Consider the following 109,475-nt stretch of genomic DNA (forward strand, 5'->3'; position numbering starts at 1 on the left):
ATCGAAGCCGTGTGCCGAGATCAGCTCACGCGCCGCGGCCACGATCTCGTCATCGGCAAACACCACGCGTCCAACCGCCTCGCCAAGTTCCTTGCGATTGGGCGTGATCGCCGTCGCCCCGGCATAGCAAGCATAGTCGCGGCCCTTGGGATCGACCAGCACCGGCTTTCCCGCCTCGCGGCAGATCGAGATCAGCTCGCCGGCGACGCCGTCGAGCAATATGCCCTTGCCGTAGTCGGACAGGATAACGATGTCGGCTTGCGCGAGCGCGGCGCGGAAATGCCGGACCAGCGTTGCCCGCTCAGCGTCGCCCAGCGGCTTGATTTCCTCTTCGTCGAAGCGCAGCACCTGCTGGTTGAGCGCACTGAACCGGCTTTTCGACGAGGTCATCCGGTTCGCGTCCTGCGCGAGGCCGCCAGTCTCGACACCAAATTCGGCGAGCATGCGCAGGAGATTGTCGCCGGCCTGATCGGCGCCGATCACCGAGACCGGTATCGCGGCAGCGCCGAGCGAGACGATATTGGCGACGACATTGCCGGCGCCGCCCATCGCCGACGTTTCGCCACGCCCGCGCAGCACCGGAATGGGCGCTTCCGGCGAAATCCGCTCGATGACGCCGTTGACGAAACGGTCGCGGATGAAGTCGCCGACCACCAGCACCGTGACGTTGCCGAACCGCGAGATGGCGCGGTGAAGGGGTTCGGGAGAAGGCAGGTATTGCTCGCTCATGTCATCCGCGACGTGCAATGAGAGCCGGTCCCGATGCTGTGAAAACGCTGGACTGGCAGGGCTGATCGTTCATGGCGAAGCCGATATACCGCAATTCGGCTCAGCGCAACGGCAGCCACCGAACGGCCCACAGCCATCGCCGGTTGGCGGATCAGCTTTTCTGCAAAGCCACATGGACGCCCAATCCGACGAGCACCGCACCGCCCGCACGCCGCATGAGGCGCTGTGCGTGGCTCGAACGCCGTAGCCTGGTGATCAGCGCACCCGCCAGCACCACGCACATGACATCCGCCGAGGAGAACATCAGATTGACGATCGTCCCGAGGACGAGGAATTGGAGCCAGACGGGAAACGTCGCCGACGCGTCGATGAATTGCGGCAGGAACGCCATGAAGAAGATTGCAGTCTTGGGATTGAGCACCTCGACGGTGATACTCTCGAAAAAGGCGCGGCTGGCGGATTTCGGCTCAATGCCTGAGATAACAGTATCGTCTTGCGCCCTGGCGCGGAACAGCGACACACCCAGCCAGATCAGATAGAGCGCGCCAGCCAGCTTGACTGCGATGTAGAGCGTCGGTACGGCGTGGAAAAGCACGGACAACCCGGCAGCGGCGGCGACGACGTGCACATAGCCGCCAAGATGGATCCCCAACGCCGCCGTCAGGCCGGACCAGCGGCCGCGCGCCATGGTTTGCGCGGCAGCGTAAAGCATCGCCGGACCGGGAATGTAGGCAAAGATTGCCGTGGTGGCGAAGAAGGCGATAAGCAGTTCGGTCGACGGCATTGCCTTGCTCCTGTCGCGCTTCGCCGGTGATCGCCGACTGAAGCGAAAGCTTTGCGGCGGCACTGTGGCGCTCACCCAACCGCCGGATTGCGACCTGCTTTATCGACAGCCCCGCCAGCCTCCCCTATAAGGGCCGGAATCGGCACAAGATACCAGAGGCTTTCATGATCATCGTCACGGGCGGCGCCGGCATGATCGGCTCCAACATCGTCGCCGCCCTTAACGCCGAAGGGATCAGCGACATCCTCGTCGTCGACGACCTGACCGACGGCCACAAGATCGCCAATCTCGCCGACCTGCAGATCGCCGATTATCTCGACAAGGACGATTTCCTGCCGCGGATGGAGGCCGGAGACCTCGGCCGCATCGAGGCCGTCTTCCACCAGGGCGCCTGCTCGACCACCACCGAATGGAACGGCAAGTTCATGATGGAGGTGAACTACGCTTATTCGAAGCGGCTGCTGCATGCCTGCCTGGCGCTGCGGGTGCCTTTCCTCTATGCCTCCTCAGCCTCGGTCTATGGCGGCGGAGCCGAGTTTCGCGAGGAGCCGGAATGCGAACGCCCGCTCAATGTCTATGCCTATTCAAAGAAGCTGTTCGACGACTACGTCCGCCGCACCGTCTTCGATACCGATCATTCGCCGGTGGCGGGCCTGCGCTATTTCAACGTCTATGGGCCACGCGAGGCGCACAAGGGCACCATGGCCTCGGTCGCCTTCCACCTGTTCAATCAGGTCGAGCAAGGCCAGAACCCGAAACTGTTCGGCGCCTATGACGGTTTTGGACCTGGCGAGCAGAGCCGCGATTTCATCCATGTCGGCGACGTTGCCGACGTCAACCTGTGGTTGTGGAAACGGGGCTCAAGCGGCATCTTCAACTGCGGCACCGGCCGTGCCCAGCCGTTCCGCGCCATTGCCGAAACGGTGATCGGCACGCTCGGCAAAGGCGAGATCGAGTTCATCGACTTCCCTGACCACCTCAAGGGCAGCTACCAGAGTTTTACGCAAGCTGATATGTCCCGGTTGCGCGCTGCCGGTTACAATGGTCAGTTTCGCACAGTGGAAACCGGCGTCAGAGACTATGTCGAATGGCTGAAAGCCCAACGATCCTCGTGATCGGCCCACGCTGGGTGGGCGACATGGTGATGGCGCAGTGCCTGTTCTCGGCACTGAGAGAGCTTCACCCGAACGCCGCGATCGACGTGCTGGCCCCGGCATGGGCGGCGCCACTGGTCAAGCGCATGCCCGAAATACGCCAGCAGATCGATCTGCCGCTGAAATCCGGCGCGCTGGAATTCCGCATGCGAAGGCGCTTCGGCCGCCTGCTGCGCGGCCACTACGACATCGCCTATGTCATGCCTGGAAGCTGGAAATCGGCGCTTGTCCCGTTCTTTGCCCGCATTCCGCGCCGCGTCGGCCATCTCAAGGAAATGCGCTACGGGCTGCTGACCGATATCGTCCCCTTGCCCGACAATGTGAAACGGCGCACGGCGCAGGCCTATTTCGGCCTCGCGCAAGGCGGCACGTTCCGTGCTCCCAAGCTCGCTGTCGACACGAAAAACCAGGCGGCATTGCTGGGTCGCTTCGGGCTGGAGGCGGAAAAATTCGTCGCGCTGATGCCCGGCGCCGAATTCGGCCCGGCCAAACGCTGGCCGAGCGAACGCTATGCCGGCCTTGCCCTCGACATGATGGCGAAAGGTTTTGAGGTCGCGCTGTTCGGATCGAAGAACGACGCCGACGTGACGGCGGAAATCGCCACGCTTGCCCCAGGCGTTGTCGACCTCGCCGGCCAGACGCGGCTGGAGGACGCCATCGACCTGATCGCCGCGGCCAGGCTTGCGGTGTCGAACGACAGTGGGCTGATGCATGTTGCCGCCGCGGTCGGCACGCCGATCGTAACCGTCTACGGCTCGACCTCGCCGCAGAATACGCCGCCGCTCGCCGAGCAGCGCGAACTGGTCTGGCTCGGCCTGTCCTGTTCGCCCTGCCACCGGAAAATCTGTCCGCTCGGCCATCTCAACTGCCTAAACACGCTTGAGGTGGCACAGGTCGCGGCAGCAGCGGAACGGCTGCTGGAAATGCCGGCCGCCGCATGAAGGTGCTCATCGTCAAGACATCCTCGATGGGTGACGTCATCCACACCTTTCCGGCCGTCGAGGATGCGCGCCGCAACCAGCCGGATGTGTCGTTCGACTGGTGTGTGGAAGAGGTTTTTGCCGGCATCGTGGCGCTGCATCCGGCGATCGCAACCATTCACACCGTGGCGATCCGGCGCTGGCGCACAAGCCCGCTCGGCCGCAGCACATGGCGCGAGGCGGCGCCACTGCGCCGCGCCTTGCGGGATTGCCGCTACGATCTCGTCATCGACGCGCAAGGATTGCTGAAGTCGGCCCTGGTGGCAAAACTGGCTGCGGCGCCGATCGCCGGCTTCGACCGGTCGAGCGCCCGCGAGCCTTCGGCGACTTTGTTCTACGACCGCCGCTATGCCGTATCGGGCGATCTGCACGCCATCGAACGCACCAGGCGGCTGTTCGGGCTGGCGCTCGGCTATGAACCGGATTTTTCCGGGCTCGAATCCGGCATCGTGCCGCCGGCCGGCGGTTCGACCTTTGTCGACGAAAAAACCGCTTTCCTGCTGCACGGCACCAGCCGCGAGGACAAGAAATGGCCGGTCGGCGACTGGATCGAGACTACCCGGCTTCTCGTGGAAAGAGGAATGACGCCGGTCACCACCTGGTCTAACGACAGTGAAAAGGCGGTTGCCGAGGCGATCGCCGAGGCCGTCCCGCAAACCGTGCTGGTGCCGAAATCACTGCTTTCTGAGATCGCCGCGATCATCGGCCGGTCGGCGCTGGTCATCGGCGCCGACACCGGCCTCACCCACCTCGCCAGCGCCTTCGGCCTGCCGACGGTCGCCGTGTTTCTGGCGACAGAACCCGGCCTGACCGGCCCGCGCGGACCGTTCTCGTCAACGCTGCTGGCCGCGCCCGGCAGCCGTATCGCGCCGGTGGAGGTGGTGGCGGAAGCTGAGAAGTTGCTGGCGCTCAAATGGCGGGCCGCGACATAGACCTTTTCAGAATTCGCTCTGGCGAGTCGAATAGCGTGGTTTTCGAGAACCGGAGCGGAGCGTACTTAAAGTACGTGAGCTTCGCGCATGACCCCGAAAATCGGAATAGATTTTCGGAAAGGATCATGCGCAAATCAAAAGTCCTACAGCGTCCTTTGCGCGTCCAAAAGACGCACGGCGCTGTAGGAAGCGCAGAAAACCGCGCTAGTCGGCCGCCAGACTAGAATTATCAAAGGTCCTAAATGAACTGCACCTGGACGATCTCATAGCCCCGTGCACCGCCTGGCGCGTTGACCTCGATCGCATCGCCGACTTCCTTGCCGATCAGCGCCCGCGCGATCGGCGAGGAGATCGAGATGCGGCCGGACTTCACGTCCGCTTCCTGGTCGCCGACGATCTGGTAGGTCTTCTTCTCTTCCGTGTCCTCGTCGACCAGCACCACGGTCGCGCCGAACTTGACCTTTTCGCCGCTGAGCTTGGTGATGTCGATCACTTCGGCGCGGGCGATGAAGTCCTCGAGCTCGTTGACGCGGCCCTCATTGAGGCTCTGCGCCTCTTTCGCCGAGTGGTACTCGGCATTTTCGGAAAGATCGCCATGCGAGCGCGCTTCGGAGATCGCTTCGATGATGCGCGGCCGCTCTACCTGCTGGCGCCAGCGCAGTTCTTCCTTCAATGACGCGAACCCCTCGCCTGTCATCGGGACCTTGTTCATGATGCCTGACCTTTCCTGCCGCCGCCCCCGCATTCCGGGAGCGACCTTGTCGATGGGTACAAAAAGAAAACGGTCCGGCAGCCTCGGGCTAACGGAACCGTGTCACCGCTATTTCCCCCAATATAGCAATCTTCGCGGGTTTTTCACGCCAAAAAATCGGTTTTGAAAAATTCGCCCGCCATTTGTGGAAATGCCGTCACGGCAGCGCGGCAGGCAGGGCGAGCGGCAACAAAAAACCGGCTGCGATTGCTCACAGCCGGTTTCAGGAGCGTTTGGGCTTCGAATCAGCTCTTCATGAAACGGTCTATCTGCTCAGACAGCATGCCATATTCACGAGATCCCTTGCCGGTGCGCTTCTCGATCTCGCGGAGCTGCTCCTGGGCACCGGCGATATCGCCGATCTGCAGATGCGCCTCGCCGAGATATTCACGTACCAGCGTGTAATCAGGATCGATGCGCAGCGCTTCCTCGTAATAGCCGAGGCCGACGGTGACACGTCCGGAATGGCGATGCGAGTAGCCGAGATAGTTGAGGATGCGAGGGTCTTTCTTGTCCGCAGCCAGGCTGAGTACGGCGATCGCCTCGTCATAACGTCCGGCCATCGCCAGCGCGCGGCCAGCTTCATAGATGTTGTCGTCGTCCAGCATGCCTTGCTTGGGTGCCACGCATTTCTTCAGCTTCTTGTCCCAGACCATGCCTTTCTTGCACTGTGTCGTCTGGCTGCCATCGCCACCGCCTCCACCTTCACCGGCCGAAAACACCGGAACAGCAAACAGCGGCAGGGCGGCAACCGCCAGAACCTGGATCAGCAATCGTCTGCGCATCGAACCCTCCTTGAAGCATGACAATGCAAGATAAACGCCGGGCAAAAGCCGTTTCATCCCGGAAAAAAGTCATGGCCACTGAAAGCTTTTTTAACGATCCGCGCCAGCGGAAAATAGAAGCGCCGAACATGACGTGACGAGCGCTGCAAATTCGCTATCATCCAGCAAACGGCAACGGAGTATGCGGAGACGGCCAGTGCAGCGGCGCCTTGAAAAGGAATGGGAGCTTTCGATCGGTCCCGACACGGTGCGCCTATTCATCCTCAAGGCGAAGGCGTTGAGCGCTGCCGTCAACGAAGACTATGCCGATGGCGCCGAGCACGAGGTAGAACTCGATGGCGAGGCGCATGACAACCATCATCATGACGGTCTCGTCGAGGAAAGTTCCGAAGACCTCACCGAAGAAGAATTGCGCGAACTGATCAACGACCTCAATGTCGACGAGGCGGCCGAACTCGTCGCCCTCGCCTGGGTTGGACGCGGCGACTATGACGCCTCGGAATGGGCGGACGCGCTGACGGCCGCGCGCGAGCGCGCCAACAAGCGCACGGCGAAATATCTGCTCGGCATGCCGCTCTTGGCCGACTGGCTGGAGGAAGGGCTGGAAGCGATCGGTGCGTAACGCCGCGGTTACCGTTCGTGAACGGCCAAAACCCTCGTTCAGGCAACTTCCGCATTCGCCCGCCGTTTACGACAAATGGCGGCGCTAATCCCTCCCGGATTTATCAGATTGACCAGATTGGCCGGATTCAGCAGATTGGCGCTGCCTTTGGCCGCGGCGATGCTGTCCGCAGGAGCGGCCCTGGCCCAAGCTCCGGAATTGCCTGATACCGTGCCCGTCCCGGAGCTCAATCGCTCGCAATCAGCGCAAGAAGCCGCACCTGCCGACGTGCCGATCCCCGAGCCGCGCCCTGCGGATGCGCCAGAGCCTGATCAACCCGCCACCGACAAACTGAGCCAGCAGAAGTCGGACCAGCATCAGGAAGCCCGGCCGGAGCCGCCGGCAATCGCTCCAACGCCGTCCGAAAAGCCCGCCGAGGCGCAACCGCCGGCCGCCGGCCCGAAACCACCGGAGAAGCCGGCGCAAGCGCAGCAGAAAGAAATCCCTCCCGACCCGCGCTCGGCCTTTGTGCCGCAGGAAAAAATGCCGGACGAGGAACTTGCCTGCCGCAGGCGGCTGAAGTCGATGGGCGTCGACTTCGAGGAACGCAAAGCCGAGCACGATGCGGCGGTCGGCTGCTCTATCCCCTACCCGATCGCGCTGAAGACGCTGGGCAAGTCATTGGATATCAACCCCGAAGCCGAGCTGAACTGCCAGATGGCCGAGGCCGCCGCGCGCTTCGCTGCGAATATCATCCAGCCGGCGGCCAAGGCCGAGCTCGGCGCCAATCTCAAGTCGGTCGGCCAGGCATCCGCCTTCGTCTGCCGACGACGCAATGGCGGAGGGAAATTGTCGGAACATGCCTTCGGCAACGCGCTCGACATCGCCAGCTTCACGCTTTCGGACGGCAGGAGGATCGACATCGGCCCGGCGCCGCCGGAAAAGGATGCAAAATTCCTGAACGCAATACGCAAGGCGGCCTGCGGACCGTTCAAGACCGTGCTCGGCCCCGGCAGCGATGCCGATCATTCGCTACATCTCCATCTCGATCTCGCACCGCGCCGCAACGGCGGCACCTTCTGCCAGTGATATGGTCCCAGACCGCCGCGCGCCGCAATTTGGCCGCAGCCGTAAACGCGGCCGCTGATTTTTCCTTTACTCTTGGCGGTTAATCTCCGTCTCGTCTGATCATGATCCCGAAAAGCGGGATCCGGTTTTCGGAGAAAGATCATGATCAAACGATGAGACAGAGCCTGATCGGGATCAGGCTTGGGGACAGGGATCTTGTCGATGGCCGGGATAATTCGCGCCGCGTTCGTCGCCGTGCGGCAAAACAGACGCGCGCGCATGATTGCCGGCGGCCTTGCCATCGCAGCGATCTCGGCCTGCACCACCGGCAGCGTGCTTTCGCTTGAACCGGCCGTCGATGTCGGCAGCCAGACATCGGCCGTTCCGAACTACGCGGGGATGCAGCGCCTCGTCCCGTCCAACCCATACATGACCGCCGCCTATCCGCGCATGGACGAGCCGATGGCGCCGACCGAACAGATGCCGGCCAGCGAGGTCGACTGCCGCAACGAACTGAAACGCCTGGGCGTCGTCTACACCGATCTTGCGCCGATCCGCGAAGGCCAGTGCGGCATCGACTATCCGGTCAAGATCTCGGCCATCGGCAGCGTCGGAATGAAGCCTGCCGCGACGCTGACCTGCGACATGGCCGCCACCTTCGCCGGCTGGACCAGGAATGAACTGGTCCCCTCCGCCCGCTGGCGTTATTTCTCCGGCGTCAAGACCATTCGCCAGGGATCGAGCTATTCCTGCCGCAGGATCGCCGGCGAAGGCGTGCTGTCGGAGCACGGCAAGGGCAACGCGCTGGACGTCATGAGCATCGAGCTCGGCAATGGCAAGGAAATCGACGTGCGCAAGCCCGGCCTGTTCGCCTTCCGCACGCGCGGCTTCCTCAACACTGTGCGTGCTGACGGCTGCCAGTATTTCACCACTGTGCTCGGCCCCGGCTACAATTACGACCACCGCAACCACTTCCATTTCGACATCAAGAACCGCAGGAACGGCTACCGCGCCTGCCGCTGAACCCGAGCGCATGCCCACTGCCCAAGGTCTGCGCCGCCGCGTAGAATGACGCCATATAAGGTGATGCCGTATCGCCTGGGTGGTGTCTCGTGAGCCGACGAAGCCTTCGACGACGCGCAACGATCTGGCTGGTGGCGTTCTGTGCCGGCTATCTCGTGCTCGCCTATTTCGCCGCGCCGGAATTCTGGACCCTGAGGGACCGCAATTTCCGTACGCAGCGCTTCGCGATGCTGACGCACACGCCGCAGGGTATTGCGGGCGACCCGATCAATGTCGGCCTCGTCGGCACCAAAAAAGAGCTGGTCCACGCCTTCGCCGTCGCCGGGTGGGACACGGCCGACGCCCTCACGCTGAAGACCGCCATCGAGATCGGCGAAAGCGTGCTGTTCGATCGGCCCTATCCCGACGCGCCGGTCAGCCGGTTGTTATTCGAAGGCCGTGCACAGGATCTGGCCTTCGAGAAGCCGGTCGGCGACAGTGCCGACCGGCGTCATCACGTCCGCTTTTGGCAGACCGAGGCGACCGGAGACGATGGCCGGCCGCTCTGGCTGGGGTCGGCAAGCTTCGATCGCGGCGTTGGCCTCAGCCACGACACCGGCGCGATCACTCACCATATCGCTCCCGACATCGACGCCGAGCGCGATTTCCTGATCCGCGACCTGTCTGCCGCAGGCATGCTGATCTCGACCGACGAAATCGCAGGCATCGGCGCGACAAAGACCGGGCGCAATGGCGGTGGCGACCCCTATTTCACCGACGGCAAGGCGGTGGTGGGCGTGCTGCTGCAGTTGCCGTAGGCGCAAGACGAAACGGTTCTATCTCCAGATGCTTGAACGTCTGCGACACCTGGTCGAAACAGAGCAGCGAACTCGAGACGGTCCTGTCGGAGTGTCTCGTCGAAGACATCGTCGTGCACGCCATCTGGCCGGTGACGCGCAGCCTGACGCCAAAGGTCGGTGCCGCGTCGACGCCTTGATCATCATTTTTCGTCGCCGCCATGGGATGCTGCATGAAACCGGCATGAAAAATGATGGCGATCTATTTTCGAAGACCGCGCCGCAATGCTATTGACCCCGCATGCTCTATGCTGAAATCGCCATCGTGGCCGCCCTCATCTGCGTGAACGGCCTTCTGGCAATGTCCGAACTTGCCATCGTCTCGTCACGGCCGGCCCGCCTCAGGGCGATGATCGACCGCGATGTCAAGGGCGCCGGCCGCGCCTTGGCGCTCGGCTCCAATCCCGGCAAATTCCTGTCGTCGGTGCAGATCGGCATCACCCTGGTCGGTGTTTTATCCGGCGCCTTTTCCGGCGCCACGCTCGGCGAGCGGCTGTCCGTGTTCCTGGCATCGGCCGGCGTCCGCGAAAGCCTTGCCGACCCGATCGGCGTCGGCATCGTCGTCGCCCTCATCACCTACTTCTCGCTCGTCATCGGCGAACTGGTGCCCAAGCAGATCGCGCTGCGCGATCCCGAACGCGTCGCCGCCAAGGTTGCTCCGGCGATGATCATCCTCGCCACCGTCTCGGCGCCGCTGGTGTTCCTGCTCGACATTTCCGGCCGCGCTATGCTGTGGCTGCTCGGCCAACGCGGTGAAAGCGAGGAGAAGGTCACGGACGAGGAGATCAAGATGCTGGTCGCCGAGGCCGAGCATCACGGCACCATCGAATCCGACGAGAGGCGCATGATCGCCGGCGTCATGCGCCTCGGCGACCGCGCCGTCCGCGCGGTGATGACGCCGCGCACCGAGGTCGACTGGATCAACCTGCAGTCCGACGACACGGCGATCCGCAAACTCTTGATGGAGACCCAGCATTCGCGCCTGCCAGCCGGCGATGGCAGCGTCGACGCCATGATCGGCGTCGTCCAGACCCGCGACGTGCTGGCCGCCATGCTTGGCGGTCGCGCGCTCGACCCGCGCCGGCACGTCCGCTCCGCTCCCATTGTCCATGACCAGGCCGACGCGCTGGATGTCCTTTCGACGCTCAGGGAATCCAATGTGCCGATGGCGCTGGTCCATGACGAATATGGCCATTTCGAAGGCATCGTCACCCCGGCGGACATACTGGAAGCCATCACCGGCGTCTTCCGGGCGGACCTCGACGCCGGCGATGAGGAAAACGCTGTCAAGCGCGAGGACGGCTCATGGCTGCTCGCCGGCTACATGCAGGCCGACGAAATGGCGGACGTTCTCGGCATCGACCTGCCCGAGAATCGCGATTACGAGACCGTCGCCGGCTACGTGCTGTCGCACATGCACCATCTGCCGGCGACCGGCGAAAGCGTGGATGCGCAGGGCTGGCGCTTCGAGGTCGTCGACCTCGACGGCCGCCGCATCGACAAGCTCATCGCCACCCGCCTGCCCGGCGGTCACCGCGAAATCGTGCGGTAACAAGCGTGTCGAGGTGAAGAGGCACCACGGAACGGTCCGTTTGCCTCGATCGAGTCGCTGATCTCAACTGAAAGAGCCTGCATCTGGACGTTGCGCGGGCTCTTGGACAACGAGCAGTTCAAAGCGGCTTCTGGAGGAGCCGAGAGGGCACTTATGCCCTTCGTGACGGCGGTCGGCGCCATCGTTGGCAACGCGTCACCCCAACGGGAATACCACCTCGACCTCGTAGAAAACGATGAGCCCGGCCAACGCCAATAGGAGAGCAAGCAAGCCTGCGCCGAGTAATGACTCGAACTTGTTTCCGTCGCTGCGCATTGGAACGCCAATGGTTGACAAGTTGCTAATCTTTATGTGACACTTTTGTGACAATTGCAAGGGTGGGATATGACAATAGCAAGGGTGGGAAAGGAAGCCCCGCTTCTGTTCAGCGAATGGAGACCGATACTCGCCCTAGTTACAGTATTATCTCTACTGATTCTTTGTGCAAGTTTCGCACAAGATTTAAGCTTGTACGCTGGACAGGAGCCGGACCTTTCGAGAAAAATATGGCTCCTTGATGTCGATGTGGAACGGAGCGCGTTCACTTGGGTCTCCGTGCTGGTGCTTTTTTTCTGTAGCCGTCTTCTATTTCAGTGCGGAGACGATGCGGCCGGCCGTAGCAGTCGGTTCACTTGGCATTGGTACTTCTTAGGCTTCCTGTTCCTGCTTCTTTCTTTCGATGAATTCACGGGCCTTCATGAGAAGCTATCCGCTGCGTTGGCTGCGAGGTCAACCAATACGGGCCTGCTGTATTTTGCATGGGCAGCGCCGGCAGGCATCCTTAGCTTGGTGGGCCTAGCTGCCTTTGTTCCATTCATCCGCTCTTTCCCGACATCGCTCGCCGTGCTGTTGGCGGTTTCGGCGGCGCTGTTTCTTGGCGGAGCGGTCGGGTTTGAAATGGTCGGCGGCAGCGTTGCAGAGGCGGAAGGTATGGAATCCTTGCGCTATCGCATTCTGGCCAACATCGAAGAAGGTCTCGAACTTGCCGGGACATTGACCTTTGTCTACGCACTACTCTCATACCGTGAGATAACATCACGCACGCGCTGAGGGTATGCTAATGGTGGTGCTCGTCTTGCTCCGGCAAGGATATCCCGAAAACCCGCACCAAATCGGCGACCTGTTCCGGCGACAGGTAGCGGGGGTTGAGGCCGCGTAACAGCAGATAGAGCCTTGCGGTTTCTTCCAGCTCCTCGGTAGCGAATACTGCGGCCTCGAGCGTTTCGCCCGCGACCACGGGACCGTGATTTGCCAGCAGCACTGAGGAGTAGCGTCCGGCAAGGCCCTTGATCGCAGCGACAACCGCCGGGTCGCCTGGCCGATGGTAGGACACCAGCGCGGTTTGTCCGGCGCGCATCAGATAGTAGGGCGTCATCGGCGGCAGCACCGCCTTAGGATCGATTTCCGGCAGCATGGAAAGGGCAACTGCGTGGGTTGAGTGCAGATGCACGATGGCGCGCGCCTCTGCCCTCGTCTGATAGAGCGCAGTATGCAACGGAATTTCCTTGGTCGGCGCATCGCCAGAGGTCAGCCGGCCTTGCGCATCAAGGCGTGAAATTCGGCCAGGATCCAGGAATCCCAGCGAGGCATTGGTGGGTGTGACCAGCCAGCCGCCATCATCGAGCCGCAGGCTGATATTGCCTGATGATCCCGGCGTCAGCCCGCGCTCGAACAACGAACGTCCGAAGCGGCAGATATCGTCCCTCAGCTTGGTTTCAGTCACGTCGTCGCTCCTTCAATCAGCTCGAACCCGATATCGACCACTGCGGATGGTCCGTCGGAGCAGACGAGCCGTGCTCCGATCTCACCGACGGTCACGCGCGGCGTCAGGATGGTCGAAAGTGGCTGCGGCGCACTCCTGGCTACATCGAGACCGTTGTAGCCGAAGATCGCCAGCCGGTCCGGTATGGTGATGCCGTGGGCGAGACAGTGGAAATAGCCGCCGATCGCCATGTCGTCGTTGGAGAAATAAACCGCATCCAGATCGGGACAACGCTCCAGCAATCGAGCCAGCCCGTCGCGCCCGGCTTCGATCGAGGATGCGGCAGGAATGATTTCTTCTCCGATGACGCTGAGCCCGGCTTCGCCCAGGGCCGCGCGAAATGCTGCGAAGCGCTTGGCCGCGCGAAGGTCCAGGCTGAGGTCGTGGCCAACGTAACCGATGCAGCGATAGCCACGCGATATCAAATGCCGAGCGCTCACCCGGCCCGCCTTGCGGTTGGAAAAGCCCACGACGATGTCGATGCCCTCGCCATCGGTATCGAGCAATTCGGCCACTCTGATGCGGGCGTTCCGCAGCATGGCGCCGGTGCGCTCGGTATGCTCGAGCCCCGCTACCATCATCCCGGCTGGACGCCAGCTGAGGAGTGACTCGATGACGCTCTCCTCTCGCTCCGGATCGTAGTCTGTCACTGCGACGACAGGTTGGAAGCCGGCTCCGACCAGTACTGTATTGGCGCCGCGCAGCACATCCGGAAAGACGATATTGCTTAGCGAAGGAATGACAACACCGACGAGCTTGGACCCCATGGAGGCCAAGGTTCCCGCGATCCGGTTTGGCACATAGCCGAGGCTCCGCGCGGCAGTGAGTACACTCTCGCGTGTCTTGGTTGAGAAGGAACCATGCCCACGCAACACGCGCGAAGCAGTGCTTTCGCCGACGCCAGCCGCGCGCGCAACGTCGGTGAGGGTTATCATCGCGCCGGTTTGCGGACCTTCTTCTGCTTCGCTCTGCATTCCAGTTTCTCGGCTCGATGCGTCGGTACGACTCCAGTTCCTGACGCTTCTTTTGTCACATTCAGGCACCGCACTCAACAAAATTTGGCAGCGCTGCCACTTTTCGTTTGGCAGCGCTGCCATTCTCGTGTATCGGGCTATGCAAGCGCTGCCAAAATCCAGCCAGGGGGCGTGAGACCTGAGGGACCACCCCTTACACTTGGGAGGAAACAGATGACGATACTCACCCCGACGCTTCCGGCGGAGGCCGGAGCAGAAGACGACATCAAAAGGAAGGCCTACGGCAAGGTCTTCTGGCGCATCGTGCCGTTTCTGATGTTGTGCTATGTCGTTGCCTACCTCGATCGGGTCAATGTCGGCTTTGCCAAGCTGCAAATGTCGACCGACCTTGCCTTCAGTGAAACCGTCTACGGCCTTGGCGCCGGCATCTTCTTCATCGGCTATTTCCTGTTCGAGATCCCGAGCAACATCATCCTCCACAAAGTAGGGGCACGCGTCTGGATCGCCCGCATAATGATCACCTGGGGCCTGATCTCGGCCGGTTTCATGTTCACTGCATCTGCCCCGATGTTCTATCTGCTGCGCTTCCTGCTCGGTGTCGCCGAGGCTGGTTTTTACCCCGGCATCATCCTCTTTCTCACCTATTGGTATCCCTCGCACCGCCGCGCCAAGATCATCGCGATATTCATGTCCGCGATCCCTATCTCCGGGATTTTCGGCAATCCGCTTTCCGGCTGGATCATGGATTCGTTCCATGGCAGCAACGGCCTTGCCGGCTGGCAGTGGATGTTCCTGATCGAAGCGGTTCCCGCAATCCTGCTTGGCATCGCAGTCTTTTTCTTCCTTGACAACGGCATCCGTCACGCCAAGTGGCTGGGTGAAGCGGAGAAGCAGGCAATCGAGCGAGAGATCGCCCAAGAAGAGCGCGGCAAGGAACGCTCACACTCCGTCGCCGGCATTTTCCGCGATCCCCGGATCTGGCTGATGTGTCTGATCTATTTCTGCTTCGTGATGGGTCAATACGGATTGACGTTCTGGATGCCCACGCTGGTCAAGGCGACGGGCGTCGCCGGCAACCTCAACATCGGACTGATCAGCGCGATCCCGTTTATCTGCGCTGTGATCGCCATGAACTTTTTTGGCCGCAGCGCCGACAGATATCGCGAGCGCCGCTGGCACCTGGTGGTTCCCGCTCTCTTTGGAGCAGTCGGCTTTGTGGTCGCAGCCACCTCGCCCGATCCCACCATCGCAATTGCCTTTCTGTCGCTGGCCGCAGCAGGTGCGATCACTTGTGCGCCGCTGTTCTGGTCACTGCCCACAGCGTTCCTCGGCGGAACTGGTGCTGCGGCCGGTATTGCGCTCATCAATTCGGTCGGAAATCTTGCCGGCTTCGTCAGCCCCTATCTCGTTGGCTATCTCAAGGATCTGACCGGAACGACCCAGGTCGGCATGTACGCCCTGGCCGCAATCCTGGTGGTCGGCGCGATCCTGGTACTGACGGTCCCGCCCAAACTGGTCAACCGCTAGGCGAACCGCCTCATGCAGGGAGTTTCCATTATGACCATGAACGACGGGCAGAAGGATATCCCAGCTGCAGCCACACTGCGGGTCGCGGTTATCGGCCTCGGTTCGATGGGGTTCGGGATGGCGACGTCGCTTCGCCGCGCCGGGTTCGAGGTGACGGGCTTCGACGTCAACGACCAGATGGTGGCGCGTTTTGTCGCCAACGGCGGGCGGGGGGCACAAAACCCCGCCGAAGCCGCCCAAGCTGCGGACGTCGTGATCTCAGTGGTCGTCAATGCGGCGCAGACCGAAGCCATCCTCTTTGGCGCCGGTGGGGTGGCCGAAACCCTGCCAGAGGGCGCGGTGTTCGTCTCCTCAGCCACCATGGATCCTGACGTTGCACGCAATCTGGCCGCCCGGCTGGAAACCACCGGACGGCTCTATCTCGACGCGCCAATCAGTGGCGGGTCGGTCCGCGCGGCGGAAGGTGCCCTCACCGTGCTGGCCTCCGGCAGCGCTGCCGCCTTTGCCAAGGCACGGCCCGCTCTCGACGCGATGGCAGCCAAGCTTTATGAGCTTGGAGATGAACCGGGCGTCGGCGCGGCATTCAAGATGATAAACCAGTTGCTCGCCGGTGTGCATATCGCGGCAGCGAGTGAAGCCGTCGCCTTTGCCGCTCGGCAAGGGCTCGATATTCGCAAGGTCTATGAGGTCATCACCGCCTCGGCCGGCAATTCATGGATGTTCGAGAACCGCGTTCCGCACGTGCTCGACGGCGACTATGCCCCTCGCAGCGCCGTCGACATTTTCGTCAAGGATCTCGGTATCGTCCAGGACATGGCGCGCAGCGCCAAGTTCCCCGTGCCGGTGGCGGCCGCAGCGCTGCAGATGTTCCTGATGACCTCGGCGGCCGGTATGGGGCGCGATGACGATGCCTCGGTCGCCCGCCTCTACGCAAAGATCACGGGCACCGACTTGCCCGGCGAACCGCAAACCTGACCAGGACCGGACCCAGCCAATGCCCCGCTTCGCCGCCAATCTCACCATGATGTTCAACGAATGGCCGTTCCTCGACCGGTTCGCTGCCGCCGCCGATGCCGGCTTCGAAGCGGTCGAGTTCCTTTTTCCTTACGAGCATAGACCCGATGCAATCGCCGAACGCCTCGCAAAGAACGGTCTATGCCAGGTCCTGTTCAACCTGCCGCCCGGTAACTGGGCTGGCGGCGAGCGTGGACTGGCCTCCCTGCCGGGACGGTTCGACGAGCTCCGGGTCGGCGTTGAAACAGCGCTCTCCTACGCAGAGGCGACCGGCGTCAAGCGCCTTCATCTCATGTCGGGGATTGCCTCTCGCGACGACAAGGAAGCTGTCGATGCCTACCGGAAGGCGATCGTCTGGACGGCCGGAAAACTCGCCGATCGAGGCATCGATCTCCTGATCGAGCCGATCAACGGCCGTGACATGCCGGGTTACTTCCTCAACGACTTCGGCTTCGCAGAAGCTCTTGTCGGCGATCTGGCGCTACCCAATCTCAAGTTGCAATTCGACGTCTACCATCGCCAGATCATGCATGGTGACGTCACCATGGCGCTTCGCCGGCTGATGCCGCTCATCGGTCACATCCAGATCGCCAGCGTGCCTTCGCGGCATGAACCGGCGACCGGGGAACTCGATGATCACTTCATTTTCGACGAGCTGGACCGGCTAGGATATGCCGGCTTTGTCGGCTGCGAATACCGGCCGAGCAGCAAAACGCTCGACGGGCTCAGCTGGCTCGCTCCCTATTGCGGCGAGCGCCAGCGCCCAATTTCAGGTGCCAAGCGTGGAGCTCTAACATGACGCTCTCGCTCGGCTGCATCGCGGACGATTACACCGGTGCCTCGGACCTGGCGAACACGCTGGCCAAAGAGGGTCTGCGCACGATCCAGACCATCGGAATTCCCACGGACGACCTGGCTTTGCCCGAAGTCGATGCGATCGTCGTTTCGCTGAAGATCCGGTCGATCGCCGCCCCTGAGGCGGTCGAACGTGCCCGTGCCTCTGATCGTTGGCTGCGCGAGCGCGGCGCCGATCATGTCATGTACAAGATCTGTTCCACCTTCGATTCGACCGACAAGGGCAATATCGGCCCGGTGCTCGACTCCTTGCGCGCCGATGCCGGTGAAACAACGGTGCTGGTGACGCCGGCCTTTCCGCAGACCGGTCGCACCGTCTATCAGGGCAATCTCTTCGTCGGTGCGGCGCCGCTCAACGAAAGCCCGCTGAAGGATCATCCGCTCAACCCCATGCACGATGCCAACCTGGTCCGCGTTCTGGCTCGGCAGAGTGCTGCGGCGGTTGGACTCGTCAATCTCGCAATTGTTGCGCGCGGCGCGGAGGCGATCGTCGAGCGGCTGGCACAGCTGGCCTCCGATGGGAACGGAGCGGCCATCACCGATGCCGTGTTCGAGAGCGACCTCGAAGCAATTGGCGCAGCGGCGCTTCGTCAGCGATTGTCGATCGGAGCCTCCGGTTTGGGATTAGGTCTTGCCCGCGGCCTGATCGCGGCGGGCACGGTACGTTGCCACGAGAGGACTGCTGTTTACGGCAAGCCGTTCGCAGGACCAGCAGCTATTCTTGCCGGAAGCTGTTCACAGGCGACTTTGGAACAGATCGCCAAAGCCGAGCAGACGATGCCCGTCCTGCGGCTCGATCCGGAAAAGCTTTTGAACGGGCGGGAAGAGGCACAGCTTGCCCTCGATTGGGCGGCCGAGCGGATGGCCCGAACTCCCGTCATCATCGCCAGCAGCTCGAATCCGGATGATGTATCAAGGCTGCAAACCCGCTACGGACGCGACGCGGTCGGCCAGGTCATTGAACGATCCCTCGCGGCGATTGCCGAAGGTCTGGTGGGACGGGGTGTGCGCCGGCTGATCGTCGCGGGAGGAGAAACATCCGGCGCGGTGGTCGACCGGCTTGCCATTCCCGCATTTAGCCTCGGGCAGGAGATCGTTGCAGGCGTGCCCGTCTTGCACAGTATCGGAGGTCGCCACGGCGACATGGTGTTGGCTCTTAAATCCGGAAATTTCGGCGGCGAAAGCTTCTTCGCGGACGCTTTGGCCATTATGGCGTAAGCCGTGGCGGCTCTGGGGCCGCAATCATGCCGGTCCGCTTTCGAAACACAGATGGCCGAACCGGACATTCGGCAAACGACCAATATTGTTGATTTAGCCGTTGCCGGGACGGCAGCATGACTTTTGGTCGGAATTAATCCGGCCAGATTTGTCGCAGTTTTTGGATCTCACTACCCGCAGTGGGGTTTCGGCGCTGCCTGAACCATTCATTTAGAAGCCCCGCGTTGCACTCAGGTCAGAGCCGCCGTGACGATCTGCGTTGTCGTCCACATATGCGATGCGATCGCCGCGCAGGCGCGTGCAACGTCGCGGGCAATCACGGCATCTGCAATATCCCTATGCTCGCGCGCCACATCGCGTTCCGTTCGTGCCAGCGGCACCGACAGTTGCCGGTAGCGCTCGCTTTGGTCGTACAGTTGCGAGCGGATCCTAAGCAGCCAGCGATTGCCGCAGCCCGAGACCAGCGCTCGGTGAAATTCGCGATGCGCCTTAACCCAGCGCTGATCCAGGACAGCGGCGTCACCGGGAATCGTATACGGCGTGTGGCTGAGACGATGGAGCGCGGCCACGATTTCGGTCTCCCATTCAAGTCCGCCTTTCTCAATTGCGAGCTTTAGACACTCTTGCTCGACGCGGACGCGGGCATCAGTCAATTCAGCGAGATCTTCCGGGGACACGTCCGAGACCGTGTATCCTCGCTGCGCCCTTGCGTCGACAAGGCCTTCAGCCGAAAGTTTCGACAGCGCTTCGCGGACGGCGCCCAAACTTACGTCGTACTTCTGAACGAGAGCCTGGATATTGATCTTTGAGCCCGGAAGCATCCGGCACGAAATGATATCGTGTCGAAGCTGCTCGTAGACGTCGTTGGCAATGGTGCGCGCTGCGGGATCCATTTTAATGTCGCTTGTTTAGCGGCTGAAGTAATTCAGATGCATAAAGCATGGCGCTGCTTTCTGGCTGACTTGAGGCATATGTCAAAGCTGCAGGAGTCATTCCGCCGTCCAGCCGCCATCGACTTTTATGGAGGTGCCCGTCACCAATGCCGCGGCGTCCGAACTCAGAAAGACAACGGCACCCATGAGATCCTCGACTCGCCCGAGACGGCCAAGCTTGATTTTGGACAATACCTCATCTCGAAAAACTTTGCTTTCGAAGTAAGGAGCGGTCATCGGGGTCTCGATGAAGGTGGGTGCAATGCTATTGACCCGGATACCTCGCGGCGCGAGTTCGACAGCCATAGCCTTCACCAGACCCTCCACCGCATGCTTGGACGCGCAATAGAGCGTTCGGGCTGCCATTGCCACGTGACCCATCTGCGAAGTCGTGAAGATAATCGAGCCCCGGATCTGCTCCGCCAGCATTCTACGCACAACCGCCTGCGCGGAGAAATAGGCAGCCTTAACATTGAGGTCGAGGACGATGTCATAGTCCTCCTCGGTTACCTCGGCCATCAGCTTAGGCCGATTGGTTCCCGCATTGATCACCGCGATGTCGAAAGCCGGCTGTTTCGCGATCAAATCGCCGGCTCCGGAAATGTCGGTAACGTCCAGAACGAACGCTTCTGCTTTGCCGCCACGATCCCTTAGCGCCATCGCGGCGCCTTCTACCTCACTTCTGGTCCGCGCGGCCAGAACTGTTTCGGCTCCCGCCTCTGAGAGCGCCGTGGCCAAGGCCAGTCCGATCCCTCGACCTGCGCCTGTCACCAGCGCGCGACGCCCATCCAGCCGGAACGATGGCGCCTTCGGCAGCGTAAGGGGCGACGCGTTCATTCCGCCGCCTCGGCATAGGGAATGTTGCGCGCACCGTAGCGCCGCAATCTTACGTTGGCCTGCTCGGCATGGCCGAGGAATCCCTCGAGGACACAAAGGCGGGAGCAGTATTCCCCGATCATCACCGAAGCTTCGTCGGTGAGAACCTTTTGGTAGGTGCAGGTTTTCAGGAATTTACCGACCCAAAGCCCGCCTGTGAAACGCGCCGTTCCCAGAGTCGGAAGCGTATGGTTCGTGCCGATCACCTTGTCGCCATAGGCGACGTTCGTCCTTGGCCCGAGAAAAAGCGCCCCGTAGTTGGTCATCCGATGGAGAAAGTAATCGGGATCGCGCGTCATGACCTGCACGTGCTCGGAGGCGATGCGGTCCGCCTCGCTCACCATTTCCTCATCGGTATCGCAAACGATCACCTGGCCGAAATCGGCCCAGGCCTGCTTTGCTATGGATGCGGTTGGAAGAATGCCGAGAAGCCGCTCGACCTCGTCCATCGTCTGGGTCGCGAGTTGCTCCGATGTCGTCAGGAGGATGGCCGGCGAGTTCGGACCGTGCTCAGCCTGTCCGAGCAAGTCCGTGGCGCAGAGCTCGGCATCGGCCGTGCCGTCCGCTATCACCAGCGTTTCGGTCGGTCCGGCGAGCAGGTCGATGCCGACGCGGCCGAAGAGCTGCCGCTTGGCTTCGGCGACGTAGGCATTTCCTGGGCCGACCAGAAAGTCGACCGGTGCTATCGTCTCGGTGCCGATCGCCATTGCGGCCACCGCCTGAATGCCGCCCAGGACATAAATCTCGTCGGCGCCCGCCAGCGCCATGGCCGCGATCACGGCCGGAGCCGGTTTTCCCTGGAAGGGAGGCGTCATGGCTATCACCCGCTTCACGCCGGCCACTTTGGCGGTGACAATTCCCATATGGGCGGATGCCACAAGCGGATATTTGCCGCCCGGCACGTAGCAGCCGACCGAATTCATGGGAATGTTGCGGTGGCCGAGCACCACGCCAGGCAGCGTCTCGACCTCGACATCCTTGAGCGCGGCCTTTTGGATTTCTGCGAAGCGCCGGATCTGTGCCTGCGCGAATTTGATGTCGTCCAGCTGCCGGCACGACAGCGCGCCGATGCACACATCGATCTCATCCTGCGAAAGACGAAAGGACGGTGGCGACCACCGATCAAACTTCTCGGACAGTTCCCGCAACGCCACGTCGCCACGGGCTTCAACGTCGATGAGAACACTTTCGACCGTGCCGCGGACAGCACTGGCATCGGTTGCCTTGGCTTCCGCGGATCGACCCGACTTCAGTATCCTGATCATGCAATTCCCTTCACTCTGCGTTGTTTCCGCCGGAGGCCTTATCTATTCCGGCAGGCTGCAATGATGTCGAAAAGCGCGTTCTGCCCTACTCAGCCTCATAGTTGCGAGCGAAGTCGTCAGGCGGAGTCGGCCCCCAGATGTAAAATGAGTCTTCCGCATCGTGGTCCTTGGATTCCCAATCCATCTCGGCCGGGATGTAGTCTATGTCGCACGAGTATTCCGCGTAGCTGCCCCAGGGATCGCGTATGTAGTGGAAGAAGTTCGAGCCCAGCACGTGCCGCCCCAGCCCCCAGCCCCGTGAAAAACCCTTGTCGGCCATCTGCGTTGCGCCCTGCCCAACATGGTCGATCAGCGGCACGTCCCAGCTCGTGTGATGCAGGCCGGGAGCAGACGATTTGACTAGGGCAAGCATGTGGTGGTCGCTGCCATGGCGGCCGTGCAGGAATGCGATGTTGTCTCCCGAGCGGTCGGACAACCCCATGCCAAGGACGCCGGTGTAGAAGTCGATCGCCTTCTGGACATCGCGGGTGAAGATCAAGATGTGCGCGAGCCGGGTCGGGCGAACCTTCACCGCCTTGCTGCGCGGTGGCGCGCCGACGATGCCCGCAGGAGTGGATACATGCCCTCCCTGCACCTTGAAATCCGGCGACGTCTTGGTGGTCACGACCAACTCGATAAGATTGCCGTCGTGGTCGCGGAACCACAGTCCGTTTGATTCGAAGCCCTTGGGCGGAGACAGCAACTCCATGCCCTTGGACTCCAGATGCAATTTGAAACGCTGGAAATCAGCGTCGAAGACGCCGAAGGACAGATGCTGCAGCTGCTTGCGGGGACCCTCGACAAAGAAGCCCCAATCGTGGTCAACCCCTTCGGTGCGCACGGCATAGCCGGCGCGGTGATTGACCACGTCGAGTCCGAAAGCCTGGTGGAAGCGCTCGGCCTCCTTAAGATCGGGGACGGCCAGAACGAAATGGTTGACGGAATGAATGCCGAGGATGCCCTCGCGTTCTGCTCCAGGCTGCCGCTTGCGAATTGCCGTCATGCTTCGTCCTCCGCCTATCGTGCCAACGCCCTCACACCCCGTTGAACACTAGATACCGATACAAAAAATATATTTTTAAGTCAATGATGCGATCTAACCTGCCAACGGCGTCGGCTGATATGCGAGCAGACGCCATTGGTTCCCGCTCTTTCCCCAAACCGCCATGCAAGAGTTGTTGATCTCCCGGATCGCGGTCCCAACGGTAGCCTTCGCGCGCATGGTTCCGGCAACGATGGCGCACCTTTCGCGGACGATGATACGTTCGCTGCTGTGATGGATTTCGTGGTAGACGAAGAACCGGTTCGCAACCTTCTCCAGATAACCCGCCTTGTCGTCACGTTCTCCAAACGAGTGCGTGTAGACTAGGTTGTCGTCGAGGAGATCTTCAAGCGCCGCGACATCGGACGCCAGCATCGCCGAATAGCGTTTCTGCTCGACGACCTCGATGAGGCGGCGAACCTCGTCGGCCAGGACTGCTTCTGGGGAATCCATGGTTTTCCTCGCAATTTCAGGCAGTGATTGGCGGCGCGAACGGCACGAAATGCTGCGTCCAGAGGCGGGGCGGCAGCGCACCCCAGCGGTTCACGACCTTGGGATTTGATAGGTTTTCGCCCGGATCGGCAATCCTTGCCTGATGATCCTCGTCTTCGATGACCTCCATTTCGGCGATACATTCCACCATGAACCCGGACCGGTCGATGTAATAGGCGAACAGATTGTCGCCGGCACCGTGGCGCCCCGGCCCCCAGACGAGAAAGCGCCCCTGTGCATCAAGCGTATCTCCCAGCCGCTTGAAATCGTCGAAAGTGGAGAACTCCCACCTGAAGTGATGCAATCCGCTTGGTCCTTTTACGGTCGCGACCGTGTGGTGGCGGTTGTCGGCCGCGCGCATCCAAACGATTTCATGGCCAGTGGTCCTCTCGGACTGTCGAAGCCCCAGCACGGTCTCCAGCTCGCGGCTGATCGCTTCCGAATTTCTACTCGACAGGTTTACGTGGTCGAGGCAGCGTGGACGGATGCCCGGGCCTGTATGACGGACCGGCTGCGTGAGCGGCATCGGTGTATGGACCTCAAAGACATGGCCTTCGCTCGTCGCGAAAGTCACAGAGCGGTCGATGCACGGCAGGGAAGGACGCTCGGAGAGAACCTTGAGGCCAGCCTGTTCGGCGCGACGGCGCACCGTGGCAACAGAGTCGGCATTGTGCGCCTGCAGCCCGATGGAGCGGACGCTGTCGCCATCAGTGGCGTACAGGATCAGTTCGGCGTGACGCCGGTTCGAGGTCAGCAATGCGCGACCTCCCTTCCGTTCGACCACGCGGACGCCAGCGACCGTGCACGCGTCTTCTATCGCGATGTCGATATTGGCCACGTTGAGGGCGACATACCCCAGCCGCTGAACCATCGGTCTCATCGAATCCTCCCGAGATGCGATTTTTCGGCCGCCGCCTGGATCACTTGACGATGCCGATCTTGGTCCTGTCGGTCGTCACGGCGACCGCCACCAGGATGATGATGCCGAAGGCAACGTCCTGCGCAGCGCCCGGCAGGCCCGCGATCGTAGCGCCGACGCGGACCATCACTGCCGTGAGCCCACCTATCAGGCTTGAGGAAAGGCCACCGACTCCGCCCGAGATCGCGGTGCCGCCCGCCACCACGCCGACCAGTGCCGGGAGCAGCAGATTGCTTGCCATCGTCGGAGCGCTGTAGAGGGTCTGCGACAGAAGCATCATCCCTCCAAGGGCGGCGCAGATTGACGAGATCGCGAAAGCGCAGGCTCGGATCAGATTGCGCCGGACGCCCGACATATAGGCAGCCAGTTCGCTCGCGCCGAAGGCATAAATATCCCGGCCGACACGGGTGGAACGCAGCAAAATTGCCAGGAGGATCCAGACCGCGACCACCGTGAGGAACGCATTGGGCACGCCATGCGTCCTGCCGCCGAGAAAGTCGAGCGGCGCTACTCCGGGACCCAAGCCGACGGTCGAGGCATTGCTGACATAGAGGGCTAGGCCGCTGAACAGGCCAAGCGTTCCAAGGGTCATCACGAACGAAGGAATCTGAAGCCGTCCGATCAGCCATCCCTGGGCAGCCCCGATCACTCCTGCTCCGAGAAGCACTATCGGCACGGCGGCCGAGCCGAATTCAGGGACAAGCAGCGCCACGACCACCGCTGAAAATGACGCCATGGCCGCGGCAGACAGATCGATGCAGCCGAGCAGCACCGGAAGCGTGCAGCCGATAACCAGGATCAGCAGCGGAGCCGCGTCGAAGAGCAGCGCATTGACCGCGCGCCACTTGAGAATGCCTGGCGCAATCCAGATCACGGTCGCAAATACCAGAACAAGGACGATGGCCGGCCCGCAGGCTCGCAGCAGATCACCCGCGGATCGGATTGATGGAAACATTCGGGCAGGTGCGCGTGTCATGACAGGCTCCGACGGGTCCGCGAGATGAAGTCTCGACAGCGATGCTCGCGGCGCGTGCTCATACCATCGCCCTCACGATGTCTTCCTCTGACGGCCGTCTGACCTGGACGTCTTCGAAACGCTGGCTCACTTTGCCGTCTCGCAGCACCAGGATCGTGTCGGAGAGCGTCACCATCTCATCCAGCGTATCGCCCACGAAGACGATCGACAGGCCGTCCTCGGCCAGCTGACGGATGGCGTTAAAAAGATCGGCGCGCGCGCCGGGGTCGAGACCGCGTGTTGGATGATCGAGCACCAGCAGCCGCAGCGAGCGACCGAGAAGCCATTTGCTGAGCACCGCCTTTTGCTGATTTCCCCCTGAGAGCTGGTCGATGCGGTGGTCAAGCGACGGCGTTTTGATCTTGAGCCGCTCGACCCAATTCGCCACCTCCTGCCGCTCGCGCCGCTTTGACAGCAAGAGCCCGCCGTAGCCGTAGTCGGACCCGAAGGTTACGGCCATGTTCTCGCAAACACTCATTCCCTTCATCATCGCTTCCATCTTCCGCTCGGCGGGGACGTAGCCTATGCCGAGGCCGACGGCGCCGCTTGGGCAACTCATGCGCACCGGCCGGCCCTCATAGTCGATCTCGCCGCCATAGCTCTCCTCCACGCCGAAAATCGCCCGGCAGACCGCTTCCGCCCCGGACCCCTGGACCCCGATCAACCCGACGATCTCTCCGGACGCGACATCGAAGGTCACGTCCGCAACCTTGCCCGGCACCGTCAGGTCGCGGACTTCCAGTCGCTTCGGCGCGCTCTTGTCGGGGGGATTGTTCCGCGGCAGGACCGAACCCGCGCGCTGGCGTCCGACCATCAGCTCGTACAACTCGTCAGGGTCAGTCTCGCCTTTCGCCCTTTCGGCGACATTGCGTCCGTCGGAAAGCACATAGACCCGGTCGGAGATTGCGAGCACTTCGTCCATGCGATGCGAGATGAACACAACCGACGAGCGGGTCTTCAGTCGCCGCACCTGCCAGAACAGCGCCTGGATCTCGGTCGGCGTCAGCACCGATGTCGGTTCATCGAACAGGACGACGAGGTGGCTCTCCACCAATTCCTCAAGCGACAGCACTTTGGCCAGTTCGACCATCTGGCGCTGCGCAAAGGTCAGCTGATCGACGGGCGTGTCCGGCGCGACATCCAGTTCGACCTTGTCCAGCTGGATACGGGCCGCATCATTCATCCGGCTGCGCCGATAGAATCCGAAGCGGCTGAAGTCGGTCGGCTTGTCGATGAAAAGGTTCTCGGCCACGGTGAGATTGCCGATCAGCGACTGCTCCTGATGGACCAGGCCTATGCCTGCTCGCGCGGCCTCAAGGGGAGAGCCGAAGCGCACGAGTGAACCCCGCAGACGCATCTCCCCGGCGCTTGGTTGATGGAGGCCGCCGATAATCTTCATCAATGTCGACTTGCCCGATCCGTTCTGGCCGATCAGACCGAGGACCTCGTGCTCGCGCAGTTTCAGATCGATCTCTGCGAGGGCAACCACGCCGGGAAAGCGCTTGGAGACATTTTGCAGTGAAAGGAGCGTGGTCATTTTACCACTCTAGTCTTGCGCCGCAGGTGCCAGGTGGACGCGGCGACCGCGACGACGATCACCACGCCCTCGATGGCTTTCTGCAGCAGGGGATTCGTTCCCGTCTGCACAAGGCCGTTGCGCAAAGTGACGAGAACCAGAACGCCAACGAGCGAGTGCAAGACGCCGCCGCGGCCGCCGGACAGCAGCGTGCCACCGATCACACAAGCGGCGATTCCGGGAAAAAGCAGCCCCTCTCCCGCGAGGGGATTGCCGACGCCGATTTGCGCCGCGGTCAAGATGCCGGCCAGGCCTGTCAGGCTTCCGCAGATGGCGAAGGCGCTGACCTTGTAGAGATTCACATTCACGCCCGCCAAACGGACGAGCGCCTCATCGGCGCCGATGGCAAAGCCGATACGGCCAAGCTTTGTGCGCCGCTCGACAATGAAGGCGAAGAGCGCGAACGCCACGGCCAGATACACGAGCGCGCTGAGGCCGAAGTGTTTGTGCAGAGCCAGTCCGACAAAGCCGCCGTCGAGGAGTTGCGGCTGCCTCGAGGGAAAGAGCAACGCAGCCAGGCCGAGCGTGATCAGCCACATGGCGAGCGTGACGATGAGCGACGGCATCCGCAGATAGGCATACAAAGTTCCGTTGAGGACGCCGACGGCCAGCCCCGCGGCGAGCGCAACCAGGATCGCACCCGCACCAAGATCATGGGCTGTGACGCTGTTCGCGATGAGGATCGAAAGCAGGATGTTGGCAAGCGAGGCCACGCCCTCGCTCGACAAATCAATCGAGCCCTGCACCAGCACAAAAGTCATCCCGATCGCAACGACGGCAGGGACCGCCGCCGACTCCAGGATCGCCTGCAGATTGCCTCCCGAAAGGAAATTCGGGGTCAGACTGGTGAATACCGCCACCATGGCCAGGAGCGACAACATGGGGCCGGCGGATTTCAAGAGACCGATTCCGGCGTGGCCAGATCGCTGCCGCGCTCCAGCTACCCCGCGGCGCGGGGAAGCCATTGCGCCGGTGTCTTGGGCGTGTAATTGCGCCTGAGTCATGTCGCGGCTCAGTTCACACCGACCGGGATCTGACCCTTTGACCGAGCCCAGAAATTCTTCTTTAGCGCGTCGTAGGAGAAGTCGGCTGGATTCGGCTGGGCCGAGAGCATCGCATCGACATTGTCCTTGCTCGCAAGCGTTTGCTCCAGGTAGAAATCGCGCTGCACCTGCTCCAGGTCACCGATCCTGAGTTCCCCCGAGGCGACGGCATATGCAAGTGCTGCCGCGACCGCCCCGTGCAGCTGCGAGCTGATCCGCATGCTGGACAACATCTCGCCGGACTTGATCAGTTTCAGCACGTCGCTCGACCCGTCCGAGCCGGTGACGGGAACCTTGCCTGCCAGGCCCTTCTCGCGTAACGCCGCGACCGCGCCGAGCGCCATGCCGTCATTTTGCGCGAAGATTCCCTTCAGCTGCTCCCCGTAACGCGCAATCCACGTGCGGGTGATGTTTTGACCTTCGGTCTGTCCCCAATTGCCGATCTGGGTGTCGAGGATCGTCATGCCCGGACATTCAGAGACAGCCTTCATGAGCCCGATCTCTCGCTGCTTCGACGGCGGATTGTCCGGCGTTCCCTTGAGAACCGCGATGCCGCCCTTGCCGCCAATCGCCTTGCAGAGCGCCATGCCGTTCTGGTAGCCGGAATCGACACCGTCGAACGAGATGTTGGCGATCCAGGCATCGGGCGCGGTGTCCCACGGATGGATCTCCTCAGGACGATTCCACATCGTCGTCATGAAGGCGCCACCGGCTTCCGCCCGCTCGACGAAGGCCTTGGTGAAGGCCGTGGAGTCCGGAAACCAAGCGAAGGCGCAGCCTTCGCAGCCGGCGGCGAGTATTGCCCCCAGTTGTTGCATATGCTTCTGGCCGTCGAACCCACTCTCGTAGACCTCCAGCTTGGCGCCGACCGAGCTCGCCACCTCCTGGGCGCCCCAGATAACTTCCTGCCAATACTCGCTGCTGGTCGTTCCAACTGCCAGATAGATGGTTTTTGGCTTCTCTTGGGCGACCGCACTGTCGCCGGCCAAGGGACCAATCGCGATTGCCACAGCAGCCGCTACCGCGGCTGAAATCCTTTTCAGCAGTGTCACTTCATCCTCCCGATGATCGTATTCCGTCCGACGGCCCGTGCTCCACGGTCCATGCAGCAGCGACATTCCACCAAAAAATCTATTTTGTAAAGACTAATAAATTATTTCATGATAAAAGTGACGACTTTCTCGCTGGTAGCTAACGTGGAGGATCGGTATGGGAACGGGAGAAACCGTGCTTGTCACGGGCGCGACAGGGCGGACAGGCAAAGCCGTTATAGCGGCCCTCGCCGAACGCGGAGCGTGCGTTCGCGCGATGACTCGCTCGCGAGCGAGCGAGGACGGGCTTTACGCAGTAGGCGCACACGAGGTCGCGCTAGCCGATCTCGGGGACCGATCCTCGCTCGAGGACGCGGTCTCGGGGGTTGCGCGGCTCTATCATATCGGACCGCGTTTCAACGACTGCGAGGTGGCGTTCGGAACCAACATCATCGCAGCCGCCCGCAACGCTGGTCTGAGGCATTTCGTCCTGCACTCGGTCTTTCACGCGCAATGCCGGACATGATCCATCATCGTCAGAAGCTTAAACTGGGAGGAAATTGTGATCGAATCCGGCCTGCCCTACACCATTCTCCAGCCTGCGATGTACATGCAGAACATCGCCCTCGAATGGGCAAGGATTGAAGCCGAGGGCGTTTATGAACGCCCCTATCGGACGGATCTTTCGATGGCGATGATAGACCTCGCCGATCTGGCTGACGCGGCGGCCACGGTCCTTACCAGCACGCGCTACGTCGGAGGTGCGTACGAGTTGGTCGGCCGCGAGCCGCTATCCCACGCCGGCATGGCGAAGATATTGAGTGGTCTCATGGGCAAGCCGGTACGGGCCGCGCGCTGCGCGCCGGCGGAATGGCGCCGTCAAAATGCTGGCCGGGTTCCCGACGACTATCTTCTGATCTATGGGGCGATGTGCCGGCACTATGACCGCTTCGGTCTGCCGGGCGGCAATCCGGCGGTAGCATCGATGATCCTCGGCCGGGAGCCTGCCAGCTTCGAGGACTTTGCCCGGCGTTTTGTCGCCGAACGGAAGGCAAGTTAGCTAGGGGCGAGGATGCCGCGGCGTTGCCACCGAGCGTCAGTGTCAGGCTGTCGCCAGCTTGACACCCGCCTCCACCAGCATCTTGCGGGATGTATCCCCCGAACGTATTCCGGCATCTCTTGCTGACAGCGCGTCGGCCTCAAGCGAGAAGACCTCCGGCCCAACGTGGTGAAGGTTTCCTTTGCCGGCAACGATCTTGATGATCTCCACGACGTCGAATTCACCTTCCCCCGGGAAATTCCGGTAGTTGATTGTATCGTCGAAGAGCGACTTCCCCACTTGCCGCCGCACGCCATCATCGATCTGCATGCCGGCCAGATGCTTGCCAGGCAGGCTCTTGAGCAGATCGAGCTCGTAGGCCCCCTTGGAGAAATGCCAAACATCGACAAGGATGCCCGCATTGGGCGGATTTACGCCGCCGACGATCGCCCAGGCATCGGAGAGGTTAGGCATTCCCCAGAACGGCATGAATTCAAGATCAATCCGATATCCCTGCGCATGGGCACGCTCACAGAGGCGCCCGAATCCATCAATCAGCCGGGAAAGCTCGACCGTTCCTTTGTCATAACCCGCAACTGCAAGGATCGACGTCAAACCGAGCTTCTCGCACATCCGAAACGAGTGATCGGTGCTGACGTCGAAGCGCGCACGCAGCTCCGGCGAACATTCCGCCGGGACACGGATGGGCGCCCAGTCAGTAAGCGAATCCAGATAGCGCAACGGAGCTCCGGCATCGGCCGCCATTGCCTTCATGTCCGATGGAGTGAGCCCCGACTCCAGCGCGTCGAGGTAGGTTTCGGGCGCAATGGCAAGAGCCGTAAAGCCGCCGGCCCTCGCGGCCTCCACATGCCCCCGAAACCCGTGAATGCGCGCCGACGCAGGCCAAAAGACGAAATCGACAGATGGAAACATCAGGAATCCCTCGCTTGTCTTGTCGCAGCACCGCGCCCGCACCGACCGGCAAAGGCGGCACGCCGCGTCGATCGATGCGGTGATGAAACAACCCGGCTACCGCTCTCGATGATCGGGCTCAACGCCGGTGTTTCAATTCTGCAACCGACGTCAGGCGGCTGCCGCCGCGCCGAAACGATGTAGAATACCCGCCTTGTCGAAGACATTAGCGAGTGCAACCCGGCTCCGGTTGCCGATCTCTTCGGCGGACAGCGTGTCGTAGAGCCCGGAGAAGGTCTCGGGCCCGTAACGGTTGAGGCCACCGATGCGGCGGAGCTGCTGGAGCAGTTCGACGACCGGGAATCCGCCCGTGCCGGCATCCACCCGGTGGAAAATACAATCGTCCAGCAGCGATAGGCCGGGCTTCAGCTTGGCGGAGGCATCGGCGATCTGCACGGTGGAGATCTTGTCACCAGGGATCGTGTCAAGCAGCGCCGGATCCGGCTTTCCGCGCAGATAGTGCCAGAAGTCGAAGACCAGGCCGCTGTTGTCGCGATCTGCGGTCTTGATGATCTTCCAAGCGGTCTCAAGATCAGGAAGGCCCCAGAATGGAATGAATTCGAGGTCGCAGCGCCAACCCAGGCCGGCAGCCCTGTCGCAGGTGCTGGCAAAGCCGTCGACCAGTTGATCGATCGACACCTGGCTCTTTGGACAGGTGATGATGCAGCTCATGGAATCGACTTTAAGTGCCTCGCCGATGCGGAAGAAGTCGTCTTCGTCGAAACCGAAGAAGCCGAGCGAAAACGCGGCTGGATCGAGATTGTCGGGCAGCCAGTGCGTCGCCCAGCGCGCATAGGGGTCGAGCTGGGTCAGCTTCACCCCTTCGTCATCCGCCATAAGCAGCATGTCCTTCGTGGTAATACCGTCGGCAAGCCAGCGGCAATAGTGCCATGGCGTGATGGAAATGGCATCGCACCCTGCCAGCCGCGAGGCGCGCAGTTGCTCCCTCAGCGGCAGCGACCGCACCGTTCCCACCCACATGATCGTTGACGACTTGTCCATACTTCTCCTCCTTGTCGCAGCCAGGCGCGAAGCCGGTGGCGCCTCAAAAACCTTCAAATACAATCTTGCCGTTCACGGAACCGGCCTCGATATCCCGATGAGCCTGGATCAGCGCGTTCGCCGAGGCCGGCCCCATGCGCTTGGCCAGCGTGGTTCGCACGTGCCCCGCATCGACCAACTGCGCCAGCTTGCGCAGAATCCCGCCCTGCTCAGCCATGTCCTGACGCTGAAAAACCGACCGCGCCATCATTGAATGCATATGCACGGTGATGCACTTGGTTTTCAACGTTGTGAGCGGAAATGGATCGGGATCATCGAGCACTCCGATCGATCCGAACGGCTGAACGAGATCCACGAACTGGCCCTGATGCCGAGGCGTCTGGGCTAGCGCCATCAGGAGATCCACACCCTTGAAGCCCAGGGCCTCCACCTGCGGCTTCAACGGCTGGTGGTGGTCGATGACATGCGAGGCGCCAAGCTCCCGACACCAGTCTGCTGTTTCCGGCCGGGACGCTGTCGCAATGATTGTCACATCAGTCAGAGCGCGCGCGAGCTGGATCGCCATGGAGCCGGTTCCGCCGGCACCGCCGATAATCAGCAAGACGCGACCGTCAGAGGCGGGCCTTGGACGAGCGCCGAGCCTGTCGAACAGAAGTTCCCAGCTTGCCAGCGTTGTCAACGGCAAGGCCGCTGCTTGCGCGAAGTCGAGGCTTTTCGGCATCCCCGCGACGATCCGCTCATCCACCAACTGGTATTCGGCGTAGCTGCCCTGGCGAACGACCGAGCCGGCGTAGAACACGGCATCCCCGGTCTTGAAGTTCGTCACCTTCGGGCCCGCCGCCACAACCACACCGGCGCCGTCATAGCCAGGTACTTTCAGCGCTCCTCCTGGGTCGACCGTGCGCCTCAGCTTCGCGTCGAGCGGATTGACCGAAATGGCCCTTATTTCGACCAGCAGGTCGCGATCCTGCAGTTCACCCGGCCGGGAAAGTTCTACATCGACAAGCGCGTCCGGGACATCAACGGGCCCGGCCTTTGTAAATCCGACTGCCTTCATCCGACTGCTCCTAGAACAGATTGCGGATCGAGCCGCCATCCACGCCCCAAACCGATGATGTGACGAAGGATGCCCGCTCCGAGGCGAGGAAGACTATGATGTCCGCAACCTCCTCCGGTTCGCCCATGCGTTCAAGCGGCAGCTGCCGCAGCTTCATTTCGTGGTCGACCGCCTGACGCGGCGGCATGCCGTGAACTTCCGATAGCGTATCCGCAAAGCCGCCCGGTCTGGACCAGAGTGGGCTCCAGACGGGCCCTGGCGCGACGGCATTCACCCGGACGTGCGGAGCCTCGGCGCGCGCCAGACTCTTGGTGACACTCACCAGCGCGGTCTTCAGGGCAGCATAGTCGGCAGGGATGGTCTCCGGTTGGCGCGCGAGATCGGATGTATTGTTGACGATCGAGCCGCGGCTGTCGCGCAAGCGCGGTAGCAGCGCCCGGGTCATGCGGATATTGCTGAGAAAGTTGACATCGAATGTGCGCTGCCAGTGAGCGTCCGTCAGGCCGTCGAACGGCTGTGCATCGACGACACCGACGTTGTTCACCAGAACATCCAGTTTACCATTTCCGCCCGAGAATACGTCGGCGATACCCTTTTCGACACCTTGCGCTGTGGATAGATCGGCGACTGCGATGGTGACGCTCACACCTGCCGCCGAGGCTGATGCCGCGGTCTCCCGCAGGCTCGCTGCATTTATGTCGATGAGCCGCAGGTGCGCCCCTTCCCGCGCAAACGCGAGCGCCGTTGCCCGGCCTATGCCGCTTGCCGCACCCGTCACGAGCACGGTCTTTCCCTTCAATCCAGTATCCATATGTCCCTCAAGCAATCGTTGGTTCGCGCTCCGGCCCCTGTGTCAACGCAGCGGAACGCTGGCTATGCTGCTGTTGTCGAGCGCTTTTCCGAATCTCTCGTCAGGCGGCCTTGCCCGCTATGTCTTCAGTGCGAACTTCGTCGCGAACCGGATTGACCAGTTTTCCAAGGCCCTCGATTGAGACCTCGCACCTGTCGCCGTCCTTCATCAGCAAACGCGGGTTGCGAGCCCATCCGATGCCGGCAGGGGTGCCGCTGACGATCAGGTCGCCGGGTTCGAGAGTGATCGCCTCGCTAATCGTCTCGATGAGCGTCGCGACGTCGAAGAGCATGTCGTCCGTGCTCGCCGATTGGACGGTCGCCCCGTTAAGGCGCGTCTCTAGCCTTAGTCCCTTGCCGCCGGCCGGCACTTCGTCGGCCGTCACGAGTGCGGGTCCGAAACCGCCCGTGGAATCAAAGTTCTTGCCGACCGTCCATTGCGGCGACTTGAACTGATACTCACGGACCGACCCTTCGTTGAAGATTGAATAGCCGACCACATGGTCATGGGCGCGCGACTTCGGGATGTGCCGGCCGCCCCGCCCTATCACAACCACCATCTCGCCTTCGAAATCGAGGCTCGTCGAGGCAAGCGGCCGCATGATCGGCTGATTGTGGCCCACCAGCGTCGTGGTGAAGCGCGCAAACAGTGTTGGGTAGTCCGGCTGCTCGTATGGCGACTCCTTGGTATGATCGGCATAGTTCAGCCCAACGCAGATGATCTTCGGCGGCCGCACCAGCGGCGGGAGAAAGATGACGGCATCGGGGTCGAATTCAGGGCCGTCGCCGAGTTGACGGCCCACACGAAGCAATTCCTCCGGGCCGGCAGCTATCAGCTGTCCAAGATCAACTGTATGGTCGCAGTTGCCGGCGGTTAAGCCGCGCAGTTGACCCGCCCGTTCCACGGCCAACCCGCGTTGACCGCTAAATTCGAAACTCACGAAGCGCATTCTTCCTCACTCACAATGTGTCGCTAGGGTGGGCGAGGATTTTCCAAAAAATAAGATATGTCAACAAAAAATCTATTTTTCTGTTGACCATCTGATCAACCCAAGGATAGTAGTCATATTGCAGGCTGGCTGAGGAGGAGCCAGCTCCTGCGTCATGACTAGTGCCAGCTGCATGAGGGCAAGTGAGATAGTTTGGGAGGATTGACGATGAAGGCCCTTCGTTTTCATGCCGCGCGCGACCTGCGCCTGGAAGATATAGCTCCGCCTGCCGACCCACGGCCGAACGAGGTGATCGTTCAAGTCAGTCATTGCGGGATCTGTGGGACCGACATCCACGAATACCTGGATGGACCGATCTTCGTATCGATGGCGCCGCATCCGCTCACCGGCGCGTCGGCGCCCCTCGTGCTTGGTCACGAGTTCTCGGGCAGGATCGCCTCGGTCGGGCAATGCGTCAGCCGCTTCGCCAGGGGCGACAGGGTTGCGGTCCTTCCGCATCTCAACAAGCCGGGAGACTATTTCGTGCGCCGCGGAATGGGCCACATCAGTGATACGACGGCCTTGGTCGGCCTTTCCTCGGCCTATGGCGGCATGGGGGAATATGCGGTCCTCCCGCAGGACAATGTTGTGAAGTTGCCAGACGATGTGAGCGATGAGCAGGGAGCGCGTTTCGAGCCGATGGCTGTCGCTCTCAATGCGACCGATCGGGGCGGCGTCCGTGCCGGCAACAGCGTGCTGATCGCCGGCGCCGGCCCGATCGGCGTCCTTGCGGCGATGGCCGCGAGAGCGGCCGGAGCGTCGAGGGTGTTGGTATCCGAAGCCAATCCCGCACGACGGCGCAGGTTGGAATCTCTCGAACTCGGCCACGAGGTAGTTGATCCCACTTCAGCGGACTTTGGCGATGCCGTGCTGGGGTCGACTGAAGAAGGCCTCGGCGTCGACGTGGCGGTCGAATGCGCCGGCAACGAACGCGCCCTGGCTGACTGTATCCGGCTTGTGCGACGCGGCGGAACCGTTGTGCAGGTGGGCATCTTCGTTGATCCACCCCGCGTGGACATGCGACTGCTGGTTTCCAAGGCCGTGACGCTGACAACGAGTTGGGGCTTTCCGATCACCATCGGCCCCCGCGTCGTTCAAATGATTGCTACCGGACAGGTCCAGCCCGAAAAGATCATCACCGGCCGGGTGACGATGGCTGACGCCATTGCCGGAGGCTTCGATGCGCTTGCCAGACCGGACCAGGACCATCTGAAGGTGCTGATCGCAGTCGCGGCCTAGAGCCGGCAAGCACCACGACTTTCCATTCGACAAAAGGAGGAAGAACGATGGGTCGTCTCAAGGGCAAGGTTGTGCTTGTGACTGGCGCAGCACAGGGGATTGGTGCGGCGATCGGAAGGCTCTTCGCCGCGGAAGGGGCGGTGCTTTATCTGACCGACATACAGCCGTCACCGAAAGGAGAGCTGCCAACTGGCGCGGAGCATCGGCGGCTGGACGTCTCGAAGGAAGATGATTGGCGCTCCGTCGTCTCGGAGATTGTCGATCGTCATGGTCGTCTGGACGTCTTGGTGAACAATGCCGGTATCGTCGAGCACTATGGCCAGATAGATGCCACCAGCACCGAATCTTGGCACCGCGTCATCTCAGTCAACCAAACCGGAACCTTCTTCGGCATGCGCGAGGCCATTCCCGTCATGAAGCGAAACGGCGGGGGTGCTATCGTGAATTTCTCGTCGATCTGGGGCACGGCCGGCGCCGCAGGAGCAGCGCCCTATCAGGCTGCGAAAGGCGCGGTGCGCACGATGACCAAAAACGCAGCCATCAGCTATGCCAAGGACAATATTCGTGTGAACTCGGTCCATCCGGGCATCATCTGGACACCGCTCATCGAAGGCCAGAGCAAAGAGATGAACGACAGCATCATTGCCGTAACTCCGATGGGGCGAGCAGGCAGGCCCGAAGAGATCGCTTTTGGCGTGCTCTATCTTGCGAGCGACGAGGCATCATTCGTTACAGGCCTGGTACTAAACATAGACGGTGGTTATCTGGCGCAGTGATAAATAGTTGTTTAGAATTGCTTCGTAGCAATCTCCCTTCGAGCGGTGAGGGTCAATGGCATTTGAGGAGGCAGGCGTCTTCAACGAATGCTCGCTGATGAATGGCGAATGGCTTGAGTGGGTCGGGGAGCGGAATGGCCGCTTCCGGGACGAAGTTACCGACAAGCGGCCATTCAGCTGACGACCCCTTTGCGGAACTCGCTCGCCCTCGGTCGAACTCACGCCCATGACCCGAAGCCGTTATCCGCCACACACGTGTCCGTCCTAAGATTGGTGCAGGTCTGCCGGCACCGTTCGGGGCAAGATACGAATGGCGCAACCACATCATCACTGATGATTAGCGGGATTGGCGTGAAATCTCAGCAAAACGCTGCAAGCGATTCCTTTATTGTCGCCGACTCCAGTGTCAAAGTGCGAGCGGCGTGGCTTGCGGGAGGTCCTCATGAGTCTTCAATCGACGTTGAGACGGATTCAAATCGCGGCCCTTAATCGGACACATGCTGCGACGCTGAGAGGATTGAGCAAGGTTCGTGAACACAGGCATTGCCCCTTGTGTGGGTGGACGGGATTCCAATTTTCTGCCGGTAAACCTGGCCCGTTCTTCCGGTTTGACGCTCGATGCCCATCATGCTGGTCCGCGGAGCGTCACAGGCTAGCTTACATCCTTCTGAAGGATTCCCTCCCGGCCAAGATAGATAAAATCCTGCACTTCGCTCCCGAACCAGAGATCCAGAAATGGCTCCAGCGAAGTTGCACTGAGTACCACACTGCCGATCTTATGGATCCGCAAGTTATGCATAAGGTTGACATTCAGGACATGCCGTTTGAGGACAACACCTACGATCTCATCTGGTGCTCGCACGTTCTTGAACACGTCTCTGATGACCGAAGGGCTCTGAGCGAAATCCGCCGTATCCTCGCCCCAAACGGCATCGCCGTGATTCAGGTACCTCTTTGGGGATCTAAAACCATCGAAGGCGATCTCCCAACTTCCGAACGTGTGCGGGTCTACTATCAGGAAGACCACCTTCGCCGTTACGGAATGGATATTCTGGAGCGGCTGTCGATGGATGGACTTTCTGTCAGCGTCCGCAATGTTCAAGAGCTGGAACTTCAGTTAGTGTTGAGGTGCTCACTGAACGACATGGCGAGCAACGATGTTTTCCTTCTCAGGAAGCTCGCCTGACATCGCTCGGCTCTTCCAGCCCGCGGTCATACTCGGCGGCGGAGAATCTCATCTTGGTCCAGTCCCAACGGCAAGCTCCATCAAGGAGTTAAGCTGCTGCCGCTGGTGAGGTCTCGAACTGGCTCAGACAAGAGATTTTGCCGTTTTTCCATGAGCAATGCGCGATATCAACCCATCGTACAATGTTAAGCACCTGGGTGAAGCTGTCCTAGTCGACCCACCGTCCCTGCGGGCAAACCGTCAGCCGAATACAAGCTCCGGCAGAACCGCTTCCCAGACATCTCGGTGAAGGTGCACCCGGAACTCTTCCAGATTATCGGACTTGCGCCAGCGCACGAAGGCGCCGGCCTCGCCGCGCAGGAAGCTGAGGCCTTCGGGAGGCGACCAGCTTCTGGCCATGCGTCCGAGGGCCTGCCCTTGTTTGTCCTGTATCATCCAGAGCGGGCCATCGCGCACGATCTGAATCGGATCTCCTGCTTTCGCCGCCGAGATGGCGGCGAGCGAGGGATCGCCCGGCCTGAGACGCCCTGCCCATGACAGGTCCACGGACTTAAGGTTCGGCACTTGGTACAGCGCGGTCGGAAGAGCGACGCCGTCGGCGACAGCCGGCGCGGCTCGGCGCAGCACATGCTCTTTGTCCTGCTGGACGAACGGATGCTGACCTTGAGCAATGATCGCGAGGCTGCGTCGCGCCCGGGTCATGGCGACATAAAACAGGCGGCGCGGCGCATCAGGGTCCTCGCCTTGGGAAGGCTTGTCCCAACCGCCATTCAGGATGACGACATCCTCGAATTCCAGGCCTTTCGATCGATGCGCCGTCAGCAGCAGCAGCGCGCGCTGATCGCTGCGGGCATCATTGGCCCACTCAGCGAACCACTCGACAAGGTCCGGCACGGGCATGGTCTTGTTCGCAAGCTCCTTTGCAAGCGCGGCGATGCCTTCGGCGATCAGATCCGTCCAGCGGTTGGACGGTATCGCGTTCAGCATATCCACCAGATCACGGACGGCCACCAGACGGGTATTATCGCGGCGCAGTGTGTCGATGAACTGCTGCATCTCGCGCAGGCGCCAGATGCTGGGCAGGCTCTCGTTTGCCATTTCCACTGGGATGCCAAGCGTTTCGGCATAGGCCCGCACCGAAGCCAGCCGCCGCCAGTCGCGCGCGATGATCGCGGCGCGCGACCAGCTCCACTCCGGATCAAGGCGCGAAAGCCGGACGAGTTCATCCATCGCGGCCATGGCCTGCGCCACGTCACCGGCCCGGCAGTCCAGCACATGCACTCGCCCTTGCGCAACCGGATCGAGCGCCGCCATGTCTCCGCCGGGCGGCGCTACGCTGCGCTTGCGATCTATGGCAATGTCGTGTCCCGCTTTCATGCGGTCAGCGGCGGGCGCAATGACTGCGTTGGCCGCCGCAATGATATGTCCGGTCGAACGGTAATTCTCGACCAGGAATTGCGGTCGTGCACGATAGTCGGCCTCGAACTGCCGGATGAAGCGGATGGACGCACCGGCGAAGGCGTAGATGTTCTGATCGTCATCGCCCACAGCAAAAAGGCTGAGCCGAAGGTCCGGATCGTCCAGGGAGCGGCCCGCAACGGCGGAGATCAGCGCGTATTCCTCAGGGCCGATGTCCTGATACTCGTCCACCAGAATCCAGCGATAACCCTGGATCAGGGTGTCGCGTTGTGCCTCCGCCTCGGGCTTGCTGAGCCCTTCGCCGTTCAACTGGCGCACGGCCTCCATGACGATCCCGTCGAAGTCGTGCGTCGTCTCGTTCGCACTTCCGGCAAAGCTCGCCCCCACAAGCCGCATGGCGAGGGCGTGGCATGTGGATATGGTCACCGCATTCGCGTCATCGCCGATCAGGTGGCGGAGCCGGATGCGTATCTCGGCGGCGGCATGACGGTTGTAAGTCAGCACGAGGATGCCGCGCGAATCCTCGCGACGGACCCGGATGAGATAGGCGATGCGGTGCACCAGAACGCGCGTCTTACCCGAACCCGGTCCTGCCAGGACCAGGACGCTGGTCTGTTCGCGGTCGTCGGCGACGATCTCTTGCTGAACTGGGTTCTTCAGTGCCTCAACGATCGCTTTCCAGGAGGTGCCGGTGGTTTGACGCCGGATCTCGCCGCCCTTGCCGGGCATCCAGCGGCGCAGGAAGGCGTCGCGATCGAGCACGAAGTAGTCCTCGGACAGCCGCAGCGCCTGATCCATCGCGGCAAGGCCCTTTTCGGCATAGGCCGCCATCACATGGGTCTGGATCGTCTGCTCGGCGTAGTGTTCCTCGAGGGGTACAAAATCCTTCGCTGTGAACTGGCCGCCCGAAGGGTTCAGATGGACCGTCATCGCCGGCCGAAAGATCGTCAGCCCCTTGCCTAGCGTCACCACCTCCTGCTCGTGCAGCCACAGAAGTGCGCGGTCCATCAGCTTGGTCATGTCCTGAATGCCGCTGCCGCGCAGCAGGGCATCTCCGGTCAGGGTGGCGAGCAGATCGCCCATCGTAGTTTCGACCTGGATGTCCTTGCCGCGGCTGCCGTTCGGCAGCTTGCCCAGAAGATGCCCCAGCAACAGTTCGGCGCCCTGCTGCCGCAGGCTTGCCGTCTGTTCCAGTGCCTGCCAGGTCCGTTGCAGTGTCACCATCAATGTGTTGCGCGAAGCCTTGCGCAGTCGCAGATTGCCCTTGCCACCATCCTGATCGCGCCCGTCACGGCCCATGCTGCGCAGCAGCTTTTCCACGATGTCTGGTCGCACTGCGCTGTGCCCCTGATTGCGGAGCGCCTGAGAGGTTTCGGCCAGATGCAGGGGAGTGCCTCCGGCACCTTCGGCATCGGGGGCGGCCTCGCGCATCAGGGTGATCAGCGCGGTTTCAAGCCGTGCGGCCTGCGCCAGCCGCTGCTGCGAATGCCCCTCGACGGCGACATGGACAAAGACTGTGACCGTCACGTCATTGCGGGCGACCCCGACCGCCTCGAGATCGGCCATTGCCTTGATCAGCATGCCGCCTGTCAATCCGCTGACCCCGGCCAGCTCATCGGTGGAAATGCCATGATCGGGAGGCGCGTTCATCACGTGGCGGGTGATATCCAGAAGCTGCTTGCGACGGGTGCCGGTGATCATGGCCTTGGCCAGGATCGCCTCGACTTCTTCCAGGTTGCGGATTCTAAGGGATGAGGGCAAGACCTGAACTCGGTTTTCGTCGCGGCTCAGGAGCGTGGCCTCTTCCAGCCAGGACACAGCGGTTTTCACTCTCGTGTCGTCGGTGGCGCTGTCGCGCTCGAACTCCTGATCGCGTTCGGCTCGCACGACTTCGCCTGAGGTGGCGACCACGGTGCCGGTCTTCTTCGTCCGCTCGTCCAGCCGCCGCAGGGCCTTGAGGATGGCACCGATTTCGTGCCGGGCCAGGCGCGAGCGCGCCGAAAGCGAGAACTGCCGCTCGACATCCTCGACGGCGAACAGCAGGACGCAATTGGCATGCGCGCGATCGCGGCCCGCTCGGCCGGCTTCCTGCAGGTAATTCTCCAATGACCCGGGAATATCGCCATGCACCACCAGCCGGATATCGGGCTTGTCGATCCCCATGCCGAAAGCGTTGGTCGCGGCGATAATGCGCAGTTCGCCGATGCGGAAGCGTTCCTGAATGTCGCGCTTTTCCTCGGGCATCAGACCGGCGTGGAACCGTTCCGCCGACAGACCCTGCTGTTTGAGGAAATCGGCGACGCGTTGCGTCTCGCTGCGGGTAGCACAGTAGACCACCGCGCCCGAGGCGCCGTCCTGTGGCAGCTTGGCCTCGATCACGTCGAGGATATCGGCCAGCTTGGTGCCGGGCTGCGTCGGCCGGACCTCGAAGCTGAGATTGGTGCGCACCGCGCCGCCGTCCAGCAGCATCAGTTCGCGCTCTAGACGTGATCGGAAATGGTCGCGGATGTCGCGCACCACTTCGGGCTTGGCGGTGGCAGTCAGACAAAGCACCGGGGCAGCAGCTTCATCCCCTACGGATTCCTTGATGAAGCGGCTGATATAACGGTAGTCGGGCCGAAAATCGTGGCCCCATTTCGACACGCAATGCGCCTCGTCCAGCACCCAGAGTCCGATTTCACGCTGGGCCATAACCGAGCGGACCGAGTTGCTGCGCAATTGCTCGGGCGAGATCAGCAGCATTGCCGCCTCGCCCATACGCACACGGTCCAGCGCATCCTGCCGCTCGGGCATCGACAGCATTCCGTTGACGGTTACGGCCGAGGAAATGCCCGCCCGCGCCATGCCCTGCACCTGATCGGCCATCAGCGCGACCAGCGGCGAGATCACCACTGTCAGCGCCCCAGTCTTGTCGAATTTCGACAGGGCGGGGATCTGGTAGCAGACCGATTTGCCGGTGCCGGTCGGCAGAATCCCGAGGACGCTCGCCCCGCGCATCGCCTCATCGACGATTCGCTCCTGCAGCGGGCGGCCCATATCGTCCACCGGCTCCGCGCGGAAGGCATTGAACCCGAACCAGCGCGACAGCGCGCGGACCGGGTCGTTTTTGTCGCTGCACCAGGCGCAATCCGGGCTTTCGCAATTGGTATCGCGCAGGTGCCGCACGATCAGTGCAGCCTCGCGGAATTGCGCCCGCACCCAGGGCGGCATGACGGAATCCCCGCCCGCGACCAGGATCCAGGACAAAGCATAGGCCATGGGCCATCCGAGCTGCGGGTTCGAAAGGCGGCTCAGCGTCTGCTCGACCCGCCTCTCGCAGGCACGCCCCGCCAGCAGTCGGGAAATCGCTTCTCTCGCCGCAAGAGGACCCGGCGCAGGAGCTCCCCGAACCTCCTGGAACACTGCGTCGAACCCACCTGGGTTTTCCATTCTCGTAGTAAGGAAATGAAAGGCTGCTACGGCATCGGGCTGGTCGGCATTCTGCTGCGTCAAAGCCGCCAGTTGATTGCGCAGCACCTGAAACACCAGTCGCGCATCCATTTCCGGATCGTTGACGTGGCCCGCTTGCAGGCGCCCGTCATGGTAGTGCTTGACCAGGTGATGGTAGGGATTGCGCGGAAATGCGAGCGGATTGAGCCATAGGGTGTCGATCGGCGATCGAAAAATATTCGCGAGTCCAGGCCGCAATGCGACCAGATGAGGCAAGTCATGTCGAATGATGTTGTGGCCGAGCAGATGCTCGGCCGCGGCTGACTCTGCTCCCAGACGGTCAAGAGCCGCATCGAGATCGCGTTTCTTTGCGAGGATTGAGGGACGAGCGTCATCACGCACCGCCGCAAAAGCGAAGATGGTAGCGGTTGCAGGATCCACTTCCAGATCGACCGAAACGCAACGCTGCAAAAAGGGTTGGAAAGGCTCAGTCATATTGCAACGCTGTACTCACGGGATGAAACGGTTAGCGATCATGGTCGCGCTCGACGAAAGGTCAACGTTCAACTTGAGCCACAAAAACGTTGCCCGACAGCCACCTATCCAGCTCAGTTCAATAGCGCGACCCGTAACTGCGCAGGTTATCGACTAATCCTGATTGTGCCTCACAGGGGGTAATGTGCGCAGCGGCAACCATCCGAGAAGCAATATCTGCCAAATGCCGCAATCTGGGGGCTATAGCACACGGTGCTTTGATGCCTAGAGGTGCCGCGAAGGTTGAGGAGGCTGAAGGTTTCGATTTGAAATTGCTCGCTGCGACTGACGGGATGAGAAAGTCCCGCGAACTCGCTGCCCAAGGATCCAGTGCCAGCCCAAGCGCGCCATAGTTCCGACAATGGCAGCTTTTGGGCAACGACGGCAGAGCGACTACTGACCGAGTTGAGGCACATTGCCGCCGGCAGCCTTGGGGCCGTATGCGGACCGGCAGCTTGGAGGCTTGGATTTTAAGAAGCGGACCCTCAGGCTCGCCGCTGGCATCGACGTGATCCGACCCTGCGTCGCCCTTCATCAGCGCATTTCCTGCCCGATAGTCGACATTCGCGGCAACCGGCACTGATTACCTTCAAGCGGACGCTGGCGGTCGACTCATTTCGGACCAAGATAGCCGCTGCGCTCTTCTCGCAGATTACGCTGCCCATCTGATGGCGAATGCATTAGCATCTGGCGTTAAGATTGAACTGCCTTGAACAGCGGGGGGCATTATCATCATCGTCGGCAATATGTGCCAAGCACTTCGCGTTGTCGGTTCGAGTTGATTCATGTCTTCTTCCGGCGTGACTAGCTCATCCCGACCCGGTCGCTGGGGCTTGGCTGTAAAGCTGTTTACAACCCTCGTCCTGCTTGGCGCTACCGCAGTGATGGTGACCGGGGTGCTCGGTTACTTCCGCGCCCGCGATGCTCTCGAAAAAGCAGTCTTCGACCAGCTTGCGGCCGCCCGCCAGATCAAGGCGCGCCAAGTCGAAACCTACTTCCGCACGATCCATGCCGAGTTACGGCTTCTTGCCACCTCAAAGATGGTGGTAGAGGCAACGCGCGAGTTCCGGATCGCGATAGACAAGCTCGATCGGGCTGGCGCGCCGCCTGAACTGCGCCAGAAGGTCGGCGATTGGTACGCCGAGAACTTCATCCCCGAAATGACGCGAATTCTGGGGAGGGAACCGGCCCTGTCAGATTATCTGCCGGTCGGCGGCGCGCCCTACTATCTGCAGTATCACTACATCGCGGCAAATCCGAATCCGGGGGAGCGCCGCAAGCTTCTCGACGACGCCAACGACGGCAGCGAATACACCAAGCTGCACGCCATTTATCATCCCCTGATGCGGGCCGCAGCTACAACGGTTGGTTTCTTCGACTTCATGATGGCCGACCCGAAGTCGGGCCGCCTGATCTACACTGTCCAGAAGGAAGTCGACTTCACCACGTCCCTCCAATTCGGCCCCTACCGTCGCTCCAACGTAGCCGCCGCCGTCGCCCGCTGCGCGGAGACCGCCGATCGATCGGCCGTCTGTCTCGAGGATTTCGCTCCTTATGCGCCATCGGGCGGCGCACCTATCGCCTTCATGGGAGCACCGGTGATCGACGAGGGGGTCGTCATCGGCGTGCTTGTCGCACAATTGTCGAACGAGGAGATCGACAACGTCGTCACCGGCGGTCGCCGCTGGCGGCAGGAAGGGTTCGGCGACACGGGTGAGGCCTATCTCGTAGGACCCGATCATCTGGTTCGCTCCGGCCCGCGGGCATTCTACGAGAATCAGGAGGGCTACTTCGCCGAACTCAAGTCCGTCGGCACATCGGACGAGGAGATCGCTGCCATTCAGCGTTACGGAACGCCGGTGCTGCATCAGCGCGTCGACACCAAGGCGACCCGGGCTGCACTCGCCGGTGTCGAGGGCACGGGCGAGATTATCGGATATCGGGGTGTGCCGACGCTCGCCTCTTGGGGACCGCTCGAGATCCCCGGCGTCAAGTGGGGCCTGGTCGCCAAGATCGACACCGCAGAGGCCTTCGCGCCGATCGCCCGGCTCCGCCAGGATCTGCTGATCGTCGGGGGGCTGGCGCTGCTGGTAGTGGCCGCCACCGCCGCGTGGCTTTCGCGTGCGCTGCTCGGACCGCTGCGCGAGCTCACCGCCGGCGTGAGACGCTTCGCTGCCGGCGACTACGGGGCCAGCGTGCCAGTTCGCACGCGTGATGAGATCGGCCAGCTCTGCTTGGCCTTCAACGGCATGGTCGCGGATCTCAGCCAGAAGAATGTCGTGATCGAGAACAAGAACCGGGAGAACGAGGAGCTGTTGCTGAACGTCCTGCCGGCGCCGATCGCCAACCGGCTGCGCGGTGGCGAACATAGTATTGCCGACGGCTTCGCTGAAGTAACGGTCGCCTTCGCGGACCTGGTCGGCTTCACGGCGCTGACAGCGGAGATGCCGCCGCAAGAAGTGGTGACGTTTCTCAACGGGCTATTCACGCGTTTCGATGTCGCCGCCAATGATCTCGGCATCGAGAAGATCAAGACGGTGGGCGACGCCTACATGGCGGTGTGTGGCCTGCCCGTGCCGGTGGCCAACCACGCCGAGCGCATGGTCCGCATGGCCATCCGCATGGTCCACATTACCCGCGAGCACGCTATGCAGCACAACGTCTCGATGAAGCTCAGAGTTGGCGTCAATAGTGGGCCGGTGGTGGCCGGCGTCATCGGCAAGAGCAAGTACATCTATGACCTGTGGGGCGATACGGTGAACCTCGCGAGCCGAATGGAATCAGGCAGCGTCCCCGACGCGGTCCAGGTGACGCGCGCGGTCTACGAGCAACTCAAGGACCAGTTCGTTTTCGAGCCGCGCGGCGCTATAGAAGTCAAGGGCAAAGGGAAAGTAGAAGCTTGGCTCTTGAGGTTGTAGAGTCGTTGTCCGGTTATGGGCGTACGTGGTCGGTTGGGGTCGCTCAGACTTCGGATGGTCTGATGAGGCTCGGGAAGGTCCGGTCGGGTGAAAAGCTGCGGTTCGTCCCGTCCATAATGGCAGACGCATCCAGCGATAGCTGAGTGGTTACTACGTCCCAACTGTTGTAACGGTTCGATTTCGGCGACGTGAATGTCCTCTTCGAAGAAGTGTCCGGAATGTCCGCCTCTGGTGCGACCGCGACCTCCCGCGCGGTCGCCGGTAACGTCCGCTTTAAGGCAGTGGCCGAGCTAGCTTCAATGGCCGACATGGGGCGCAAAGCGGACGGGTTCCACGATTGGCCTGTGCGCAGTTAATCGACTCTCAAGGTATCAGCACGACCTTGCCGGTCGAGCGGCGCTCTTCCAGCGAGCGATGCGCTTCGGCTGCCTCGTCGAGCGGATAGCGGCCGCCTTGCGTCACGGCAAGCTGGCCGCCGGCGGCCAGCTGGAAAAGCTCCGACAGGCTGGCCCTGAGGCCATCGGCAGAGAGCAGCGGAAGCAGGGCAAAACCTCGCAGGGACTGGTTCCGGGTGATCATCGCCTCCAGTTCCGAGGCGCCGATCGCGTATCTGCCCAGCGCCGCAAAAACCAGCTCTCCGCCAGGCGCGAGAGCCTGCAGCGATGCCGCCGTCATCGAGCCGCCGACAATGTCGTAGATGATATCGACGCCGGCGCCGCCTGCCGCTTCCCGTACACGCATGGGCCAATCCGACATGCCGTAGTCGACCGCGGCATCGGCTCCAAGCGACAGGGCAAGATCGAGCTTGGCCCTGCTGCCGGCGACCGCGCTCACGGCGCTGGCTCTCTGGCGCTTGGCGAGTTGGACCAGCAGGGACCCGACACCGCCTGCAGCTGCAGTGACCAGCACCAACTTGCCGGCGGGCGGGCTTTGCCGCAGCAGATGAAAAGCCGTCAGCCCCTGAACCATCAACGCCGTCGCGTCTTCAAACGAGAGCGCGTCGGGCAAAGGCACGGCCAGCTTTGCGTCGATCGTCACATAGTCGGCATAGCCGCCAAACGGGCGCTTCGAAGCGAACAGCGGCGCCGCGACGCGTGTCCCTGCCAGCGAGGTGTCCGCGCCTTGACCAAGCGCCTCCACTGTGCCGGCAGTCTCGACGCCGAGAACCATCGGCAATTGCGGCGTCACCGCGTAGCGATCCCCGCGCATCAGCACTTCGAAGAAATTCACGCCGGCCGCATGAACGCGGATCAGCACCTCGCCTGCTTGCGGCAGCGGCTTCGGCATCTCGACAACGTCCAGGACGTCGGGACCGCCGAAACGGTTCAGTTGAATGGCTCTCATGGCGTGCACCCCTCGCTATGGCATCGGCTGCTGTTTGCCACTATCTGCCTGATCGCGACTACACACTCATTTGTCCCCTGCTGACCAGGAGGTGACCATGGCCAAGCCGACCAAAAGGGGGTCGACCAAGAGGCTGCCAACCAAAAGACTGCCGATGCTGCCGGCGGAACGCGCGCTGAAGGTGATTTCGGGCCGATGGAAGGCCGTCATTCTCTACCATCTCTTCGATGGACCCCGGCGGCTGTCGGTGCTGAAGACGCTGGTGCCTGATATCACGCAGAAAGTGCTGATCCAGCAGCTTCGCGAAATGGAAGAACACGGCCTTATCAGACGCGAGATCTTTGCCGAAATTCCCTCACGCGTCGAATATTCGGCGACCCGCCTCGGCCTCAGTCTCGAGCCTATCCTTTTGGCGCTCTGTGAGTGGGGCCAGCACCATGCGGATGAGCTGAACGAAATGGACCGCGTTACCGATTGCATCATCAGGCCTCGGCAGGCGCGCCCGCCAGCCATCGCCTGAATAAAAAAGGGGCGACGCAAGCGCCGCCCCGGAATCCTTGGGAGGATTGTTCTGGTCTGCGGTTCAGGCCGCCTTGACTTCTTCGGCCACCGCGTCGGCCTGACGCGCCGCCTTCAGCACTTTGGCCCACCATGCAACGTCGTTGACCAGTGCAGTCGCCGCCTGGTTCAGGTGCTCGAGCTCCTCGAGCTTCTTTTCACCTTGCCGGACGGCAAGGAAATCGCCCCAGGCAATATGGACTGCCGACTTGACCGGCGCCATCTGCAGCTCGACGGCATGCAGCCTGAGCTGCTCGACGGCACGCGCGCCACCGACGCTGCCATAGCCGACGAAGCCGGCCGGCTTCTTGTTCCATTCATTGGCGGCGTAGTCGATCGCGTTCTTCAGCACTGCGGTCGGGCCATGGTTGTATTCGGCGGCGGTGAAGATGAAGCCATCGAACTCGGCGACCTTCTTCTGCCAGCGCTTTGCCACTTCATTCTGCGACGGAGCCCAGGCGGACGATGCGACCTCGTCGAAAAACGGCAGCGGGAAGTCGCGCAGGTCGACCACTTCCACGACGATGTCGGCATGCGACTTGGCGATCTTGGCGATCCACTGGGTCGGCACGTCGGCAAATCGTGCGGCGCGGGTCGAACCGACGACAATGGCGATTTTGGGTTTGGACATAGAGGGGCTCTCCTTTAGGCAAATTTCTGGTATCGTTTAGATACCTGAGCTATATGAGTGACTGCACCCACGAGGCGCAAGGAGGCACCTTTTTGTTACCAAGGCACCCGCACCGCACCGAGGACTGCCGCGCCATCTCGGAAATCCTGCAGCGCGTCGGCGACAAATGGACCGTGCTCGTCGTCGGCAAGCTCGGTGACGGGCCGCTGCGCTTCAACGAATTGCGCAGCGCCGTCGGCGGCATTTCGCAGAAGATGCTGACCACCACATTGCGCGGGCTTGAGCGCGACGGCTTCGTCACCCGCACCGTGTTCCCGACCATTCCGCCGCGCGTCGACTACGAACTGACCGACCTTGGTTACGAGCTTCTTGTGCCGGTCGGTGCGCTCGGCGAATGGGCGCGCAAGAACACCGAGCGCGTCAAGGCCGCGCGGGCGAGGTTCGATGGGCTTCATGCCTGAAACTCTTGCGCTGCAAGGGTTTGCGCACGGCGCGTAGTGTAGTTCTACGGCTGCATCTGCTGCCGGCCCGCAGACGGCTTTCGGTCCGGTTAGATTTCGGGCCCGATTGCCACCTTGCCGTCGATGGCGCAGGCCGCCCCTTCGCCGCAATTGCTCACGCTCATCGCGCCGGTTTCTTACGTCGTCGCAACGCAGATTTCGCACCTCGTCACTTGCCGCTTGAGGGTGTGGTTTTCGGCGGCGCAACTGGCTTCGGCCTCGTCTCGTTTGACCTCGGTTTTGGCGGTCGCGGCCATCAGGCAGAACAAGGCGGCAAGCGCGCATGCCTGCGCCGTTCAGCAATCGTTGACGCATTGTGTTTTCCCCATGTCCTGCCGGACATGGTCACGAAAATGTGCGAACGCGAATATGAAAAGGATCATAGCATCGCTGTTCACGTCTCATTGCGAGAGGCTGGCAGCGGCGTTGCCGTTCGACTTTAAAGCTGACTGCATCCAGCCGGTCAGCTTTCCGCCGGAACGGCCTTCGGCTTGCCTTCGCTGTCCAGCGCCACCATGACGAAGTCGGCGTGGGTGACCTTTTCCATCAGGTCGGAGAGGTAGCGCTGTGCCCATGCCTCGACCTTGAGCGTCATCGAGGTGCGGCCGACGCGCTCGACATGCGTATAGATGCACAGCGTGTCGCCGATCTTCATCGCCTTGGCGAACGACATTTCCTTCACCGCCGCCGTCACCACGCGGCCCTTGGCGCGCTCGGCGGCGCGGATGCCGCAGGCAAGGTCCATCTGTGCCATCACCCAGCCGCCAAAAATGTCGCCCGCTGCATTGGCGTCCGAAGGCATGGCCAGCGTCCTGAGCGTCAGATCGCCAATCGGCCGTCCATCCGCATAATGCACCATGCGCCAAATCCCTTCGAGATCGATTGTCCCGATCCCGTATCGGGATGGCGATGATGCGTCAACGCGCCGCCAGCCGGTAATGTCGCAGTTTGAAATTCGGCTATGGGGTGGAATATTGCCCTTCGTCTCATCGATCGGAACGAGCAGGTAGCGCCAGAAGCCGTCATTCCCGTCGCTTCTCAAAAGCGGTCGTTCGCTCTATGGCTTGAGTCGACCCATTGCTGTCATTGGCATCCGGGCGATGATCGGCTCGATTGAGCCCGATGCGGACCTTACAGGCGGATTGGCACGTCCAAGGTACGGATTTCCGCGCTTTACCTACCCGGCCGCGCCGTCACAAGCGGCAGAGTGGAGAGCCGTTCTTACGGCCTGGTGAAGGCCTGCGAGAGGAACCATCTTGGGTACGCTCCATTTACGACGAGGGTACATGGCTTGCTGGTAAGCTCCGTATGGCGGCAATAGTCTGAAGGGAGCGACCCGGTGCCAAAATTTGTGACGATCGGATATGGAGACCGCGAGGGGTACGACCGCACCCCAGTGGCCGTTCGAGATGCAGCTCACGCACACGACGCGCAGCTGCAGAAAAACGGCGTCTTGATGGGGATCGCGGGCGCCCCCGTGCAAATCCGCAACCCCGACGCTGCTCAAGTTGAAACAGCAAATGGTCCGTTTATGACGTCGTCGTTGCCGGTGGCTGGCTTTGCCATAATCGAAGCCGCCGATTTGGCTGAGGCCATAGATATGGTGTCACGGACTCCCTGCGCAGTTGCACACGGTGTCGTCGAGGTCTGGCCGCTAGAGCAACCGTCGTAGAGGACGCACCGCAACGACAGCAAAGGCTCTAGCCGCCATACCGTCAACGACTGCTTCGTCCACACGCCGGTCCTTCGCAAGGCGTTTTGCGGGCGGCAGTTCCCCACCCTTCGGGTCGTTGGCGAACGCGAACGATCGACCCTTTGCAGAATTTTTCAAAGGCCAGCTCTTGGGCAAGTTCTGACCGATAGTGTTGAAAAAATCCTACGCACTCGGCAACAAGCGCCGAGTGCAGAAATACAGTTCTCAGAGCAGACTTCTCGGGAACCACGATTCATTATTTGCAGTTTGGCGGAAAAATATTCTAACATATTAGGCAGAATAGCTTGGTTGCGGCCTTTTTCAACACTATCGACCCGTTCCAGACCTTCGCCGTTGGTACCGAGAAGGGCCCTAATGGGTGTGTAAGCGGACGTAGAACTTCGTCGGCTGCAGCAGCGCTGGCAGCCGTCATTGACCCGCCGGCATCTGAAAATCCTCACAACTGACTCGACTGTGGATGTGCATTCGTTCCAATGGAACAAGAAAGCGTGCGGAACGTTGTTTGAGGCTGGAGTGCGATGACCCGGCAACTCACCGTATAGTAAAAAAGAGCGGCGAGATGTCTAAGAGCACTCCCAGGAGACTCACATGGATACCACCACGCTTCTCATTATACTTATCGTCCTTATCCTGCTAGCCGGCGGCGGCTGGTTCGGCCGCGGTCGCTGGTACTGAGCAACGCCTCAATACCGAGATCATTCGGCTGGATACCCACTCACGGGAAGGCATAGCTTCTTGTCCACTGGCGGAAGAATATTGAGCGGCTTATAAATGTCGCTTACTGGCTGCGGCCTGCCGCCAACCGGACAAAGCTGAGGCATGCCTGAACCAATAATCAAATCCGAAAGCCAAAAAGTCGCCGAAGCTGACGTCGAAAGCTTTCGGCAGGATCTCGGCCCGTTTGTCGTCGCCGCTGAAACGACACGAATGGCGATGGTGTTCACGGACGCGAAGGAACCCGCCAATCCGATAATTTTTGTCAATGACGCTTTTCTCGAGTTAACCGGATACAGCCGGGAAGAGGTGCTCGCCCAGAGCTTCAACTTCCTGATGGCGCGGGGCACTGATTCCGATGCGCTGGCGCGCATCGAAACCGCATTTGCCGGCAATACCACCGGCGGTTCGGAAATCTGCTACCGTCGCAAGGATGGCAGCGAGTTCTGGTCGGCACTCCTCATCAGTCCAGTTCGGGATGAAAGCGGTAACGTCGTGCAGCATTTCGCCTCCTTCGTCGATCTTACCGATCATAAGCAGGAACAAGCCCGGTCCAGGATGCTCATCGACGAGCTGAACCATCGCGTGAAAAACACCCTTGCCGCGGTGCAGTCGATCGTCTGGCAGGCGTTGCGAAATACCTCTGATCCGGAAGCAATCAAGGAATCCATTGAGTCCCGCCTCTTCGCCCTCTCCCGCTCGCACGACCTGTTGACCCGCGAGAATTGGGAAGGTGCCGGGCTGCTCGATCTGATCAAGGCAGCCCTGGAGCCGTTCGGGGTTGCAAATGGGCGATCGGAGCACTTTGTCATTACGGGCAGCAATATCCGCGTCTCGCCGAAGGTTGCACTTGCTCTCGGCATCGCCTTCCACGAACTCGCGACCAACGCCGTGAAGTACGGCGCGTTTTCCAACAAGGCCGGGTCGGTCCTGATCTCATGGACGATTGAGCCGTCGCCGGAGGGCAGTCGGCTAATCCTGCGCTGGCAGGAGAAGGACGGCCCGCCTGTGGTGCCACCGTCCCGGAAAGGCTTCGGCTCGCGAGTGATCGAGCGCGGTCTGGCTCATGAACTCGAGGGCGCGGTTGATCTCGACTACCCGGCAGGCGGCGTCGTCTGCACGATCAGCTTTCCTGTCCCGAAAAGTGGTCGTGATGAATAAATTGCTTTCCGGTCGCCGCGTCCTCGTTGTCGAAGATGAAATGCTGGTCCTCATCATGATCGAAGACATGCTGGCCGACCTCGGATGCGAGTCGGTGACAGCAGCCGCGAATGTCAATCAGGCCCTCGCGGCGATTGACAGTCAAATCTTCGATATCGCCATGCTGGATATGAACCTGAATGGCAACAACAGCTATGCGGTGGCCGAAGTGCTCGGCGCCCGTGGCGTGCCGTTCGTCTTTTCCACGGGCTACAGCGGTCACGATGTGAGGGATGGCTACCGCGACCAACCCGTTCTGAAGAAGCCGTTCACGGATAAGGAACTGGTCGAGATACTTACGCGCCTACTTTCTCGCTGATCGAATAGCCCCATCCTCCATTGATCAATATCGACCCAAGGACGCGTGATTGGCCGGACTCAGCCGTCCCCGCCCGCAGGCCATGGCTTGGAGGCGGGCCGCACATAGTTCGACACAGAGCAGTTCCCGATTTTCCACAGGAGCTGGAACTGGGCTCGGACCCATATCACTCAAGCGGCATCCGGCGGCTCCGACTTGGAATGCCTGCGGTCCTTGACCTCGGCCGCGTGCCACTCGAGGAAGAGGCTGTAGCCGACCGCCAGGAGCGTTGGGCCTAGGAACACGCCGATGAAGCCGAAGGCGAGAATGCCGCCGAGGAAACCGAAGAGCCCGAGTACCACGGGCAGGCTGTTGGACTTAGTGAGGAGATAGGGCCTGAGGACATTGTCAATGCTGCTGACGAGGAGCAAGCCCCAAGCCGCGACGAAGATGCCCCACCAAACGGCTCCCTGGGCAAATAGCCACAGCGCCACCGAGCCCCACACAAGCGGGGGGCCCGCCGGTACGAACGACAGGACAAATGTAAGGAAGCCGAGCAATAGCGCCTGAGGCACACCGGCGATCCAGAAACCAATGCCGGCCAACAGCGCTTGGACGAGTGCCGTGCCGATCAAGCCGTAAACAACGCCCTGCACGGTCACGCCCACGACCGTGAGCAGGCGCCGAGCGCGGGGCCCGGCGATTCGTTCGGCGCTCCCGCGCACGTACGCTGCCATCTGCCGGCCGTGGCGGTAGAAGAAGTACGCGATGAATACACTTAGACCGAGTTCGAGAAGGCCGACGCCGAGCACAGCCCCGCTGGCGACGGCGATGTCGGTGGCGGGGCCGATCAGCTTCTTGAGCTCAATCATGAAGGCGGGCGCGTTGTGGGCCAACCTTTCCCAATAGGCAGCGAGGCTCTCGCCAACCACCGGGAGCCCTGCAACCCAATGCGGTGGCGCCGGCGGGCCTTGATCGAGGACGCGGGTCGCCGCTGTGATCAGGCTGCTTATACTGTCCGCCAGTGTCGCCACCATGATGGCGAACGGTGCGACCAGAACAAGGGCAACCGACAATGTCATCAGGGCGGCGGCCAGCCCTCTGTGGCCGCCCAGGGTCCGCTCGAACCACGTGTAGATGGGCCATGTGGAGTAGCATATGACCGCCGCCCACAACAGGGCCGACAGGAAGGGCCAGAGCACGATGGCGCAACCAATCGACAACAGCAGGAGGGCTCCGATCCCAAGGATCTGCTCAATTGGCTTGCCGAGGGGTATCATGACCAATCAGCCTCGAGGCGGCCTGGGTCTCTGCCCGCGCATGGTCATGGCGGTTCCAGTTCACTTGGCCCGTGGCTCACAACTAGGCAACAACGAAGCTGCCGACAAGGTGTTCAAGGGTATGCCGCTTCGCACACAGTCGAGGGAAGACCACAGCGTTGCCGAGCGCCATTTCGCCGAGGCGGACCGCATTGTACGCGGCTACTGATCGTCGCGATGACATGGAGCCTGTTATCCGCGAGGAACTTACCGGGCATATAGGCGAGGACCTCGTGACTCGCCATCGACGTCAGTCGCCGGACGAGTTTGTTCTTGGCCTATGTACCCGGCGCGCTCAACGTTTCACTTGGCGACTTCGACATACGCATATCTGAGCTCGACTTGGTCGCACGGCGCTGTCGTGTATTCAGCGCGAGACGACTTGAAGACGGGATGCCGGAGTGCAAGGCAGTCGGACTGGCTGTCGAGATAGCTGCCTAGCGAGGAAGGTCCGCTTCTGTCACGAGGATGCCGGTTAAAATGCGGCGGGATGTAACGTCTGGATATGGCGCGCCTTGCTCGTTCCGAGGGGCGAAATGAACAGCGGCTTCCACCCGACCCAGTCCTTTGACGATCGTGCAGTCATGCCGAGAAGCTGAAGCGGGCGTCGCCTCGATAACGCCAGTAGCGGTCTGCTTCCTGGCCGACAGCAGTTTGGGTAACGCGTCGTCGGCGAACCACGGAATTCCCACTTGGGGCCCATCCCCAGGCTTTATCCCCGACGCCTTAGGCCTATTGCGGATCGGGAACCACCTCATAGGTCCACACTCGAAACGCCTTCAGGACATGCGGGCCGAAGGAATTGATGAGCGGTATGTCGGCCGCATCACGGCCGCGGGCGACTACTATCCTGCCGATCCGCGGGGTGTTGTTGCGCGGATCGAACGTGTGCCATGCACCGTCCAGAAAGACCTCGATCCATGCGCTGAAATCCATCGGATCGACGACCGGAACGCCGATGTCGCCGAGATGGCCATTGACGTAGCGTGCGGGAATGTTGAGGCAGCGGCACAAGGTGAGTGCGAGATGCGCGAAGTCGCGACAGACGCCCACCCGCTCGTTGAATGCCTCAAAGGCGGTTCGTGTCGACCGGGCCTGCATGTAGTCGAAGCGGATGTGGCCATGGACGAAGTCGCAGATCGCCTGCGCCCGATCCCAACCGGGTGCGATACCGCCGAATTTATCCCACGCAATCTGGCTGAGCAGGTCGGTTTCGCAATAGCGGCTGCCCATGAGGTAGACGAGGCAATCGTCCGGCAATTCCGGCACCGCGAGTTCCCGCGCGCCAGGAACTGCCCTGTCCGGTTGCCCGTCATCTTCGATCGTGGCATCGCTCCAAATCGTCAGATCGCCCGCCGGCGCGACAAGCCGCCGGCATCGGTTGCCGAAGAGATCCCGATAGGTCGCTATGGGAACATCAGGAGTGGTGAACAGCGTTTCGGGAACGCGAATGTCGGCCGCGCGGTCCTCGTGGACTGACAGCAGACATACCAATGCAGTCGGCTGTTGGCAGGTCAGCGTGATTTCATAACCATGGCGGATCAGCATGGAGGATACTCGCTCCTTATCCGACTACCCGAAATCGGCGGCCGTCAGTATAGGATTCGCGACGGCGGTGAGAATAGGCTTTTCGCGCTGCGTCGTAGATCGACGTGCGCATTGAATCGAATGCCGCGAGGCACTTCGCCTCCGACGGCGCTGTCCCGCGCAACTCCGCGCCCGATTTCTCTAGCGCACCGGTCTCTACCAGGAATCGCACTTGGGACATGCCGTCATGGCCGATGAAGCGGACAGCGTTATGCTCATCATCGAAGCTGCGGCTCGGGTTCGGAAAGGACAGTGTCATGATTGGCACGCCACCGTTGCACCCGACGCATCTTGGGCAAGTGCCAGTAGGCTGATGCGCTGTTTACGGCGTTCGGCGGTGCGACGATTGAGAGACATCATGCTACTTGTGGCCTGTGACCTGTTTAGGCCAATCAAGTCATCATTGCCGACACGCGCCGCAACGCCCGTGAAGACATGATAGACCGTCCAGGACCTATCGGCTTCGACGCGGCGACCGTAAAGCTGCTCCGTGAGATCAGGGCCCGGTGCGCCGCCCTCATTTTCCCAGATAGCGATCGCCGCAGTATTCCGTCGCAGCCCGGTTTCGTTGTCTTGACGGTTCATGGTTGTCGCCTTTCTTCATTGGCCGCGTCCGCATCGATGACGCCCGAAAAGAGCGTTGCTCCGTTCGCGTCGGTGATCGTCATGGCGTCCGGTCGCTGCGGCATGTCGAGGGTTTGCGAAAGCTGCCTCGCAACCTCGATCGCGTCACCGGTATTCACCGCTTCCTTTGTTTCGCGGCCGACGATGGCATGAGCGTCGTCCGCGTTCCGGGTGCGGTAGAATTCGATCACGATCTTCATTGCATGAGCGTCCTGCTGTCAGCTCCTGCCCTTGCCGCGTGGGGCGTTGGCCTCGGCGAGCTTGATCTGCGCGCCGAATGCGCCTTCAGGTTTTGGCGGTGCTTTCACCTGCTTCGGCTTTCTGATCTCGCGACTGCTGCGTTTCTGTCCGTTGGCCATTGCCGAACGTCCTTTCCATGAGTGTTGTGCCCTCATCAGGCCGCTCCGGGCCTACTGGCTCCAGACAGTCTTGTGTCGTAACCCGCTCATGACGCTCGTCGTCATGGCGAACACGGTATTGAAACAAATTATCCCTCGCAGGCAGCGTGCCGGTAATCCGATAGATCTCCCCAAACTTGGGCGACGTTCCGAACCCGCCCTTCAGCCGGACGGACTGCCCAATAGAAAAAAGATGCTTTGCAGCGTCGTGCGGGGTTGCGCGGCTGCGTTGCCCGCGGGATAGGACGGTCATGACTGTTCAAGGTCCTTTGCGAGGGCGGCCTCGAGGTCCGCTGGGTTGATCGGCACCATCTGTTGCGTCGAAGCCTGGATGGCGATGGCCGGCAGGTGGATGAAAGCGCCGACACGTCGCCAGGCAAGTCGGGAGGTGCCTTCTATGAGTTCCTCGTCGTGGTCGACGCGGTAGTCTCCCGCTGGTTGGGGAGCGTCAAAGCCCGGCAGCCGGAACGCCGATGAAAAGTGGACGACAGTTTGCGTGGTGCGGCTGGCCATGGTGCAGGTCCCCGCAGGAGCCCGCAGAGGCGTCTCCTGCATCATTCCCGTTCGAGCGGACGACCCCCATGCTGCCAGTACATCCGTGGTCAGCGCCAGGTCCAATCCAGATCGAACAAAGCGATTCGCGCCGGATCGGCGCTAATGCATTCGCTGTCGAGATTCGGGGTGTATGGCGGGTCTGGTCTCTGACACCGCGAAAGCCAATCGGCCAAAATCAACGAGCTTTATATATGCTCCTTGATTGAGCTTCAAACAAGGCACGGGCGCGTATTATTCAAACTGCTAGCTTCGCTGCATCCTCCACGGTTAGGGGGTGGTGATGTCTTCCCACGCGGAGAGGAACGCGACGTATACACATGCATTCCTAAGTTCCGGGTCATTCCGGGTCGCTGCTAGAAATTCCATCCGACGCTCGCGCTCACCTGCATCGGGCATTTCGTTGATAATTCTCATGATTGCTGAACGAACCAGTTGTTCCGCTTCAACACACTCTCGCGGATAGGCTTCTTCGTTGCGAGACATTTTCTCATGCCTCCATTGGGCTGTCCCGAATGATACCGCAAATCCTGCCGCTGGCATATGCGGGTGATGCGTCCATAGCGTCCAGCACCCTTGCTCAATCCGCAATTTCACAAATATAGCATGAAGTTCCATTAAAAAGGCGGTCCGCCAACAACTGCTTTCGGGCATGTGAGAACGAAACTTTTTGTTTCGGCCGCTACCGGCCTCCTGTTCGCACTGTCAGGTGCAGCCTTTGCTCAAACGGTGGTCACCGCAACGACCGACCTTAATGTTCGCGCCGGACCGGGTCCGCAGCATCCGGTCGTTGGCGTAGTCGGCGCCGGCGCGTCCGCCATGCTCAACGGATGCGTTGAGGGCAGTAAATGGTGCGTCGTCTCGCATGGCGGTGGTGAAGGCTGGGTCTATTCCGACTATCTGGTTGGCGATTTCGGCGGACAGCAGGTTGTTCTGACCGAACGTCCGGCCGATTCCGTCAAGGTGATTACTCCGCCATCAGGTGACGGCGGTGCCACGGGTGCGGTTGTCGGGGGCACAACCGGTGCGGTCGCCGGAGCGATTATCGGCGGCCCCATCGGTGCTGCGATTGGCGGCGTTGCCGGGGTAGCCGTCGGCGGAACTGCCGGGGCTGCGGCAGAACCCCCGGCTGAAGTGCGCACCTACGTCACTTCCAACAAGGTCGACCCGATCTATCTCGAAGGTGAAGTCGTGGTCGGTGCTGGACTTCCAGAAACGGTGGAACTTCGCGAGATTCCCGACTACGAATACCGCTATGTCTATGTAAATGGACAGCCGGTTCTGGTTGAGCCGGCTTCCCGCAAGATCGTCTACGTCCTACGCTAAAGACTAAGTTCCAGGCAACAGACCGTTGGGCCACTTGCCCAGCGGTTTTTTGTTGGAGCCGCCGAAAGGACCTTTCGAGGTGATTTAGCTCAGGGCATCTCGGCGTACGGCACAAGTTGGTGATCGCGGCGTCCACCCGTCGGTCACGAGGGTCAGTCTTCCCACGAAGCAAGGTCGATTTCATCGAGCAGCTTCAAAGTCCGTTTTCGAGTGGAGTAACGGTTCTCGCCGTTGGCCATTTGATGGGTTGAAGAAAGCAGCTCGGCCAGTTGTCGGTGCAAACGCTTTTTCTCCATCGGATCGCGAACGAGAGATGTGGCTCGTAGCGCCAGATGCTGGCCGTCAGCAACATTTGTTGGCCCGCCTGCGCCGACCATCGCGCGAACCCGATCATGCGTACCGCCAACTCAACCATGCGTCCTCCCGCGCCCAAATCCCACTGGGGGCATTCCGATTTAGCATACGCGCCAACAGGTCAGGGCGATAGCAATGCCGCACCATGCGGAGCACGATCATGTGGCTTGGTCGGAAGCGATTCCGCTCGGCGGCGGCCTATGGTGAATTGCAACGGCTCTAATAGCCCACGATCTCCGATCGGATGTCCTCCCTTCAAATGCTCGACTTTCAAAAAACTTGAACATGCGCAGACGCTTGCGCAAGCGATCGTCAATACGATTCCCGAGCCGTTTGTCGTGCTGGATGACCGCTATCATGTGTTGGCCGCAAGCCGCTCATTCTATTCGACCTTCAACGTCAAGCCCGAACAAACGCGCGGTCGTCTGCTTTACTCGCTTGGCGATGCCCAGTGGGACATTCCCGATTTGCGTGTTCTGCTGGAGACGATCATTCCCGAGCAGACCGCAATGGATAACTTCGAAGTCCAGCATGACTTTCCCGATGTCGGGCATCGGACGATGCTGCTGAATGCACGCCAGGTAGTCTACGAGGACAGCTCCACCCGGACGATCCTTCTCGCCTTCACCGATGTTACGGCCCGGCGGGCGATCGAGCGGGAAAAGGAAGAGCTCCTCAGCCAGACCGAGGAGTTGCTGCGCCAGAAGGATATTCTGCTCCAGGAAATGCAGCATCGCGTCGCCAACAGCCTTCAGATCATCGCCAGTATTCTGTTGTTGAAGGCTCGGGCTGTGACTTCCGAAGAAACCCGCCAGCACCTGCGGGATGCGCATCAGCGCGTCATGTCGGTAGCTGAGGTTCAGCGTCATCTCCACGCGCTTGAAGGCATCGACCAGATCGACGTGGCGTCCTATCTGTCCAAGCTTTGCGACAGTCTGATCTCGTCGATGGTTGGCGAAGGCCGGATCGCGATCAAGGTGATGGCGGACGCCGGAACCGTTGGATCTGACAAAGCCGTGAGCTTGGGCCTGATCGTTACCGAACTTGTGATCAATGCGATCAAATATGCGTTTCCTGCTGACCGAAGCGGTGCACTGATCCCCGTCACCTATGAAACGGCTGGCCCGGATTGGAAATTGATCGTTTCAGATAATGGTGTCGGGAAAAGTGCCAGTGACAGCAATGGCAAGAAAGCCGGCCTGGGAACCGCAATCGTACAAGCGCTGGTAAAGCAGATGGACGCCCAGCTCGAAACCACCAGCTCCGCGGTCGGCATGAGTGTGGCGATTACTCAAGCGACGTTCACATCGCATATGCCACTGGCGAGCTGATATGCTGGTTTTAACGGTCAAGGCGACTAAATGAGAAAACAAGTACCCCGTGCTTTGGCACCAGAGGGACTTCAAATAAACCCGCCAAGGCAGTCGCAGTGGGCCGTTCCGCCCCCTGGAGCGCTCCGATCAAAGAGTATCTGTCGTCGTCGGACCGCACCGCGGTAATTGGCCTGCTGATCAAGGGCGGTGTGGTGTTATGGGTTCTGGCTATTATCCTCGTCGTGTTCTTCGGATGAACTTCCGGCAACCCTGCCCTCTGAAGTTGATTTCGCCCAAACCTCGGCCCCACCCGTTCGAAAGCTAGAGCGACCCACAGGAAACAACTCATGTGGGACGCCATCTTTTCACAACAGAAGATGCCCAAGCTGGTCGTCGTCATGGCGTTCGACCCCGATGACGACGGCGTGCTTCAGGTTGTATTCGGCCCAGCCGAGCAGGAGAGCGAGGAGCGTGCAATCCGGACAGCGAATGCGCTGGCACCCAAGCATGCCGGCGTCATCGCCTGGTCGCGAGAAGCCAATCCGGCGCTCGGAGAGTATGGCGAGCCTTCGACCTTGTTAGTCAGCGGAGATGTGCTTGCCATGGAATGAGCGGGATGCCATCTGGTGGCAGCGCCGTCCCAGGCTGTTTGGGCGATCGGTGCAGAGGTGCGGCGACGCCACCGAGCCTAAGATTTTGCGATGACAATCGGAAACAAACTCGCTGTCATGGGAGGGCACATTCTCAAACAATCAGCGGCCAGGCATTGTGGCTTGATGGATTATGGGGTTAGGCGGGCATGAGACGAACGATATACGCAATCATCTGCGTGGCCTTGATCGCTGCAGGCTCGGCGTCGCTCTTTTCGATGTCTCTCGAACCACCGGATGAACCGTTTGCGTCCCGCAGGACTGGCTAGAATCCCGAGACAAGATAACCGCAGCCGCTCCCCAGCGACCCGCACTAGCCAACGAAACGGACGCGATCATTACACCACAAGGCATGGCGAGTAGTTTTCTCAGGAGAACGGACTCGCCTGCTTCCAACGTCGTAAACTAACAAAGCTGACCTTCGACATGGCGCACAAACGTCTGCTCGGGGTCATGAACGTTGGTGCACCCAACGTCAGCTATCGGGGAAGGAAATCGGCGAATAAAGGTCCGGATCGGGTCAAGGGCGTGAATTCGGCCGGGGCGAACGAGCGTCCGCAATGGTCGTAAGCTGAAATTCAACTGAGTCCCGCCGTCGCTTTTTTCACAAGCCATGCCGGAAGGCGCGGCGACGCGGCGCCGCGCCCAAGTCTAGGGTAGAACCAGAATTCCGGAGCCGCTCGCGTCACCATGCAGACCTATGATTTTATCATCGTCGGCTCCGGCTCGGCCGGTTCGGTTCTGGCTGAAAGACTGTCGGCTTCCGGCCGCTTCTCGGTGTTGGTGATCGAAGCCGGCGGCACCGACCGGCGTTTCTACGTCCAGATGCCGCTCGGCTACGGCAAGACCTTCTTCGACCCGGCGGTCAACTGGAACTACAAGACCGAGCCGGACCCGGGGCTCGCCGGCAATGTCGACCACTGGCCGCGCGGCAAGCTGCTCGGCGGCTCGAGTTCGATCAACGCCATGGTCTGGATCCGCGGCGCGCGCGAGGATTTCGACGCTTGGGCAGCGGCCGGCAACCCCGGCTGGGGCTTCGATGACCTGCTGCCCGTCTTCAAGGCGCTCGAGGACAATCAGGCCGGCGCCGACCAGTGGCGCGGCGTTGGCGGCCCGTTGCATATCACCGACTGCTCGACCTCAGTCCATCCGCTCACCAAGCGCTATCTGGCGGCCGCCAACCAGGCCGGCCTGCGGTTCAACCCGGATTTCAACGGCGCCTCCCAGGAAGGCGCCGGCATCTATCAGATCACCACCAAAAACGGCCGCCGCATGTCGGCTGCCCGCGCCTTCCTGCGGCCGGCGATGAAGAGAAACAATGTCCGCGTCGAGATCAATGCGCTGGCGACCAGGATCCTGTTCGAGGGCAAGCGCGCCGTTGGCATCGAGTACCTGCAGAACGGTAAGACGAAAACTGTCCGCGCCGGCCGCGAGGTCATCCTGTCGGGCGGCTCGATCAACTCGCCTCAATTGCTTCAGCTTTCCGGGGTCGGCCCGTCGGCGCTTCTTGGCGCGCTCGGCATTCCCGTCGTCCACGCCAATGAGAATGTCGGGGCGAACCTGCAGGACCATGTCGGCATCAACTACACGTATCGGGGTAGGCTGCCGACGCTCAACCAGGTTCTGCGTCCCTGGTGGGGCAAGCTAATGGTCGGCATGCAATATGTCCTCTTGCGCTCCGGCCCGCTGTCGCTGTCGATGAACAATGCCGGCGGCTTTTTCCGCACCGACCCGGCTCTTTCACGGCCCAACATGCAGCTTTATTTCCAGGCGTTCTCGACCGTCATCCCGAAGAGCGGAGAACGCCCGATCCTGACTCCAGATCCGTGGCCGGGCTTTTCCATCGGCCTGTCCAACTGCCGTCCATCGAGCCGTGGCGGGATCATGATCCGCTCCGCCAATCCGCGCGATTATCCGAAGATCGTCGCCAATGCCTTTTCGACCGAGGCTGACGTCGCCGAGATGCTGGCGGCGGTGAAGTTCGCGCGGAAGATCGCCGCCATGCCGGCGATGGCCGAGATCATCGAGGAAGAGGTGTTGCCGGGCCCGTCAATCACCTGCGACGCGGATCTCATTCAGGATTTCAGAAAGCGCTCGGGCACCGTCTACCACCCGGTCTCGACCTGCCGCATGGGACCGGACGCAACCGCCGCCGTCGTCGACCCGCGCCTGCGGGTTCACGGCCTGGCCGGCTTGCGGGTCATCGATGCCTCGATCTTTCCCGATAACATCACCGGCAACACCAACGCCGCCTCGATCATGACCGGATGGAAGGGCGCCGAAATGGTTCTGGAGGATCAAAAATGAAAATCACCGACGTAAAAACCTGGGTTGTCGGCAATCCGCCGCCCGGCATCGGCGGCAAGTATTTCATCTTCGTCAAGCTCACCACCGACGGCGGCGTGGTCGGCTATGGCGAGGCCTACAACGCCACCTTCTCGGCTCATGTCACCGCGAAAATGGTCGAGGACATGGCCGAGCGCTATCTCGTCGGCCGCGATCCGCACGACATCGAGAACTTCTTCCGCCGCGCCTATTCGTCCGGCTTCACCCAGCGCCCAGACGTTTCCGGCATGGGCTGTTTCTCGGCGCTCGAAATGGCATGCTGGGACATTATCGGCAAGGAGGCCGACAAGCCGGTCTACAAGCTGCTCGGCGGGCAGGTGCACGAAACGCTGCGTTCCTATACCTACCTCTATCCGCACAGCGGCAGCGTCCACTCGGAGGATGCGCGCGGCAGGAACGTCTACAACGATCCCGATATGGCGGCCGAATGCGCGCTCGAATATGTCGAGCAGGGTTTTAATGCCGTCAAGCTCGATCCGGCCGGCCCCTACACCGCCTTTGACGGTCACCAGCCGCGTCTCGTCGACATCGATCTCTCCGCCCGCATGGTCAAGGCGATCCGCGAGGCGGTCGGCACAAGGGCTGACATCCTGTTCGGCACGCATGGCCAGTTCACCGCATCGGGCGCGCTGCGCATGGCCCGCGCCATCGAACCTTACGACCCGCTGTGGTTCGAGGAACCTGTGCCGCCCGACATGCCGGAAGTGATGGCACAGGTGGCGCGCGGCACATCTATCCCGATCGCCACCGGCGAACGGCTGACGACCAAGTTCGAATTCGCCCGCATCATCGAGAACCGCGCGGCGACCATTTTGCAACCGGACCTCGGCCGCTCCGGCGGCATTCTCGAAACCAAGAAGATCGCCGCCATGGCCGAGGCCTATCACATCCAGGTCGCACCGCATTGCTATTGCGGGCCGGTCGTCGGTGCGGCCAACATCCAGCTTGCCGTGACCTTGCCCAACTTCCTCATCCTGGAATCGCTGAAGCAGTGGGACGGTTTTCACGAAAAGCTGCTGAAGAAGAAGATCGAGTGGCAGGACGGCAACGTCATTCCGTCGAAGGAACCCGGCCTTGGCGTCGAGCTCGACGAGGCCGTCTGCGAGGCGCATCCCTGGACCGGTAAGGACCTGCATTTGCAGATGATGCAGACGCCGTTGATGCCGTGAGCGCGCGCGAGCGTTACGCCTTCATCGGCCTTGGCCATCTCGGCGGTCACCTCGCCGCCAGCCTGATCCGCAATGGTTTCACCATCACCGTCTTCGACCGCGATCCCGCGGCTGTCGAGCGCCTGTTGACGCTCGGCGCGATCGCCGCAAGGAGCCCAGCCGAGGCAGCCGCCCTGGCCGGCAACGCCATCACATGCCTGCCGTCGCCTGATGTCAGCGAGGCGGTCCTGGCCGGTCCCGGCGGATTGCTCGAAGGCCTGCCCAAGGGCGGAAGCTGGATCGAGATGTCGACCAATGGCCAAGACGAGATTGTGCGCCTTGCATTCCTGGCTTCGGCAAGCGGCGTCGAGACGCTCGAATGTCCAGTTACTGGCGGCGTGCATCTGGCGGCGGTCGGCAAGATCACCGCACTGGTCGGCGGCGATCGGGCACTCTATAAGCGCCACCGTCCGGCCATCGACGCGATGTGCGCAAGGTCTTTCCTGATGGGGCCGATCGGTTCGGCGGCGGTGATCAAGGTCATCACCAACATGCTGGCCTTCATCCATCTTGTCGCTGCCGGCGAAGCGCTCATGCTGGCCAGGAAGGGCGGGCTGGATCTTGCCCAGTCCTACCACGCCATATCAGCCTCGTCCGGCAACAGCTTCGTCCACGAGGCCGAGAGTCAGCTGGTGCTGAACGGCTCCTACGACATCGGTTTCACCATGGACCTCGCATTGAAGGACCTGGGCTTCGCACTGGGCATGGCCGAGAAATTCGGCGTGCCGCTCGAGCTCGCCTCGCGCGTCAACGCCATATTCGAACAAGGCAAGAACACCTATGGCGGCAGCGCCTGGTCGACCATGATCGTCAAGCTTCTGGAAGATGCGGTCGGGACCGACCTTCGTGCGCCTGGTTTCCCCGCCAAGGTCGACGTCTGACATCAGGTAATTGTCACGCGATTTCAGTACATTGACTGGATCGCCGAAATCACGCCCGTAACGACCTGAATCAGTCTCTCAGCGCGTTGATTCAATACCTCAGCGTAAGCGCGCCCGGCAGGATCTCGAAGGTCGCCGGTATGCGCCCCGGCGATTCACCGTCTACGTCGACCAGCGCGCCGTTCTTCTGGACATCGCCCAACGGTTCGACAACCACTTTCTTGCCGCGCAAAATGGTGATCGCCGGATGGTTGCGATGCCGCCCGCCATAGAGCAGACGGATATCCCAGATCAGTTTCAACTTGCCCGCCGCCCGCAAGATGACGATGTCGAACTGCCCGTCGTCCAGTTCGGCATCCGGCGCGATCATCATGCCGCCGCCGAAGAACTTTCCGTTGGCCACCGCCACCAGCGCCACGCGCGCCTCGACCGGGACGCCGTCATCGACGGTGATCACAACGTCCTGGAACCGGTAGCGCATGAATTCCCACACGGTGCGCCAGTAAAACAGCGCCTTGGCCGACACCTTGCCCTTGCGCTTGTCGGCGTTGACCGCCCGGTCGGTAGCGCCCGAAAGACCGAGGCTGGCAATGTTGATGAAATGACGGCTGGCCAGCGCGCCATGGTCATCAACATAGGAGATGCGGCCGGCATCCACCCTGCGAGCCTTGGCCTCGGCGATGCGCTTCAGCGTCAAGTCGATCTCGTCCGAAAGACCGAGCCCGCGGGCGAAATCGATGCCGGCGCCGCAAGGCAGCAGGCCGAGCTCGGCCGTCCGGCCGCTTTCTGCAAACGCCTGCAGCAGTCCGTCGGCCACTTCGCTGGCTGTGCCGTCGCCGCCCGCCGCGATCACCAGGTCGAAGCCGCTCGCGGCAAGGACGAGCGCCAGCCGTTCGGCGTCGCCGGTCGCCTGCGTTTCGCGCAGCTCGAAATCGCCGAAATATTTCCTGAGCGAAGCACTGACCTCCGGCCAATGCCGTTTGAGCCGGCCGCCACCGGCAATCGGATTGAGAACCACCCCGACCTTCAAGAACGCCCTCCCCAAAGGACGGCAACGACACTGCTGTCCTAAAATCCTTTGCCGGCATTGAAGCCCGCGCCGCTCTGTGGGGCAAGGGCCGAATGTCTGATCATGCTGGTCGTCTCAGATGAGGGCGTGTCCCGCCCCTGCATCTCGTCGAAAAAAAAGCTCGGCCGCCGAGTTCAGTCCCCGATAATCCCGCTATCCACAGGCTCGTGGCTGTTTCGCCAAACGTTTATCCCCCGTATGTTAAACCCATCTCAGGCGGCTACCGATCGCCAAGTCGAAAGGCAAAGCGAAACGGCGGATTTCCTGAGGCCCGTACGGCCCCGAACGAAAGCAGGCTTGCCTGATTTGAGGAGGGATGCCGAGACCTACGGGGCCGCGGAAAGCGTGCGAACGCCTACGGCGGACCGATGCTGCCATGAAGGACGGCAAAAACCTTCGATGGCGCGCTGGACGAAGCTCGCAAGGGTGGAACTGGCAAGGTCCCGAACGGACGCTGCCCTCGGGCGGTGACTGGCAGGACCGTCAACATCAAGGCCGGCATGGCGCGACGTCTTTACGGAAGTTGCTGCCGCGACCGTGTCCTGATCTGACAGGGAGGCGCTGGGAGAAATCCCGGCGCCGACTGTCGTTTGGGCTCCACTCGCGTAGCAGACGTCAAGTTCGAACACGTCTACGTGAGACCTTTCGGCCACAGTCAGCGACCGTGAGATATTCCGTCGCGTACCGTCACGCTCATTCCACAATCGCGGCCGAATCCCGCCTTGTTCCACGGTGATTGACGATGCCTGAGCGTCGCGCGTCATTCTCGGCCACGCGAGGCCCTCGGCAGTATTTTGCAAGCAACTCGAAGGGACAAGATCGTGATCAAGACCGCCCTTGTCGCCATGACCATCGTCGGCTGCGACTGCGATGCCAGGCTCTGCGAGTATATTGGCGAGACGCCGGCCAAGTGGTCGACCATCGCCGATTGCGAAGCGGCCATGAAAAGCCAGATGTTGCACGCGCGCAAATTCAACTACCCGCTCGTCTCAGGCATATGTCGTACGACGCAAACGCCGTCGTCGCAGCTTGCCACGATGGCCTCCATGCCTGAGTCGACGACGACAACGCAGACCACCACCGACCCGCTTCCCAGGGAATTGAGCCATCGGCCGAGCGTTGCTGTCGGATCGCAGGCAACGGCGACGGAAACAGAAGCTGACACACCGGTTGCCTATGACTCTGTGGTCGATGGCGAACGCTCGGTGCTGCATCGCACAAAGGACGGTTACGGCGTCGTCAAGACCGACCTTGGGCGCGCCGCATCCGCGACCATCGGCATGGCAAAGCGGTCGGCGAACTGGCTGGCTGCGAAAATGCCCGGCGGCTAACCCGCCGCCTCATCCTTTGCGCCGATCTTGCGCACAAGCGCCGCCGTCGCCAGCATCGCCCCCATGTCTGATATCATCGGCGCGACATGCTTGGCGTAGTCGAGCGGCACTGAGGTATCAGGCAGCTCGAAAAAATCCTTCGTCTGCGGCAACAGTAGAAAACCATCGCTACCATTGAGCGCAACCCGCGCCGGATCATCAGGCCATGTCTCGCTGAGCCATGTCAGTGCCTGCGCCAGCCGGCCGCTCACCAGCGGCTGCGCCGCCTCGACATTGTCGGTGCGGAAGTCGTAGGCGGCATCGAGCTCGGGCACGCCGCATGACAATTCTTGCATCCTGCTGGCGAACATGCCGCGGAAGAACCCGACGGTCATGTCAGTCCGGCGGGCGGCCACCAATATGCCGGGGAACGGCACGATGGTCTCGAAGGCAACGACGATCCCCTTGAATGCTATCGAGCCGCTATTGCCCGTGCCTTGCCGGAGATCTGCTTCGTAAAGCTCGAACGGAAATCCCTCGTAGCGGCCGGAGACGATGTCGTCGAAGCGCTTGTTGTTGAACGTGCCGATCGTCTCGCGCGGCAGCCGGTCGAACGAATTCGGCGTCACCTCATGCTCGTAGTGCATGTCCTCAATGAAGCCGAAGATGATCGGCAGCAGTGTCTTGCGGAACGATTGCTGCAACGTGCTCGTCGGCTTGATCGCCTGGAAATAGAGCAGGATCGCCGCCACGAACCCGACGACATAGAGGAACACATGCGGTGTCGAGAACCATCGCTCGTATGGATCGGCGATCATATTGAAAAGCCAGGCGACGAGTGCCACGAACAACAGCACCAGTCCGATGAACAGCGGCACCCGCCAGTGGACTTGCCGGTAGGCCGAAGCCCTTTCGGCCTCATAGGCCGCGAGATTGCTCTTGATGCCGGCGATGTCAGCTTCATCAGGCATGAAATCCGCTGCTTCCATCGCCATCCCACCGTCGAAAGACCGAACACCCAGCTCGGACAATAGCCGATTTTGCGGAAAGTCGCGCGACTACAGCGTTGGGATGGTGGTGAGCCCACACGATTTATCCGAGCCACCAGTCAACTGTGGCCATCAATTCCCGTTACCAAAAACCGCAACGAAACGGGCCGTAACCTTTTGCCTTAATGCGCCCTCCAGCGCCTCGACGGGAACCAGCCGCTCATGGTCGCCGGCGCGCAGCCGAATGAAGGGATGCAGCCGGTAGGCGGCAATCGCGCCACGCGTGCCGGCGTCGGCGCTGACATCGACGGTCAGGATGCCCCCGATGCGGCCGGGCCACGGCTGGCGCGCAAAGGCGGTGCCAAGAAAATCGCCGAGCCCATAGGCGACGAGCGCCTTGCCGATCCGCTCCACCGGCTGCACGACATGGGCATGATGGCCAGCGATCAGTTCGACGCCTTGCGCGGCCAACTGCCGTGCCAGTGCCCGCGTCGCGGCCTGTGGAAAATGCCGGAATTCCCAATCCCAATGTGGCACGGCACAGGTGAGGTCGACGGCCGCGCCGCGCGGCCATCGTGCCGGGTCGCCTTGCATCGACACGCGGCCCGCGAACGCAGCCGCGCCGGCATTGCGCCACAGCGTGAAGGCGGCAAAGCCTATTGTCAGCGGCCCGACCGCAAGGCACTCGACCGGATCGCCGGCGGCGGTACCGATGCTGCGGATGCCGAGACGGTTCAGCGCCGCCACGGTCTTGTCGAAACCCTCGACGCCTTGATCGAGCACATGATTGTTGGCGAGCGATAGCACCAGTTTCTCGCGCGAGACGCCGACGGCCGCCAGCGCCTCGGCAAGAAACCGCTCGGTCATGGCGTGACGGGTGCCAAGCTTCGTGCCCATCGCCGCGCTCGGTCGCTCCACCACCGGGCTTTCGCAATTGCCGACCACCAGATCGGCGGAGCCGAGCAACGTGGCGATCGCCGGGTCGCATTGCGGTGCACTGCGATTGGCCACCGCCGAGATATCGCCGACAAAGGCGAGCCGCGCCGTCCGCCCCGGCGGCGGCTCGATCATCGTTCCTGCCGCCGGTGCAAATCCACTGGCGTCGCCGCCAAGCGTCGGCTTCAGGAAACGCGGCAGCCAAGACAATTTATAGGAAAGCGGATAGTTCGACACGCGCAGCCTGTACCGGAATGAACTGCCACGGTAGACGATGCGCCCGATATAGCGAAGCGCCTCGTTCGGAATCGTGCGGACAAGGCGCGGCACGCAGATTGCGTGTATGCTTCCCGCCGAACAGCATACCGGAGGACCAAGATGACGCGATTTTCGAGCCTGCTGGCATCCGCCCTTGTTCTGCTGCTGCCGGTTGCTTCTGCCGGTGCCGCTGCCCCCGAACCGGCTGCCCTGTTCGAGGCAAAAACCGTAGCTGACCGCGACAGCACGCTTACTGCGCTGGAAGCCGCCGCGCCCGGTGACCCGACGGCAGCCTATGCCGCAGGCGCCGGTGAATTCTTCACCGCGCTGGAGATCCTGGCCGGCGGCCTGCACCGCCACGGCTTCGAAAGCCCGCAATCATTCATACTGCCACTGATGCGGCTGCCGGTCCCGGACAATCCCAATCCCGAGCCGCTGACCTACGACGACTTCCGCGCCATCCTGGTCGCCTTCCGCGATCGGCTGGAAAAGTCCGCCGCCACGCTTGGATCCGTGCCTGCCGATGCCGACATCGGCATGGAGGTCGACCTCACCCGTCTCGGCATCGACCTCAACGAGGACGGCCAGATCGCTCCGGACGAAAGCGCCGCCGCGATCATGGCATCGCTGTCACGCGGCGGCGCGCCAGACCCGGCCGCACCCACCCTCACCTTCCGCTTCGACCGCGCCGATGGCTACTGGCTGCAGGGCTATGCCGAATTCCTGATGGCGCAGGCCGATTTCTGGCTCGCGCACGACTTCAGGAACGCCTTCGACGGTTCGTTCCACATGCTGTTTCCGCGCGCCAAACTACCTCTGCAGGACACGCTCGTTCCGCCGGACGGCGGCATGAGCGGCGGCATGTTGTCGTCCGAATGGCGCATCGCCGATTTCATCTCGCTGGTCCATCTGGTCAACTGGCCGGTGGTCGAACCGGAGCGGCGGCAGGCGGCGCGTCGCCATCTCATGGAGATGATCCGGCTTTCTCGCGAAGACTGGAAGGCGATCCGCGCCGAGACCGACAACGACCGCGAATGGCTGCCCGGCCCGCAACAGAAAGGCGCCAGCCCGCTCACCGGCCTGGAAGTCGGCGAGGAGCAGGTCCAGGCCTGGCACGCCGCGCTTGATATGGCCGAGGACCTGCTCGAAGGCCGCACCTTGCTGCCGCATTTCCGCTTCGCCGACAAAGGCATCAATATGAAGCGCTTCTTTGACGAACCAAAGCCCTTCGACCTGGTGCTGTCGATCACCGGCCCGGCCATCGCGCCCTATCTCGAGAGCGGAAAGATCCTCACCAGCGAAGAGTTCGATCAGATCCAGCGCCAGTTCGGCGGCGCCGGGTTTTTGACGTTTGCGCTGTGGTTCAACTGAAGGCGCGTTTCGACATCGCTCCTGACACCCTTGTGTCAGGAGCTTGGTTTCCTCTCGCGCCCCTCGTCACTCCGCTCTTTCCATTTTGGCCGATACCTCCCATATTCGGGGCATGGCCAAACTTTCTGATAAAAAAACGCCGCCGCCGGCGCGTGAAGATCGTGCTTCGCCGCCCAACCGGCGCAGCCCGTTGACCGATTTCCTTGATGCGTCGGAGCCGCTGCACAAGGGCGGTTTTGCCGAGGCGCCGCAGACCGAGTTTTCAGGCACGCCGCTGACCGGCTCGATCGCCGATTGGGCCGAGCAGATCGAGCAGGAGGCTGAGAAGGAAGGGCGCCAAGTCTCCCCCCTTGAGGGGGAGATGTCGCCGAAGGCGACAGAGGGGGTCGGCAAAGAGAGCGCTCAACATGAGGGGCCGCCGCGCGCTGCCGCACCGACCCCACCCGGCGGCTCCGCCGCCACCCTCCCCTCAAGGGGGAGGGAAGGCGCCAAGCAAAAGAAGATACCCGAACGCTCCTCCTCCCCCGGCCGCACGGCGCGGGGCACCTCAATGGGCGGCGCGGCTTCGGCCAGGGAGCGAACCGCAGCCGGCCTCAATCCGGTCGCCGGCCTCGATGTTTCGCTGGAGGAAGCCGAGACCATGGCCTCCGGCGGTGTCACCGCCACCGTTGCGGCGCTGTCGGCGCTGATCGAATCCGGCAACCCGCTGCACAAGGATGGCGTGCTGTGGACGCCGCACCGCCCTGCCCGGCCTGAAAAGTCGGAAGGCGGCATTGCCATCACGATGGTGTCGGATTTCGAGCCGGCCGGCGACCAGCCGACGGCGATCAAGGATCTGGTGGAAGGCGTCAACGACAACGACCGCACCCAGGTGCTGCTCGGCGTCACCGGCTCGGGAAAAACTTTCACCATGGCCAAGGTGATCGAGAAGACGCAGCGCCCTGCTTTGATCCTCGCCCCCAACAAGACGCTGGCCGCACAGCTTTATTCCGAGTTCAAGAAATTCTTCCCGGAAAACGCCGTCGAGTATTTCGTCTCCTATTACGACTACTACCAGCCGGAAGCCTATGTGCCCCGGACGGATACCTTTATCGAAAAGGAATCCTCGATCAACGAGCAGATCGACCGCATGCGCCATTCGGCGACGCGCTCGCTGCTGGAGCGCGACGACGTCATCATCGTCGCCTCGGTGTCCTGCATCTACGGTATCGGCTCGGTCGAGACCTACACGGCGATGACCTTCCAGATGCAGATCGGTGACCGGCTCGACCAGCGCGCGCTGCTCGCCGATCTCGTCGCCCAGCAATACAAGCGGCAGGATATCAATTTTGTACGCGGCTCGTTCCGCGTGCGCGGCGACACGATCGAGATTTTCCCGGCCCACTTGGAAGACCGCGCCTGGCGCATCTCGCTGTTCGGCGACGAGATCGAGGCGATCACCGAGTTCGACCCGCTGACCGGCCAGAAGACCGGCGAGCTGAAGAGCGTTAAGATCTACGCCAATTCGCACTATGTGACGCCGCGCCCGACGTTGAACCAGGCCATCAAGTCGATCAAGGAAGAGCTCAAGCACCGGCTGGTCGAACTCGAACGGGCAGGACGCCTGCTCGAGGCGCAGCGGCTGGAGCAGCGCACCCGCTTCGATCTCGAGATGCTTGAGGCGACCGGCTCCTGTGCCGGCATCGAGAACTATTCGCGCTATCTCACCGGCCGCCAGCCGGGCGATCCGCCGCCGACCTTGTTCGAGTACATCCCCGACAACGCGCTGGTCTTCATCGACGAAAGCCATGTCACCGTGCCGCAGATCGGCGGCATGTATCGCGGCGACTTCCGCCGCAAGGCGACGCTGGCCGAGTACGGTTTCCGTCTGCCGTCCTGCATGGACAACCGGCCGTTGCGCTTCGAGGAATGGGACGCCATGCGCCCGCTCTCCGTCGCGGTTTCGGCGACGCCCGGCGCCTGGGAGATGGAGCAGTCCGGCGGGGTCTTTGCCGAGCAGGTCATCCGCCCGACCGGCCTGATCGATCCGCCGGTCGAGGTGCGCCCGGCCAAGACCCAGGTCGACGATGTCGTCGGCGAAATCCGCGAAACCACCATGGCCGGCTACCGTACGCTGGTCACCGTGCTGACCAAGCGCATGGCCGAGGACCTGACCGAATATTTGCACGAGCAAGGCATTCGCGTCCGCTACATGCACTCCGACATCGACACGCTGGAGCGCATCGAGATCTTGCGCGACCTGCGCCTCGGCGCCTTCGACGTGCTGGTCGGCATCAACCTTTTGCGCGAAGGCCTCGACATTCCCGAATGCGGCTTCGTCGCCATTCTCGATGCCGACAAGGAGGGCTTCCTGCGCTCCGAAACTTCGCTGATCCAGACCATCGGCCGCGCCGCGCGCAATGTCGACGGCAAGGTCATCCTCTATGCCGACCAGGTCACCGGCTCGATGGAGCGGGCGATGGCCGAGACCAACCGCCGTCGCGAGAAGCAGATGGAGTGGAACGCGGCCAACGGCATCACGCCGGAATCGGTCAAGTCGCGCATCTCCGACATCCTGGACTCGGTCTACGAGAAGGATCATGTCCGCGCCGACATCTCGCAGTTCACCGACAGCGCCGGCGCGATGATGGGCAACAATCTGAAAGCCCATCTCGACGCGATGGACAAGCAGATGCGCGACGCCGCCGCCAATCTCGACTTCGAGAAGGCGGCCCGCATCCGCGACGAGATCAAGCGGCTGCGCGAGATGGAGCTGTCCATCTCCGACGACCCGCTGGCCAAATATGCCGACATGGAAAGCCCGGTTTCGGGCCGCGAAAAGGGCAAGCACAACAAGGGCCGCGCCATCCACCGCACGGTCGACGACGACGGCAAGGGTCTCTTCCGCAAGCCCGCGCTCGACAAGATGGGCGCCGACGGCGCCGTGCCGGTCAAGAAGCCGCTCTTCGCAAAACCCTCGCTCGACGCCATGGGCCCGGGCACCGATATGCCGACTCCGGCCGGTGCTGTGTCCCGCTCGCTGTTCAAGAAACAGTCGGCCGAAGAGGCGCATGGTTCCGATTTCGGCATCCCCGGCGACTCCACCAAGCCGCTGTTCAAGAAGAACTCGCTCGACGAGATGACCGTACGGCGGACCGAAAAGCCTGTTGACGGCGACAAGCCGGTCAAGCGCGAGCGTACCGGCATCGGCTCCTACGAAGATCCAGCCGATGCCCGCCGTGAAAAGCGCCGGCCCGGCAAGACCGGGCGGCCGGGACGGTAGGGCAGGCAATTGCTTCAAATTTGCGCTGCTCACCACGTTCCAGCGTTGATGATTGGCGAAGCCGACGCGACATCCGATCTCCCCCCTTGCGGGGGAGATGTCCGGCAGGACAGAGGGGGTGGGAAGGATCGCCAACGTCCGATTTCAACAGTTCCCAACCGGAATCAGCTGGGGGTGTTGACTGCAATTGTGTGACAAGCCGAGGGACAGCGCCTCCCCTCTGCCCTGCCGGGCATCTCCCCCGCAAGGGGGGAGATCGGCGGCTTCGCCGACAGTGCCTGCTCCGGAGATCGGCGCTACCGCTTGTCTGAAGCCCTATTGGCGGTGCCACTTGCCATCGGCCCCACCCTTGGTGTAGCCAGTCTCTACAACTCAACGTCTCAAAAGGAGGGCTGCGTGACTTTCGACCACCACCGTCAGCGCGGCCCTGTCCCTGCCCTGCGAGCTTGCTTGCAGGGCTGACCAGAGACGGTCCGGGTTCTCCCGCTTCGATTTTCTTGGTCTGCCCTTCGTGGTGCTGCAACGCCGAGCCTGCTGGCCTGCCTGCGCACCGTCAAAGTGCATCGAACCGGAACCTCCCTCCGGGCAGACCAGAGAAACCAACATGGCCCTGATCAGCCTCAAGTCCCTCGGCGTCACCATGAGTGCGCCGCTCTTTTCCAACCTTGATCTCACCATCGGCACCGGCGACCGCCTCGGCATCGTCGCCGCCAACGGCCGCGGCAAGTCCACCTTGCTGAAATGCCTGACCGGCGAGATGGAGCCGACATCAGGCGACATCACCCGCACGCGCGGCCTGCGCGTCGGCCATGTCGAGCAAGCCGTTCCCGCTGCATTGGCCGAGCACAGCTTTCAGCAGGTTGTGGCCGATGCCTTGCCGGCCGAGCAGGCCGAAAGCGAGCAATGGCGCGTCGACGTGGTTCTCGATTCACTCGACGTGCCGCAGCCGATGCGCGAGCGGCCGATGCGGGCCTTGAGCGGCGGTTGGCAAAGGCTGGCGCTGATCGCCCGCGTCTCGGTCACCGATCCCGATGTCCTGCTTCTCGACGAGCCGACCAACCACCTCGACCTCGCCAAGATCAGCCAGCTCGAAACCTGGCTGAACGGACTGCCGCGCGAGGTGCCGGTGGTGATCGCCAGCCACGACCGCGCGTTCCTCGACGCAACGACCAACCGGACGCTATTCCTGCGTCCCGAACAGTCGCCGGTGTTTGCGCTGCCCTATTCGCGGGCGCGCCACGCGTTGAGCGAAGTCGACGCCTCGACCGAGCGCAAATTCCAGCGCGACATGAAGGCGGCGCAGCAACTGCGCCGGCAGGCGGCCAAGCTCAACAATATCGGCATCAATTCGGGCAGTGACCTGCTGACGGTCAAGACCAAGCAGCTCAACCAGCGCGCCCAGCGCCTCGAGGAGGTCGCAGCGCCGGCGCACCGCGAAAGATCGGCGGGCGCGATAAAGCTCGCCAATCGCGGCACCCATGCGAAGGTACTGATCACGCTTGACGACGTGGTGGTCGAAACGCCCGACGGAACGCTGCTGTTCAAAACCGGCAAGCGCCATATCTGCCAGGGCGACCGCATCGTGCTGCTCGGCCGCAACGGCGTCGGCAAGTCGCGGCTCATCAGCCTGATCAGAAATGCCATCATCGAGCCGGAGACGGCAGCGCAGGGCGTGAAGGTGACGCCGTCGACGGTGCTCGGCTACAGCGACCAGGCATTGTCGGGCATCAGCGGCGACGACACGCCGCTGGCGATGCTCTCGCGCAGATTCGATGTCGGTGAACAGCGTGCCCGTTCGCTGCTGGCGGGTGCGGGCGTCAGCATCGACATGCAGGAGCGCAGGATCGGCGTGCTGTCGGGCGGGCAGAAGGCTCGGCTGGTGATGCTGGCGCTGAGGCTCGCCAATCCCAATTTCTACCTGCTCGACGAGCCGACCAACCATCTCGACATCGACGGCCAGGAAGCACTGGAAACGGAACTGCTCGCCCATCAGGCAAGCTGTGTGCTCGCATCGCACGACCGCTCCTTCATCAGGGCGATCGGCAACCGCTTCTGGCTGATCGAGAAGCGGCGGCTGACCGAGATCGACGACCCCGAAGGTTTCTTCCGCTCGGTGGCCGAGGGGACTGGCTGAGGAAAACAATGCATCTGCCGGGCCGACATTTTGAAGTACTGTCGTCCCGGACGCCGTGTTGACCACGGAAGAAAGCTTTTCCATCGACCTAAAAAGGCGCATCCTGCCGCGGTAGAGCTTAGGGAGGGATAGGATATGCGTGCGGTAGACCTCGTTAACAACTTCTACCAAGCCTATGCAGATCGCGACATCGAGGGCGCACTGGCGTATTGCGCCGATGATGTCGTGTTTCGTTGGATCGCCGATCCGCGGCAGTCGCGTCGCGCCGGCAGCGCTCGCGGCAAGCAGGAATTCCTTGCGCGCCTGGTGGACCTGAATGAGGACTTCGAATACCGGCGCGTCATCCCGGTCGAGATCATCGATGGCGGCGACAAGGTTGCCGCCCAGGTCGAGTACCATATGACACGTCGCACGACCGGCGACGAGTTCGTGATGCCTGTCGCCGATTTCTGGACAATACGCGACGGCCTGGCCGTCGAGGTGGTGGAATATTACGACACTGCGCTAGCCGCGGCGGTCAGCTGAACCACATCCGCCTTTGCACGGGCCGATACCGATCTGACGACAAGAAATTTCAGCGGTCTGTCGGATCATGGCCGCACGCCACGTCCTTGGGACGCCGACACTATGATGCCGGCTTCAACCAGGGAGAGTGCATCATGTCCATTCTGTCATCCATAGGCCGCATCGCGACCCGTTACTCGGCGGCCCGCGCCCGTTACCGCAGCCAGCGCGCACTGCTTTCACTGCCGATCGAATTGCGCAAAGACATCGGCTGGCCCGAAATCCTCGACGCGCAAAACGAACGTCGCCTTGCCATGGCAACCTCCTTGACCAAGGTAATATGAAGCGACCTCGGGCCCGCGGCCTGAGCATTTGATCTTGGCGTTCGAAAAAAAAATTCGGCGGCCATGTAGGATTGCCGCCGCCTCGTTCGTCCTTTGGTTGGCAAGGCCAACCAAACGCAAAGAGGAGCAAGACATGAACGATCAGCCCCAAACCCAGCCCGCAGCGAAAGTCCTTGGCGGCTTGACGCCCTATCTTCAGTTGGATGGCGCCTTCAAAGCCGCCGAATTCTACAAAAAGGCCTTTGGCGCGGAGCAGGTCTTCTTCTACCCGCCGGACGAGCAGGGCCGCACCATGCACATCCACCTTCACATCAACGGCTCGACGCTGATGATCTCCGATTTCTACCCTGAGCATGGCATGTCTCCGGTGAAGCCGCAGGGCTACACCATGCAGCTCCATCTCGGCAGCGACGACATCGATGCCTGGTGGCAGCGCGCTGTCGACGCCGGCTGCGAGGTCGTCATGCCGCTCCAGGTGATGTTCTGGGGTGACCAGTGGGGCAATATGCGCGATCCATTCGGCGTGGAGTGGGCGATGAACGCACCGGTGAAGAAAGCCTGACCCATTCTTTCCTCTCCCTTGTTTTGGGAGAAGGAAAAACGCCACCCAGGAGGAGACCAAAATGTCCTATGTCGATGGCTTCGTGCTTGCCGTGCCCAAGGCAAACCTCGACGACTACAAGAAGCTGGCCAACACCGCCGGCGTTGTTTGGAAAGAACATGGCGCGCTGGCCTATGTCGAATGCGTCGGCGACGATGTTCCCTATGGCGAAATCACCTCGTTCCCGCGCGCCGTGCAGGCCAAGGACGACGAGATCGTCGTCTTCTCATGGGTCGTCTATGAGTCGCGAAAAAGCCGCGACGCGGTGTTGGCCAAGGTGATGGCCGATCCGCGCCTGACGCCGGACTGGTCGACGATGCCGTTCGACGCCAAGCGCATGATCTTTGGCGGTTTCCAGTCCTTCATGGAGCTTTAGGCACCCCGGCACAGGGTAGGTCGAGCTATCGACCCACCCTGATGCGCGCTTTAGTCCAGCCTATCCAGCAGCGGCTTGAGCCGGTCGCCATAGCGTTTCCACAGATCGACCGAGCCCTGGTACATCGGCTGGCGCACCTGCGCCGCCGACGCCGTGCGCACCGGCCGATCGGTCTCGTGGAACGACAGCACCGCATCGTCCCATGGCAGGCCGAGATGGGCGATCAGCGCCCGCGTCTGTCCTTCCTGGTCGGCGACGAAATCTTCGTAGCGCACATCATGCACGACATCAGGCAAAACGGTGCGCCAATGCGCCATGATATCGGTGTAGAGATTGTGGAAATCGGCGAGCTCGCCGAGGTCGTAGCCGTAGCGGTGGCTGTCGCCGCGGAAATGCACCTTGTAGATCGACAGGCAGGTCGCCGCCGCGTCGCGCGCGCAATGGATGATCTTGGCCTTGGGCAGCATCAGATGGATGAAGCCGATCAGCAGGAAGTTGCCGGGCATCTTGTCGGTGACATGCCGGAAACCCGGATAGCGGGCGTGCAGCAGGTCTAGATAGGCCTGGCCTGCCTCGGCATAGGCCTTGTCAGGCATGTCGGCGATCCCCCAGGGAAAGCCGCCCTTCATGCCCGGCGGAAACTGTTTTCCCACCACCGTCTTCAATATGCCGAGCTCGCCCGCGCCATAGACTTGGCGGTGGCTGGCGATGATCTGCTCGACCAGCGTGGTGCCGGAGCGCGGCATGCCGACGACGAAGATCGGCGTGTCGTCGGCAATCCCGCTCGGTCTGTGCTTATCGAAGAAGGCCTTGTCGAACACCGCCTTCATCGTTTCGAATTCGGCACGTGTCCTGGCCGCATCATAGTCGATGCCCGTGCGGCGGATCGCATTGCCTTCGGCGAAATAATCGAAGGCACGGCCATAATCCTTCAGATCGTCATTGGCCTTGCCGAGGCCGAACGAAAGCTGCATGCGCGCCAGGCTGCCTTCCGGCGCCTTTGCGTGCTGCGCCTCCATCCCGGCAAGCTCGGCGTCACGCTCCTGCTGGCGCTTGACCTGGGTGAGCATCAGCCAGGCCCTGGCCATGCCGGGATCGACCGCCAGCGCCTGCCGGAAATGCTCCGCTGCCTCTCCGAGGTTGCCCTTCTCCATCAGCCCGACGCCCAGACCGTGCAGCAGGTCGGCGTCCTTCGGCCGAATTGCCAATGCTTCGCGGAAGGCGGCAAGCGCCTGGTCGAGCCGCCCTGCCTCCTGCAGCGTTTCGGCAAGCCCGATGCGGGCGCGGACATGGAACGGGTTGCGACCGATGGTGCCGCGATAAATCTCCTCGGCGCCCTCGAACTGGCCGAGTTGCTTCAGCGAGGAGCCGAGATTGTCGCGCGCCGCGAGTTGGTCCGGCCGGATTGCCACCGCGCCACGGAAGAAATCGACGGCTGCACTGACACGGCCGAGGTCGCGCATCACGGTGCCGAGGTTGTTGAGGAAATCCGGATTCTTGGGCTGCAGGCGCACCGACTGTTCGAGGAGATCAAGTCCTTCGGCACTGCGCCCGGTCTGGTGCAGCAGCAAACCGAGGAAATGTGCTGCCGCCGCATGATTGGCCTTTTGCGCCAGCACCTGCCGGTAGAGCATCTCGGCTTCCTGCCGGCGCCCCGCCTGATGCAATTGCAGCGCCTGCTGCACGCGCTGGTCGAGGCCCAGCGGCGGCTGTCCGCCTGAGCCGAAATTGGCGCCCGCGCCTGCCGGTCTTCTCTGATCTCTGTTGATGGGAAACCTGCCGTGTTTTGTCCGCCTGCCGCGATCTAGGCCATCGGCGCGGCAGGTTCAAGGGTTCGCAGGCCAGCTTACCGGAAATCGGCCTGGGTCAATACATACATGTTCTTGCGGCCGTGCGAATAGGCTTCGCGCGCAACATCCTGGATCGACGAACGTTCCGCATCGAAGGCGCTGAGATACTCGGCTTCCGCCCCGCCCGTGGCCGTTGCCGCCGAAAGCGCTCCAATCTCCACAAAGAAGGGCACTTCGAACATGCCGTCATGGCCGACGAAGCGAATGCGCCTGGCCGCAGCGTCGTAGGAGCGGCTGCGGTTGGGAAAATTGAGCGTCACGATCGAACTCCTCAGCGCATGACCCCGAACCGGAGGTTCGGAAAGGATCATGCGCAAAATCAAAGTACTACAGCAAGCCGGCTGTCAGATCAGGCGGTTGGTCTCCGCAACCTGTCTGGCCCGCCGCAGCGTGCCGTCGGTGTCGGCGATCCTTCGCCTTGCTGCCTCGTCACTTCGTATCGTCAGCCGCGCCGACATGACTTTTGTAGGGCCGGCGGCCTGCTTGATAATCGGCCTGATTGTTACGGTCGAACCATCAGGTGTTTTCACGGAAACCATGGTTTTTCCTTTCAGATGTAAATAAAAATCGATGCCGGGATGAATTTTTCCGGCACAATCTCAAACAATTCTTGTGAAGTGTCCGGATCATATCACCATTTTACAAATAGCCCTAGAAAAGTAATTTCGCGACAAGGCCGGCGACAGGCGGGAATCTTCTTGAATAAACCGCAATTTCGGATTAATGAATAGAGATCGTTTTTTGGGCCAAGCTTGGCATCTCGCGGCGTCAGAGGTTCTCGACCCGCCAAACTCATTCCAGATCGCCGATACCCAAATTGCCGATAAGGGACGCACGACATTTAAGTCCCGGTGCCGCGAAGCGGGCACTACCTTATCGGATCCAAGCCGGGAACGAGACTTCGAGGCACGAGAATGTCTGGCCGAACTACCCATTCCATCGCGCATTTCGAGGCACCCTTCATGCTCGGCGGCCTGGAAGGAAAATTGCCGGCCGGCGACTACGACATCGACCACGATGAGGAGCTTATCGATGGCATGTCGTGGCTTGCCTGGCGCCGTGTCGCCACCTTCATCCATCTGCCGGCAAGGACGGTGAAAAGCCAGACCAGCCAATTGGTTGCCATCGACTTCACCGAACTCGAAACCGCGCTGAGGCGCGACCAGGAGAATGCCGCATGATCCGCTTCCAGCAGAACGCACGCCCGCGCACCGACACGCCCGCACATCTTTTCGCGATCGGCCAGACCGTTCGCATGAAGAGCCGCACCGGCCTTGTCCAGAAGACCGCTGAGCTGTTCCAGATCAAGAGCAAGCTGCCGGTCAAGGACGGCTCGCCGCAATACCGCATCCGCAGCGACGAGGAGACCCATGAGCGGGTCACCACGGAAGACAATCTCGAAGTGGCCGACAATCCGAGCGCCTAGGCGCGCATCAACCGTCACCATCACGTTCACCAATCACGAGGGATCAAGAAATGGCCAAGGGTCAACAGCGCAGCAACCGCGAGACACGCAAGCCCAAGAAGGACAAGACGGCGGCAAAGCCGGCCTCGCCCTTCGGCTCGGCCGTCAAGCAGGCGGAAGCCGGTTTGAAGCCGAAGTCCAAGGGCTAGCACTCCGAGCCGCGCACCCGTCATCATGCGCGCACCGCAGCGGCCCGATGCGCCTGCAGGCCTGCGGCGCCGCAACACGGAGGCGTGCTTGAACTTCGTCGTCGAGTTCTATCGTTCGCGCGACGCCGACGAAGCGATGCTCGACAGGGTTTCGCTCGAGGCGCCGAACCTGCGCGCCGCCCTGCAGGGCGCCACAGCGCTGTTTCGCACGCTGGCGATGCCGCAGGTCCCGGACCGGCTGCGCATTTCCGACGAGGACGGCAGCGAGCTCTATGCCGGCCCGGCCGACGGAACGTATCCGGCGGACGGATGAGCACCAAGTTCATCCAGCTGTTTGCCAAACCCATGCCCGCGGCCGAGTTCTTCGCCTACTGCCGCAAGGCGAGGCTGCCGGCGTAGAGGCAAGAGGCGCCAGCTGCCCTCGCCTGCCTGTGTCCAGTGGATAGATGCGCCCCCTCCCCGCCCGGAGACGGGGAGAAAACCAGCCTCTCAGCAGGGACCGTCGTCGACGATGCGATAGTCGGCGGCGCGAGCCTCGCAGGCGTTGGGGAAGGTGCGCAGCTCGCCACCGCGACGGGCGCAGACCGGACGGTATTCGCGGGTGCAGAATGTCTGCTCTCCATCACCGCCGCCGTCGCGGCACTGGCCGTCGCCGATGATCCGGTACCCGGCCCGCTCGGCAAGGCAGGCATTGGCGAAGGTCTGGCGGTCGCCCCCACGCCGGGCGCAGACCGGATCATACTGCTTGGTGCAGAATTGCGGCCCGGGCCTTGGCGGGCGGTACACCGGTCCTTCCTCCACCACAACCGCGGTACAGGCTGCAAGAACTGCCGACAGCAACAGGATGGCAAAACCCTGCCGCGAGAAGATTTCCGCAAGAAATTTCATAACTATACCTCCCTCGAGCCACCGCTCGGGCGCAAACGCGCGCGCTCCACTCCAGGCCGATCCTCGCCATTCCACCGCCAAATGCAACCCCTGTTTGCAAGCTGCCCCAGCCCGCTGGACCATGCGTGGCCAGGCTCTGGCCGATGACCGGGCGAGCACCCCGTCCTATCGATGCCATGCGTCGGAATGCGCCCATCGGGCGGCCCGCGGACGCTACCTTGCAACGATCACCTTTCCGTGCGATAAATTTCGTGTTCGGGCATTTGCGACCCGGAGAGCGGAACGTTTTGGACGACCTTTCCCCGATACTGTGAATCTCTGACGGCCCCGTTTTTCGGCGGGGGGTTTTGACCATGCGCCAATGCATGACTGCCGAAGCAACCACCGGGACTTGCCCACGGCGTCAGGCGGCGGGCAAACCACAAAGACTGACACGGGTGAAGGAGTTTCCCCAATGGCCCAGACCGGCACCGTTAAATTCTTCAACGCTACCAAAGGCTTCGGCTTCATCACGCCAGATGACGGCGCCAAGGACGTGTTCGTCCACATCTCCGCGATCGAGGCTTCGGGCCTGCGCACGCTCGTCGATGGCCAGAAGGTCACCTTCGACGTCGAGCCCGACCGCATGGGCAAGGGACCGAAGGCGGTCAATCTGCGCGCGGACTGAATCGTCGGCGCGAGCACGTCCGCGCGGACGTGCCAGGAATGTGCCCGAGGCCCCTTCAGAGGCCTTGAACCGGCTTTCAGCGCCGGACCCGAGTTTTCGAAGGCGCGGCGATTTTCGTCGCGCCTTTTTCGTGGCGTGGCGGCAAGCCAGGGCTCGCAAAACTTTCTCTTGCCGATGACGCTAAAATAAACGACAAATTTCCACTCGGGCATTTGCCGGCCCGAGACTGGACTTGATGGGATCAAAGGAGCTTCCCATGCCGCAGACCGGCACCGTCAAATTCTTCAATCATGCCAAAGGCTTCGGCTTCATCACGCCGGATGATGGGGCGAAGGATGTCTTCGTCCATATTTCGGCCGTGCAGGCGTCGGGTCTTCCCGGTCTTGAGGATGGGCAGAAGGTAACATTCGACACCGAGCCGGACAAGCGCGGCAAGGGTCCGAAAGCCGTCAACCTGTCGATCGGCTGAGCCGAGTTCGAGACAGCGTCGGACGGTCCCGTGGCGCAGGTCCACTCCTTGTTGAGCGTACGATATCTGTGCCTTGCGCCATGCCGTCGATGAATATCGGCTGGCCCCAGCCCGTCAATTTCGTTCAGCCCCCGTTCAGCCACGGTCGCCTATCAGCTTCGGTAAAGCCGGACCGCATCCCCGAGATTAACCGGGCCGGCATGAAGGAGACCGACATGAACCGAATTTTCAAGACCGCCGTCCTGTCCGCCGCGATTGCTGCGACCATGCTCGCGACCTTGCCAGCGGCCAGCGCTGGTGACTGGCGCCACCGGCACCATCATCGTGGCAATGGCGATGCGATCGCGGCAGGCGTCCTTGGCCTCGCGGCCGGCGCCCTGATCGTTGGTGCGCTCAACAACCCGCAGCCCAGCTATTACGACCCCGGCTACGACGATTATGGTCGTTATCCACGCCCCGCCCCGGTGCGCCGCTACTACGCGGAACCGCGGGTCGTCTACAATGACGGCTACGCAGAGCCATGGACCCGTGGCTGGTATGAATATTGTTCGGATCGCTATCGCTCTTTCAACGCCCGCACCGGCACGTTCATCGGCTATGACGGCGAACAGCATTTCTGCACCGCGAACTGAGGCGTCCTGCCCTCAAACAAAGCGCTGTCCGCAAGGCCAGCGCGTTTTTGTTGTCAGCATGCATAAGGGAAGAGATTGAAGCGCGTCGCATGAGGCACCCCACACGCGACGCGCTTTAAATCAGGAATGGATTGCTCCGGCGCTCCTCGCCGAAGCGGCCGCCGGGACCATGGCCGCAGATGAAGCCGATGTCGTCGCCGAGCGGCAAGAGCTTGTCCTTGATCGAGGCGATCAGCGCGGCATGGTCGCCGCCCGGCAGGTCGGTGCGCCCGACCGAGCCGCGGAACAACACGTCGCCGACATGGGCGAATTTCGCAGCACGATTGTAGTAGACGACATGGCCGGGCGCGTGGCCCGGACAATGAAGGACCTCGAACGCGTGCTGACCGAACGAGACGGTATCGCCTTCGCTGAGAAAGCGGTCGGGCACGCAGTTGCGCACCGGATCGGCGATGCCGTAGTGTTTCGCCTGGTTCTCGAGTTTGGCAAGCAACGGACGATCGGCCTCATGCGGGCCGATGATCTCGATGCCGAGCGCCTCCTTCAGCTCCATGGCGCCGCCGGCGTGGTCGATATGACCATGCGTGATCCAGATTGCACCGGCGTTGATCGCATTGTCCTTGAGCACTGCCAGCACCTTGTCGATGTCGCCGCCCGGATCGACGACAACGCCTTGTCTGTCGTCCATATCGAAGAGGATGGTGCAGTTTTGCTGGAACGCCGTGACCGGCACGATACCGGCATTGAGCTGACCCATGATCGTCCTTTCGCTGTGTCGGCCCCTGATGTAGAGACACATGTAAACGGCGTCCACCGCTGCCACGACACAAAAATGGGCGGCCGAAGCCGCCCATGCGAAAAGTCCAAAACCGCCAGGCTTACTTCTTCATCGCATTCATGACCGCGCCGATGATGGCCGTCAGAATGGCGCCACCACCGGCACCGCCGACGATGTTCTGCACATTCAGCGCGCTGCCCAATCCGCTCGTTGCCGCTGCGGCTGCAGCCGGATCGATCGTACCACCGCCGAGCAGGCTGCCGAGGATGGCCGCACCGCCGACGCCGCCAAGCGCGCCGCCCAGGATTTTGGTAAGCTGCCCCATTGCCGCTGTCTTGAGCGCCGCGCCCACCGCCTGGCCACCGATGATACCCGTAATCACCTGAACAATGATCGGAAGAAGCGTGTTCATGTCCATATTACCAGTCCCTCCATAGCTGCCAGCCTCCCGGGCCGACAGCATCATGAGACGCCGAATTGGACGAAAGTCAAATGCAGAAGTGCTTAAATAAAAAGGGCGGCCTGAAAACCGCCCCTACTTATTAAAAAAGCTGTGACTTTTGTTATTCTGCGGCGATCGCGTGCTTGGGTTGAACGGCTGCAGAATAGTCGTTCATCAGAGTCTTGGCGATTTCACCCACCTCGAATCGGTATGGACCGATCTCTGAAACGGGCGTCACCTCGGCCGCCGTTCCGGTGAGGAAGCACTGCTGGAAGCCTTCAAGCTCTTCCGGCATAATTGTGCGCTCGATCACCTCGAAGCCGCGATCCTTGGCAAGGCCGATCACCGTACGGCGGGTGATGCCGTCGAGGAAGCAATCGGGGGTGGGTGTGTGGATCTTGCCGTCCTTGACGAAGAAGATATTGGCGCCGGTCGCTTCAGCAACCTGGCCGCGCCAGTCGAGCATCATGGCGTCGGCATAGCCTTTGGCTTCGGCGGCATGCTTGGACATGGTGCAGATCATGTAGAGGCCGGCAGCCTTCGATTTCGATGGCGCGGTGCGCGGATCAGGGCGGCGCCATTCGGCCAGATCGAGACGGATGCCCTTCAGCTTCTGTGCCGGATCGAAATAGCTCGGCCACTGCCAGATGGCGATGGCGCAGTTGATCCGGCTGTTTTGCGCCGAAACGCCCATTTGTTCGCTGCCGCGCCAGGCGATCGGCCTGACATAGGCATCCTGGAAACCCTGCTTCTTCAACAGCGTGCGGCAGGCGTCGTCGATCTCGGCAACCGAATAGGGAATCTTGAAGCCGAGGAGGCGTGCCGATTCGTGCAGGCGCTCGCTGTGGTCGGTCAGCTTGAAAATCTCGCCGCCATAGGCGCGTTCGCCCTCGAACACCGCGCTGGCGTAGTGCAGGCCATGGGTCAGCACGTGGATCTTGGCGTCGGCCCATTTGACGAACTCGCCGTTCATCCAGATAAAGCCGTCCATTTGGTCAAAGGGAACGGATGCCATGGTAACCTCCCGCGGGCGGCCGCCCGCACATTTATTGTGTCGTTGCGTGTTTCATGTCAGCCGCACCAGGCGGCCGGGTATCTCGAAGCGTAGGCGGATATATAAGGTCTGGCAAACACAGGAAGTTCCGGAAAAACGGCTTTCCCTTGCCTTTTCGTTCGCAATCCGCCGAAAAGCTTGTCAAAAATTACCATTGCCGGGAAATTACGTCAATAGTACTGACGTAATTTCCCTTTCGCACGGAGAAAAGATGACGGATCGCAGCCACCCAGCCGGAAAACCGATCAGGACGGCGATCACCGACGAGGACGGCATCGACTTTGCCATCATCGAATTGTTCTTCTTCGCCTATCGCGATTTTACCTCCGATCCGGACCAGATCCTGTCCGACTACGGCTTCGGCCGCGCCCATCACCGGGTTCTGCATTTCGTCAATCGCAGGCCGGGCCTGACGGTCGCCGAACTCCTCGACGTGCTGAAGATCACCAAGCAGAGCCTGGCGCGCGTGCTCAAGCAACTGATCCACACCGACCACATCGTCCAGTTGCAGGGTCCGCGCGACCGCCGCCAGCGCGAGCTCTATCCGACAGCCAAGGGCCGCGCACTGGCACTGGCGCTGGCACGGCCACAGTCACGCCGCATCCATGCTGCATTGGAAGATTCCGGAGCCGCCGAACGCGCCTTGATCGAGCGCTTCCTGGAAGCGATGGTCAATCCGGAACTAAGGGCGCAGATCGACATTGTGCCCGCAAAAACGTCAGGGAAAAGCCATGGAGACCATTGAAAGGGTTGATCGACCGGCAGCACCGGACGACGACGCGCCGCATCTGCTGGTGATTGATGACGATACCCGTATCCGCAATCTTCTCAAACAATATCTGACCGAAAACGGCTTTCGCGTCACCGTTGCCGGAAATTCCGGCGAAGCGCGGCGCAAGCTCGCCGGCCTCGATTTCGACCTGCTCGTGCTCGATATCATGATGCCGGGCGAAACCGGCGTCGATCTCGCCAAGGCGCTGCGGGCAAGCAAGAACGTGCCGATCCTGATGCTTACCGCGCTCTCCGAGACCGACAGCCGGATTACCGGGCTCGAGGCCGGCGCCGACGACTATCTGCCGAAGCCTTTCGATCCCCGCGAATTGATTCTGCGCATCAACAACATCCTGCGCCGCGGCGGTCCGGCGACGACGCCCAAGGTCGAGCAACTGGTCTTCGGCCCCTACACGTTCCAGATCGCCAGGCGGGAGCTCAAGCGCGGCGGCGAGGCTCTGAAGCTGACCGACCGCGAGCAGGAGATCCTGGCGATCTTCGCGGCGCGGGCCGGCGAAACGATACCGCGCCATGAACTTGTCGGCGACGAGTCCGAAGTCGGCGAGCGCACCATCGACGTCCAGATCAACAGGCTGCGCCGCAAGATCGAGCGCGATCCGTCCAATCCGGTTTGGCTGCAGACCGTGCGCGGTATTGGGTATCGGCTCAGCGTGGAATAGACTGCCGCCCGCAGCCCCTTGTTGAGTGGCTGAAGATGAGCAAAAAGGGCGAATGGCGACCACACAACTGGAACGGCCGGGAGATCGCGGCTTGAGCGCTCGCGCCACGCGGGCGCTCAAGGCGGTGCCGCTTGCCTGGAAACGGTTCTGGCGCCTCGTTTCGCTTTACATGCCGAAGCGGCTCTATGCCCGCTCGCTGATCATCGTCATCGCGCCGATGATCCTGCTGCAATCGGTCCTCGCCTTTGTCTTCATGGAACGCCACTGGCAGACCGTGACGCAGCGCCTGTCGCAGGCCACAGTCCGTGACATTGCTGCGATCGTCGACCTGGTAGAAACCTATCCGAACGACGCCGACTACGCCAACATCATCCGCATCGCACAGGATCGCATGCAGCTCAAGATCGACTTGCTTCCGCCCGATCCGCTGCCGGCGCCCGGTCCAAAGCCGTTCTTCTCGATCCTCGACGAAATTCTCTCGTCCGAGATCACCCATCAGATCAACCGTCCGTTCTGGATCGATACGGTCGGCAATTCCAATATCATCGAGGTCCGCGTCCAGCTCGAAGGCAAGGTGCTGCGCGCCTTCGTGCGCCGCAGCCAGGCCTATGCCTCGAACACGCACATTTTCCTGATCTGGATGGTCGGCACCTCGCTGGTGCTGCTGATGATCGCCATCCCGTTCCTGCGCAACCAGATCCGGCCGATCCTGACGCTGGCCGAGGCCGCCGAAAGTTTCGGAAAGGGCCGGCCGATGCCGCTCGATTTTCGTCCGCGCGGTGCCGAGGAGGTTCGCCGCGCCGGCTTTGCTTTCATCCAGATGCGCGAACGCATCGAACGCCAGCTCGAACAGCGCACCGCCATGCTGAGCGGCGTCAGTCACGATTTGAGGACCATTCTCACCCGCTTCAAGCTGCAGCTTGCGCTGACCGGGACCAAGGCCGACACCGAGGCGCTTGGCCAGGACATCGATGACATGCAGTCTATGCTGGAAGGCTATCTTGCCTTTGCCCGCGGCGAGGCAACGGAAGACGCCGGCCGTTTCAATCTTCAAGCCTATTTCGACAAGCTCGGCGAGGAGGCCACGCTGCGCAAGCGCAAACTGTCGACCGCCCTCGCCGGTGATCCAAATGTGCATGTGCGGCCCCACGCTTTTGCCCGGCTGTTGTCCAATGTCGTCGGCAACGCCTTCCGTTATGCCAAGACGGTTGAGATCATCGCCAACCACGGTCGCGGCTCGCTGCTCGTCACCATCGACGACGACGGTCCGGGCATTCCGCCCGAAAAGCGTGAGGACGTGTTCAAGCCTTTCGTGCGGCTTGACGAGGCCCGCAATCTCGACGCCAGCGGCACCGGCCTTGGCCTTGCCATCGCACGCGACATTGCCCGCAGCCATGGCGGCGACATCATGCTGGACAAGAGCCCGCTCGGCGGCTTGCGCGCAGTCATCAAGGTTCCCGCCTGATTAGAGCGACCTGCGTCCAATTGGACGCACAAAGTACGCTCTAACACTTTGAACCCACGCATCGTGCTTTCCGAAAATCGAATTCGATTTTCGGGCCGATGCGCTGCTTTCTGGTGGTTGCAGACAGCCACCGGCTAACGCCTTCATCGGCGCGTCATGAAACCGTGCTGAAGAGCGCGCATGAAGCGCGTGATCCTGATTGATTCGGCCTTGCGGCCTCGCATCAAGGAAACCGACGACCTTTCAAGCAAAGGGCTGCTATGCGCATCCTGATGGTCACCGACGCCTGGCGCCCGCAAGTCAACGGCGTCGTCCACACGCTGGAACGGCTTTCGGAAACCCTGAAATCCCTCGACGTCGAGACGGACTTCCTGACCCCGAACATCTTTCGCACCTTGCCCCTGCCGACCTATCCGGACATCCGGCTGGCGCTGACGACGCCAGGCCACATCGCGCGCCTGATCGAAGCGCGCAATGCCGATCATATCCATATCGTCACCGAAGGTCCGCTCGGCATCATGGCGCGGCGCTATTGCCGCAGAACAGGCCGGCCGTTCACGACAAGCTACCACACGCGTTTTCCGGAATATTTGAGCGCGCGGCTGCCGATACCGGAAGCCTGGGCCTATCGCTGGCTTCGCGATTTCCACAATTCCGGACAGGGCACGCTGGTCGCCACCCAGTCGCTGGCGGACGATTTGTCGGCGCGCGGCTTCACCAAGCTGAGACCATGGACGCGCGGCGTCGACACCGACCATTTCCGGCCGGACAAGAAGAAGGATCTGGGACTCCAGCGACCGATCTTCCTCTGTGCCGGCCGCGTCGCGATCGAAAAGAACCTGGCCGCCTTCCTCGATCTGGATTTGCCCGGCAGCAAGGTGATCGTCGGCGAGGGGCCGGAGTTGGTCAGGCTCAAGGCCAGATACCCCGGTGCCCATTTCCTTGGCCACCGCCCGAACGACGAACTGGCCGAAATCTACGCCTCGGCCGATGTCTTCGTCTTCCCCAGCCGCACCGACACGTTCGGCAATGTCATCATCGAGGCGCTGGCCAGCGGCACGCCGGTCGCAGCCTATCCGGTGACCGGGCCAATCGACATTGTCGGCGACGGCGTTGGCGGAGCGGTGTCGAACGATTTGCGTGAGGCCGCGCTCGCCGCGCTGCACGTCGATCGCGCCGAGGCGCGCCAACGGGCGATGCGCTATAGCTGGAAAGCCTGCGCGGAAATGTTCCTGGAAACGGTTGGAGAGGCGCTGGGCACCCAGCGAAAACTGACACCAACTTTCGTCATCCACGGGCGAAGCGGCGGCGAAGCCGACGCGCAGACCCGAGGATCCATTCCGTGACCTGCGAGCGGCCCCTTCGGTGAAGAACCTGTTGGGCTGAGGCGGCGGCGAGCCGCACTTGCTCCACAGGAGCGGCCAAGGAAAGAACAACGCGATTCTGGACCGTCCTATTCTTCGACTACTGCTACGGCATGGATCCTCGGGTCAGCGCGTCCGCTTCGCTCCCGCCCCGCCCCGTGGATGACGAAGCTAGAACATTCGGCCGCCGTCAGGGACCTTGCGTTCGATTGCGCCGAGGACGACAGCACCCTCCTCGTCGGGAAAGCCAAGCGTCAGCACTTCCGACATGAAGGGTCCGATCTGCCGCGGCGGAAAATTGACCACCGCGAATACCTGCCGGCCGATCAGCGTTTCCGGCGCATAATATTTGGTGATCTGCGCCGATGATTTCTTCACCCCGATCTCAGGGCCGAAATCGATCTTCAGCTTGATCGACGGCTTGCGCGCCTCGGGAAACGGTTCGGCCTCGACGATGGTGCCGGCGCGGATATCGACACGGTCGAAATCGGCGAAGCTGATCTCGGGCTTGCGCTGGCTGCTCGAACTCATTGAGGACCTGGCTCAGGCGTTTCCGTAGGTCTCGAACAGGACGCCGGCCAGCGCATCCTTGGCCGAGGTTCCCGACCAGACGACGAACTGGAACGCCTGGAAATAGCATTCACAGGCTTCCAGCGCCGACGACAACAGCACCTCGACCTGCTGGCTCGACGGCTCGACCCCGCCGGCTAGCAGCAGCGACTGGCGGAACATGATCGCGCCCTCCTGCTCCCAGAGGTCGAAATGGCCGAACAGCATCTGCTCGTTGATCAACGAAAGCAGCCGCATCACTTCGAGCGCGCGCGCCTCCGGCACCTTGATGTCGAAAGCGCAGGCCAGATGCAGCGCCTCGAAATCCTCCATCCAGGAAAATGAGACGTGGTAGTCGGTCCAGCTTCCGGCAACCGAAATCGAAATCTCGTCGTCGCCGGCCCGTTCGAAGGACCAGTCGTTGTTGTGCGCCACCTGCTCGATAACATCCACCGGATGGATTTCGCGCGAGAATTCGAGTTCGAGAAGTTCCATGGAATCTTCCTGTCGTTCTGGGAGCGGAGCGCCACCACACGCTCCGCGGGAGAGGCACACACAACGAACAATCTTGTCTAGAACTCGGACGGCCGGGACTTCGTCAACGCAAAGACCCCAGACCGGACCCCACCGCCCGGCGCATGACCCTGCTCCGAATCATGCAACAAATTCAGTCTATTGATCGGGAGTCGCGTGACCAGCCCAATTTTTCGCACTGCGTCATTCGCATGTGGAAAGCCGCTGTCACAAAGATTCACGCAATGCCGGTAAGCGATTCACGACAAAGCGCTTTTTGCGATTGTGCTTTGTGGAAAAGTTTAACGATTATTTTTTTGATCTGGGCTTTGCCGCAGCCGCAGGTGCGGTCTGCCCTGTCAATTCGGCGAGCTTCGCCTCGAGCGCTTCGATTCGCCCAGCGAGACGGGTGTTTTCCTCCCTGGCCTTCGCCGCCATATCGCGGGCGGCCTCGAATTCTTCGCGCTGCACCAGGTCCATTGAGTTGAGAACTCGCTCGGCCTGCCCCTTGAAGGCGGTTTCCACCTCGCGGCGCACGCCTTGCGCGGCGCCCGCAGCGTCGGTCATCAGCTTGGCGAATTCATCGAGAATGCGGTTCGGTCCGGTCGACATGGCAAATCCTCGCTTGCTCGATTTGACGTAGTGGCGCGCGACGCGGAATGCAAGAACGTTTGAGACCGATGGGCATCGCTGCCGGTGCACTTTGGTCAACTGAACACTGGCTGAGCGGATCAATAACTATTATTATTACCCGAAAGGCATTCTTCGAGGAGCACTCCATGGCCATCAGCGCAGATTTGGGCAACCGTCTGGAGGGCGTTGTAAACCAGCTTGTCAGCACGGGCCGCTACAATTCGAAGAGCGAAGTGCTGCGCGAAGGCGTTCGCCTCGTCGAAGAGCGGGAGAAGCGCCTGGCTGCACTCGACGCCGCGCTCGCCAAAGGCATCGGCGATGCCGACGCAGGGCGACTGAAGCCCGCGGAAGACGTGCTTGACCGCCTGGAGGGCAAATACAAGGCGATGGCCGAGAAGGCCAGGTGAAGTGGCTGATCTTTACCCATCAGGCTGAGGCAGATATTGAAGCCATTGGCGATCATATCGCGCTCGACAGCCCGCTTCGCGCTGTGACATTTATCGGGAATTGCGTGTCGATTGCCTGGAACTGCCGACCATGCCGGAGCGATATCCGCTCCTGCAGCGTCATCGATCTTCCGGCGTCCGCCGCCGCGTTCATGGCAACTATCTGATCTTCTACCGCATCACCACCGAAGCAGTTGAGATACTGCACGTCTTGCACGGCGCGATGGATTTTGATGCCATCCTTTTCCTTGGGAAGTGATAGCATCCACGTCGCCTTGACCCCGCCAAAACCCTGCCGCATGGTCCGCGCCCGAACGTGATCGCAACCGGGAGATCCTGTTGAGCGAGTATCTTATGCTGCCGCTGGCCGCCCTGCCCTTCCCTAACATCGACCCGGTCATCGTCCAGATCGGACCGCTGGCGGTGCACTGGTATGGCGTCGGCTACATCGTCGGCATTCTCTTTGCCTGGTGGTATGCCAAGCGGCTCGTCACCAATGCGAGGCTCTGGCCCGACGGCACCGTGCCAATGAAGCCCGAGGATCTCGACGACTTCATCGTCTGGGCGGCCATCGGCGTGGTGCTTGGCGGGCGCACCGGCTACGTGCTGTTCTACGACCTGCCGCGCTACATCGCCCATCCGCTCGATATCCTTGCCGTTTGGCAGGGCGGCATGTCGTTCCATGGCGGGCTGCTCGGCGTCATTCTCGCCATGACGCTGTTTTCCTGGTCGCGCGGCATTCGCACATGGTCGCTGTTCGATGTGGTGGCGGCAGGTGTGCCGGTCGGCCTTGGCCTCGTCCGTATGGCGAATTTCATCAACTCCGAACTCTGGGGCAGGCCGACCGACGTGCCATGGGCGGTCGAATTCCCCAATGGCGGGCCATTTGCGCGCCATCCGAGCCAGATCTACGAGGCGCTGCTCGAAGGCCTGGTGCTGTTCCTGATCCTGCGCTTCCTCACCCATTCCAGGCTCAAGCTGAAGACGCCGCGCTTCGTCGGCGGCGCCTTCATCGCCGGCTACGGTCTCTCGCGCATCTTCGTCGAATTCTTCCGCGAGCCCGACCAGCAGCTCGGCTACCTCCTCGGCACCGGCTGGCTGACGATGGGCATGGTGCTGTCGCTGCCGATGCTGCTGGCCGGCATCTGGGCGATGGCGACGGCTACCGAATCGGTCCAAAAACCGGCATCGATTTTGGGAAAGCACGATGCGTAAAATCAAAACGCTAGGGCGTACTTTCCAGATGGACGCACGTCGCCGTACACCGGTGACACAGCCACAGCCGGTATGACCCGGCTGAAAACCCGCATCGTCGAACTGATCGGTGCGGCGGGGCCGATCCCCGTCAACCAATATATGGCACTTTGCCTGTTCGATCCGCGGGACGGCTACTATACGACGCGCGAGCCGTTCGGGGCTGCCGGCGACTTCGTCACCGCGCCGGAGATCAGCCAGATGTTCGGAGAGCTGGTCGCTGTCTGGCTCTATGAAGCCTGGCTGGCGACCGGCCGGCCGATGCCGGTTACCATCGCCGAGATTGGCCCCGGCCGCGGCACGCTGATGAAGGACATGCTGCGCACGCTTTCGCGGCTCGATCCGGCGCTGACCGCCCGCGCATCGTTCGCCATGATCGAGACCAGCCCGCGGCTGGCAGATGTCCAAAGGCAAACGCTTGCCGCCACGCCGGCCACAATCGGCTGGCACGAAAGCATCGACACCTTGCCGCAGACTCCGCTTTTCATCGTCGGCAACGAATTGTTCGACGCGGTGCCCATCCGCCAGTTCGTCCACGCCGGAACAGGCTGGCGCGAACGGATGATCGGCCTCGACGGCGCAGACGAATTGCACTTCTTCGCCGGCGCCGGCTCGGTCGATCCAACGTTGTTGCCGAACGATGCCGAAAACGCGCCACAGGGCGCGATCGTCGAGGTCGCGCCGGCCCGAGCCGCTCTGATGGCGACCATCGCCGAGCGATTGGCCGGACTCGGTGGCGCCGGCCTGTTCCTCGACTATGGCTATCTCCGACCAGGGATCGGCGACACGTTGCAGGCCTTGCGCAAGCACGATCACGAAGATGTGCTGGCCAATCCGGGCGAAGCCGATCTCACCGCCCATGTCGATTTCGCCGCCCTTGCCGCAATTGTGCGGGCACACGGCCTCGATGCCCATCTCTCCACGCAAGGCGAATTCCTGGTGGAAATGGGCCTTCTCGAACGCGCCGGCCAGCTCGGCGCCAATGCCGATGAGGCGGCTCGTGAAAGGATTGCAGGCGAGGTCGAACGCCTCGCCGGCCCGCAAGCCATGGGCGACCTGTTCAAGGTGCTTGCCGTCCTGCCTGCCGGCATCGCCGTTCCACCCTTTGCAACAGCGGATTGACTTTTCGCTGCCGCCTCTCCCACTCTCCCAATTTCAGACCGTCGCCGATCTTTGGACTGTAGCCCATCTTGGACTGTCGCCGATTTTTGGACTGTCGCTTGACGAAATCGCCCACACGGACAACAACGCCGCCATGCTGAATCAGACCAAACCGGATCCCGTTCGGTCGCCCTTGCTGGAAAAGGCGCGGGCGCAAGGCATTCGCCACGGCTATTTCACCCGCGTCGGCGGCGTCTCCAGCGGCATCTATCGGGGCCTCAACATCGGCACCGGCTCGAGCGACGACCAGACGCAAGTAGCCGAGAACCGCCGCCGCGTCGCCGATTGGATGGGCGTGCCATCAAGCCATCTCTTGACCGCCCATCAAATCCATTCGCCCGACGTCGTCATCGCCAGGGAGCCTTTTCCCGGCGAGCGGCCCAAGGCCGACGCCGTCGTCACCGACCGGCCGGGCATCGCCGTCGGCGCCTCGACCGCCGATTGCGGACCGGTGCTGTTCGCCGATGCCGAGGCGCGTATCATCGGCGCAGCCCATGCGGGCTGGAAGGGCGCCTTGTCAGGCGTGCTGGAAAACACCATTGCGGCGATGGAAGGCCTCGGCGCCCGGCGCGAGCGCATCGTTGCGGTTCTCGGTCCTTCCATCGGACCAGAAAACTACGAGGTAGGACCGGAATTCGTCGACCGCTTCGTCGAGGCCGACGCCGGCAACATCCGCTATTTCGCGCCTTCCGCGAAATCAGGGCACGCGATGTTCGACCTCAACCTCTATACGGTCGATCGGCTGACCCGGGCCGGCGTGATCGCCGACGGGCTCGGCCGCTGCACCTACGCCGAGGAGGATCTGTTCTATTCCTACCGGCGCAGCACCCATCGCAAGGAGCCGGATTACGGGCGGCAGATTTCGGCAATCGTTTTGGAGACAGAATAATGGCGCTGCATTTCGAACGGTCGGAATTTGACGCGCGGCGCGATCGGCTGATGATCGAGATCGCCGAGAAGAAGCTCGATGCCGTCCTGCTGTTTGCGCAGGAGAGCATGTACTGGCTGACCGGCTACGATACGTTCGGCTTCTGCTTCTTCCAGTGCCTCGTTGTGAAGGCAGACGGTTCGATGATACTGCTCACGCGCTCGGCCGATCTGCGCCAGGCGCGCCACACCTCGATCATCGACAACATCGTGCTGTGGACCGATCGCGACGGCGCCAATCCGGCGATCGACCTGCGCAATTTGCTCAACGACCTCGACCTGCTCGGCGCCCGCATCGGCGTCGAATACGACACCCACGGCCTGACCGCCTACAATGGCCGGCGCCTGGACGAGCAATTGCAGACCTTTGGCCAGATCGCCGACGCTTCCGGCATCGTCAACCGGCTGCGCCTGTTCAAGAGCCCGGCCGAAATCGCCAAGGTGGAAAAGGCCGCAAATCTCGCCGATGACGCGCTGGATGCGGCCCTGCCGCTGATCAAGCAGGGTGGCGACGAAGCCTTGATCCTTGCCGCCATGCAGGGCGCGATCTTTGCCGGCGGCGGCGATTATCCGGCCAACGAGTTCATCATCGGCTCTGGCGTGGACGCGCTGCTTTGCCGTTACAAGGCCGGCCGTCGCAAGCTGAGCAAGAACGACCAGCTGACGCTCGAATGGGCCGGCGTCTTCCACCACTACCATGCGGCGATGATGCGCACGGTGCTCACCGGCAAAGTGTCGAAACGTCACCAGGAATTGTTCGATGCTGCGCGCGCCGCACTTCTGGCGGTCGAAAAGGCGATGACGCCCGGAAACACCTTCGGCGATGTGTTCGACGCGCATGCCCGCACGCTCGAAGCGCACAACTTGACCAAACACCGGCTCAACGCCTGCGGCTATTCGCTCGGCGCCCGCTTCACCCCATCATGGATGGACATGCCGATGTTCTATCAGGGCAATCCCGAACCCATTGCGCCAAACATGACGCTGTTCGCCCACATGATCATCATGGACTCCGAAACCGAGACGGCAATGACGCTCGGCTGCACCTATCTGACGACTGAATCGCAGCCGAAACCGCTGTCCCGCCATGATCTCGACTTGATTGTGCAATGAATCCATAATGGTACGGATGCAAGGGCGTTCATCGCCAGGGAGTTTTGAGGGAATGAGGCGATCGCACGTGACGACCGTGTCATTGCTCGCGGCGCTGACGCTGGCCGCCTGCACCAACGCGAAGGACGTTCTCGAACCCTCGGCCATCGCCCCGCAGTCGCCAACGGCCGGAACCGGCACGGCTGCAACGCCCACCGCACCGGCAACGACCGCGCAGCCTTCCGCAGCAACAGAGCCGTCCGCGCCGGCGCAGCCCGCAACCACGACCGCGCCGCCCGCAAAGAGCGCCGCCGTCATCGCACGAACCCGCCTGCAGGTAGCGCCGATCGTCGGCGCCTCGGTGGAAGCCGCGACACCGCTGACCGCGGCGCTTCAGACGCGAGCCAAGCAGCGCGGCATCACCTTGGCAGGCAGCGCCGGCCAGACCCCGACGCACGTGCTGAAAGGCTATTTCTCGACGATGTCGGAAGGCAAGGATACCACCGTCATCTATGTCTGGGACGTCTATGACCCGGCAGGCAACCGGCTGCATCGCATCAACGGTCAGCAGAAGGCGCCCTCGGTCAATGATGGCGAAGGCTGGGCTGCCGTCGCGCCGGAGACCATGCAGGCGATCGCCGACCAGACGATCGACCAGTTCGCCACATGGCTTGGCGGCCAAGCGGGCTGACGGGCGGGCTGACATGTTGCCGGCTTCCCTCGCCGTCGACGTTTATTGAGATTAGCCGGCGGATTCCCGATCACGACGCTTGCAATACCGGCACGGGCCGCTAAAAGCCCCGACTAAGGGGCTCAAGAGAGTCTGCCAGAGTCTCCATCCTTCACCAGGAACGGTGCATGAAGCTTTTCGCGGGCAATTCCAACAGGGTGCTGGCCGAAGCGGTCGCCCGCTATCTCAACATCCCGCTGGGCAAAGCCAGCGTCAGGCGCTTCGCCGATCAGGAAATCTTCGTCGAAATCCAGGAGAATGTGCGCGGCGAGGATGTCTTCGTCCTGCAGTCCACCTCGTTCCCGACCAACGATCACCTGATGGAGCTGCTCATCATGATCGATGCCTTCATGCGCTCGTCGGCCAAGCGCATCACGGCGGTCATTCCCTATTTCGGCTATGCCAGGCAGGACCGCCGCGCCTCGGGCCGCACGCCGATCTCGGCCAAGCTGGTCGCCAACATGATCACGCGGGCAGGGGTCGATCGTGTCTTGACGCTAGATCTCCATGCCGGCCAGATCCAGGGCTTTTTCGACATCCCGACCGACAATCTGTTCTCGGTGCCGGTCATGGCCCGCGACGTGAAGGCGAAATACAAGAAGCTTGCCAATGTCATGGTCGTGTCGCCGGATGTCGGGGGCGTGGTCCGCGCCCGCGCGCTCGCCAAGCGCATCGATGCCCAGCTTGCCATCGTCGACAAGCGTCGCGAGCGCCCCGGTGAATCGGAAGTCATGAACGTCATCGGCGACGTGCGCGGCAAGGATTGCCTGCTGATCGACGACATCATCGATTCGGGCGGTACCTTGTGCAATGCGGCCGATGCGCTGCTTGCCGCCGGCGCCACCAGCGTCACCGCCTACACCACCCATGGCGTTTTGTCGGGCGGCGCCATCGCCCGCATCGGCGCCTCGAAACTGCAGGAACTGGTCATCACCGATTCGATCCAGCCGACCCAGGCGGTGCTCGACGCCAGCAACATCCGCGTCATCTCCATCGCCGACCTGATGGGCGAGGCGATCTCGCGCACGGCGACCGAAGAATCGGTGTCGAGCCTATTCGACTGAAATCTGCCAGCGCTACAGCGCCGCGCGTCCAGCGGACGCGCAAAGGACGCTGTAGCACTTTGAATTTGCGCATGATCCTTTCCGAACCGAAGGTTCGGGGGTCATGCGCTATCCGTTCGTCGACACCCTGATGTTGTCCCTTGACCCGCGCATATAGCCGCGCGGCGATGCCCCCAGCATGCGCTTGAACATGGTGATGAAGGCCGGCACGCTGTCATAGCCGAGGTCGAGCGCCACCCTGGTGATCGGCTCGCCGTCGGCCAGCCTCGGCAAGGCCGCGAACAGACAGGCCTGCTGGCGCCATGTCGACAGCGACAATCCGGTCTGGCGATGAAAGGCGCGGGTGAAGGAACGGCGGCTCATGCCGACGATATCGGCCCATTCGTCGATCGTCGCGTGCGGCGAGGGTGCTGCGACGAAGCGCCGGCAGAGTGCCGCAAGCCTTGGATCTGAAGGAAAAGGCAGGCCGAGCGGCCGTTCCGGCAGGTTCGGGATTTCATACAGCAGGAGGCTCATGATCAGCCCGCCGCGCCCCTCCAACTCGGCGCCCTGCGGCAGCTTTTCCGATTCCACGATCAGGCTGTGCATCAGATCTGTGATGCCGACGACGCGCAGCCCATGAGGCAGCCCCGCAATGGCGTCCGGCATCACATAGACCGAGCGCATGCTGACGTCGCCAAGCATCTCGACGGAATGCTCGGTGCCGGCGGGAATCCACATGGCATGATCGGGAGGCACCATCCAGCGCCCATGCCGCGTCGTCACCAGCACGACGCCGACAAGCGCATGCAGCAATTGACTGCGACTGTGACGGTGCTGCGGCACGTGGTAGCCGTCGGGATATTCGGTCGGCAGGGCCACCGCCGGCCCGACGGCCTGCTCCAGCCACTGCCAGCGGCGCTGATGCAACTGCCCGAGATCGGTGGACTGGCCGAGATCGGTGTCGCCCGGTTTGAAGATTTCGTTGTCATGCGGCATTGGGTATTGGCCCACTCGCGAAACTATTGGACCAAACCACGAAAGAAGTCGCCCGACAAGTGACTTATAAGGCAGCGGGGCCATAAGGGCCGCCTGCGGGAGCGCCCGCCAAAAAGACCATGGAGCCTGCCTTGACCGATACGACAGCCACCACCGCCGCCACGCCGGCGACGGCCAGCCACACTTCGGCGCAAGCGACGGCCTTCACCGTCATTCTTGCGGTGAGCTTCTGCCATTGTGTCAACGACGTCATGCAGTCGCTGCTGTCGGCGATCTATCCGCTGCTGAAGGACAATTACGGTCTCGATTTCTGGCAGATCGGTCTATTGACCTTCACCTTCCAGGTGACGGCGTCATTGCTGCAGCCGCTGATTGGCATGGTCACCGACAAGCGGCCGATGCCCTATTCGCTGCCCTATGGCATGGCGTCCTCGCTGATCGGCCTGATCGTGCTGGCCTATGCCGGACACTATTGGCTGCTGCTGATCGGCGCGTCGCTGATTGGCATCGGCTCGGCGATCTTCCACCCGGAATCCTCCCGCATCGCCCGCTTCGCTTCGGGCGGCAGGTTCGGCCTGGCGCAATCGCTGTTCCAGGTCGGCGGCAATCTCGGCCAGGCCATCGGGCCGCTGCTGGCCGCCTTCATCGTCGTGCCCTTCGGCCAGACCAGCATAGCCTGGTTTGCCGCCGGCTCGCTGATCGGCATCCTCGTACTGTGGCGGGTCGGCGGCTGGTACAGCCGCCTGCGCGCCTCGCTCGCCAACCGCAAGGCGGCCGGCTTCGTCTCGCCCTTCCCGCGCCGCAGGGTGATGGGCGCGCTGGCGGTGCTGACCTTGCTGGTGCTGACCAAGAACGCCTACATGGCCAGCCTCGCCAGCTACTACACCTTCTACGCCATCGATAAATTCGGCGTTTCGGTGCAGATGTCGCAAGTTATGCTGTTCCTGTTCCTGGGCGCCTCGGCGCTGGGCATCCTGCTCGGCGGCCCGTTCGGCGACCGCTACGGACAGAAGGCGATGATCTGGTTCTCTATCGTCGGCGTGCTGCCCTTTACGCTGGCCCTGCCCTACGCCAATTTCGAATGGACGATGATCCTGACCGTGCTGATCGGCCTGATCCTGTCCTCGGCCTTCTCGAACATCGTCGTCTTCGCCCAGGAGCTGGTGCCGGGCCGCGTCGGCATGATCGCCGGTATCTTCTTCGGCTTCGCCTTCGGCATGGGCGGCATCGCCGCCGCCGTGCTCGGCGTCGTCGCCGACATGAAAGGCATCGACTTCGTCTTTCAGATCTGTTCCTACCTGCCGTTGCTCGGGCTGCTGACGGTTTTCCTTCCCAACATGAGGCAAGCCAGGAAGATCGATGAAGAGACCACGATCGGTGAAGCTTGAGTTGGATTTCGGCCTTAAGCTACGCTGTCATTGCTCTCAGGAGCAGCCGTCTTCCTGCTCACCCTACGCGTGAGTATGGTCACAGGTCGATTTTTGTCGTCACGTGCCACAAAGCTTTCTAAACGCACTGATCGCAGCGACGACTCTGGAATGGACGTCCTTGTCTGAAGGAACGGGAAGAGTGTGAATGACCCGCCGGATCTGCAGATCACTGATCAGCAGGTTCAGGAACCAATCGGCCGCTATGCGCGCAGACGGCGCGGCCAGCGCACCGCTCTCCAAGCCGCGCTGGATCAATTTCTCGATCAGCGGAAATACCGAATCGCGGCCGCCTGCGGCAATCGTCGCACCCAATTCGCCGCTTTCGTCAGAAGCAGCCGCGCGGTTCAGCGAGATTGCCCGCTCGCCAAGCAGCATCGAAAGGAGGATCGGAGCAACATCTTCAAGGGTTACCAGAGGATCGGCTTCGTCCCTGATTGCCGCATCCAGTGCCGCCTTCGTACTCCTTGCATTGTTTTCGACCATCGTCTTGAACAGGCCCTTCTTGTCGCCATACCAGCGATAGAGGGTTTCATTTGACGCCTTTGCCTCTTTGGCTATGCCAAGCATGGAAGTCCCGCCGTAGCCTCTCTCCTTGAGAAGCTTGTAGGCTGCCCTCTCGATCTGTGCCCGACGCGCAGCCTTGGTGTCTTCACGCATTCCAATCCCCGAAACTGCCAATCTCTGAATCTACTTGACCAAAACCGTACACTTTTGTACGTATATGTGAAAGCGTACACGATGATACGGTTCTATGGAAGCAGTGATGCCTGGCATAGTGGCAGGATTGTCGGTCACATCGATCGTCTTTTCCGGAGCGATTTTCGGATTTTTCTACGCCTGGGTCTGCTCCACAATGTGGGGCCTCGACCAGACCGATCCCCGAGTGGCGATCGAGGCTATGCAGGCGATGAATGCATCGGTTCGCAACGCCGTGTTCTTTCCGGCATTCTTTTTGACGCCGGTCGTTCTGGGGCTCACGGCTGCCGCGATGCTTGTCGATGGCCGCAAGTCGCCTGCGTTCTGGTTCGCTGCCGCGGCGCTCGTCTATCTGACATCGGGCCTTTTCCTCACATTGACGGTGAACGTGCCGATGAACGAGGCATTGGCAGCAATTCCCGTTCCCAAGGATATCGAGACTGCGCGAGAGATCTGGCAGGACTATTCACAACGGTGGCAGTTCTGGAACTAGGCGCGAACCATCGCTTCAGGAATCGCCTTGGCTCTTGCCGGCTTCGGCCTGGTGAGGTTGTGACCGGGAGAGCGTCCAGCAGAGCAAGGTGGCCAGCCGACATCAGGCAAGGCCGCGGTGAATGACATTGGCATGCCTTGCCAGCAGGCGCCAACGCGCTTCCGGCGTGTGCCGTCCGGTCTGCCGCGGGCATCGCCCCTGTGGCGGTTCCAGTTTCCATTCATATTCGGGCTTGGGCCGGCGACGCCGACTTTGGCTTCTGTCAGCCGCTTTCGTAGTTCATGCCGTCGACATCAAGGTCTGAGGTCAGCCACTCGGGAAAACCGCCTTCGAACCGGCGTGAGGCCCGGCCTCGCGTCCTCAGGATTGCCAGCGCGTCGGCAGAAAGAACGCACTGGACACCACGGCAATAGGCGACGATGACCTTCTCTCGTGGAAGCTCCGCAAGTCGATCCTCCAGCTCACCAACGGGAATGTTGATCGCACCCGGCAAATGCCCGGCTGCGTATTCCTCCTGCGGCCGAACGTCGAGCAGCACGACTTCGTCGTCCCGCATGCGGCGCACGAGTTCCTCGCGCGAGATGTTCTCCAGCCTGTCCGGCCGGCTCATAGTGTCGTTGATGAGCTCACGGATTTGCTCGCGCCTATGGTTCGCAAGGCTTCGCAAGGCCGCCAGCACGTCTTCGATTGGCCCATCTGCCAAACGATAGAGCACGCGTTTCCCGTCTCGCCGGGTCTGCACCAAGCCGGCCCGCTTGAGGTGTTGAAGATGCTGCGAGGTGTTGGCCAACGCGATCCCGGAAAGCTGCGTCAGCTGTTCTACCGCCAATTCGCCGTCGGCAATGTGGCGGAGGAGAACCAGCCGGTGTGCATGTCCCAGCGTTCGGGCGAGATCGGCTATTTCGTCAAAGATCGGATGATGGACGTCTGCGTTTTTCATACCGCATGGCTACCATCAATCAAACGATCAATCAATACATTGAATGAGATGTTCTAATCGGCTAGTGTCTGACTCCGTGGACAAGGCGGGAGCATAGAAATGGATGAGCAGGTTGAGTTCGTTGTCCGCGCAGCCGCGATCGGAGCAGGAGCGACGGCGGTGATGGATCTTTGGGGGTTGTTTCTGAAGCTTGCGTTCGCAATTCCATCGCTTGATTATGCCTGGGTCGGCCGCTGGATCGGGCACTTTCCGCGAGGACGTTTCGCGCATGCGAATATCGCGCAGGCGCCCCGAATTCGTGGCGAAACGCCTATCGGATGGGTTGCGCATTACGCGATCGGCATCGTCTTTGCTGCATTGCTGATGGGAGTATGGGGCCTCGACTGGGCACGACATCCGACATTGCTTCCTGCCCTTCTTGTCGGCATGTCCACTGTCGTCGCCCCATTCTTCCTAATGCAGCCAGCTTTTGGAGCCGGCATTGCGGCATCGAAAACTCCCAATCCGCACACTGCGCGTCTGCGCAGCCTCATGACTCATCTGTCCTTCGGGGTCGGGCTGTATGTCGCTGCGTTGCTTTCGGCACTCCTGTTTCCGGTCTGACACTGATCGATTGCGGTCGGCTTTCGACCCAGTCTCCTGCCCAGCCATACTTCCTGTTACTGGCTGATCGCAACCAGGACGGAGCCCGCTTCCACCTTGGCCGGATAGGTCCTGAGATTCACACAGGGCGGCAGCCGCATTGCCGCGCCGGTGCGATAGTCGAAGGCGCCGGCGTGCTTGGGGCATTCGACCTCGTAGTCCATGACCAGCCCCTCGGCGAGATGGACAGCCTCATGCGTACACAGGCCATCGGTGCAGAAGACCTCGTCATCCGGCGAGCGGAAGACGGCGTAGGTCCGGCCGCAATGATCGAAGCGGCGGGCGCCTTCCTGTTCGATGTCGTCGAGGCTGCAGGCCCTGATCCAGCTGGACATGTGCTTTCCTTCGATAATGAACCGCAGGGCACCTCCAGGACGGCCAATGCCTCCGCCCTGGAGGTTTGCTGCGGCCTAATTCTTGTTGAGGTAGTCGTTCATATTCGCGGGCGTGACCAATTCGAACGGGACATAGACAACGCGATCGACCTTCTCGCCCCTGGCAAGAGCGAGTGCCGCGTCGATGCCGCCGCCGCCCTGCCCCTTGGCGTTCTGGAACACCGTCACCGCAAGATCGCCGGCCTTCATCGACTGCAGGCCATCCTGGGTGGCATCGATGCCGCCGACGACGACGTCCTTCATGTCGACGCCGTTCGCCTTCAGCGCCAGGATGGCGCCGATGGCGGATTCGTCATTGTTGGCGATGACGGCGTCCGGCGCCTGACCGGCGGTCAGCCAGTTGGTCATCAGGTTCTGCGCATTGTCGCGCGCCCACTCGGACGACTGCTTATCGACGATCTCGATGAAGTTGCACATGTCGGTGCGGAAGATCTGTTCGACATCTTTCGTCCGCTGCAGCGCTGCCTGGTGAACGAGACTGCCCATGACGATGTAGGCCTTGGCGCCCGCCGACTTGCCCTTGGCGCGCAGCAGCTTGCATACCTCGAACGCCTCCAATGTGCCGGATTCAACCTCGTTGGAACCGACATAGACCTGCTTGTCGGGAAGATTGGCCATGTCGGTGGGCTCGAGATTGACGAAGACGAGCGGAATACCAGCGCCCGCGGCCTCGTCGCTGATGGTCTTGGAAGCGTTGGTGTCGACCAGCGTGACGACGATGGCGTCGACGCCGTTGGCGATGAAGTTCTTCACCTGGTCGAGCTGCTTGGCGACATCGTTCTGCGCATCCTCGACCTGGATGCCGGCGCCCTTTTCCTTGGCTCGGTCCTGCATGCCGTGCATCAGCAGCGTCTGGAAATTGTTGTCGAAATTGACGATGCTGACGCCGATCGTTTCTGCCATCGCAGCGGTCGACATCATTGTCGCCAACGCTGCCGAACACAGAAGTTTCTTCATGGATTTCCTCCCTCTGGACGTGGAGTGCCGGCTCACTCCTTTTTGGAATACCGGCCCTTTCGGGATGGCTGACAGCGCTATTTGGCCGCGGCGTTGGCGCGCGCCTTCTTCTTCTCGTAACGGGCCTGCATGCGGGCCTCGCCTTCCTTGCTGCCGTCGTGGAAAGTGCCGAACCACCTGTCGAACGGGATGAGGCCGTCGCCGTAGTTCACCTCGAAATATTTGTGGTGGAGGTAGTGGATGTAGGCGTGACTATTGACGGCTTTGTCCTCGCCGAGTTCGACCTTGTCGAAGCCGACATGGCCGGGGATGGCGCCGAAGCCGGCGAAGTGAAGTTGATAGAGCGCCAGGATCGGGTTGGACGGGATGATGAGATGCCAGAGTGATACGCCGAGATAGCCGAACTGCTCGATCGGATGCATCGACAGCGACGACCATGGCGAGGGGTTCACCGAATTGTGGTGGACCGAATGCACCCATCGGTAAAGCGGCCCCCAATGGATGGCCCTGTGCAGCAGGAAGAAATGGGTTTCGTGGATGATCGGCGCCGCCAGCGCCAGGCAGAACAGGTAGAGCGGGTGCTCGGCAAAGGTGAGCCACGGCACGTAACCGTTGGCGTAAGCATGGAGGATGGCGACCTCGATCACCGTCCAGATCGGCAGCCCGGTGCCGAAGGTGCGCAGCATGTTGTCGATGTTCTGGCTTCCGAAGAAAAAGGCCTTGCTCTTCTGCTCGGACGGCCATTTGCCGTTGTATTTGAACCTGTTGCCCTGAGCCCGCAAGATGTAGAGCCGGAGCTCGAAGACGCCGAAGAACAATAGAAGGGCTGCGCAGTTGACGAGGAACAGCCTGACGATCCAGCCCCAGGACAGCGTCTTCATCATTTCGATGTCGGGCAGCACGAAGTGCCACCAGGCCACCGCCGAAAGGGCGAACAGCAGATTGTAGGGCAGGAAGTAGTGCGGCAGCCACTTAAGCAGCGCGAGCGGCCGTGGCGGAAAGACGAAGAGCGGCGCGGCGCCGGCCGGTTCATCGGGGGCCCAGTCGCCGCGCTTGTTGCGCTTGCCGTGTTTCAGGTCGTCCATATCGTTTCTCACAAGGCTTGGGAGAGGGTCAGGAAGCGGTCGAAGACGGCATCGTCCATGTCGACCTGATGCCCTGCTTGGGGGTAAGTGCCACCGGCCACGTCGGTCGCGAAGGCACGGAAAGCGGCGATGCGCTTTGCCTGTAATTCGGCCTCCAGCGTGACGAAATCGGCATAACGCTTGGAATGGCGGGGGTAGTGGCCGGTGTGGGTGCCGAGCACGTCGCTGGAAAACAGATACTGCGTGTCGCAAGCCGAGCCGCAGCCCATGCCCATGGTGATCAGCGGCGTCGAGCGGGTGATGTGCTCGGCCAACCGCACCGGCACCACCTCGACCTCGATGCAGGCAGCGCCCGCATTCTCCAAATCCTTGGTTGCGCGCAGGACCTTGAGGGCCTCCTCGGCTGTCCTGCCCACAGCGCGAAAATTCGTCCAGGTGGCACGGTTCGGCACCAGGCCGACATGGCCGGTGACGGGAATGCCTTCCACCGCCATGGCTTCGATGAAGCGCGGCGAATGCGAGCAATAGATCGCGTCAGCGCCGCGCTTCATCATGGCGAAGCCGAGCCGCACCGCTTCGTCGGGCGAGGCAACCGCGCCATGCGGCATGCCGACCGACAGGAACGCGTGAGGTGCGGCGGCGCGGATAGCTCCGAGATTGTGGTCGGGCTCGCAGGACAGGATGGTGATGTCGCAGGCAACCGCCGCAGCCGCTTCGGCCGGCGTATCGACATGCAGTTGCAGCCATTTGCGAGTGCCCTTGGCGCTCTGCAGATCGTAGGCCGTCAGCCGTCTGGTCACCTGTCATCCTCCCGTTTGCTGAGGGGATAACATCGCGGCTGGCGGAAGGCCGCTTATTCCTTGATCAAATCAGATCAAACGTTCTCGGCAGTGAAAGTGACGAAGCGGATCGGCGGATTGTCGACCGGCAGGTCGTGCAGGTTCAATTTCGACAGCACCAGATCCATGGCGCGCCTGGCCTGCGCCTCCGGCGCCTGATCGAGCACGACATCCATGGTGCCTTGGCGAAGGGCAGCGGCGCTGCGCTCGGTGAGTTCATGGCCGACGAAGAAGACCTCGCGGCCACGCGGATGGCGTCTTAGCACGTCGTTCAGCGCGGCGTTGGCGCCGCCGGCATTATAAAGCCCGGCAAGGTCCGGCCACCGCGTTAGCGTCTCGACCAGTTGCCCGGCGTTTCGGTCGCCCTCGTCATGGCCGAACAGGGCCGCGACCGGTTCGAAATCGCCGCCGGCCGCCATCACATAGTCGAAGAAGCCCCGCACGCGGTCGCGGTGCACGCGGTAAATCTGGCTATGGCAGATCGCCACCACCTTGCCCGGCCGCCTTTGCATGCGCGACATCAGCAGCCCGGCCATGCGCCCAGCGGCATAATTGTCGATGCCGACATAGGCGCCGCTGGTGCCGGAAATCTGCGTGACAATCTGCACCGTCGGGATCTTCTCCGCCTCCAGCCGCCTCAGCGCCGCACCGACCAGCGGATGGTCGGGGACCGCCAGGATGAGGGCGGCACGGCGTATGTCTGGATCGAGTATCCGTCGCGCGATGGCCGCGGGATCTGCCTCATCGAGAAATGTCCGGTGTACGGCGATCGTCCGATCCAACGTGGCAGCGATGCGCTCGAAGGCGCGAGACAGGCGGGCAAAGAAGGTGGCGTCCGGACGGACCAGAATGACCTCGATCCTGATCACCCCTCGATGGGCTTCCGGCAAGCGGCGCGGATAGTCGAGCGAGCGCGCGGCGGCGACGACCTTTTCGGCGGTTGCGGGCCTGACACCGCCCCTGCCGTTCAGCACGCGTTCGACCGTCGCTGTGCCGACCCCGGCGCGGTGGGCTATCTCAAGGAAAGTGGGCTTCGGAATCTTGGTTCTCCGTTGTCACGATGCCGAAGCCTGGCCAGCCGCA

Annotated in this window: 119 protein-coding genes and 2 pseudogenes (1 of these 121 running past the window's edge); 66 read left to right on the forward strand and 55 right to left on the reverse strand. The window is 61.8% G+C overall.

The window, feature by feature from the left end:
* Together rfaE1 and BQ8482_RS15430 are read right to left on the reverse strand one after the other, a co-directional pair.
* Window positions 1-729, reverse strand: partial view of a D-glycero-beta-D-manno-heptose-7-phosphate kinase gene (rfaE1, locus tag BQ8482_RS15425; RefSeq protein ID WP_123148398.1) — the 5' portion only. The gene continues 762 nt to the left of window position 1, outside the view; 729 of the gene's 1,491 nt are visible here — the first part of the coding sequence; the start codon lies at window positions 727-729; its stop codon lies beyond the left edge, outside the window.
* A gap of 151 nt (window positions 730-880) precedes the next feature.
* Window positions 881-1,513 (reverse strand): LysE family translocator, encoded by a 633-nt coding sequence (locus BQ8482_RS15430; RefSeq protein ID WP_123148399.1) that lies wholly within the window; start codon window positions 1,511-1,513, stop codon window positions 881-883.
* A 164-nt stretch (window positions 1,514-1,677) separates the two neighbouring features.
* On the opposite strand from BQ8482_RS15430, the gene rfaD reads away from it, so the two are divergent.
* Genes rfaD through waaC form a run of 3 tightly spaced genes read left to right on the forward strand, consistent with a single transcriptional unit; the run spans window position 1,678 to window position 4,579 of the window.
* The gene (rfaD, locus tag BQ8482_RS15435) at window positions 1,678-2,628 is read left to right on the forward strand and encodes an ADP-glyceromanno-heptose 6-epimerase (RefSeq protein WP_123148400.1); all 951 of its coding nucleotides are present in this window, start codon (window positions 1,678-1,680) and stop codon (window positions 2,626-2,628) included.
* Window positions 2,601-3,608, forward strand: a complete 1,008-nt coding sequence (waaF, locus tag BQ8482_RS15440; RefSeq protein WP_123148401.1) for a lipopolysaccharide heptosyltransferase II — start codon at window positions 2,601-2,603, stop codon at window positions 3,606-3,608. Before rfaD ends, waaF begins: the two co-directional genes overlap by 28 nt.
* Window positions 3,605-4,579, forward strand: a complete 975-nt coding sequence (waaC, locus tag BQ8482_RS15445; RefSeq protein ID WP_123148402.1) for a lipopolysaccharide heptosyltransferase I — start codon at window positions 3,605-3,607, stop codon at window positions 4,577-4,579. Before waaF ends, waaC begins: the two co-directional genes overlap by 4 nt.
* A gap of 238 nt (window positions 4,580-4,817) precedes the next feature.
* Here waaC and greA read toward each other — a convergent pair whose 3' ends face one another.
* Window positions 4,818-5,291, reverse strand: coding sequence for a transcription elongation factor GreA (gene greA, locus BQ8482_RS15450; RefSeq protein ID WP_123148547.1), 474 nt, complete (start codon window positions 5,289-5,291; stop codon window positions 4,818-4,820).
* 284 nt (window positions 5,292-5,575) lie between these two features.
* Window positions 5,576-6,115 carry a tetratricopeptide repeat protein gene (locus tag BQ8482_RS15455; protein WP_123148548.1) on the reverse strand — a complete coding sequence of 180 codons (540 nt, stop codon included), beginning with the start codon at window positions 6,113-6,115 and terminating at the stop codon, window positions 5,576-5,578.
* 196 nt (window positions 6,116-6,311) lie between these two features.
* Here BQ8482_RS15455 and BQ8482_RS15460 point away from each other — a divergent pair, with 196 nt between their 5' ends.
* The 7 genes from BQ8482_RS15460 to BQ8482_RS15490 all read left to right on the forward strand — a co-directional run bounded on the left by BQ8482_RS15460 (window position 6,312) and on the right by BQ8482_RS15490 (window position 12,284).
* Window positions 6,312-6,737 carry a DUF3775 domain-containing protein gene (locus BQ8482_RS15460; RefSeq protein ID WP_095491539.1) on the forward strand — a complete coding sequence of 142 codons (426 nt, stop codon included), beginning with the start codon at window positions 6,312-6,314 and terminating at the stop codon, window positions 6,735-6,737.
* 159 nt (window positions 6,738-6,896) lie between these two features.
* A complete protein-coding gene (locus BQ8482_RS15465) occupies window positions 6,897-7,805 on the forward strand; it encodes an extensin-like domain-containing protein (RefSeq protein WP_165848590.1) in 909 nt (302 codons plus the stop codon).
* Between the two features lie 201 nt (window positions 7,806-8,006).
* A complete protein-coding gene (locus tag BQ8482_RS15470; RefSeq protein WP_123148404.1) occupies window positions 8,007-8,807 on the forward strand; it encodes an extensin-like domain-containing protein in 801 nt (266 codons plus the stop codon).
* Window positions 8,808-8,896: 89 nt separating this feature from the next.
* The gene (locus tag BQ8482_RS15475; RefSeq protein ID WP_123148405.1) at window positions 8,897-9,604 is read left to right on the forward strand and encodes an LssY C-terminal domain-containing protein; all 708 of its coding nucleotides are present in this window, start codon (window positions 8,897-8,899) and stop codon (window positions 9,602-9,604) included.
* A 32-nt stretch (window positions 9,605-9,636) separates the two neighbouring features.
* Window positions 9,637-9,783: a hypothetical protein gene (locus BQ8482_RS15480; protein ID WP_244602819.1), complete on the forward strand. Its 147-nt coding sequence runs from the start codon at window positions 9,637-9,639 to the stop codon at window positions 9,781-9,783.
* 101 nt (window positions 9,784-9,884) lie between these two features.
* Window positions 9,885-11,195: a hemolysin family protein gene (locus tag BQ8482_RS15485; protein ID WP_123148406.1), complete on the forward strand. Its 1,311-nt coding sequence runs from the start codon at window positions 9,885-9,887 to the stop codon at window positions 11,193-11,195.
* Window positions 11,196-11,702: 507 nt separating this feature from the next.
* Complete coding sequence (locus BQ8482_RS15490; protein WP_133254775.1) at window positions 11,703-12,284, forward strand: hypothetical protein; 582 nt, start codon at window positions 11,703-11,705, stop codon at window positions 12,282-12,284.
* Window positions 12,285-12,291: 7 nt separating this feature from the next.
* On the opposite strand, the gene otnC is transcribed toward BQ8482_RS15490, so the two are convergent.
* Both otnC and BQ8482_RS15500 read right to left on the reverse strand, forming a co-directional pair.
* On the reverse strand, window positions 12,292-12,957 hold the full coding sequence (otnC, locus tag BQ8482_RS15495) for a 3-oxo-tetronate 4-phosphate decarboxylase (protein WP_123148408.1): 666 nt from the start codon (window positions 12,955-12,957) through the stop codon (window positions 12,292-12,294).
* Complete coding sequence (locus BQ8482_RS15500) at window positions 12,954-13,970, reverse strand: LacI family DNA-binding transcriptional regulator (protein WP_123148409.1); 1,017 nt, start codon at window positions 13,968-13,970, stop codon at window positions 12,954-12,956. Before BQ8482_RS15500 ends, otnC begins: the two co-directional genes overlap by 4 nt.
* Window positions 13,971-14,183: 213 nt before the next feature.
* Between BQ8482_RS15500 and BQ8482_RS15505 the strand changes: the two genes are divergently transcribed.
* From BQ8482_RS15505 to otnK, 4 genes are read left to right on the forward strand one after another with little or no spacing between them, the layout of a single operon-like run.
* Window positions 14,184-15,497, forward strand: coding sequence for an MFS transporter (locus BQ8482_RS15505; protein ID WP_123148410.1), 1,314 nt, complete (start codon window positions 14,184-14,186; stop codon window positions 15,495-15,497).
* A 30-nt stretch (window positions 15,498-15,527) separates the two neighbouring features.
* Window positions 15,528-16,472, forward strand: coding sequence for an L-threonate dehydrogenase (gene ltnD, locus BQ8482_RS15510; RefSeq protein ID WP_244602820.1), 945 nt, complete (start codon window positions 15,528-15,530; stop codon window positions 16,470-16,472).
* A 19-nt stretch (window positions 16,473-16,491) separates the two neighbouring features.
* Window positions 16,492-17,310 carry a 2-oxo-tetronate isomerase gene (gene otnI, locus BQ8482_RS15515; RefSeq protein ID WP_123148411.1) on the forward strand — a complete coding sequence of 273 codons (819 nt, stop codon included), beginning with the start codon at window positions 16,492-16,494 and terminating at the stop codon, window positions 17,308-17,310.
* Window positions 17,307-18,584 (forward strand): 3-oxo-tetronate kinase, encoded by a 1,278-nt coding sequence (gene otnK, locus BQ8482_RS15520; RefSeq protein ID WP_123148412.1) that lies wholly within the window; start codon window positions 17,307-17,309, stop codon window positions 18,582-18,584. The genes otnI and otnK overlap by 4 nt, the downstream gene beginning before the upstream one ends.
* 230 nt (window positions 18,585-18,814) lie before the next feature.
* Here otnK and BQ8482_RS15525 read toward each other — a convergent pair whose 3' ends face one another.
* The 10 genes from BQ8482_RS15525 to BQ8482_RS15570 all read right to left on the reverse strand — a co-directional run bounded on the left by BQ8482_RS15525 (window position 18,815) and on the right by BQ8482_RS15570 (window position 28,835).
* A complete protein-coding gene (locus BQ8482_RS15525) occupies window positions 18,815-19,477 on the reverse strand; it encodes a GntR family transcriptional regulator (RefSeq protein ID WP_123148413.1) in 663 nt (220 codons plus the stop codon).
* A gap of 96 nt (window positions 19,478-19,573) precedes the next feature.
* Entirely contained in the window at window positions 19,574-20,353 is a 780-nt protein-coding gene (locus BQ8482_RS15530; protein ID WP_123148414.1) for an SDR family NAD(P)-dependent oxidoreductase, read from the reverse strand.
* Window positions 20,350-21,657: a histidinol dehydrogenase gene (hisD, locus tag BQ8482_RS15535; protein ID WP_123148415.1), complete on the reverse strand. Its 1,308-nt coding sequence runs from the start codon at window positions 21,655-21,657 to the stop codon at window positions 20,350-20,352. The genes BQ8482_RS15530 and hisD overlap by 4 nt, the downstream gene beginning before the upstream one ends.
* Before the next feature lie 85 nt (window positions 21,658-21,742).
* On the reverse strand, window positions 21,743-22,699 hold the full coding sequence (locus tag BQ8482_RS15540) for a VOC family protein (RefSeq protein WP_123148416.1): 957 nt from the start codon (window positions 22,697-22,699) through the stop codon (window positions 21,743-21,745).
* A 93-nt stretch (window positions 22,700-22,792) separates the two neighbouring features.
* Entirely contained in the window at window positions 22,793-23,191 is a 399-nt protein-coding gene (locus BQ8482_RS15545; protein WP_123148417.1) for a nuclear transport factor 2 family protein, read from the reverse strand.
* A gap of 16 nt (window positions 23,192-23,207) precedes the next feature.
* Window positions 23,208-24,101: a VOC family protein gene (locus BQ8482_RS15550; RefSeq protein ID WP_165848573.1), complete on the reverse strand. Its 894-nt coding sequence runs from the start codon at window positions 24,099-24,101 to the stop codon at window positions 23,208-23,210.
* Between the two features lie 49 nt (window positions 24,102-24,150).
* Window positions 24,151-25,125, reverse strand: a complete 975-nt coding sequence (locus BQ8482_RS15555) for an ABC transporter permease (protein WP_123148419.1) — start codon at window positions 25,123-25,125, stop codon at window positions 24,151-24,153.
* A 58-nt stretch (window positions 25,126-25,183) separates the two neighbouring features.
* Entirely contained in the window at window positions 25,184-26,701 is a 1,518-nt protein-coding gene (locus tag BQ8482_RS15560; RefSeq protein WP_123148420.1) for a sugar ABC transporter ATP-binding protein, read from the reverse strand.
* The gene (locus tag BQ8482_RS15565) at window positions 26,698-27,639 is read right to left on the reverse strand and encodes an ABC transporter permease (protein ID WP_165848574.1); all 942 of its coding nucleotides are present in this window, start codon (window positions 27,637-27,639) and stop codon (window positions 26,698-26,700) included. The genes BQ8482_RS15560 and BQ8482_RS15565 overlap by 4 nt, the downstream gene beginning before the upstream one ends.
* Window positions 27,640-27,752: 113 nt before the next feature.
* Entirely contained in the window at window positions 27,753-28,835 is a 1,083-nt protein-coding gene (locus tag BQ8482_RS15570; protein WP_244602821.1) for a sugar ABC transporter substrate-binding protein, read from the reverse strand.
* A gap of 157 nt (window positions 28,836-28,992) precedes the next feature.
* On the opposite strand from BQ8482_RS15570, the gene BQ8482_RS15575 reads away from it, so the two are divergent.
* The gene (locus BQ8482_RS15575) at window positions 28,993-29,340 is read left to right on the forward strand and encodes an SDR family oxidoreductase (RefSeq protein WP_123148423.1); all 348 of its coding nucleotides are present in this window, start codon (window positions 28,993-28,995) and stop codon (window positions 29,338-29,340) included.
* Between the two features lie 36 nt (window positions 29,341-29,376).
* A complete protein-coding gene (locus BQ8482_RS15580) occupies window positions 29,377-29,874 on the forward strand; it encodes a Rossmann-fold NAD(P)-binding domain-containing protein (protein WP_165848575.1) in 498 nt (165 codons plus the stop codon).
* A gap of 42 nt (window positions 29,875-29,916) precedes the next feature.
* Here the strand turns inward: BQ8482_RS15580 and BQ8482_RS15585 are convergent, their stop codons facing one another.
* From BQ8482_RS15585 to BQ8482_RS15605, 5 genes are all read right to left on the reverse strand, one after another.
* The gene (locus tag BQ8482_RS15585; RefSeq protein ID WP_123148425.1) at window positions 29,917-30,786 is read right to left on the reverse strand and encodes a sugar phosphate isomerase/epimerase family protein; all 870 of its coding nucleotides are present in this window, start codon (window positions 30,784-30,786) and stop codon (window positions 29,917-29,919) included.
* Window positions 30,787-30,936: 150 nt separating this feature from the next.
* The gene (locus BQ8482_RS15590) at window positions 30,937-31,827 is read right to left on the reverse strand and encodes a sugar phosphate isomerase/epimerase family protein (RefSeq protein WP_123148426.1); all 891 of its coding nucleotides are present in this window, start codon (window positions 31,825-31,827) and stop codon (window positions 30,937-30,939) included.
* Window positions 31,828-31,870: 43 nt separating this feature from the next.
* Window positions 31,871-32,884, reverse strand: coding sequence for a zinc-binding alcohol dehydrogenase family protein (locus BQ8482_RS15595; protein WP_123148427.1), 1,014 nt, complete (start codon window positions 32,882-32,884; stop codon window positions 31,871-31,873).
* Between the two features lie 10 nt (window positions 32,885-32,894).
* On the reverse strand, window positions 32,895-33,683 hold the full coding sequence (locus tag BQ8482_RS15600) for an SDR family NAD(P)-dependent oxidoreductase (protein WP_244602822.1): 789 nt from the start codon (window positions 33,681-33,683) through the stop codon (window positions 32,895-32,897).
* Window positions 33,684-33,795: 112 nt separating this feature from the next.
* A complete protein-coding gene (locus BQ8482_RS15605) occupies window positions 33,796-34,683 on the reverse strand; it encodes a fumarylacetoacetate hydrolase family protein (RefSeq protein WP_123148429.1) in 888 nt (295 codons plus the stop codon).
* A gap of 207 nt (window positions 34,684-34,890) precedes the next feature.
* Between BQ8482_RS15605 and BQ8482_RS15610 the strand changes: the two genes are divergently transcribed.
* The 4 genes from BQ8482_RS15610 (at window position 34,891) to BQ8482_RS40330 (ending at window position 37,923) form a co-directional block, all read left to right on the forward strand.
* A complete protein-coding gene (locus tag BQ8482_RS15610) occupies window positions 34,891-35,961 on the forward strand; it encodes an alcohol dehydrogenase catalytic domain-containing protein (protein ID WP_123148430.1) in 1,071 nt (356 codons plus the stop codon).
* A 47-nt stretch (window positions 35,962-36,008) separates the two neighbouring features.
* Window positions 36,009-36,737, forward strand: a complete 729-nt coding sequence (locus tag BQ8482_RS15615) for an SDR family NAD(P)-dependent oxidoreductase (RefSeq protein WP_123148431.1) — start codon at window positions 36,009-36,011, stop codon at window positions 36,735-36,737.
* 55 nt (window positions 36,738-36,792) lie between these two features.
* Window positions 36,793-36,918: a hypothetical protein gene (locus BQ8482_RS40085; protein WP_280178832.1), complete on the forward strand. Its 126-nt coding sequence runs from the start codon at window positions 36,793-36,795 to the stop codon at window positions 36,916-36,918.
* A 261-nt stretch (window positions 36,919-37,179) separates the two neighbouring features.
* On the forward strand, window positions 37,180-37,923 hold the full coding sequence (locus BQ8482_RS40330) for a class I SAM-dependent methyltransferase (RefSeq protein ID WP_123148432.1): 744 nt from the start codon (window positions 37,180-37,182) through the stop codon (window positions 37,921-37,923).
* A 240-nt stretch (window positions 37,924-38,163) separates the two neighbouring features.
* On the opposite strand, the gene BQ8482_RS15625 is transcribed toward BQ8482_RS40330, so the two are convergent.
* On the reverse strand, window positions 38,164-43,266 hold the full coding sequence (locus BQ8482_RS15625; RefSeq protein WP_123148433.1) for a RecQ family ATP-dependent DNA helicase: 5,103 nt from the start codon (window positions 43,264-43,266) through the stop codon (window positions 38,164-38,166).
* Window positions 43,267-44,138: 872 nt separating this feature from the next.
* On the opposite strand from BQ8482_RS15625, the gene BQ8482_RS15630 reads away from it, so the two are divergent.
* Window positions 44,139-46,223, forward strand: coding sequence for an adenylate/guanylate cyclase domain-containing protein (locus BQ8482_RS15630; RefSeq protein WP_123148434.1), 2,085 nt, complete (start codon window positions 44,139-44,141; stop codon window positions 46,221-46,223).
* 363 nt (window positions 46,224-46,586) lie between these two features.
* On the opposite strand, the gene BQ8482_RS15635 is transcribed toward BQ8482_RS15630, so the two are convergent.
* Complete coding sequence (locus BQ8482_RS15635; protein ID WP_123148435.1) at window positions 46,587-47,567, reverse strand: quinone oxidoreductase family protein; 981 nt, start codon at window positions 47,565-47,567, stop codon at window positions 46,587-46,589.
* A 97-nt stretch (window positions 47,568-47,664) separates the two neighbouring features.
* Between BQ8482_RS15635 and BQ8482_RS15640 the strand changes: the two genes are divergently transcribed.
* Window positions 47,665-48,087, forward strand: a complete 423-nt coding sequence (locus tag BQ8482_RS15640; RefSeq protein WP_123148436.1) for a winged helix-turn-helix transcriptional regulator — start codon at window positions 47,665-47,667, stop codon at window positions 48,085-48,087.
* 63 nt (window positions 48,088-48,150) lie between these two features.
* Here the strand turns inward: BQ8482_RS15640 and BQ8482_RS15645 are convergent, their stop codons facing one another.
* A complete protein-coding gene (locus BQ8482_RS15645; RefSeq protein ID WP_123148437.1) occupies window positions 48,151-48,756 on the reverse strand; it encodes an NADPH-dependent FMN reductase in 606 nt (201 codons plus the stop codon).
* Window positions 48,757-48,848: 92 nt separating this feature from the next.
* Between BQ8482_RS15645 and BQ8482_RS15650 the strand changes: the two genes are divergently transcribed.
* Both BQ8482_RS15650 and BQ8482_RS38135 read left to right on the forward strand, forming a co-directional pair.
* Window positions 48,849-49,217, forward strand: coding sequence for a winged helix-turn-helix transcriptional regulator (locus tag BQ8482_RS15650; protein WP_165848577.1), 369 nt, complete (start codon window positions 48,849-48,851; stop codon window positions 49,215-49,217).
* Between the two features lie 212 nt (window positions 49,218-49,429).
* Complete coding sequence (locus tag BQ8482_RS38135; RefSeq protein ID WP_165848578.1) at window positions 49,430-49,699, forward strand: hypothetical protein; 270 nt, start codon at window positions 49,430-49,432, stop codon at window positions 49,697-49,699.
* A 20-nt stretch (window positions 49,700-49,719) separates the two neighbouring features.
* On the opposite strand, the gene BQ8482_RS15660 is transcribed toward BQ8482_RS38135, so the two are convergent.
* Window positions 49,720-50,115, reverse strand: a complete 396-nt coding sequence (locus BQ8482_RS15660) for an acyl-CoA thioesterase (RefSeq protein WP_123148439.1) — start codon at window positions 50,113-50,115, stop codon at window positions 49,720-49,722.
* Window positions 50,116-50,595: 480 nt separating this feature from the next.
* On the opposite strand from BQ8482_RS15660, the gene BQ8482_RS15665 reads away from it, so the two are divergent.
* From BQ8482_RS15665 to BQ8482_RS15675, 3 genes are all read left to right on the forward strand, one after another.
* The gene (locus BQ8482_RS15665; protein WP_077380171.1) at window positions 50,596-50,928 is read left to right on the forward strand and encodes a YciI family protein; all 333 of its coding nucleotides are present in this window, start codon (window positions 50,596-50,598) and stop codon (window positions 50,926-50,928) included.
* An 861-nt stretch (window positions 50,929-51,789) separates the two neighbouring features.
* Complete coding sequence (locus tag BQ8482_RS15670; RefSeq protein WP_123148440.1) at window positions 51,790-52,845, forward strand: HWE histidine kinase domain-containing protein; 1,056 nt, start codon at window positions 51,790-51,792, stop codon at window positions 52,843-52,845.
* Complete coding sequence (locus BQ8482_RS15675) at window positions 52,838-53,203, forward strand: response regulator (protein WP_077380175.1); 366 nt, start codon at window positions 52,838-52,840, stop codon at window positions 53,201-53,203. The genes BQ8482_RS15670 and BQ8482_RS15675 overlap by 8 nt, the downstream gene beginning before the upstream one ends.
* A gap of 170 nt (window positions 53,204-53,373) precedes the next feature.
* Here the strand turns inward: BQ8482_RS15675 and BQ8482_RS15680 are convergent, their stop codons facing one another.
* Window positions 53,374-54,462 carry an AI-2E family transporter gene (locus BQ8482_RS15680; protein WP_077380177.1) on the reverse strand — a complete coding sequence of 363 codons (1,089 nt, stop codon included), beginning with the start codon at window positions 54,460-54,462 and terminating at the stop codon, window positions 53,374-53,376.
* On the opposite strand from BQ8482_RS15680, the gene BQ8482_RS15685 reads away from it, so the two are divergent.
* Window positions 54,461-54,670, forward strand: coding sequence for a hypothetical protein (locus BQ8482_RS15685; RefSeq protein ID WP_123148441.1), 210 nt, complete (start codon window positions 54,461-54,463; stop codon window positions 54,668-54,670). The genes BQ8482_RS15680 and BQ8482_RS15685 overlap by 2 nt on opposite strands.
* 563 nt (window positions 54,671-55,233) lie before the next feature.
* On the opposite strand, the gene BQ8482_RS15690 is transcribed toward BQ8482_RS15685, so the two are convergent.
* From BQ8482_RS15690 to BQ8482_RS37720, 7 genes and pseudogenes are all read right to left on the reverse strand, one after another.
* Window positions 55,234-56,049 (reverse strand): transglutaminase-like domain-containing protein, encoded by an 816-nt coding sequence (locus BQ8482_RS15690; RefSeq protein WP_123148442.1) that lies wholly within the window; start codon window positions 56,047-56,049, stop codon window positions 55,234-55,236.
* Between the two features lie 24 nt (window positions 56,050-56,073).
* Window positions 56,074-56,347, reverse strand: a pseudogene (locus tag BQ8482_RS15695) (DUF1488 family protein).
* Window positions 56,344-56,673, reverse strand: coding sequence for a hypothetical protein (locus BQ8482_RS15700; RefSeq protein WP_123148444.1), 330 nt, complete (start codon window positions 56,671-56,673; stop codon window positions 56,344-56,346). Before BQ8482_RS15700 ends, BQ8482_RS15695 begins: the two are co-directional and overlap by 4 nt.
* Window positions 56,670-56,912: a hypothetical protein gene (locus BQ8482_RS15705; RefSeq protein WP_077380187.1), complete on the reverse strand. Its 243-nt coding sequence runs from the start codon at window positions 56,910-56,912 to the stop codon at window positions 56,670-56,672. Before BQ8482_RS15705 ends, BQ8482_RS15700 begins: the two co-directional genes overlap by 4 nt.
* 18 nt (window positions 56,913-56,930) lie before the next feature.
* On the reverse strand, window positions 56,931-57,071 hold the full coding sequence (locus BQ8482_RS40575; protein WP_208867712.1) for a hypothetical protein: 141 nt from the start codon (window positions 57,069-57,071) through the stop codon (window positions 56,931-56,933).
* Between the two features lie 288 nt (window positions 57,072-57,359).
* Window positions 57,360-57,623, reverse strand: coding sequence for a hypothetical protein (locus tag BQ8482_RS15715; protein ID WP_123148550.1), 264 nt, complete (start codon window positions 57,621-57,623; stop codon window positions 57,360-57,362).
* 309 nt (window positions 57,624-57,932) lie between these two features.
* Complete coding sequence (locus tag BQ8482_RS37720) at window positions 57,933-58,148, reverse strand: hypothetical protein (RefSeq protein WP_133254776.1); 216 nt, start codon at window positions 58,146-58,148, stop codon at window positions 57,933-57,935.
* A 168-nt stretch (window positions 58,149-58,316) separates the two neighbouring features.
* Here BQ8482_RS37720 and BQ8482_RS15720 point away from each other — a divergent pair, with 168 nt between their 5' ends.
* Window positions 58,317-58,988 (forward strand): DUF1236 domain-containing protein, encoded by a 672-nt coding sequence (locus BQ8482_RS15720; RefSeq protein ID WP_123148445.1) that lies wholly within the window; start codon window positions 58,317-58,319, stop codon window positions 58,986-58,988.
* Between the two features lie 152 nt (window positions 58,989-59,140).
* On the opposite strand, the gene BQ8482_RS37725 is transcribed toward BQ8482_RS15720, so the two are convergent.
* Window positions 59,141-59,365, reverse strand: coding sequence for a hypothetical protein (locus BQ8482_RS37725; RefSeq protein WP_133254777.1), 225 nt, complete (start codon window positions 59,363-59,365; stop codon window positions 59,141-59,143).
* A gap of 177 nt (window positions 59,366-59,542) precedes the next feature.
* Between BQ8482_RS37725 and BQ8482_RS15725 the strand changes: the two genes are divergently transcribed.
* The 6 genes from BQ8482_RS15725 (at window position 59,543) to BQ8482_RS15745 (ending at window position 65,740) form a co-directional block, all read left to right on the forward strand.
* Window positions 59,543-60,673, forward strand: a complete 1,131-nt coding sequence (locus BQ8482_RS15725; protein ID WP_244602823.1) for a sensor histidine kinase — start codon at window positions 59,543-59,545, stop codon at window positions 60,671-60,673.
* Window positions 60,674-60,771: 98 nt separating this feature from the next.
* On the forward strand, window positions 60,772-60,912 hold the full coding sequence (locus tag BQ8482_RS38140) for a hypothetical protein (protein ID WP_165848579.1): 141 nt from the start codon (window positions 60,772-60,774) through the stop codon (window positions 60,910-60,912).
* Between the two features lie 90 nt (window positions 60,913-61,002).
* The gene (locus tag BQ8482_RS15730) at window positions 61,003-61,266 is read left to right on the forward strand and encodes a hypothetical protein (protein ID WP_123148446.1); all 264 of its coding nucleotides are present in this window, start codon (window positions 61,003-61,005) and stop codon (window positions 61,264-61,266) included.
* Window positions 61,267-61,995: 729 nt separating this feature from the next.
* Window positions 61,996-63,612, forward strand: a complete 1,617-nt coding sequence (locus tag BQ8482_RS15735) for a GMC family oxidoreductase (RefSeq protein ID WP_123148447.1) — start codon at window positions 61,996-61,998, stop codon at window positions 63,610-63,612.
* Window positions 63,609-64,820 (forward strand): mandelate racemase/muconate lactonizing enzyme family protein, encoded by a 1,212-nt coding sequence (locus BQ8482_RS15740; protein ID WP_123148448.1) that lies wholly within the window; start codon window positions 63,609-63,611, stop codon window positions 64,818-64,820. Before BQ8482_RS15735 ends, BQ8482_RS15740 begins: the two co-directional genes overlap by 4 nt.
* Window positions 64,817-65,740, forward strand: coding sequence for an NAD(P)-dependent oxidoreductase (locus BQ8482_RS15745; RefSeq protein WP_123148449.1), 924 nt, complete (start codon window positions 64,817-64,819; stop codon window positions 65,738-65,740). Before BQ8482_RS15740 ends, BQ8482_RS15745 begins: the two co-directional genes overlap by 4 nt.
* A 91-nt stretch (window positions 65,741-65,831) precedes the next feature.
* On the opposite strand, the gene BQ8482_RS15750 is transcribed toward BQ8482_RS15745, so the two are convergent.
* Entirely contained in the window at window positions 65,832-66,770 is a 939-nt protein-coding gene (locus tag BQ8482_RS15750; RefSeq protein ID WP_123148552.1) for a diacylglycerol/lipid kinase family protein, read from the reverse strand.
* 860 nt (window positions 66,771-67,630) lie between these two features.
* Between BQ8482_RS15750 and BQ8482_RS15755 the strand changes: the two genes are divergently transcribed.
* Window positions 67,631-68,140 (forward strand): hypothetical protein, encoded by a 510-nt coding sequence (locus BQ8482_RS15755; RefSeq protein WP_123148450.1) that lies wholly within the window; start codon window positions 67,631-67,633, stop codon window positions 68,138-68,140.
* Here the strand turns inward: BQ8482_RS15755 and BQ8482_RS15760 are convergent.
* Window positions 68,137-69,108 (reverse strand): DUF3137 domain-containing protein, encoded by a 972-nt coding sequence (locus tag BQ8482_RS15760; protein ID WP_123148553.1) that lies wholly within the window; start codon window positions 69,106-69,108, stop codon window positions 68,137-68,139. The genes BQ8482_RS15755 and BQ8482_RS15760 overlap by 4 nt on opposite strands.
* Before the next feature lie 132 nt (window positions 69,109-69,240).
* Window positions 69,241-70,281: a CapA family protein gene (locus tag BQ8482_RS15765; protein WP_123148554.1), complete on the reverse strand. Its 1,041-nt coding sequence runs from the start codon at window positions 70,279-70,281 to the stop codon at window positions 69,241-69,243.
* 141 nt (window positions 70,282-70,422) lie between these two features.
* Between BQ8482_RS15765 and BQ8482_RS15770 the strand changes: the two genes are divergently transcribed.
* From BQ8482_RS15770 to BQ8482_RS15800, 7 genes are all read left to right on the forward strand, one after another.
* Window positions 70,423-71,673 (forward strand): hypothetical protein, encoded by a 1,251-nt coding sequence (locus BQ8482_RS15770; RefSeq protein ID WP_123148451.1) that lies wholly within the window; start codon window positions 70,423-70,425, stop codon window positions 71,671-71,673.
* Between the two features lie 112 nt (window positions 71,674-71,785).
* Window positions 71,786-74,935 (forward strand): excinuclease ABC subunit UvrB, encoded by a 3,150-nt coding sequence (uvrB, locus tag BQ8482_RS15775; RefSeq protein ID WP_123148452.1) that lies wholly within the window; start codon window positions 71,786-71,788, stop codon window positions 74,933-74,935.
* A gap of 604 nt (window positions 74,936-75,539) precedes the next feature.
* Window positions 75,540-77,069 (forward strand): ABC-F family ATP-binding cassette domain-containing protein, encoded by a 1,530-nt coding sequence (locus BQ8482_RS15780; RefSeq protein WP_123148453.1) that lies wholly within the window; start codon window positions 75,540-75,542, stop codon window positions 77,067-77,069.
* Between the two features lie 135 nt (window positions 77,070-77,204).
* Entirely contained in the window at window positions 77,205-77,594 is a 390-nt protein-coding gene (locus BQ8482_RS15785; protein WP_123148454.1) for a nuclear transport factor 2 family protein, read from the forward strand.
* Window positions 77,595-77,728: 134 nt separating this feature from the next.
* Window positions 77,729-77,917: a hypothetical protein gene (locus BQ8482_RS15790; protein ID WP_123148455.1), complete on the forward strand. Its 189-nt coding sequence runs from the start codon at window positions 77,729-77,731 to the stop codon at window positions 77,915-77,917.
* A 133-nt stretch (window positions 77,918-78,050) separates the two neighbouring features.
* On the forward strand, window positions 78,051-78,479 hold the full coding sequence (locus tag BQ8482_RS15795; protein ID WP_123148555.1) for a VOC family protein: 429 nt from the start codon (window positions 78,051-78,053) through the stop codon (window positions 78,477-78,479).
* A gap of 61 nt (window positions 78,480-78,540) precedes the next feature.
* Window positions 78,541-78,894: a DUF1428 domain-containing protein gene (locus BQ8482_RS15800; RefSeq protein ID WP_123148456.1), complete on the forward strand. Its 354-nt coding sequence runs from the start codon at window positions 78,541-78,543 to the stop codon at window positions 78,892-78,894.
* Window positions 78,895-78,944: 50 nt separating this feature from the next.
* On the opposite strand, the gene BQ8482_RS15805 is transcribed toward BQ8482_RS15800, so the two are convergent.
* A complete protein-coding gene (locus BQ8482_RS15805; protein WP_244602824.1) occupies window positions 78,945-80,528 on the reverse strand; it encodes a tetratricopeptide repeat-containing sulfotransferase family protein in 1,584 nt (527 codons plus the stop codon).
* A 212-nt stretch (window positions 80,529-80,740) separates the two neighbouring features.
* Window positions 80,741-81,004: a DUF1488 family protein gene (locus BQ8482_RS15810; protein WP_123148556.1), complete on the reverse strand. Its 264-nt coding sequence runs from the start codon at window positions 81,002-81,004 to the stop codon at window positions 80,741-80,743.
* Between the two features lie 49 nt (window positions 81,005-81,053).
* Here BQ8482_RS15810 and BQ8482_RS38655 point away from each other — a divergent pair, with 49 nt between their 5' ends.
* The 5 genes from BQ8482_RS38655 (at window position 81,054) to BQ8482_RS15830 (ending at window position 82,671) form a co-directional block, all read left to right on the forward strand.
* Window positions 81,054-81,308, forward strand: a complete 255-nt coding sequence (locus BQ8482_RS38655; RefSeq protein WP_208867714.1) for a hypothetical protein — start codon at window positions 81,054-81,056, stop codon at window positions 81,306-81,308.
* A gap of 350 nt (window positions 81,309-81,658) precedes the next feature.
* On the forward strand, window positions 81,659-81,925 hold the full coding sequence (locus BQ8482_RS15820) for a hypothetical protein (protein WP_123148459.1): 267 nt from the start codon (window positions 81,659-81,661) through the stop codon (window positions 81,923-81,925).
* A complete protein-coding gene (locus BQ8482_RS15825; RefSeq protein ID WP_095488858.1) occupies window positions 81,922-82,170 on the forward strand; it encodes a hypothetical protein in 249 nt (82 codons plus the stop codon). Before BQ8482_RS15820 ends, BQ8482_RS15825 begins: the two co-directional genes overlap by 4 nt.
* A gap of 50 nt (window positions 82,171-82,220) precedes the next feature.
* Entirely contained in the window at window positions 82,221-82,358 is a 138-nt protein-coding gene (locus BQ8482_RS38145) for a hypothetical protein (RefSeq protein WP_023799867.1), read from the forward strand.
* A gap of 88 nt (window positions 82,359-82,446) precedes the next feature.
* A complete protein-coding gene (locus BQ8482_RS15830; RefSeq protein WP_123148557.1) occupies window positions 82,447-82,671 on the forward strand; it encodes a hypothetical protein in 225 nt (74 codons plus the stop codon).
* Between the two features lie 176 nt (window positions 82,672-82,847).
* Here BQ8482_RS15830 and BQ8482_RS15835 read toward each other — a convergent pair whose 3' ends face one another.
* The gene (locus tag BQ8482_RS15835; RefSeq protein WP_123148460.1) at window positions 82,848-83,246 is read right to left on the reverse strand and encodes a Kazal-type serine protease inhibitor family protein; all 399 of its coding nucleotides are present in this window, start codon (window positions 83,244-83,246) and stop codon (window positions 82,848-82,850) included.
* Window positions 83,247-83,700: 454 nt separating this feature from the next.
* Between BQ8482_RS15835 and BQ8482_RS15840 the strand changes: the two genes are divergently transcribed.
* The 3 genes from BQ8482_RS15840 (at window position 83,701) to BQ8482_RS15850 (ending at window position 85,014) form a co-directional block, all read left to right on the forward strand.
* Entirely contained in the window at window positions 83,701-83,913 is a 213-nt protein-coding gene (locus BQ8482_RS15840; protein ID WP_023799871.1) for a cold-shock protein, read from the forward strand.
* Between the two features lie 256 nt (window positions 83,914-84,169).
* The gene (locus BQ8482_RS15845) at window positions 84,170-84,382 is read left to right on the forward strand and encodes a cold-shock protein (protein WP_006202521.1); all 213 of its coding nucleotides are present in this window, start codon (window positions 84,170-84,172) and stop codon (window positions 84,380-84,382) included.
* A 215-nt stretch (window positions 84,383-84,597) separates the two neighbouring features.
* A complete protein-coding gene (locus tag BQ8482_RS15850; protein ID WP_123148558.1) occupies window positions 84,598-85,014 on the forward strand; it encodes a BA14K family protein in 417 nt (138 codons plus the stop codon).
* Window positions 85,015-85,129: 115 nt separating this feature from the next.
* Here BQ8482_RS15850 and BQ8482_RS15855 read toward each other — a convergent pair whose 3' ends face one another.
* The 3 genes from BQ8482_RS15855 to BQ8482_RS15865 all read right to left on the reverse strand — a co-directional run bounded on the left by BQ8482_RS15855 (window position 85,130) and on the right by BQ8482_RS15865 (window position 87,249).
* Window positions 85,130-85,771, reverse strand: coding sequence for an MBL fold metallo-hydrolase (locus tag BQ8482_RS15855; protein ID WP_123148559.1), 642 nt, complete (start codon window positions 85,769-85,771; stop codon window positions 85,130-85,132).
* Between the two features lie 121 nt (window positions 85,772-85,892).
* A complete protein-coding gene (locus tag BQ8482_RS15860; protein ID WP_095491592.1) occupies window positions 85,893-86,210 on the reverse strand; it encodes a hypothetical protein in 318 nt (105 codons plus the stop codon).
* A gap of 145 nt (window positions 86,211-86,355) precedes the next feature.
* The gene (locus tag BQ8482_RS15865) at window positions 86,356-87,249 is read right to left on the reverse strand and encodes a branched-chain amino acid aminotransferase (RefSeq protein ID WP_029349987.1); all 894 of its coding nucleotides are present in this window, start codon (window positions 87,247-87,249) and stop codon (window positions 86,356-86,358) included.
* A 250-nt stretch (window positions 87,250-87,499) separates the two neighbouring features.
* On the opposite strand from BQ8482_RS15865, the gene BQ8482_RS15870 reads away from it, so the two are divergent.
* The 4 genes from BQ8482_RS15870 (at window position 87,500) to BQ8482_RS15885 (ending at window position 91,550) form a co-directional block, all read left to right on the forward strand.
* A complete protein-coding gene (locus BQ8482_RS15870; protein ID WP_165848580.1) occupies window positions 87,500-88,033 on the forward strand; it encodes a MarR family winged helix-turn-helix transcriptional regulator in 534 nt (177 codons plus the stop codon).
* Entirely contained in the window at window positions 88,020-88,739 is a 720-nt protein-coding gene (locus BQ8482_RS15875) for a response regulator (RefSeq protein WP_095491594.1), read from the forward strand. The genes BQ8482_RS15870 and BQ8482_RS15875 overlap by 14 nt, the downstream gene beginning before the upstream one ends.
* Before the next feature lie 52 nt (window positions 88,740-88,791).
* Window positions 88,792-90,204 (forward strand): ATP-binding protein, encoded by a 1,413-nt coding sequence (locus tag BQ8482_RS15880; protein ID WP_123148462.1) that lies wholly within the window; start codon window positions 88,792-88,794, stop codon window positions 90,202-90,204.
* A gap of 260 nt (window positions 90,205-90,464) precedes the next feature.
* A complete protein-coding gene (locus BQ8482_RS15885) occupies window positions 90,465-91,550 on the forward strand; it encodes a glycosyltransferase family 4 protein (protein WP_244602825.1) in 1,086 nt (361 codons plus the stop codon).
* Window positions 91,551-91,739: 189 nt separating this feature from the next.
* On the opposite strand, the gene BQ8482_RS15890 is transcribed toward BQ8482_RS15885, so the two are convergent.
* The 3 genes from BQ8482_RS15890 to BQ8482_RS15900 form a co-directional block, all read right to left on the reverse strand.
* Window positions 91,740-92,099 (reverse strand): tRNA-binding protein, encoded by a 360-nt coding sequence (locus tag BQ8482_RS15890; RefSeq protein ID WP_123148463.1) that lies wholly within the window; start codon window positions 92,097-92,099, stop codon window positions 91,740-91,742.
* A gap of 12 nt (window positions 92,100-92,111) precedes the next feature.
* Window positions 92,112-92,612 (reverse strand): type III secretion system chaperone family protein, encoded by a 501-nt coding sequence (locus BQ8482_RS15895; protein ID WP_006202532.1) that lies wholly within the window; start codon window positions 92,610-92,612, stop codon window positions 92,112-92,114.
* 327 nt (window positions 92,613-92,939) lie between these two features.
* A complete protein-coding gene (locus BQ8482_RS15900) occupies window positions 92,940-93,242 on the reverse strand; it encodes an accessory factor UbiK family protein (RefSeq protein ID WP_123148464.1) in 303 nt (100 codons plus the stop codon).
* A 167-nt stretch (window positions 93,243-93,409) separates the two neighbouring features.
* Here BQ8482_RS15900 and BQ8482_RS15905 point away from each other — a divergent pair, with 167 nt between their 5' ends.
* From BQ8482_RS15905 to BQ8482_RS15940, 8 genes are all read left to right on the forward strand, one after another.
* The gene (locus BQ8482_RS15905) at window positions 93,410-93,670 is read left to right on the forward strand and encodes a type II toxin-antitoxin system ParD family antitoxin (protein WP_123148465.1); all 261 of its coding nucleotides are present in this window, start codon (window positions 93,410-93,412) and stop codon (window positions 93,668-93,670) included.
* Between the two features lie 100 nt (window positions 93,671-93,770).
* Window positions 93,771-93,968, forward strand: a complete 198-nt coding sequence (locus BQ8482_RS15910; protein WP_342210957.1) for a type II toxin-antitoxin system RelE/ParE family toxin — start codon at window positions 93,771-93,773, stop codon at window positions 93,966-93,968.
* A gap of 80 nt (window positions 93,969-94,048) precedes the next feature.
* On the forward strand, window positions 94,049-94,924 hold the full coding sequence (gene lgt, locus BQ8482_RS15915) for a prolipoprotein diacylglyceryl transferase (protein ID WP_123148466.1): 876 nt from the start codon (window positions 94,049-94,051) through the stop codon (window positions 94,922-94,924).
* A 72-nt stretch (window positions 94,925-94,996) separates the two neighbouring features.
* Window positions 94,997-96,085: a class I SAM-dependent methyltransferase gene (locus BQ8482_RS15920; protein ID WP_123148467.1), complete on the forward strand. Its 1,089-nt coding sequence runs from the start codon at window positions 94,997-94,999 to the stop codon at window positions 96,083-96,085.
* A 133-nt stretch (window positions 96,086-96,218) separates the two neighbouring features.
* On the forward strand, window positions 96,219-97,013 hold the full coding sequence (gene pgeF / locus BQ8482_RS15925) for a peptidoglycan editing factor PgeF (RefSeq protein ID WP_123148560.1): 795 nt from the start codon (window positions 96,219-96,221) through the stop codon (window positions 97,011-97,013).
* Window positions 97,013-98,164 (forward strand): M24 family metallopeptidase, encoded by a 1,152-nt coding sequence (locus BQ8482_RS15930; protein ID WP_123148468.1) that lies wholly within the window; start codon window positions 97,013-97,015, stop codon window positions 98,162-98,164. The genes pgeF and BQ8482_RS15930 overlap by 1 nt, the downstream gene beginning before the upstream one ends.
* Window positions 98,165-98,216: 52 nt before the next feature.
* Complete coding sequence (locus BQ8482_RS15935) at window positions 98,217-98,834, forward strand: hypothetical protein (RefSeq protein WP_123148469.1); 618 nt, start codon at window positions 98,217-98,219, stop codon at window positions 98,832-98,834.
* A 167-nt stretch (window positions 98,835-99,001) separates the two neighbouring features.
* On the forward strand, window positions 99,002-99,937 hold the full coding sequence (locus BQ8482_RS15940; protein WP_123148470.1) for a ribose-phosphate pyrophosphokinase: 936 nt from the start codon (window positions 99,002-99,004) through the stop codon (window positions 99,935-99,937).
* 108 nt (window positions 99,938-100,045) lie between these two features.
* Here the strand turns inward: BQ8482_RS15940 and BQ8482_RS15945 are convergent, their stop codons facing one another.
* A complete protein-coding gene (locus BQ8482_RS15945) occupies window positions 100,046-100,915 on the reverse strand; it encodes an AraC family transcriptional regulator (RefSeq protein ID WP_123148471.1) in 870 nt (289 codons plus the stop codon).
* A gap of 119 nt (window positions 100,916-101,034) precedes the next feature.
* Here BQ8482_RS15945 and BQ8482_RS15950 point away from each other — a divergent pair, with 119 nt between their 5' ends.
* Window positions 101,035-102,303, forward strand: a complete 1,269-nt coding sequence (locus BQ8482_RS15950) for an MFS transporter (protein ID WP_123148472.1) — start codon at window positions 101,035-101,037, stop codon at window positions 102,301-102,303.
* A gap of 99 nt (window positions 102,304-102,402) precedes the next feature.
* On the opposite strand, the gene BQ8482_RS15955 is transcribed toward BQ8482_RS15950, so the two are convergent.
* A complete protein-coding gene (locus tag BQ8482_RS15955; protein ID WP_123148473.1) occupies window positions 102,403-103,002 on the reverse strand; it encodes a TetR/AcrR family transcriptional regulator in 600 nt (199 codons plus the stop codon).
* 106 nt (window positions 103,003-103,108) lie between these two features.
* On the opposite strand from BQ8482_RS15955, the gene BQ8482_RS15960 reads away from it, so the two are divergent.
* The gene (locus BQ8482_RS15960) at window positions 103,109-103,534 is read left to right on the forward strand and encodes an anthrone oxygenase family protein (RefSeq protein ID WP_342210958.1); all 426 of its coding nucleotides are present in this window, start codon (window positions 103,109-103,111) and stop codon (window positions 103,532-103,534) included.
* Window positions 103,535-103,796: 262 nt separating this feature from the next.
* Here the strand turns inward: BQ8482_RS15960 and BQ8482_RS39275 are convergent, their stop codons facing one another.
* Window positions 103,797-104,144, reverse strand: a complete 348-nt coding sequence (locus tag BQ8482_RS39275) for a rhodanese-like domain-containing protein (protein WP_244602833.1) — start codon at window positions 104,142-104,144, stop codon at window positions 103,797-103,799.
* A gap of 126 nt (window positions 104,145-104,270) precedes the next feature.
* Window positions 104,271-104,474, reverse strand: a pseudogene (locus BQ8482_RS39280) (ArsR/SmtB family transcription factor); the annotation flags it as partial.
* A 99-nt stretch (window positions 104,475-104,573) separates the two neighbouring features.
* On the opposite strand from BQ8482_RS39280, the gene BQ8482_RS15970 reads away from it, so the two are divergent.
* Window positions 104,574-105,077 (forward strand): DUF2938 domain-containing protein, encoded by a 504-nt coding sequence (locus BQ8482_RS15970; protein ID WP_123148475.1) that lies wholly within the window; start codon window positions 104,574-104,576, stop codon window positions 105,075-105,077.
* Window positions 105,078-105,133: 56 nt separating this feature from the next.
* On the opposite strand, the gene BQ8482_RS15975 is transcribed toward BQ8482_RS15970, so the two are convergent.
* The 5 genes from BQ8482_RS15975 to BQ8482_RS15995 form a co-directional block, all read right to left on the reverse strand.
* Window positions 105,134-105,451, reverse strand: a complete 318-nt coding sequence (locus tag BQ8482_RS15975) for a MocE family 2Fe-2S type ferredoxin (RefSeq protein WP_123148476.1) — start codon at window positions 105,449-105,451, stop codon at window positions 105,134-105,136.
* 75 nt (window positions 105,452-105,526) lie between these two features.
* Window positions 105,527-106,468, reverse strand: coding sequence for a substrate-binding domain-containing protein (locus tag BQ8482_RS15980; RefSeq protein WP_123148477.1), 942 nt, complete (start codon window positions 106,466-106,468; stop codon window positions 105,527-105,529).
* Window positions 106,469-106,545: 77 nt separating this feature from the next.
* Window positions 106,546-107,553: a sterol desaturase family protein gene (locus BQ8482_RS15985; protein ID WP_123148478.1), complete on the reverse strand. Its 1,008-nt coding sequence runs from the start codon at window positions 107,551-107,553 to the stop codon at window positions 106,546-106,548.
* Between the two features lie 8 nt (window positions 107,554-107,561).
* Window positions 107,562-108,353 (reverse strand): 3-methyl-2-oxobutanoate hydroxymethyltransferase, encoded by a 792-nt coding sequence (locus BQ8482_RS15990; protein WP_123148479.1) that lies wholly within the window; start codon window positions 108,351-108,353, stop codon window positions 107,562-107,564.
* A 74-nt stretch (window positions 108,354-108,427) separates the two neighbouring features.
* Window positions 108,428-109,432: a LacI family DNA-binding transcriptional regulator gene (locus tag BQ8482_RS15995; protein WP_123148480.1), complete on the reverse strand. Its 1,005-nt coding sequence runs from the start codon at window positions 109,430-109,432 to the stop codon at window positions 108,428-108,430.
* Window positions 109,433-109,475: the final 43 nt, after the last annotated feature.

Source organism: Mesorhizobium delmotii, assembly GCF_900149755.1.
GTDB classification, from domain to species: Bacteria; Pseudomonadota; Alphaproteobacteria; order Rhizobiales; family Rhizobiaceae; genus Mesorhizobium; species Mesorhizobium delmotii.

What these genes read in the sequence shown, in the direction of transcription:
- BQ8482_RS15430 (WP_123148399.1), bottom strand. Translation starts at nt 1,513, where the DNA reads ATGCCGTCGACCGAACTGCTTATCGCCTTCTTCGCCACCACGGCAATC.
- rfaD (WP_123148400.1), top strand. Translation starts at nt 1,678, where the DNA reads ATGATCATCGTCACGGGCGGCGCCGGCATGATCGGCTCCAACATCGTC.
- waaF (WP_123148401.1), top strand. Translation starts at nt 2,601, where the DNA reads ATGGCTGAAAGCCCAACGATCCTCGTGATCGGCCCACGCTGGGTGGGC.
- waaC (WP_123148402.1), top strand. Translation starts at nt 3,605, where the DNA reads ATGAAGGTGCTCATCGTCAAGACATCCTCGATGGGTGACGTCATCCAC.
- greA (WP_123148547.1), bottom strand. Translation starts at nt 5,291, where the DNA reads ATGAACAAGGTCCCGATGACAGGCGAGGGGTTCGCGTCATTGAAGGAA.
- BQ8482_RS15455 (WP_123148548.1), bottom strand. Translation starts at nt 6,115, where the DNA reads ATGCGCAGACGATTGCTGATCCAGGTTCTGGCGGTTGCCGCCCTGCCG.
- BQ8482_RS15465 (WP_165848590.1), top strand. Translation starts at nt 6,897, where the DNA reads ATGCTGTCCGCAGGAGCGGCCCTGGCCCAAGCTCCGGAATTGCCTGAT.
- BQ8482_RS15470 (WP_123148404.1), top strand. Translation starts at nt 8,007, where the DNA reads ATGGCCGGGATAATTCGCGCCGCGTTCGTCGCCGTGCGGCAAAACAGA.
- BQ8482_RS15485 (WP_123148406.1), top strand. Translation starts at nt 9,885, where the DNA reads ATGCTCTATGCTGAAATCGCCATCGTGGCCGCCCTCATCTGCGTGAAC.
- BQ8482_RS15500 (WP_123148409.1), bottom strand. Translation starts at nt 13,970, where the DNA reads ATGCAGAGCGAAGCAGAAGAAGGTCCGCAAACCGGCGCGATGATAACC.
- BQ8482_RS15505 (WP_123148410.1), top strand. Translation starts at nt 14,184, where the DNA reads ATGACGATACTCACCCCGACGCTTCCGGCGGAGGCCGGAGCAGAAGAC.
- ltnD (WP_244602820.1), top strand. Translation starts at nt 15,528, where the DNA reads ATGACCATGAACGACGGGCAGAAGGATATCCCAGCTGCAGCCACACTG.
- otnI (WP_123148411.1), top strand. Translation starts at nt 16,492, where the DNA reads ATGCCCCGCTTCGCCGCCAATCTCACCATGATGTTCAACGAATGGCCG.
- otnK (WP_123148412.1), top strand. Translation starts at nt 17,307, where the DNA reads ATGACGCTCTCGCTCGGCTGCATCGCGGACGATTACACCGGTGCCTCG.
- BQ8482_RS15525 (WP_123148413.1), bottom strand. Translation starts at nt 19,477, where the DNA reads ATGGATCCCGCAGCGCGCACCATTGCCAACGACGTCTACGAGCAGCTT.
- BQ8482_RS15530 (WP_123148414.1), bottom strand. Translation starts at nt 20,353, where the DNA reads ATGAACGCGTCGCCCCTTACGCTGCCGAAGGCGCCATCGTTCCGGCTG.
- hisD (WP_123148415.1), bottom strand. Translation starts at nt 21,657, where the DNA reads ATGATCAGGATACTGAAGTCGGGTCGATCCGCGGAAGCCAAGGCAACC.
- BQ8482_RS15540 (WP_123148416.1), bottom strand. Translation starts at nt 22,699, where the DNA reads ATGACGGCAATTCGCAAGCGGCAGCCTGGAGCAGAACGCGAGGGCATC.
- BQ8482_RS15545 (WP_123148417.1), bottom strand. Translation starts at nt 23,191, where the DNA reads ATGGATTCCCCAGAAGCAGTCCTGGCCGACGAGGTTCGCCGCCTCATC.
- BQ8482_RS15550 (WP_165848573.1), bottom strand. Translation starts at nt 24,101, where the DNA reads ATGGTTCAGCGGCTGGGGTATGTCGCCCTCAACGTGGCCAATATCGAC.
- BQ8482_RS15555 (WP_123148419.1), bottom strand. Translation starts at nt 25,125, where the DNA reads ATGACACGCGCACCTGCCCGAATGTTTCCATCAATCCGATCCGCGGGT.
- BQ8482_RS15560 (WP_123148420.1), bottom strand. Translation starts at nt 26,701, where the DNA reads ATGACCACGCTCCTTTCACTGCAAAATGTCTCCAAGCGCTTTCCCGGC.
- BQ8482_RS15575 (WP_123148423.1), top strand. Translation starts at nt 28,993, where the DNA reads ATGGGAACGGGAGAAACCGTGCTTGTCACGGGCGCGACAGGGCGGACA.
- BQ8482_RS15585 (WP_123148425.1), bottom strand. Translation starts at nt 30,786, where the DNA reads ATGTTTCCATCTGTCGATTTCGTCTTTTGGCCTGCGTCGGCGCGCATT.
- BQ8482_RS15590 (WP_123148426.1), bottom strand. Translation starts at nt 31,827, where the DNA reads ATGGACAAGTCGTCAACGATCATGTGGGTGGGAACGGTGCGGTCGCTG.
- BQ8482_RS15595 (WP_123148427.1), bottom strand. Translation starts at nt 32,884, where the DNA reads ATGAAGGCAGTCGGATTTACAAAGGCCGGGCCCGTTGATGTCCCGGAC.
- BQ8482_RS15605 (WP_123148429.1), bottom strand. Translation starts at nt 34,683, where the DNA reads ATGCGCTTCGTGAGTTTCGAATTTAGCGGTCAACGCGGGTTGGCCGTG.
- BQ8482_RS15610 (WP_123148430.1), top strand. Translation starts at nt 34,891, where the DNA reads ATGAAGGCCCTTCGTTTTCATGCCGCGCGCGACCTGCGCCTGGAAGAT.
- BQ8482_RS15615 (WP_123148431.1), top strand. Translation starts at nt 36,009, where the DNA reads ATGGGTCGTCTCAAGGGCAAGGTTGTGCTTGTGACTGGCGCAGCACAG.
- BQ8482_RS40085 (WP_280178832.1), top strand. Translation starts at nt 36,793, where the DNA reads ATGGCATTTGAGGAGGCAGGCGTCTTCAACGAATGCTCGCTGATGAAT.
- BQ8482_RS40330 (WP_123148432.1), top strand. Translation starts at nt 37,180, where the DNA reads ATGAGTCTTCAATCGACGTTGAGACGGATTCAAATCGCGGCCCTTAAT.
- BQ8482_RS15625 (WP_123148433.1), bottom strand. Translation starts at nt 43,266, where the DNA reads ATGACTGAGCCTTTCCAACCCTTTTTGCAGCGTTGCGTTTCGGTCGAT.
- BQ8482_RS15635 (WP_123148435.1), bottom strand. Translation starts at nt 47,567, where the DNA reads ATGAGAGCCATTCAACTGAACCGTTTCGGCGGTCCCGACGTCCTGGAC.
- BQ8482_RS15640 (WP_123148436.1), top strand. Translation starts at nt 47,665, where the DNA reads ATGGCCAAGCCGACCAAAAGGGGGTCGACCAAGAGGCTGCCAACCAAA.
- BQ8482_RS15645 (WP_123148437.1), bottom strand. Translation starts at nt 48,756, where the DNA reads ATGTCCAAACCCAAAATCGCCATTGTCGTCGGTTCGACCCGCGCCGCA.
- BQ8482_RS15660 (WP_123148439.1), bottom strand. Translation starts at nt 50,115, where the DNA reads ATGGTGCATTATGCGGATGGACGGCCGATTGGCGATCTGACGCTCAGG.
- BQ8482_RS15670 (WP_123148440.1), top strand. Translation starts at nt 51,790, where the DNA reads ATGCCTGAACCAATAATCAAATCCGAAAGCCAAAAAGTCGCCGAAGCT.
- BQ8482_RS15675 (WP_077380175.1), top strand. Translation starts at nt 52,838, where the DNA reads ATGAATAAATTGCTTTCCGGTCGCCGCGTCCTCGTTGTCGAAGATGAA.
- BQ8482_RS15685 (WP_123148441.1), top strand. Translation starts at nt 54,461, where the DNA reads ATGACCAATCAGCCTCGAGGCGGCCTGGGTCTCTGCCCGCGCATGGTC.
- BQ8482_RS15680 (WP_077380177.1), bottom strand. Translation starts at nt 54,462, where the DNA reads ATGATACCCCTCGGCAAGCCAATTGAGCAGATCCTTGGGATCGGAGCC.
- BQ8482_RS15690 (WP_123148442.1), bottom strand. Translation starts at nt 56,049, where the DNA reads ATGCTGATCCGCCATGGTTATGAAATCACGCTGACCTGCCAACAGCCG.
- BQ8482_RS15700 (WP_123148444.1), bottom strand. Translation starts at nt 56,673, where the DNA reads ATGAACCGTCAAGACAACGAAACCGGGCTGCGACGGAATACTGCGGCG.
- BQ8482_RS15705 (WP_077380187.1), bottom strand. Translation starts at nt 56,912, where the DNA reads ATGAAGATCGTGATCGAATTCTACCGCACCCGGAACGCGGACGACGCT.
- BQ8482_RS40575 (WP_208867712.1), bottom strand. Translation starts at nt 57,071, where the DNA reads ATGGCCAACGGACAGAAACGCAGCAGTCGCGAGATCAGAAAGCCGAAG.
- BQ8482_RS15715 (WP_123148550.1), bottom strand. Translation starts at nt 57,623, where the DNA reads ATGGCCAGCCGCACCACGCAAACTGTCGTCCACTTTTCATCGGCGTTC.
- BQ8482_RS37720 (WP_133254776.1), bottom strand. Translation starts at nt 58,148, where the DNA reads ATGTCTCGCAACGAAGAAGCCTATCCGCGAGAGTGTGTTGAAGCGGAA.
- BQ8482_RS37725 (WP_133254777.1), bottom strand. Translation starts at nt 59,365, where the DNA reads ATGGTCGGCGCAGGCGGGCCAACAAATGTTGCTGACGGCCAGCATCTG.
- BQ8482_RS15725 (WP_244602823.1), top strand. Translation starts at nt 59,543, where the DNA reads ATGGTGAATTGCAACGGCTCTAATAGCCCACGATCTCCGATCGGATGT.
- BQ8482_RS15730 (WP_123148446.1), top strand. Translation starts at nt 61,003, where the DNA reads ATGTGGGACGCCATCTTTTCACAACAGAAGATGCCCAAGCTGGTCGTC.
- BQ8482_RS15735 (WP_123148447.1), top strand. Translation starts at nt 61,996, where the DNA reads ATGCAGACCTATGATTTTATCATCGTCGGCTCCGGCTCGGCCGGTTCG.
- BQ8482_RS15740 (WP_123148448.1), top strand. Translation starts at nt 63,609, where the DNA reads ATGAAAATCACCGACGTAAAAACCTGGGTTGTCGGCAATCCGCCGCCC.
- BQ8482_RS15760 (WP_123148553.1), bottom strand. Translation starts at nt 69,108, where the DNA reads ATGGAAGCAGCGGATTTCATGCCTGATGAAGCTGACATCGCCGGCATC.
- BQ8482_RS15770 (WP_123148451.1), top strand. Translation starts at nt 70,423, where the DNA reads ATGACGCGATTTTCGAGCCTGCTGGCATCCGCCCTTGTTCTGCTGCTG.
- uvrB (WP_123148452.1), top strand. Translation starts at nt 71,786, where the DNA reads ATGGCCAAACTTTCTGATAAAAAAACGCCGCCGCCGGCGCGTGAAGAT.
- BQ8482_RS15780 (WP_123148453.1), top strand. Translation starts at nt 75,540, where the DNA reads ATGGCCCTGATCAGCCTCAAGTCCCTCGGCGTCACCATGAGTGCGCCG.
- BQ8482_RS15785 (WP_123148454.1), top strand. Translation starts at nt 77,205, where the DNA reads ATGCGTGCGGTAGACCTCGTTAACAACTTCTACCAAGCCTATGCAGAT.
- BQ8482_RS15790 (WP_123148455.1), top strand. Translation starts at nt 77,729, where the DNA reads ATGTCCATTCTGTCATCCATAGGCCGCATCGCGACCCGTTACTCGGCG.
- BQ8482_RS15795 (WP_123148555.1), top strand. Translation starts at nt 78,051, where the DNA reads ATGAACGATCAGCCCCAAACCCAGCCCGCAGCGAAAGTCCTTGGCGGC.
- BQ8482_RS15800 (WP_123148456.1), top strand. Translation starts at nt 78,541, where the DNA reads ATGTCCTATGTCGATGGCTTCGTGCTTGCCGTGCCCAAGGCAAACCTC.
- BQ8482_RS15805 (WP_244602824.1), bottom strand. Translation starts at nt 80,528, where the DNA reads ATGCTCTACCGGCAGGTGCTGGCGCAAAAGGCCAATCATGCGGCGGCA.
- BQ8482_RS38655 (WP_208867714.1), top strand. Translation starts at nt 81,054, where the DNA reads ATGCGCAAAATCAAAGTACTACAGCAAGCCGGCTGTCAGATCAGGCGG.
- BQ8482_RS15820 (WP_123148459.1), top strand. Translation starts at nt 81,659, where the DNA reads ATGTCTGGCCGAACTACCCATTCCATCGCGCATTTCGAGGCACCCTTC.
- BQ8482_RS15825 (WP_095488858.1), top strand. Translation starts at nt 81,922, where the DNA reads ATGATCCGCTTCCAGCAGAACGCACGCCCGCGCACCGACACGCCCGCA.
- BQ8482_RS38145 (WP_023799867.1), top strand. Translation starts at nt 82,221, where the DNA reads ATGGCCAAGGGTCAACAGCGCAGCAACCGCGAGACACGCAAGCCCAAG.
- BQ8482_RS15835 (WP_123148460.1), bottom strand. Translation starts at nt 83,246, where the DNA reads ATGAAATTTCTTGCGGAAATCTTCTCGCGGCAGGGTTTTGCCATCCTG.
- BQ8482_RS15840 (WP_023799871.1), top strand. Translation starts at nt 83,701, where the DNA reads ATGGCCCAGACCGGCACCGTTAAATTCTTCAACGCTACCAAAGGCTTC.
- BQ8482_RS15845 (WP_006202521.1), top strand. Translation starts at nt 84,170, where the DNA reads ATGCCGCAGACCGGCACCGTCAAATTCTTCAATCATGCCAAAGGCTTC.
- BQ8482_RS15850 (WP_123148558.1), top strand. Translation starts at nt 84,598, where the DNA reads ATGAACCGAATTTTCAAGACCGCCGTCCTGTCCGCCGCGATTGCTGCG.
- BQ8482_RS15855 (WP_123148559.1), bottom strand. Translation starts at nt 85,771, where the DNA reads ATGGGTCAGCTCAATGCCGGTATCGTGCCGGTCACGGCGTTCCAGCAA.
- BQ8482_RS15860 (WP_095491592.1), bottom strand. Translation starts at nt 86,210, where the DNA reads ATGGACATGAACACGCTTCTTCCGATCATTGTTCAGGTGATTACGGGT.
- BQ8482_RS15865 (WP_029349987.1), bottom strand. Translation starts at nt 87,249, where the DNA reads ATGGCATCCGTTCCCTTTGACCAAATGGACGGCTTTATCTGGATGAAC.
- BQ8482_RS15870 (WP_165848580.1), top strand. Translation starts at nt 87,500, where the DNA reads ATGACGGATCGCAGCCACCCAGCCGGAAAACCGATCAGGACGGCGATC.
- BQ8482_RS15875 (WP_095491594.1), top strand. Translation starts at nt 88,020, where the DNA reads ATGGAGACCATTGAAAGGGTTGATCGACCGGCAGCACCGGACGACGAC.
- BQ8482_RS15880 (WP_123148462.1), top strand. Translation starts at nt 88,792, where the DNA reads ATGGCGACCACACAACTGGAACGGCCGGGAGATCGCGGCTTGAGCGCT.
- BQ8482_RS15885 (WP_244602825.1), top strand. Translation starts at nt 90,465, where the DNA reads ATGCGCATCCTGATGGTCACCGACGCCTGGCGCCCGCAAGTCAACGGC.
- BQ8482_RS15890 (WP_123148463.1), bottom strand. Translation starts at nt 92,099, where the DNA reads ATGAGTTCGAGCAGCCAGCGCAAGCCCGAGATCAGCTTCGCCGATTTC.
- BQ8482_RS15895 (WP_006202532.1), bottom strand. Translation starts at nt 92,612, where the DNA reads ATGGAACTTCTCGAACTCGAATTCTCGCGCGAAATCCATCCGGTGGAT.
- BQ8482_RS15900 (WP_123148464.1), bottom strand. Translation starts at nt 93,242, where the DNA reads ATGTCGACCGGACCGAACCGCATTCTCGATGAATTCGCCAAGCTGATG.
- BQ8482_RS15905 (WP_123148465.1), top strand. Translation starts at nt 93,410, where the DNA reads ATGGCCATCAGCGCAGATTTGGGCAACCGTCTGGAGGGCGTTGTAAAC.
- BQ8482_RS15920 (WP_123148467.1), top strand. Translation starts at nt 94,997, where the DNA reads ATGACCCGGCTGAAAACCCGCATCGTCGAACTGATCGGTGCGGCGGGG.
- pgeF (WP_123148560.1), top strand. Translation starts at nt 96,219, where the DNA reads ATGCTGAATCAGACCAAACCGGATCCCGTTCGGTCGCCCTTGCTGGAA.
- BQ8482_RS15930 (WP_123148468.1), top strand. Translation starts at nt 97,013, where the DNA reads ATGGCGCTGCATTTCGAACGGTCGGAATTTGACGCGCGGCGCGATCGG.
- BQ8482_RS15935 (WP_123148469.1), top strand. Translation starts at nt 98,217, where the DNA reads ATGAGGCGATCGCACGTGACGACCGTGTCATTGCTCGCGGCGCTGACG.
- BQ8482_RS15940 (WP_123148470.1), top strand. Translation starts at nt 99,002, where the DNA reads ATGAAGCTTTTCGCGGGCAATTCCAACAGGGTGCTGGCCGAAGCGGTC.
- BQ8482_RS15945 (WP_123148471.1), bottom strand. Translation starts at nt 100,915, where the DNA reads ATGCCGCATGACAACGAAATCTTCAAACCGGGCGACACCGATCTCGGC.
- BQ8482_RS15950 (WP_123148472.1), top strand. Translation starts at nt 101,035, where the DNA reads ATGGAGCCTGCCTTGACCGATACGACAGCCACCACCGCCGCCACGCCG.
- BQ8482_RS15955 (WP_123148473.1), bottom strand. Translation starts at nt 103,002, where the DNA reads ATGCGTGAAGACACCAAGGCTGCGCGTCGGGCACAGATCGAGAGGGCA.
- BQ8482_RS15960 (WP_342210958.1), top strand. Translation starts at nt 103,109, where the DNA reads ATGCCTGGCATAGTGGCAGGATTGTCGGTCACATCGATCGTCTTTTCC.
- BQ8482_RS39275 (WP_244602833.1), bottom strand. Translation starts at nt 104,144, where the DNA reads ATGAGCCGGCCGGACAGGCTGGAGAACATCTCGCGCGAGGAACTCGTG.
- BQ8482_RS15970 (WP_123148475.1), top strand. Translation starts at nt 104,574, where the DNA reads ATGGATGAGCAGGTTGAGTTCGTTGTCCGCGCAGCCGCGATCGGAGCA.
- BQ8482_RS15975 (WP_123148476.1), bottom strand. Translation starts at nt 105,451, where the DNA reads ATGTCCAGCTGGATCAGGGCCTGCAGCCTCGACGACATCGAACAGGAA.
- BQ8482_RS15980 (WP_123148477.1), bottom strand. Translation starts at nt 106,468, where the DNA reads ATGAAGAAACTTCTGTGTTCGGCAGCGTTGGCGACAATGATGTCGACC.
- BQ8482_RS15985 (WP_123148478.1), bottom strand. Translation starts at nt 107,553, where the DNA reads ATGGACGACCTGAAACACGGCAAGCGCAACAAGCGCGGCGACTGGGCC.